The sequence below is a fragment of the Chitinibacter fontanus genome (genome assembly GCF_013423785.1).
Classification (GTDB): Bacteria; Pseudomonadota; Gammaproteobacteria; order Burkholderiales; family Chitinibacteraceae; genus Chitinibacter; species Chitinibacter fontanus.
Genome location: NZ_CP058952.1, coordinates 576,716 through 691,165, shown reverse-complemented (window position 1 = coordinate 691,165; position 114,450 = coordinate 576,716). Strand labels below are relative to the sequence as shown.

Below are 114,450 nucleotides of genomic sequence, written 5' to 3'. Positions count from 1 at the left end.
AATTCCATCGTGATTCCTTCAGTATCAAAAGGCGCGGGGCGCATTATTCATTGCAGCTGGCGCTGATTTCTTTCAGCGCTTTCAGCACGCGATCAGGCGTGAGCTTATTTAAACAATCCATATGCCCTAAGGGGCAAACCCGCTCAAAGCAGGGGCTACATTCCAAGTCGAGCGTGACAACTTTTGCTTTGAGCGTTAGCGGTGGTGTAAATGTTGGCGAACTAGAGCCAAATACCGCCACCAATGGGCGTTGCAGCGCCGCCACTACATGCATTAGGCCGGAATCATTGCAAACAGCTACTTTGGCCAGCGAGAGCAAGTCGATGGCTTCGGCCAGACTAGTTTTTCCTGCCAAATTAATTACCTGTGGGGCAAGTGCGGCAATTTCTGCACAAATTTCCGTGTCTTTACCTGAACCAAACAGCCAAACCTGTGCCCCATCTTGCTGTAACTGCTGCGCTAATTCAGCGGCATGACGGGCGGGCCAACGTTTCGCCGGGCCATACTCCGCACCCGGACAAATGGCTATGATGGGCTGATCGGTGCTGAGGCCTAATTTTTGCAGGGCCGCTGTGCGATCAGCTGGATTTATGGTGAGGACGGGGTGCGGTACTTGCTGCGTGCGCGGCGCATCTTTCTCATCGGCCAGTGCATAAAAACGTTGCACCATTTGTGGCAATTTAATTGGATCTAGCATTCGTACATCATTGAGCAAACCATAGCGCATTTCACCCACCCAGCCGGTTCGCGTTGCAATACCTGCCAGTAATGGTACTAGGGCTGATTTAACCGAGTTGGGTAGCACAATCACTTGATCGTAGCCGCGTGCCTTGAGCTGGCGCGCCAATTTCCAGCGCTCACGAAGTTTGAGCTCGCCGTGGCCAAATGGCGCGTCAATCGCCTCATTAATCTCAGCCATGCGCGCATGTAATGGACGGGTCCATGCTGGGGCAAGCACATCGATTTGCGCTTGTGGGTAGCGTTGCTTAAGACGGGCATACATTGGCTGCGCCATAATTGCATCGCCAACCCATGCAGGGGCAATAATCAGAATTCGTTTCAAACGCAAATCCATCGCGGGATAAGGCAGGCAGCGCCATGCCGTTTATTAAAACGCAAAAGCGGCGACCGATTATTCGGTGGCGCCGCTTGGAAATCAGCTAGCCGTGGTTTAGTGACCTTTGATCACTTCACCTTCTTTTAATTTGTAGTGCGTACCGCAGTAAGGGCATTGTGCTTTGCCGGTTTTCGCAATATCGAGGAAAACGCGTGGGTGCGAATTCCATTTCAACATATTGGGCATCGGACAGTGCAAAGGCACGTCGTGGGCGGTGACTTCGATTTCTTTTTGTGTGTTTTCAACTAAGCTCATCATTCTCTCCAATTTAATATTGGGTACTCTAGTGGGTATATCGCTGAAGCTCAATCCAGAGTTTTGCTATCGCTATATACCCTAGTGGCTGGACGAAATGGCATTGCTCAATTTTGTCAATCACAATGCCGAATTCGAGTCGCGCAGCCGCTTGGATTTATACCAACGTCAACCAGTCTTCGTGTTTTGGATCTAGGCCTTTTACGCAATCAAAGTAACGCTTCTGCAAACGCTCAGTCACTGGGCCACGCGTGCCTGCGCCGATTGGGCGGTTGTCCAGTTCGCGGATTGGCGTTACTTCTGCGGCTGTGCCGGTGAAGAATGCTTCGTCAGCAGTGTAAATTTCATCGCGCGTAATGCGTTTTTGTACGACTTTGAAGCCTTCTTCTTCAGCTAGCGTCAACACAGTATTGCGTGTGATGCCGTCCAAGCAAGACGCAACATCCGGCGTGTAGATCACGCCTTTTTTCACGATAAACAGGTTTTCACCCGCGCCTTCCGAGGCGTAGCCGTCGGTGTCGAGCAACAGCGCTTCATCGTAACCATCGGCCGCCGCTTCTTGGTGCGCCATGATCGAGTTGATGTAGTAACCGCTGGCTTTGGCTCGCACCATCGACACATTCACATGGTGACGGGTAAAGCTCGAAGTTTTTACGCGGATGCCTTTGGTCAGGCCGTCTTCACCCAAATACGCGCCCCAAGGCCATGCCGCCACGATGGTGTGGATAGTGTTGTTGGTGGCGGCGATACCGAGCTTTTCACTGCCAATGAATGACAATGGGCGCAGGTAGCAAGATTTCAGCTTGTTTTCGCGTACGACGGTTTTTTGCGCTTCGTTCAGCTCTTCGGCGGTATAGCCAATATTCATTTGGAAAATTTTAGCTGAATTGAGCAGACGTTCAGTGTGGTCTTGCAGGCGGAAGATCGCAGTGCCTTTTGGCGTTTCGTAGGCACGAACACCTTCAAACACGCCCATGCCGTAATGCAAGGAATGCGTGAGGACGTGGGTCGTCGCATCGCGCCAATCCACCAGTTTGCCATCGTACCAAATGACGCCGTCGCGATCTGCCATTGACATGCTGCTCTCCTGCCTAGTGCTTATATTCGGGAAAACGGCGATTGTAACCGAAAATAGGCGACTAGATGAGTGCCGCCAGCGAGATTTGTCACCCTCTGCGGTGTGAAGCGGAAAGTTTCACAAAATCAAGGCCAACTGGCGTGCTTGGCAGGCACTTGCGGCGCTTACGCGGGCTTATTGTTCCAGTAGCCTTGCAATGGCGGGATGGACAATTTTTTTCGGGCTATAGATCGCATGGTACTGAGCCACTACACCTGATAAATGCCCTAATGAAACTAAATCTTTGCTGGGTATTGGTTTGGAGGATATGACAGGGCTTGGGTAGAGGCCGATACCTGTCTTGGCAAAGGTATGCATTAATGCACTGTCAGAAAACTCGCCAACAATATCCGGTTGAATATGGTGCTCGGCAAACCAGACGTCCAGCAGTAGACGCAGTGCTGAATTACGGGTGGGTAATAATAGTGGAGCACCATTTAATTGCTGTGGAAAATCATCTTGATAGCGCGCCACCAGCTCGGGAGTGCCCAGCAGCATTATTGGCGCGTACACCAAGGCGTGACTTTGCAGGCGCAGCGACTCGGCCTCGGTCACGGTACGATCTGCTAATACCAGATCGAGTTGATGTAAGGCCAACTTAGCACTGAGTTCATCCAGACTGCCGTCAATGCAGACTAGCTTCACCGTGGCATCACACAGTGGTGCGAGCAGCTGTTGTGCAATTGATTTAGGAATTGCATCCACGATACCAATATTGAGCCGGGCGCGCAGGCTGTCACCGCGCTCCATCGCCTGTTGCAGCTCCTTGCCCAGCATAAAAATCTGGTCGGCGTAATGCAGCATGGTGCGGCCAGCTTCAGTGAGCTGCAGGGTTCGGCCTACCTGATTAAATAAACTTTGCCCGATGTCTTGTTCGAGCAAACTGATTTGTCCGCTGATAGTTTGTGCCGTAATGCCGAGTTTGCGGGCTGCGGCGCTAATACCGCCTTCTTTGGCGACCACCCAAAAATAGTGCAGATGTTTGTAGTTGAGCGCAGACATAGTGATAGTTCGAGAAAAACTGACGATCACTCAATGTAAGCCTGATGTTGGAAGCTGTAAAGCCCGTTTATGCTTGGTGAATCATAAGAAGGAAGAGAGTTGAAAAAATGTACTTGCCTGTGTGGATGGAAACTTGGTGGTTTGCGCTGTTGTGCCTTGGGGCATTCGCTGCGATGTGGTATTTGGTTTATTACAACCCCGGTGCGCAAACGTATTGGGAGCGATTGCCAACACGCAAGCAATATTTGCTTAAACATCCCGATTGTCAGCGTGGTGAAGATATCGCGTGTTGTCACTGTGGCTCGATCGTTAAACTCGACCTCGGTTTATTGCAATATTGGGATTGGCGTCGCCAGATGATGTGCCGGAATTGCAAAAATCTACTTTGGCGGGAACAGGATCAATGAGCAAATGGTTAAGTCTGGCTTGGGTACTCGATTATTTTTCAGTGTCCAGTTGGCTTTCTTCGATGTTCAATCGCTTACCATGCTTGCAAAATCGTGTTCACGCCCAAATGACTGAAGTTGAATATCGTCAATGGCATCCCGATTTAGTGAATAACAAAGGCATTTCTTGTTAGTAATGCGGTGGAACTGAGCGACAAGAGATGACTCTAAGCACGAAACAAGGTGGCGTTCATGCGCAAGGTGCAAAAGCATACTGTGGCGTAGGGCGACTACCTTATAATGATTGAAATTTTACTAAGGAGTGAAACGTGAAACGGACGATACTGTTAATCGCTACCAATATTGCCATCATGGTGGTGTTGGGGATTGTGGTTAGTGTGCTGGGCCTAAACCGCTTTATGAGTGCCAATGGTTTGAATTTACCGATGTTGCTGATGTTTGCAGCGGTCATGGGGTTTGGTGGTGCGTTTATTTCTCTGGCCATGTCGAAAACCATGGCTAAATGGAGCACTGGTGCACAGGTGATCGAGCGCCCGCGCAATCAGGACGAGCAATGGTTATTTGATACCGTGGCGCGTTTGGCGCAACGCGCGCAAATTGCGATGCCAGAGGTGGCAATTTACGAAGGCGAGCCCAACGCGTTTGCGACTGGCCCGAGCAAAAATAACTCGCTGGTGGCGGTTTCGACAGGTTTGCTCTACAGCATGACGCATCGCGAAATTGAAGCGGTGCTGGCCCACGAAGTGGCACACGTGAAAAACGGCGATATGGTCACACTAACGTTGATTCAAGGTGTGGTGAATACATTCGTGTTCTTCTTGGCGCGCGTTGTTGGTTATCTGGTTGATTCCTTCCTGAAACGCGACAACGAAGAATCATCCGGTCCCGGCATCGCCTACATGATCACCGTGGTTATCTGTGACATCGTGTTCGGTATTTTGGCGAGCGTAATCGTGATGTACTTCTCGCGCCAACGTGAGTTCCGCGCTGATGCCGGTGCTGCGCAATTGATGGGTGATGCTGCACCAATGGTAGATGCCTTGCGCCGCTTGGGCGGGATGACGCCAAGTGCGCTGCCAAGTAATATGGCGGCATCGGGGATTTCGAACAAATCAGGCTGGAGTTCGCTATTTAGCTCACACCCATCCATGGAAGAGCGGATCGCTGCCTTGCAAACAATGCGTTAATTTGCCGCTTTGAAACTAAAGTCATCAGGGTATTGCTTCGACAGGGGCAATACCCTTTTTTTGTGCGCCGTATGCATAGCAAAGACACGTAAAGGCGGTTGTGCAATATGGTCTAGGTGGTATTGCATTGAATGTAAATGAAATATTGATATCTAAGGCGATACTGTATGGGGGTATTTGCTGATGTGGATTATTTTGCCTTGATGACAACAGGATGACTTTTAATATTTCGGTAATCTTGCAAGTCTAAAGTCTGCCTATCACAAGTTATTGAGGTGGGCCCCAAATGAAAATTGCAGCACAGCTTAAATTGGGCAGTGTGCTTACCGGGCTTGCCCTAGGTGTAGCCGTTTTGCTTGCAGCGTGGAATCTGCAGCGATTGCGAGATAGTTTTGATCATTACCGTGTTGCACGGCAAACTGCTGCGCAGTTGGTAGCGCTCAAAGTCAATATGCTCACGATGTCGCGGCTGGATGTAATGCAGCCAGATATTGTGCAGCAGCTGGATCAATACGATAAAACGATTGCCACCGAAAGTGCGGCACTCAGCATGCCCACTGCCGAGCAAACCGAATTTAAACAACTAATGGCTGAGCACTGGGCACGCTACCTGACCCAGTTTCGTAGTGCGGTGGTTATCGCTGAAAACTCCCCCGATGATGCAATTGCTATTCCAGAGCAAATTTATCGCAATGATCTCTCGCCTTTGCTGGCCGCTCTGGAAAAATTCAGTAGTACCGAATCCACACGTGCCAGTACAGCTGAAGCTAATTTTGAGCGCGAGGTTAGCCAGGCTTTATGGTGGGTGCTGATCCCGCTATTGCTGGCGGGCGGCATGATTATGAGTATGTCTATTCTGTTTGCTCGTCGCTTGAAGGCCAGCATGTATGAGATGGAGCAGGTTGCTCAACGTTTGCACGCGGGGGATCTCACCATGCGGATGCCTGAGCGCGCGGATGAATTGGGCGAGTTGGGTAAGGCGATTAACCACTTTTTACTGCAGCTGATGCAGGTACTCTCGCAGGCCAAAGCCGCAGCGCAGCATACGCGGCGTGATGCAGTCCATATCACTGAGCTAGCGAATCAAGCGGCGCGCAATATGGTTGAGCAATCACAGCGGGTTAATGAAATCAGTAATGCGACACATGAAATGACCGAAACCGTGCACTACGTGGGCGAGTTGGCACAAGCCGCTGCCATCGCCGCAGGGCAAGCGAAAGCGGCCACCAAAGAAGCTGATCAGGCCGGAATGACCACGGTGCAAAACCTGCAAGCCTTGTCCGTGCATTTTGCTTCCGTTGAAAATGCAATGAATGAGCTGGGCCAATCATTTGGCAAAATTGTGACCGTGAGCGGCACGATTAAAGATATTGCAGATCAAACCAATTTGCTGGCGCTCAATGCCGCGATTGAAGCGGCGCGTGCCGGTGAACATGGCCGCGGTTTTGCCGTGGTGGCCGATGAAGTGCGCAAACTGGCGCAAAGTACCAGCGATTCGACACGCACCATCGCGCAGATTCTTGACGGCACCCGCCAATCGACTGAGCAAACTGGCAAGGCGGTACATGCCGCTGGGCAGTATTTGTCGGCGTGTAATCGGGATGGTGAAATTGTAGCGGTGGCGCTGAACCGGATTCATGGCATTAGCGAGATGGTGGCGGAGAAGATGAACGGTATTGCCACCACGGTGGATCAGCAAAGTCGCGCCGCCAGTGCGATTAATCAACAACTGGGTGATATCGCTCACGGACTAAACCAAACATCGCAGAGCAGCAATAGCATTACCCAAGATATGCGGCAATTGCAGGACGTGGCTAATCAATTGGATGTCAGCATGGCCAAGTTGCGCACTCAATAAATATCGTTTGGGCCAAGATAGCAAAAGGCCCCGAGGGGCCTTTTGCTATTTGAGCTGCTTGACCAAGCTATTGAGTAATGTTGCTTGGGCGTCGTCCTGAGTGAGCTCCCAAATCATGATCCCGCCCAGTTTATTTTGTTTTACAAACTTGACCTTTTCAGCCAACGAAGCTGGATCATCATAGGAGATCAGCTCTTTTTTCCCTGCGTGATAGAGGTAGGGTGAGTTGCCCGATTCCGCGCTGCGATAGGCTTTCCATCCCGTTGCTTTAGCGTATTTGGTCTGAAAATCGGCCCAGCTGGCAACGCCCGCTTCCGGCTCATCTTTCAATCCGGGCCCATTCATACTTTGGACGAGGCCATCGCCGTTGGGGCCAGCTTCAACATTACCTAAACCGCGGACATAAAAAGGGACACCCAGCATCAATTGGCTAGGTTTGGCGCCTTGCGCGATAAAATAATCCACTGCCTTACTGCTAGATAAGATCTGGCCATCCGGGTCATTGGGTACGCTATGCAAACTGGCTTGCAGTGTGGCTGTTTTGCTCCAACCGCCGCTACGATCATAAGCCATTAGATTCACCCAATCGAGCACAGGTAGCGCGTTTTTCAGATCATAGCCTTGCATCACCCAGCCCCCGTTATTGGCCGGAACTGCAATACTGAGCACGTATTTTTGCTTATCTGCTTTGCCGGCGGCATCCAAACCTTGGCGTAAATCGCGTAGCAGACTAACCCAGTTTTGCAGGTCAGCCGCACTGGCATCGGCGGCGTAATCACCGCCAGTGACTGGGTGTTCCCAATCCAGATCTAGGCCAACGCACTGGCTGCTACGCATAATGCCAATGGCAGATTTAACCAATTTGGCGCGGCCCGCTTCGGTTTGTGCTGTTTTGGCGATGTTTTTGGAGCCAGTCCAGCCACCGATGGCCCACATGCAATTGAAGTTGCTGGTTTTACGTGCCTTCGCAAAATGACTTTGCCAGAGTTCAGCCCCGGCTTTGGCCGTTGGCGAGAGAAAAGCTTCGCCATTGGCATTGACTTCAATGAAAGACAAAATGCCGTAATTGAGTTTTCCCAGTTGTGGCCCAAACTGAGCGACCACATTGGCTTCACGCCAGGTGGGCAGATAGGAGATGAGTTTTTCGTTGGCCAATAAGGGCTGACTGAGCAATATAGCAGCGATGCTAAGCTGTTTGATGGACATGATTTAACCTTGAGGGTTTGCGGTGTTGCCAGTATACGGTCGCACTGGCGTTGCACCCATGTCCGAATTTTTGTCGATGTTGTCTTAATTTTTGGTCTTAGGGTATGTTTATTTTTCCTATGTTTGCATTGGTCTTTCTTCATATACCCCTCATTTTCTTGCAGTCAATTTTCAGAGAGGATAAAAAAAGACACACCGAAGTGTGTCTTTTTGAGGCGTGCAGCCTGCTTATTCTTTCTCAAACCAAGCAATGCTTTCTACGTGTGCTGTATGCGGGAACATGTTAATAATCCCGGCCGATTTGAGTGTATAGCCTTTGACGTTGACCAATACATTGGCATCGCGCGCGAGGGTAGAGGGGCTACAGGAAACATAAATAATCCGTTTGGGCCCAGTTTCTGCAGAAATGGCATTACACAATGAAATTGCGCCATCGCGTGGCGGATCGATCAGCATTTTGTCAAAGTGGCCGAGCTTTTCCAGCCATTCTGGGTTCATATCGAACAAGTTGGCGACGGTAAAATCGGTAAGGTGATCCAGACCGTTGTGCTTGGCGCTCTCAAAAGCACGCTCAACCAGCTGCTGGCTGCCTTCCATGCCCAAGACGCTGGCGCCGCTGCGGGCGATTGGCAAGGTGAAGTTGCCCAAGCCGCAGAACATATCGGCAATGCGCTCGCCCGGCTGAGGGTCAAGCATTTTAACCGCGCGCTCCACCATCACCCGATTAATGCCGTGGTTGACCTGAGTAAATTCAGTCGGTTTGAACGGCATTTCGATATTGAATTCGGGCATCAGATACGTCAGTTTGGGCGCATCGAGCGGGTAGAGCGGATAGGCGGTGTCCGGGCCTTTGGGCTGCAACCAAATTTGTACTTTCCACTGATCGGCGTAGGCTTTGAATAGCTCGAAGTCCGCATCATTGATCTCTTCCATATTGCGGAACACCAGCACGGTTACATTTGCGCCAACGGCTAGCTCAATCTGTGGCATGCGATCAAAGATCGACAATTGTTTTACCAGCTCGCGCAGTGCAGGCAATTGCGCCGATACATGCGGCGGCAAGATATGGCATTCGCTCATATCGGCAATAAAGCTGCTGCGCTTTTCATGAAAGCCGACTAACACCGTGCCTTTTTTTGCCACATTTTTGGCCGACAAACGCGCACGGTGACGATAGCCCCACGCTGGGCCGTAAATTGCTGGCAGCATCGATTGTGGTGCTACGTGGCCGATGCGATTTAGATTATCTTCCAGAACCCGTTGCTTGGCGGCAACCTGTGCGCCAAATTCCATGTGTTGTAATGAACAGCCACCACAGACACCATAATGCGGACATTTTGGTTTTACACGCATAAAGCTGTCATTATGTATGCTTGTGGCTTGCGCGTTTTCAAAGGTTGGCTTTTTGCGGTAACTACTGTACGTCGCAGTTTCAAACGGCAAAGCGCCATCAATAAAAATCGTTTTGCCGTCCACATGGGCAATTCCGTAGCCTTCGTGGCTCAAAGATTCAATGAGTGCAGTAGGGTTGTTCATCTTGATTCATTGTGATTAGGCGATTTAGCAGGCAATTATAACTGACCCGCGCAGTTGCGCCCATGCTCTGCAATATTCGGAAATTTAGGTTGTTTTCATGAAGCTCGAATCGGTACTCCAATTATCCGCCTTACTGAGCACCCACACTTGGGATGCATTTGCCGAGCAATTGGTCGGTGCCGTACGTGATTCATTTGATGCCAAACGCACATTCTTGATTTTGCCCGCTGAAGACCGGCAAACGTTGCAGGTGCATGCGCAAGCAGTGATCGGATTGCGACCTTTATGCTTTGCTGAGCCGCAAAGCCCAGAGGCATTTTTTGGTTTAGCCGTCGAAGAGATGCATTGGCAACTACGGGAGCCTGCCTTATCGGTACGGCCAGTCGATTTTCAGGTGCAAGATATCTGGGAAGTGGAGGGCGATTGTATTCCCGAGCTGGTGCGCTGGATTTTGCCGCTGGAATATCACGGCAAATTGATTGCCATGCTCTACGTTGAATTGTCCGATGTGTTGCGCTTGAAATCATATCTGGAAACTGCAGCTTTTCGGGTTGAATGCGAAGCGTTAGCTGGCATGCTGGCTGATCGGATAGAGGCCCTGCTTACCGGTGGCGAGGTCGAGCGCGATGAGATGACGCGCCGCCTGCAAAATAGCCTGCAGCGGGCTGAAGAATATCGTGAGTTACTACAAAAACTTCATGAAGTAACGCTGCGCCTGACGCAAACCCCAGATCTGGATAGCCTGCAGCGTGAATCAGTACGAGCGGCCATTACTGATTTGGGGATTGATCGGCTTGGTTTATTTGCGGTAGACCATGATAAAGGTCTAATGCTGGGTACTTATGGCACCAATAATGATGGCGAATTAACCGACGAGCATTGGTATAGCGCCAACATTCCGCAGCATCAGATTTTTATGGCCGCAGCCGAAAAACCGGGCGAGGTGATCGTCAAAGAAGACGCACCGATTTATTACAATAAAGTTGTTGTGGGGCGCGGCTGGAATTCGCTGGTTGGCTTATACGCCGATGGTAAACATCTGGGCTGGATGGCCGCAGATAATTTTTTGCGCCGTCGCACCTTAATGCCTTATCAACGCGAAGTGATGAAGCTGTTTGCCGCGATTGTGGCGCAATTAATTCGCGCCAAGCAGGTGCAGCAGGAAATGCATTTACTCAATGCACGTCTGTCACAACAAACCGCCGCCTTGGCACACGCTAAAGATCAGGCCGAGGCTGCGAGCCGCGCCAAATCCGATTTTCTAGCCACCATCAGCCATGAAATTCGCACGCCGCTCAATGGCGTATTGGGTTTTGCACAATTGCTGGGCGATACCGCGCTCAATAAAGAGCAACACGAATACGTTAGCAATATCCGCAAATCGGGCGACTCGCTGGTGCTGTTGGTTAATGATCTACTCGATTACTCGAAAATTGAGGCCGGCAAGTTCGAACTTAACCCTGATTTTTTCAATTTGCAGGAAGTGCTCGAAGACTCCTGCAGCATGCTGGCCTCGCGTGCGGTTGAGCGGCGTATTGAGCTGGTGCTCGATATTGCGCCGGTGTTCCCCGTGCGCTATTTCGGTGATGGTTTACGCATCAAGCAGGTAATGGTGAATCTGATCTCCAATGCGCTGAAATTTACCGAGCAGGGTGGTGTTTATTTGAGTGCCACCGTGCAGGGCGACGCGATTGAGCTACGCATTCGCGACACCGGCATCGGTATTAGCAAAGCGCAGCAGGCGCTGTTGTTTCAGCGCTTTTATCAGGCTGATTCAGGCTCGACGCGCCGCTATGGTGGGACCGGCTTAGGCTTGGCAATTTGCAAATTATTACTTGAGTTAATGGGCGGCTCGATCGCGGTGGAATCCGAGTTGGGTCAAGGCTCGTGCTTTGTGGTGCGCTTGCCGATTGGCGTCGATGACACAATACGACAACGCGTCTTGCCAACCTTGGCGTGCCTAGCGAATAAACGCTTGGCCTTGCTGGGTTTACCTAATTGGAGCCAGCCGTGGATCAAGCGGCTGTTGGCCGCCTCGCAAGTGCAATGGCTTGATCTGGAACACGCTAGTCTCGATCAAGCTGATGTGATCATTATTGATGAAGATGCCAGCACGCCGTCAACACTGGCTATAAATGCGCCAATGCTGGTGCTAGGCTGGCAAGCGAATCCACCCGCCGACGGTGGTGGCAAGAAGGCCTTTTTGGCCAAGCCAGCGCTCAGCGAAATTGGTCTGATTCGCGGGCTAAAAAAACTACTGGAAATTCAGCCAACCGCAGCGCCTTTACCAGTGAATCAGGTGCGTTTCAAAGGGCATATTCTGGTAGCTGAAGACAACCCGATGAATCAACGCGTGGTCAGTGCGTTTTTACGCAAGCTCGGTTGTACGGTCAAAATTGCCCACAGCGGCAAAGACGCCGTCGAGATGACGCAAACCGGTGAGTTTGATTTGATTCTGATGGATTGGCAGATGCCCGAAATGGATGGCATTGAGGCCACACGCATACTGCGCAGCCAGCCGCAATTTCAGACTCTGCCGATTATTGCACTGACTGCCAATGCGTTTGAAAGCAGCGAGGAGCAATGTCTGGCGGCAGGCATGGATGGCTTTTTAGCCAAGCCGTTAGAGTTTGCCCGCTTGCAAGATTTGCTGGCGTATTATCTGGTCGAGTGCGATGACGACGAGTCGTGTTTGCAAAATTAAGCTCTGTTAATGTTGCTTGAGCTGATCGCCAAGCTCAACTGAGTCTAGCTATTGGGGAAAATAGCGGGCGGTGCTCGCGATCAGTTCCGGTATGCTAGCCGTCTATCGATTTTTTCCTTGTGTGCCGCATGAAACCCACTTTGAAAGGCCATTTATTGGTGCTGTTTTGCGTCTTGGTTTGGGGCGTAACATTCGTATCGACCAAACTGCTGCTTGAGCTGCGCACACCGGTTGAAATTGCATTCGATCGCTTTGTGCTGGCTTTTTTGGTGCTGTGTGCACTGCACCCCAAATTTAAATGGCAATCATGGCGTACCGAGCTACAGTTTTTTGGCTTAGGGCTCTGCGGCGTGACCTTGTATTTCCTTACTGAAAATTATGCCCTGCAATTTACGCAGGCCTCCAATGTTGGCTTGCTAGTGTCGTCCGCGCCACTGCTGACCGCGATTTTTTCGCACTACATCACGCATGACGAACAGCTGAGCTTGCGCTTTGCAATCGGCTCGCTGATTGCGCTCTTGGGTGTGGCGGTGGTGATGTTCAATGGCTCGGTGATTTTGCAGCTTAATCCTTTGGGCGATATTTTGGCTCTGCTCGCTGGTGCTGCATGGGCGCTGTATTGCCTGCAATTGCGCAAAATCGGCGCGCGCTTTGGCTATCTGTATCTAACGCGGCAAGTGTTTTTTTATGGCCTGATCACGATGTTGCCCGCGCTGTGGTGGAGTCATTACCGCCTTGATCTGGGGCTATGGCTCAAGCCTATGCAGGGCGGCAATATGGTTTTTCTGGGCGTCATTGCCTCGGCGCTGTGTTATGTGGCGTGGAATAAAGCCGTTGGACTGATCGGTGCGGTGAAGGCCAGCAATTATATTTATCTGATTCCGCTGGTGACTTTGATCACCGCCGTGCTGGTGCTGGGCGAAAAGCTAACCGTAGTTGGGGCCGTGGGTGCCGCACTGATTTTATTTGGGGTATATTTCGCTGAACATGGTTTGAAATTGCCTTCAAGCAAATAGGTGGGGCAGTATATGAAGCTAATCGTCGTAACTGGTGCACAAAAAAGCGGCAAAAGCCGCTACGCCGAGCAACGTGCGCTGGTGCTGTCCGAGCGCCCTGCTTATCTAGCCACTTCGCGGGTGTGGGACGATGATTTCGCGCAGCGCATCGCGCGCCACCAAGCCGAGCGCGACGAGCGTTGGGTCAATTTAGAGCAAGAAGTCGATCTGGCCGCGCACGGCTTTAGCGGCGAGGTGATCGTGCTCGATTGCATTACGCTCTGGCTGACCAATTTATTTACCGATTGCCAATATGATAGAGATGCCACGCTCGTTGAGGCCAAGCAGCGCTGGCAACAATTTGCCGCGGTCACGCCACAAACGGTGATCGCAGTCGGCAATGAAATCGGCTGGAGCCTGCACGCCGAAACCCAAATGGGCCGGCATTTTGTCGATCTGCACGGCAGCATGATGCAACACCTCGCCGCACAAGCCGATGAAGTGGTGCTGATGGTGGCCGGGTTGCCGATGGTGGTGAAAGGCGGTGCTTGAGGATGAAGCAAAGCTATCAAATTGCGCTTAGCGGCTACCTTCTACTCTCTGGTTTTGTGTTCGCCGGCGAGGGACACAAAATGCTCTTTAAGCCGATGAGCAATGAAATAGTTGTGGAGCGGACGGCTCCTAAGCCAGTTTATCCCGCTATATCACGGGACTTAGGTGAGGCTGGAACTGTTCAATTGCTGTTGATTGTTGGTGAGGATGGGGCTGTAATAGAGACTCAAATTCTTTCTGCTTCTTTTCCCCGACTGGGCAAAGCTTGTGCTCAAGCGATGGGGCGAATGCGCTTTGTGCCAATCGTTCGTAATGACACTACATACCGGTTTCAAACTAGCATTAAATGCAGTTTCCGCCTTGAAGCTGCAGCTTCAGAGGCTTCTTCAGTTGCATCGAAATAGTTTGAAATGGCGCTATTGTGCAAAAAAAACCGTGCATTAAAGCACGGCTTTTTCGTTGGCTCATTCAATTAATTTGCTTTAAGTGAGCAAACCAAGCATTTGTACGCAACCCCCGCCAGTGCTGCACCAATCAGCGGCGCTACCCAGAACAGCCATACTTGTGACAAGGCTGCTGTATCGGCAAACAAGGCCACGGCCAAACTACGCGCAGGGTTGACCGATGTGTTGCTGACCGGGATCGAGATCAGGTGAATCAGCGTTAAGCCCAAGCCAATGGCGATGGGGGCAAAGCCTGCAGGTGCGCGGCTATCTGTGGCACCCAAGATAATCAGCAAAAACATAAAGGTCATGACGATTTCGCATACCAGTACTGCGGTGAGCGAAAAGCCGCCGGGTGACAGGGCATCAAAACCATTGCTGGCAAACCCGCCAGCCACAAAACCGGCTTTACCCGAAGCGATCAGATACAAAACTGCTGCACCGGCAATGCCGCCCAATACTTGGGCAATCACGTAAGGAATTAGCTCTTTGGCTGGGAAACGCCCGCCCACGAGCAGTCCTAATGATACTGCCGGGTTTAAGTGGCAGCCTGAAATATGGCCAATCGCATAGGCCATGGTGAGCACGGTAAGACCAAACGCTAACGATACACCCACAAAGCCAATGCCTAACTCGGGAAACGCGGCGGCCAATACTGCGCTACCGCAACCCCCTAATACCAGCCAAAACGTGCCGATAAATTCGGCCGCTAGTTTATTTTTTAGTGCAAACATATTGCCCCCTGTTGTGTGTCGAAAAAAAAGCCATTGCTGAGCCGGTACATATTGGCTCATGGCAATGGCATTTATATTACATGTGTTGCAAGTAGGTCTAAAGTGAAGATTTGGTTTTTAGGGTGCCAAAATTTACTTCGACTATGACGTCAGCTAGGGTATAAGGTACTTAGGCGATAATTTCTCGCAAGGCCTGAACCAGCGCGGCACATTCTGCATCAGTACCGATTGAGATTCGCAAGAATTGCTCAATGCGTGGTGATTTAAAATGGCGCACTAAAATGGCACGCTCACGTAAAGCCTGCGACAATTGCGCTGCATCATGCTTAGGGTGACGGGCAAAAACAAAGTTTGCGTTTGATGGCAGCACTTCAAAACCCAAAGCACTTAGCTGTGTGCTAAGGGTATCTCGGCTAGAGTTAATCGCCGCGCAGGTTTGCTGGAAATACTCCTTGTCTTCAAACGCAGCCACAGCACCAGCCAATGCCACGCGATCAAGCGGATACGAATTAAAGCTGTTTTTCACCCGCTCCAAACCCGCAATCAAATCTGGGTGGCCTACGGCAAAACCCACTCGCAAGCCGGCTAATGAACGCGATTTAGACAAAGTCTGCACCACCAGCAGATTGTCATAGCGCTTAATCAAGCTGATTGCACTTTCTCCGCCAAAATCAACATAAGCTTCATCCACAACCACAACTTGATCTGGGTGTGTTTGCAATAAAGCCTCAATGGCCGCTAGTGGCAATAAAATCCCTGTGGGTGCATTTGGATTAGGGAAAATAATGGCGCCACCGTCCGTGTAATCAGCGGTGTCAATTTCAAACGCAGCGTTGAGCGGTACTGTGCGGTAGTTGATATCGTATAAGCCGCAGTACACCGGATAAAAGCTATAGCTGATATCAGGAAATAACAGTGGTTTGTCGTGCTTGAGGAGTGCTTGGAAGGTATGCGCTAGAACCTCATCGGAGCTATTACCCACAAACACCTGTGCTCGTTCGAGTCCATGATAGGCCGCAATTGCGTCTTTGAGGACATCACCATTTGGGTCTGGATACAGGCGTAAATGATCATTCACCGCCGCTTGCATCGCGGCTATCGCTTTGGGCGACGGGCCATACGGGTTTTCGTTGGTGTTAAGTTTGATCAGATTCGTGATCTTTGGCTGTTCACCCGGCGTGTACGGGGTGAGGCTGTGAACTACTGGACTCCAAAAGCGGCTCATGGCGATGATCTTTAGTGAGTTGGTCGTGAAAAATAATAAATTTGATTCTACCAATACCCGCTGCGTTTGGGCGGCTTGCTGCAGAAATTAGTTCGGCAGCATTGGCTGCGGTGCTGATGGCGTAATTTGGGTTTTTTATTACGTTGACATTGCGGCATTTAAAATAGAATGCTCAGCCTGTCGTCAAGTCGGGCGACGAATGTGACATAACGTATCGTTGCCTTTTCTAATGCAACGACAGCGCATTTTTTAGCCTGTTTTGCTGATTTTTACGGCAGAATAGGGGAAATCCTGAATGTATTCCGAGCTTGCCATGAAAAAGATTCGCAAAATCCTCGTTGCCAACCGTTCCGAAATCGCCATTCGGGTGATGCGTGCTGCGTCCGAAATGGGCATTGCAACGGTGGCAATTTACGCGCGTGAAGATCGTTTTGCGCTGCATCGCTTTAAAGCAGACGAAAGTTATTTGGTCGGCGACGGCCAAAAACCGATTGCGGCGTATTTAGATATCGAGAGTATTTTGCAAGTCGCCAAAGCGGCAGGTGTGGATGCGATTCACCCCGGCTATGGTTTTCTATCGGAAAACCCAGATTTTGCCGAAGCCTGTGAGCGCGAAGGCATTCAGTTTATCGGCCCACGTGCGGATGTGATGCGCACTTTGGGCAATAAAGTAGCCGCGCGTAATGCTGCCGTGGCTGCTGGTGTACCGGTGATGCCCGCGACAGCACCATTACCTAGCGATATGGATGAATGTTTGGCGATGGCCGCAGCGGTCGGCTACCCACTGATGCTCAAGGCGAGCTGGGGCGGCGGTGGCCGCGGTATGCGTGTAATCGAAAGTGCGGACGATTTGCCCGCCAGTATTGCCACCGCGCGCAGCGAAGCTCTCGCAGCGTTTGGTAACGATGAGGTTTACTTAGAAAAACTGGTGCGCCGCGCGCGCCACGTTGAAGTGCAATTGCTCGGCGATAAGCACGGTAATTTGGTACACCTGTTCGAGCGCGACTGTACGATCCAGCGCCGCAACCAGAAAGTCGTCGAGCGTGCGCCAGCACCTTATCTGAATGACGAGACGCGCAGCGAGCTGTGTAACGCCGCGCTGCGTTTAGGTCAAGCAGTGGGGTATAGCCACGCAGGCACCGTCGAATTTCTGATGGACGCAGATACTGGCAAGTTTTACTTTATCGAAGTGAACCCGCGTATTCAGGTTGAGCACACGGTAACCGAGCAAGTCACCGGCGTTGATATTGTTAAAGCGCAGATTCGCGTGACCGCTGGTGCCAAGCTCACCGACCCTGAAACCGGCGTGCCAGCGCAAGCCGATTTGCGTCTCAGCGGCCATGCGATTCAGTGCCGTGTTACGACGGAAGACCCGGAAAACAATTTCGTTCCCGATTATGGCCGCTTGACTGCGTATCGCAGCCCCGCTGGTTTTGGGATTCGTCTGGATGCGGGTACCGCCTACGCTGGCGCAGTGATTACGCCGTATTACGATTCGCTGCTGGTTAAAGTGACTGCTTGGGCGGCGACGTCGCACGAGGCGGCGCACCGTATGGATCGCGCTTTACGCGAGTTCCGTATTCGCGGCCTGTCGACCAATTTGCTGTTCCTCGAAAACGTGATTAGCCATCCGCAATTCTTGTCGGGTGAGGCGATCACACGTTTTATTGATACGACGCCTGAGCTGTTTAAATTCCAGCACCGTCGCGATCGTGCTTCGCGATTGTTGCGCTTTATCGGCAATGTGGTCGTCAACGGTAATCCAGAAATGAAAGGCCGCAGCAAACCTGCGCTGCCCTTGTCTGAGCCGATCACGCCAAAAATCGTATTAAGCACCGAGATTCCACGCGGCACACGCGATATTTTGCTGGAACGCGGCGCGCAGGGTTTTGCCGATTGGATGAAAGCGCAGCCGCAAGTGCTGCTGACCGACACCACCATGCGCGACGCGCACCAATCGCTGTTTGCCACCCGGATGCGCACTCACGATATGGTCAAAATTGCGCCGCATTACGCGCGCATGTTGCCTAATTTGCTTTCGATGGAATGCTGGGGCGGCGCGACCTTTGACGTGGCGATGCGCTTTTTGAAAGAAGACCCGTTTGCGCGTCTGCGTGAATTACGTGCGGCAGTACCGAATGTGCCGTTCCAAATGCTGCTGCGTGCATCGAACGCCGTCGGATACACCAATTACCCCGATAACGTGGTGCGCTATTTTGTGCAGCAAGCGGCGCAAAACGGCGTCGATATTTTCCGCGTGTTTGACTCACTCAACTGGGTGGAAAACATGCGCGTTGCAATGGACGCGGTGATCGAAGCGGGCGGCGTGTGCGAAGGCACGATTTGCTACACCGGCGATTTATTCGATCCGGCGCGTAGTAAATACAACTTGGCCTACTACGTCAAAATGGCCAAAGAGCTCGAAAAAGCGGGCGCGCATGTACTCGGCATCAAAGACATGGCCGGTATCTGCCGCCCACGCGCCGCGTCGGCCTTGGTCAAAGCGCTCAAAGAAGAAGTCGGTTTGCCGATTCATTTTCACACGCACGACACCAGCGGTATCGCGGCGGCCAGTGTGTTGGCGGCGATCGAAGCGGGCGTTGATGCGGTTGATGGCGCGCTCGATTCAATGAGCGGCCTAACGTCGCAACCCAATTTGGGTGCGATTGTCGCGGCGCTGGAAGGCACTGAGCGCGCGCCAAATGTCGATTTGAACAATATGAAATCGCTGTCGACTTACTGGGAAGGCGTGCGCCGTTTCTACTCGCCGTTCGAAGCCGATATGCGCGCCGGTACGTCGGATGTATACCTGCACGAAATGCCGGGCGGCCAATACACCAATTTGCGCGAGCAAGCGATTGCGACGGGCTTGGAAGCGCGCTGGCCTGAAGTTTCCCGCGCCTACGCTGATGTAAACCGCGCGTTTGGCGATATTGTCAAAGTGACGCCAACGTCGAAAGTCGTCGGTGATATGGCGCTGTGGCTGGTGCTGAACGATTTAACCATGGCCGATGTTGAAAGCGCCGAGCGTGATTTTGACTTCCCAGAATCGGTGATTTCGCTGTTCAAGGGCGAGTTAGGCTTGCCACCAGATGGATTCCCAGTGGCGCTGCAAAGCAAAATCTTGAAAGGTGCTAAGCCGTTGACCGAACGTCCGGGCGCGAGCTTGCCACCCGCCGATTTGGAAGCCGTGCGTGCCGAGGCCGAGAAAGCCACGGGTCGCAAGATTAGCGACGCCGATCTGGCGTCGTACCTGATGTACCCGAAAGTATTCCGCGATTACGCCGAGCACGTGAGTCACTACGGCGATGTATCGAAGCTGGCAACGCCGGTGTTCTTCTACGGCTTGGCCGAACATGAAGAAGCAACGGTTGATCTGGAGCCGGGCAAGTCATTGATTATGACCTTACAAGGCCAGACCGAAGTGCCGAGCGATGGTGAAGTGAAAATCTTCTTCGAGCTCAACGGGCAGCCGCGTACAGTGCGCATTGCCAAACAGGCCAGCGAGGGCAAAGGTGAGGTGGCACGCGCCGCACATCAACGCGCCGAAGTCGGCAACCCGTTGCAAATCGGTGCGCCAATGCCGGGGATGATCGTGAATGTCGCCGTCAAAGCCGGTCAGCGCGTCGAGAAGGGCGATACCTTGCTGGCGATTGAAGCGATGAAAATGGAAACGGCGATCCGCGCTGACTTTGCTGCAACGGTAAAAGAAGTGCTGGTCAAACGCGGCTCAGCCGTGAAAGCCCACGATTTACTTGTGGTGCTAGAAGCGGTTTAATTTAACATCTTGATTCGCCCACAACGCCGACTCTCGCTATATAGGGTCGGCGTTGTTATTTGTACTGATTTGCGCACAAAGGCCCACCATGTTTGAAACTTCAGACCGCACCCACAACCCCGATTACGCTCAGCTTGAATTACAACTGGCCGCTTTGCTCGCTGGCGAGCGCAATTTCGTGACCAACGCCGCGCAATTTTCGGCGTTTATTTTTCAAACGCTGGCCGATTTAAATTGGGCTGGGTTTTATCTGGCGCAGGGTGAGCAACTGCTGCTCGGGCCATTTCAAGGCAAAGTGGCTTGCGTGCGCATTCCGTTTGGTCGGGGCGTGTGTGGCACGGCGGCAGCGCAGCGCCAAACCATCGTCGTTGCTGATGTGCATGCGTTTGATGGGCATATCGCCTGTGATTCTGCGTCGAATTCTGAAATCGTGCTGCCAGTGATGGCGGGCGAGCGTTTGCTGGGCGTGTTTGATATCGACAGCCCAGCGCTTAATCGCTTTAGCGAGGCTGACCGGATTGGGCTGGAACAATTAATTGCCTGCTTTGTGGCGAACACGGATTCGCTTTAATCTGATATTTAGTGCGTACAGCCAGGCCCGCATTGATGGGGGGTATTGCTGATAGGCGCTCTGTTGGACTTGCCTTTCAGAGCAATACCCACTGCACTCAGTTGTTTTTCATAGTTCGGCGCTTGGCATTGCGGGCAAATGCTTAAGGGGGTATCGCTCATTTTTTGTAAATGATCACCTTGGTGGCCGCATGTGCTGCAGCGGTAAGCATAAATTGGCATGTGCTTTCCTCTTTGGGATATAACTTTGGTGTGTTCAGCTTAACCCAGAAGTTGCGTTGAAAACAGCGTCGGGAAATCTTGGATGGCTTTGGCTTGGTAAATCCGATATAAGTGGTTTTTTTGCCATTTAGGCGTGGTTCAAACATGCTGAATCAGCAGCTTACCCTTGTGATGCTCTTGCTACAGCAAACCTGTGTTTTCCTAGTGATTGCTTGGTTATTGGCGCGCACGCCTTTATTTACGCCATTAATGCAGGTCACGATTCGGCTGCCGCATAAATTAACCTGCTACCTAGTGTTTTCTGGGTTTTGTATTTTGGGCACCTATTTGGGGCTCAAGGTGGATGAGTCGATCGCCAATATTCGCGCCATTGGCGCAGTATTAGGGGGCTTACTGGGCGGCCCGTCGGTGGGATTGGCGGTTGGGTTTACCGGCGGTTTTCATCGCTATACCTTGGGCGGCCCGACTGATGTCGCCTGCATGGTTTCAACGATTTGCGAAGGCTTGCTCGGCGGTGCGGTGCATCGTGTGTTGATTGGCCGTGGGCGGGTCGATTTATTGTTTCAGCCTATGCTGGTTGGCGTGGTGACGCTGGTGGCTGAAATGCTGCAAATGCTGATTATTTTGGCGCTGACCCGACCTTATAGCACGGCATTTTCTGTGGTTGATCACGTGGCTTTACCCATGTTGATCGCCAATACCATTGGCGCGGCCATGTTTATGCGGCTGCTATTGGATCGGCGTGCGTTGGCCGAGCAGTTTTCCAGTGCATTTTCCGCACATGCATTGCGGATCGCCGCCCGCACCGAGGGGGTATTGCGCGCCGGGTTTAACGAAGCAAATTCGATGAAAGTGGCTCGGATTATTTCCGAAGAAACCGGAGTGGGGGCGGTGGCGATTACCGACCGCGAAAAGCTGCTGGCCTTTACCGGTACTGGCTCTGATCACCATTTGCCGGGCACGCCAATTACCTCGCAGCATACCTTGGATGCGATTCGGGACAATCGCGTGGTGTACGCTGATGGCAATGAAATTGCGTATACCTGCTCAATCCACCCCGAGTGCAAATTGGGCTCAACGCTGGTGATTCCGTTGCAAGATGCTGATGATCAAGTGATTGGGACGATTAAGTTGTATGAACCCAAAGGGCGTTTATTTGCCAAGCTCAACCGCACGCTCGGTGAAGGCATCGCCAAATTGCTGTCGCGGCAAATCTTAACAGGGCGGATCGAAGCACAGCGTGCACTTTTGGCGCAGTCCGAGATTAAACTGCTGCACGCGCAAGTGAACCCGCACTTTTTGTTTAATGCGTTAAACACGCTGAATGCGGTAATTCGGCTTGACCCCGATCGCGCACGCACCTTGGTGCAGCATTTATCCACTTTTTTCCGCAAAAATCTCAAACGTCCCGATGAAATGGTGACTTTGGCCGATGAGCTTGATCATATCAACGCCTATCTACAAATCGAGCTGGCCCGTTTTGGAGATCGGCTCAAGGTGGCGGTTGAGATTGATAAGGCCTTTTTGCAAGTGCGCCTACCTGCGTTCTCTTTGCAACCCTTGGTGGAAAATGCAATCAAACATGGCACATCGCAGCAACTCGGTTTGGGGCAACTCAAGCTCTCGGCCGAGGCAGGCAGCAAGCCCAATACTCTACTGCTGCATGTTGAAGATAACGCTGGCTTGTTTGAACCTAGCCGAAAAAGTAGCGATGGTATGGGGATGAGTCTGGTTGATCGGCGCTTAAAAGCGCGCTTTGGCCCTGAATATGGCCTGAATGTGGATAAAGAGCCGGAGCTATTTACCCGCATAACCTTGATGCTGCCACTGACTGAGGAGCTTGCATAATGCGTGTGATATTGGTGGATGATGAACCCTTGGCGCGTGATGAGTTGCGCAATTTATTGCTGGCTGAAGGTATAGAAGTCGTTGGCGAAGCCAGCAACGCCATCGAAGGTATGCAGCAGATTAATCAGTCGCGCCCCGAAGTGGTGTTTCTGGATATCCAAATGCCAAGGATTTCTGGCTTAGAAATGGTCGCGATGCTCGACCCCGAACGTTTGCCTTTGATTGTGTTTGTGACTGCATTTGATGAGCATGCCGTCAAAGCCTTTGAGGAGCATGCGTTTGATTATTTGCTCAAACCCGTTGAGCAGGCACGTTTAAGCAAAACCTTAAGTCGGCTGCGTAAATCGATGGGCAGTACTCCGGATTACAGCGCCTTGGCGCCCCAACAATTACTCAAGCAACTACCGTGTCACCGGCATGACCGAATCGTCTTATTGCCGATCGACGACGTTGAATACGTCACCACGCGCCTATCGGGCGTGTATTTGATTACTCGTGATGGCGCTGAGCATTTCACCGAGCTAACACTCAAAACGTTGGAAGAGAAAACCAAGCTGTTACGCTGTCACCGGCAACATTTGGTTAATCCAGACCGAATTGCTGAAATCATCCACCAAGAGGGGGGCGGTGCTGATCTGCTGACCCGAGCGGGTTTAAATGTGCCTGTCAGTCGGCGTTTTCTCAAATCGGTGAAAGAGTTTCTTGGGGTATTGGTTTGAAGCCTAATTGATCATTGATCTAGATCTAGATACCCGCATTGAGCATGGCTAGACTGAGCCTTTCAAGCCGGCCGTGGCATCCATTTTATTGCGCGCCGCTATTTTTGAGAGTGAAAGGCTAACCATGCGCCCAAATCTGATTACCGAGCGCCTAAATCTGCGCTGTTTTACGCCGGATGATTTTGCCGCTTTGTATGCGCTGACTCGGCAAGCACAGATTACCGATATTTTGCCGGACTGGGCGATGACCGCCGAACAGTTACATGGTTATCTAGCCTGGTGGCAGGGCAATTACAGCGCTTTTAATCCGCAGCAACCTTTGTGGCTCTATGCGATCTGTCTTGCCGGTGATGGTGAGCTGATCGGTTGGGTGGGGTTGTGGGATAAAGAAGGGCTCAATTCGCCCTATCCTGAAGTGGCTTATGCTTTGTCGCGCGATTATCGTGGTAAGGGGTATGCAGCAGAGGCTGTTATCTGTGCTTGTGCTGAGCTATATACCCATTGCCCTGATCTGCCAGCTATTGTGGCCATTGTGAAAGAGTCCAATACCGCGTCACGCGCGGTTGTGCAACGAGCTGGTTTTCTGCCGAATGGAACCGTGGTCTTACCCGAAGAGGGTGAGTTTGATCTATTTATTCAGTTGCGCCCGCACACGGAAGTTTGATGGTGACGACCCATGCTTGCGGGCGCTGACGCGTGCGTCCACTCGCATAAGTCTGTGATCGAACACCATACACATTGGCAATATTTACATTTAATTTTGCTGCGCTAAATCAAATGAGCTGCCGCTCAATTTGATCTAGCAACCGCTTAATTGTGCCGACTGCCGCTTCCTGACTTTCTAACCCACTAGCTTGCTTGAGCCACCTAATATCAGCGTGTCATAAACTTAGCTACTGAGGTCGGGTATGAGCTCAATCAAGCAATGGGGTGCTTGGATGGCGATTGCGCTAGTTGGCGCATTTTCGTTCGCCATGTTGGCGCTATCACGCGGTGAACACGTCAACGCGGTGTGGTTGGTGCTGGCGGCGATCAGCTGTTACAGCATTGCCTATCGGTTTTATTCCAAATTTATCGCTGAAAAAGTGTTCGAGCTCGACGATAGTCGGCTCACGCCTGCGGTGCGTCGTAACGATGGCCTCGATTATGTGCCGACCAATAAATGGGTGCTGTTTGGCCACCATTTTGCGGCGATTGCTGGTGCTGGCCCGCTGGTGGGGCCGATTCTGGCGGCGCAGATGGGCTTTTTGCCCGGTACGATCTGGATCTTGGTTGGCGTGATGCTCGCTGGCGCGGTGCAAGACTTCTTGATTTTGTTTATTTCCACCCGCCGCGATGGTCGTAGCTTGGGCGAAATGGCCAAGCAGGAACTCGGTACGATTCCGGGCTTTATTGTGATGGTCGGCGCGCTGGGTGTGATGATTATCATCTTGTCAGCGCTGGCACTGGTCGTCATTAAAGCTTTGGCCGAAAGCCCTTGGGGCGTGTTCTCGATTGCTGCGACGATCCCGATTGCCTTGTTTATGGGCGTGTATATGCGCTATATCCGTCCGGGGCGCATTGGTGAGATTTCCGTGATTGGCTTTGTGCTGATGATGGCGGCTATTATTTACGGCGGTGATATTGCGGCTCATCCATACTGGGGCCCATTCTTCACGATGACTGGCCCGCAGCTCACCATTGCCTTGGTGCTGTATGGGTTTATCGCGTCGGCCTTGCCGGTGTGGTTATTGCTTGCGCCACGGGATTACTTGTCGACTTTCCTGAAAATCGGCGTAATTGCTGGTTTGGCTGTTGGTATCGTGTTTGCTGCGCCAGAACTCAAAATGCCGGCGTTGACGAAGTTTATTGATGGTTCTGGCCCGGTATTCTCAGGCTCCTTATTCCCGTTCCTGTTTATCACCATTGCCTGCGGCGCGATTTCAGGCTTCCACGCGCTAGTTTCATCAGGTACGACGCCAAAACTGGTCGAAAAAGAAAGCCATATGCGCATGATTGGCTATGGCTCGATGCTGTGCGAATCATTCGTAGCGATCATGGCGCTGATTTGTGCTTCGGTGCTCGATCCTGGCGTTTATTTTGCGATGAATTCACCCGCCGCAGTGATCGGTAAAACGGTAGAAAGTGCTTCAACAGTGATTAATGGCTGGGGCTTTTTGATTACGCCGGAAGTGCTGACGCAAATCGCCAAAGACGTCGGTGAGCATTCGATTCTGTCCCGTGCTGGCGGCGCACCAACCTTTGCGGTGGGCATGGCGCATATTATTAGCGATATTTTCAACAGCACGGCGATGATGTCGTTCTGGTATCACTTTGCTATTTTGTTTGAAGCCTTGTTCATCCTGACTGCCGTTGATGCTGGCACACGCGCTTGTCGTTTTATGGTGCAAGACACCGTGGGCGTGTTTATTCCCGGCATGGCAAAAAGCCATTCTTGGGTGGGCAATATGTTCGGTACCGCAGTGGCCGTATCGGGCTGGGGGTTCTTTGTTTACCAAGGGGTGACCGATCCGTTAGGTGGGATTAACACACTATGGCCACTGTTTGGTATTGGTAACCAGATGCTCGCTTCGATGGCCTTGCTGCTTGGCACCGTGGTGTTGTTCAAAATGAAAAAAGAGCGCTATGCGTGGGTGACTTTGCTACCTACTGCGTGGTTGTTCATTACCTCGATGACGGCGGGTTGGCAAAAAATCTTCCATGAAAATCCGAAGATTGGTTTTCTGGCGCAAGCTGATCGCTTTAAAAACGCGATTGCTGACGGCACTCTGCTCGCACCGGCGAAAAGCATCGCTGATATGGAGCGCATTGTGTTCAATAACCAGATCAACGCAGGGCTGTGCGCTTTCTTTATGCTGGTGGCGTTCACCATGCTGATTGCAACAGTGATTCACGTTCGGAAAGCACTTGGCCATGCTCAACCGACCGTGAATGAAATTGGCGGCGCGGCGAATTTGCAGCCCGAGGCCAGCCGTGCTTGATCTTAGCTTTTTGCTACCAGCTGCTGCCCGCGCTGAGCGGGTAGCGCTCAGCGACGAGACTTTTCAGGATGAATATGATCGCTACGTGGCCGAGCAGCGATTAACTAATCCGTATGGTGTGCTAATGAGCCCGGATGATTTCCGCCGCTATAGTTTGGGGTCTAACTGGCTCACTGGCTTAAAAGATACGGCGCAAAAAGTGGTGCAGACGTGTCGATTGATGGTTGGGATTCATGATTATGAATATTACGTCGATCACATGCGCAGCCAGCACCCTGGAGCCACACCGTTCACGCGAGAAGAGTTTCATCGTTACTGTTTAGATGCCCGTTTCCCCGGGGCTGGTAATGTCAATAAATGCCCGTGCTAAGTCGCTGGGCAGAACCGAAAACCCCTAGTTATGGCTAGGGGTTTTTATTGGGTATTGCGTTGTGATCTTTGCAAAATATTGATCTCAAAGAGATACACCTATAGGTATTTGCGAGTGCCGATCTGTAACCCGTTGGCTAAGGCCTGATCGCCCGTTGTTGTTCGGTTTGAGCTGCGCAAATCAGCATTGGATAATTGGGTGGTTACCTGATGGTTTTTATTATTACTATGTAGTAGCATTGATCCCTTAATACGGAGTCACAGCTGATACAGCGGCGCTATTTGTCTCACTTCTATCTATGGGTATGGCCCGCTAGATCCCAATGAACATTACTTTGGCAGCAATACCCACGGTTTAATTCTCATGGCACACCATAAACTACATTTGCCGCAAAAAATCTGTCCCGTGTGTTTGCGTGCTTTTGTCTGGCGCAAAAAGTGGGAAAAAAACTGGGAGGCAGTGAAATACTGCAGCGTTCGGTGTGCTAAGCGCAGGAGTGTGGGATGAGTACGCTCAGATTGCTATTGGGTGATCAGCTCAATATCCGGCATAGCTGGTTTTCGGCGACCGAGCGCAGCCGCAGCGATGTGCTGTATGTGCTGATGGAGCTGCGTAGCGAAACCGATTACGCCTGGCACCATGCGCAAAAAGTGCTGGGTATTTTTGCTGCGATGCGCGGCTTTGCGCAGGCTTTGCAGCAAGCGGGTTATCGGGTGCGTTATTTCAAAATTGGTGACGCCGATAATCAGCAGGATTTCCTTCAGAACTTGCGCCAGCTGGTTGCCAGTGAGCAGATCACGCAGCTGGAGCGGCAGCAGGCCGATGAGTTTCGCGTGGAGGCGATGCTCCAAGCGGCGCAGGATGAGCTGGGCATTGCGGTTAACGTCGTCGATTGCGAGCATTTTCTAGTTGATCGCGCTGCGATTAGCCAGCAATTTGCGCACAAAATTCCACGCATGGAGTTTTTTTACCGCGCGCTGCGCAAGCAATATCGAATTTTGCTCGATGAGCACGGCCAGCCGCTGGGTGGGCAGTGGAATTTTGATCAGGACAACCGCAAACGCTGGTCTGGCCAGCCGCCTGCACCGGCTTGGCTGGCGCATCCCAAAGATTTAAGTGAGTTGTGGCAAGAGATTGAGGCCGCCGGGATTAAAACCATCGGCGAGCCGCAGGCGGCGAACTTTGGCTGGCCGATCAGTCGTAGTGAGGCTAAAGCAACGCTGGCCGTGTTTACGGCGCAGGCCTTGCCACATTTTGGCGCGTATCAGGATGCGATGAGTACCGCGTCGCCCACGCTGTTTCATGCCGGTATTTCGTTTGCGCTCAATCTGAAATTGCTGCACCCGCTAGAGGTGATCCATGCCTCACTGGATGAATTTGCCGCTGGGCGCGTTTCGCTTTCGACGGTGGAAGGTTTTGTGCGGCAGATATTAGGCTGGCGCGAATTTGTTCGCGGGGTGTATTGGGCGCGCATGCCCGGCTATGCGCAACTGAATGAATTGCAACATCAGCGCGACTTGCCACGCTGGTATTGGGATGGTCAGACGCGGATGAACTGCCTTAAACACGCGATTGATCAGTCCTTGGCTTTGGGTTATGCCCATCATATTCAGCGGTTGATGGTCACTGGCAATTTTGCGCTACTGGCCGGGATAGACCCAGATCAGGTCGATGCGTGGTATCTGGGGATTTATGTGGATGCCTTTGAGTGGGTTGAAATGCCCAATACCCGTGGGATGAGCCAGTATGCCGATGGCGGCCTGCTCGGCAGTAAACCGTATGCCGGATCGGCCAGCTATATCAGCAAAATGAGTGATTATTGCAAGGGTTGCCACTATCAGGCCAAGTTGCGCCACGGCGATGGCGCTTGCCCATTCAATAGCCTGTATTGGCATTTTCATCAGCGCCATGCGCCACGTTTGCAAAATAATCCCCGCTTGGGAATGACTTACCAAACCTGGCGCAAGATGCCAGCGGATGAGCAGCAAGCCACTTTGCTCCAGGCCGAGCAGTATTTGCAGCAGATTGATCAATTGTGAGCATCAGTAAAAAAGGGTTTAGCGTGCAGGCAGATGCAAGATGGGATGTGATTGTGATCGGCGCGGGGATGGCTGGCCTGAGTGCGGCGCAGCGGCTACAGGCCGCCGGCAGGCGAGTGTTGGTGCTGGATAAATCACGTGGAATCGGCGGGCGAATGGCCACCCGACGTAGTGATACGGCGCAGTGGGATCATGGTGCGCAATATTTCACCGCACGTTCAGCTGCTTTTCGTCGGCAAGTAGCACATTGGCTGCGAGCTAGGGTGGTCTGCGCTTGGACTGCACCGGTATATGCGTGGGATGGGCAAACGCTAGGCGAAAGCTCGCCGCAGCAGCGTTTTGTTGGTATACCTGCGATGAATGCGCCTTTACGCCAAATGGCTGAGCCGTTGCAGGTTTTGCCCAATGTCGAAGTCGATGCGCTGCAAGCACACGCACTGGGCTGGCAGGTGCAGGCGGGTGATCAGTGCTGGGTCGCCACACAAGTAGTACTGGCAATCCCCGCACCGCAAGCTGCCAAGCTGATTCCAACTGCCCATCCTGCCTGGCCGCTAGCTGCGCAGGCACAAATGCAGCCTTGCTGGGCGGTGATGGTGAGCTGCGCGCATGCGATTCAACTGCCTTTTGCTGCGGCGTTTATCAATAGCGGGCCGCTGGGCTGGATCGCGCACGATAGCAGTAAAGCGGGCCGCGCTGGGGAGCACTGGGTACTCCATGCTAGCCCCGAATGGTCGCAGGCGCAGCTAGAGCAATCAGCTGAAGTAGTCAGCCAATTGCTCAGTGCAGAGTTCAGCCGTTTGCTGCACGGCTGGGGGGCACCCGCAGCAGAGTTTACACACCTGGGAGCGCACCGTTGGCGCTATGCACGCGGAAGCTGCGAGCAGCCGGTGCCCCAGCAGGCGACATCCGGCTTGATGCTGGCTGGCGACTGGCTGGAAGGTGGGCGCGTTGAAGGCGCGTATTTATCCGGTCTAGCTGCCGCCGAAGCTTTGCTGGCTAGCGCAGCGCAGTGAGCCGTTCAAACGGGATGAAAAAAATGCGGACTGCCATTTACTGGTTTCGGAATGATCTACGGCTGGCTGATAATCCAGCGCTGCAGCAAGCCTGCGCGCAGGCCGAACAGCTGGCTTTGGTCTATTGCTTGCCACCCGATGAAAATACGGCGTGGGGGTTTGTTCGTGTAGATCAGCACAGAAAAGCTTTTCTAGCTGATACCCTTCAGGATTTGGCTGCACAGTGCCAGCAGTTGGGGCAACAGCTGCTGATTATCTACGGCAAGCCCGAGCAGGTGTTACCCGCGCTCATGCAGTCTTTGGCGGCCGAGGCGATTTATTGCGAAGCCATTTTTGCACCTGAAGAAATCGCGCAATGTCAGGCATTACGCGCGCAAAATTGCCTGCTGCATACGGTGTGGCAGTCGAGCATGCTGGACCCTGCCCGCTTGCCGTTCGCACCCGAACAGTTACCGCTGGTTTTTACTACTTTTCGCCAGCAAATCGAGGCCGCCGCAATTACACCACCCGCGCCTTTGGCTGCGCCCAGCGCATTGCCGCCTGCGCCAGCGCAAATTCACGATTATCCAGCACCCGATTGGCTAGCGCTGCGTGGCGAGCCTGTTGTGGATGCTCGCAGCGCTTTTCCCTATGCCAGCGCAGCTTGGCGTGGCGGGGCAAGCTGTGGATTAGCGCATCTACAGCGCTACTTTGCCAGCGGTTTGGCTGATCAGTACAAGCAAACGCGTAATGGCCTGATTGGCACTGATTATTCGTGCAAGTTTTCGCCATGGCTGGCTACGGGGGCGATCTCGGCCCGGCAGATTCTACAGACCTTGCGCGAGCATGAAGCCCAAGTCGGCGCGAATGACAGTAGCTATTGGATCTGGTTTGAATTGCTATGGCGCGATTATTTCCGCCTGCTGCATTGGCGCTTTGGCGCTCAGCTTTATCGCGCTGGTGGCTTAAAAGGGCGGCTTGAGCAGCCGCATCACCCTGAGCAATTTGTGCGCTGGTGTCAGGCCGATACCGGCCAGCCATTCATCGACGCTGCTATGCGTGAGCTTGCCGCGACAGGCTATTTATCCAACCGAATGCGGCAGAATGTCGCCAGCTATCTGATTCATGATTTGCAATGCGATTGGCGCGCCGGTGCTGCTTGGTTCGAAGCGCAGCTGCTTGATTACGATGTGTATAGCAATCAGGGCAATTGGTTGTATCTGGCAGGGCTCGGTACGGATCCGCGCCCAAACCGGCGTTTTAATACGGATAAGCAAGCCAAAATGTACGACCCTGATCAGGGGTATATCAAGCTATGGCTTGATAATTAATATTTGGGATTCAATACCCTGCCATCTACTGCTGATGATGACCAAGCCGATTTGGCTTTAGCCATCGCCGCCAACGCCAATCTACACGCAAAGTGCAGTTGGTTTTATACGAGCAATTTGGCTGCCAGCCCAAGGAACGCGCTGCCGATGATGACCTGAATTACGCTTCGGCGGAACTTGAACAAGGCGATGGCGGCAAGCGCTGAAATAATCAACGCTATCCAATCTAGCCCCGCCAAACTTGCGGCTAAATCTGGGCTAAAGCCGTGGGGCCACCAGACGTGATAGCCAAAAAACAAGGCCAAATTCAAAATCACTCCGACCACGGCAGCGGTGATGGCAGTGAGTGGGGCGGTAAACTTCAGATCGTTGTGGGTACTTTCAATCAGTGGTCCACCCGCCAAAATAAAGATAAATGAGGGCAGAAACGTAAACCACGTGACCAGTGTGGCCGCCAATGCGCCAGCCCAGAATACGTAGTCAGAGCCAAACACGGCTTGCACATAGCCGCCGATAAAGCCCACGAATGCCACCACCATAATCAAAGGGCCGGGGGTGGTTTCGCCTAAAGCCAAACCATCCATCATCTGAGTTGGGCTTAACCATTGATAGTGTCCCACTGCTCCTTGATACACATAGGGCAGTACTGCGTAGGCGCCGCCAAAGGTGAGGAGGGCTGCTTTGGTAAAAAACCAGCCCATTTGGGTTAGGGTATGTTGCCAACCAAACAGGCCGTAGAGTAGCCCCATTGGAACGAGCCACAGTAAGGCTGCAATGGCAATAATCTGCACTAAGCGAGACCAACGGAAAATTGCATGCTCGGGTGTTGGCGTGTGATCATCGATTAGTGCTGGTCCATACGATGGCTTCGCTGTGCTGTGGTGTCCGCCGCCAGCCGTAAATTTAGCGGGAGCCAGTCGTCCGCCCAGATATCCAAGTAGCGCTGCGCTAGCCACAATCAGCGGAAAAGGCACGTTGAAAGCAAATATCGCCACAAAGGAAGCTGCAGCAATCGCCCAAAGCAAATTATTTTTCAGCGCCCGTGAGCCGATCCGATGTGCCGCTTGCACCACGATGGCGGTGACCGCCGGCTTAATGCCATAAAATAAACCCGCCACCAGTGGTACATTGCCAAACGCAATATAGATCCAAGATAGTGCAATGAGTATAAGCAGAGAAGGCAATACAAATAACACGCCTGCGGCAATACCCCCTCGCGTTTTATGCATCAGCCAGCCAATATAGGTGGCTAATTGTTGTGCTTCAGGGCCGGGAAGCACCATGCAATAATTCAGCGCGTGTAAAAAACGCCGCTCCGAAATCCAGCGCCGATTTTCTACCAACTCTTGGTGCATGATCGCGATTTGCCCGGCGGGGCCGCCAAAGCTGATCAAGCCCAATTTCAACCAAAATAAAAAGGCCTGCCAAAAGCTGACCGCCGCAGGTGTAGTGGGCTGTTGGGTGTTCATGAGGTCGCTGTTCCGGTAGCAAAACTGCTTAGCAGTGCATCAAAAATAGGGCTGGCAGCCCGTAAAAGTTGATCATCATCGTTTAGTGAGTTGCGCAAACCAGCCAAGATGGTTTCAACCCCCGCGGCTTCCGGTGGCGCGATGCCGCCCACATCCAGATAGTGCACGATGGCCGCTAGCCGCTGAAGGCCTATAGCTTGCAGCTCAAAGCTTGCCAGCATCACTTCAAAACTCACCCGATGCCCCAAGTGGCTGAATTCGGCACCATCGAAATCAAAGCCAATCGCCGTGGCAGGACAATCCACGACGGAGTTAAGCCAGAGAATTTGTGCTTCAGGGTCAATAAAGCGGCGAATGAGCCAGGCACATGCTAAACGATCTACCCATGGGCGTTGTCGTGTCGCCCAGATACGGCCACGATAATCGCGGAAGTTACGTTGGATTAGCTGCGCGCTGCCCGCCACCGGCTCATCGGGCGCGATGATCCGAGCCAGTGCGAACTCCAGTTCTTGTAGTGCATTGGCGGTAGATTGCTGGCTTGTATCGGGGAAAAAATCAATCAGGCTCACGGCATTAAATGCTTTCCGCAGCTTGCGCACGGACTTGATCAATTCTTGAGCATTAACAGCACTGAGTTGATTGTGCAGCGCCGCGATTTCACGCTGTAGGGCGGCATACTCAGCGCTGCGATCGAATAGCTGACTAAACTCTGCCGCTGATTGATTGGCTAGCTCAAATACATAAGCCGAGCCACCTGTAGCTTGTACAGCATTGGCGATGGAGTCTAAGGTTGGCCGGCCAGCAGCTGTTGCCGGCATCAGGTACACCCCGTCGCGCAGTACTGCGGCCCCCGAGGTTTTGAGCGCACGCCAAGCCCGCATCCGCGCGGTGGCGTTTTCAGTCGGCAAGCTGAGGATCAGAATGAGGAGATTCATTTGGTAGAGATTAAAACAATTTTGTATTTAACTCTACGATATTGATCACTAGCTAGGGTCTGACATGCGCTAAACGGTGATTGTGGAACTTACTTAATTCGATGATCTGCTTATGCCGCATCGCCATCTAAATAATCCAACCACAACTGAATCCAAATGGGGGCTGGCGGAATAATGTGTTGAGTTAAGGCTAGATTTTCAGCTTCCAGTACGAGCATGATGTTTCCCAAAGTAGATAAATAACATCGCCAACATCCTCCTTTTTGTGCGATGCAACATTGACGAGGGTCAAGCTTGGATAGCTCTTAACGAATTGGGCCGATGAGCTGCAAATACTTATTTTAAAAGTATATTTTTGTAATTTTTGGGTAATTTTTTGGTGGGTTTTTCCCAGTGTTTTTGAGCGGGAATGTTAGTTTTGGCGGGGGTATCGCAATGTGCAACATGAATCTGCTGCTGGATATATGATCAGTGAAACCCCCACCGCAGCAATCGCTGCAGTGGGGATAAATAGGCTTACCAGTTAAGTTTGAGCGCTTGAATCTGCTCAAGTAATTGCTGTGCCACCTGCTGGTGATCGGCCAGATTGGGGTGCCACTGACAGCCAGTGAGCTGTAGCGGTTCCAGTGGCAAATAATGAATTCGCTGATTGCCGGCGGCGTGTTCGGCCTCGACCACGGCACGCACATTCGGGCGCTGTTGATCATCGGGCCAGAGCTTCATCGCGGTGACAATAATCTGTGGCTGCTGATAACGGCTATTGAGCTCTTTAATCAGTTGCCGATACGCGGCCTGAAAATCAGTGGCCAGTTGTTCAGTATTGCGTTTTTCCCCGGCATTCACTGGCGTGGAAAAATCATTAATCCCCAAGCCAATGACCACCAATTGTGGTTGCCAGCGCGCATCAGGTTTGCTGGTGCTGTCGGTGTGTAATTGCCGAGCGTAAAAAGTACGGAAGTCCCGATCTGGCAGGTTGCCATTCCAGTTACGAATCAGCCCCATGCCAGACATCGCGTTGGTCTGCCATTGCGCGCCAAGTTGTCGTGCCACTTGAATCGCAAAGCCTTGGCTGATGTCGGTGGTGCTACTGATTTCGCGTTCGTTGCAGTCGCGTTTAGTCGATAAATTGGCCAAGGCGGCAGTAAATGAGTCACCGATAAATTCAATTTTACGGCTCGCTGCTGCGGGCGCGGCCAGCCATTGGCCATCTTCAAGGACCAAGCCGTAGACGGTGCCCACGTAGTCTGGGGTTTCATTGCGTCGAATCAGCTCGATGCGATGTTCGCCTGCGGCGAGTTTGCGCAGCCAAATGGTGCGTTTTCCACTGGCAGGTGCAATTTGTTCTACCGCTTTGCCATCGATTTCTACTGCGTAATAGCTGCGTTCATCATTAAGCACGACCCCCACGGCGCTACCTTTGAACTGTGCAGTCAAGGTGACGCCAGGCCAGGTGGCTTGTAAGCGATCAGCGCTTTGCTGCCAGCGCCCACTGAGTAACCAAGGTGGGCTAGTGCTGTCGGCCGCGTGAATTGGGCCAGATAAAAAACTGGCGCATAGCGCCAAGCTCACTGCGGTGCAGGTGCTGGTGATTTTTATAGTCTGCATAAAGGTCTCCTCTGTGCTGACTATTGTACTGAGGCAAGGTGAAAAAGGCCGTGTCCAAAGCTAACAAGCCATTTGTCCTAATCTGGCTTGTGTGACCTGCCTTACCAGCGGTGATTGCTAGTTCGCTTGGCGCAAAAATAAGATGATTTAAGGGGGGCGTATTGCCGAAAAGGCTATATTGATATTGCTTGGTAAGAATATACCCAGAAGGGTATTTGGCCTCTCTGCCGAGGCAGAGAGGCTTGCGTGTTTAAAATAAATCGAACACCAAAACTTCAGCGCCACGGCCTTGCTTAAGTGTTAAAGCCGTTTCATGGCTTAGCATCGCCGCATCACCCGCTTTGAGCTCGATACCATTCACTTCCAGACTGCCACGTGCGATATGCACATACAATTTTCGCCCGATTTGAATGGCTTGCTCTAGCGCCTCTTCGCCATCAAACAAGCCGGCATACAGTCGCACATCTTGGTGAATCAGCACCGAGCCATCACTGCCATCGGGGCTGGCGACCAAACGTAATTGCCCGCGTTTATCTGCATCGGAGAAGATTTTCTCTTCGTAGGATGGCGCAATGCCTTTTTGACCCGGAATGATCCAGATTTGCAGCAAATGTGTTTCTTCGGTTTCGCTTGGGTTAAATTCGCTGTGACGAACGCCCGTTCCCGCACTCATTCTTTGCACATTACCGGGGCGAATCACCGAGCCATTGCCCATGCTATCGCGATGCTCGATCGCGCCACCCAGCACATAAGTGATGATTTCCATATCCTGATGCGGATGCATGCCAAAGCCCATACCAGGAGCGATCCGGTCATCATTGATCACTCGCAGCGCACCAAAATGCATATGGGCTGGGTCATAGTATTCGGCAAATGAGAAACTAAAGTTGGAGTCGAGCCAGCCATGATTAGCGTGCCCACGTTCTTCTGCTTTGCGTAAAGTGATCATTGTTATCTCCTTCAATCTATTTGAACTCTGTATGCCATAATAAGCGTGCTATCGCGGCTTTGATAGCCAAAAGATCTGCCTGAATTATTCAAATTTTTCGATCTAGCAATGCGAGGTGCTGACAGATGTTGCGTTTGAGTCTGGAGTCGCTGGAAATCCTTGATGCCATTGCGCGTCGTGGCAGCTTTGCTGCTGCTGCCGAGGAAGTGCATCGGGTGCCATCAGCGGTGACCTATATGGTACGCAAGCTCGAAGATGATATGGGCGTACCGATTTTTGATCGCAGTGGTCATCGTGCGCAACTCACCGCTGCTGGCGTTGAGTTACTCAACGAAGGGCGGCATTTATTACGCGCAGCCAATGAGCTGGAATGCCGCATCAAACGCATTGCAACCGGCTGGGAAACCGAGCTGGCGATTGTGGTGGATACGATTATTCCTGTGACCCTGCTGTGGCCATTGCTCAAGCAGTTTGATGCGCTTAACTCTGGTACCCGGGTGCGCTTGTTGCATGAATCGCTAGGGGGCAGCTGGGAGGCTTTGCTGGAACGCCGCGCCGATATTGCGGTTGGCGCCATTGCACAGGGGCCGTCCGGCGGTGGGTATTCGACACATGCGCTGGGCGAGTTTCGCAGTGTTTTTGTTGTGGCGCCCGACCATCCTCTGGCCAACGCTGCTGAGCCCTTATCTGCGCAGGTGCTGATGCAACATCGGGCCGTGGTGGTGCCCGATAGTGCCCGCCAGATGCCGACTTATTCCTACAATATTTTATCGGGACAGGATATTTTGCGCGTGCCCAGTATGGCCGATAAAGTCGCCGCCCAAGTCGCGGGGCTGGGTTGCGGGTATTTGCCATTACCTTGGGCGAAACCTTATCTGGACAGCGGTGCGCTGGTGATCAAAGCAGTTTCAGAGGTGCGGCCACAATCGCGGCTGTGCCATGCCTGGCGCAGTCAAGATGCTGGGCAGGCACTGAAATGGTGGGTGGAAACATTAACCAGTACCGACGCAATTCAGCACTGGTTAGCGACGGGTGACTTAGAATAGGTTGTTGTGATGGCTAGGGTATAGGTCTGTGGTTATTAGTGCTTGAGGCCAAGACGACAATACCCTAGCTTGTGAGGCTGTATTTAGTGCTGTGCGGGTTGTGATACCGAATGCAGCAGCTTATCGGTATAAGCCAGCGCGGCGGCGGAAACGAGGAAGGCCAAGTGAATGATCACCTGCCATTTCATCGTGGCCTCAGCCATTTGGGCTGCGTTGATAAAGGTTTGCAGCAGGTGAATCGAAGAAATACTGATAATCGCCATGCTCAGTTTCACTTTCAAAACTGTCGCATTCACGTGATCTAGCCATTCGGGTTGATCTGGGTGGCGATCAATCCGCAAGCGCGATACAAAGGTTTCGTAGCCACCCACGGTCACCATCAGCAATAAATTGGCAATCATCACCACATCAATCAAGCCTAAAACCGCCAGCATGATCTGGGTTTCCGAGAGGGTGGTCAGATTGCTCATCATATTGTAAAGCGCAGCAAGGAATTTATACGCATAAACGCCTTGTACGATGATTAAACCCAGATAAATCGGTAATTGCAGCCAGCGGCTTGCAAAAATCACCTTCCCCAATAGCGGGGTGGTTTCGGTGGCGGCGTATGGGTGTTGTTCCATCGGTATAAATCCTGTGTAGTGCTTTGGTGTGCAATTGTCGCTGTTGTCTGCTGGCATCGCAAGTTGGCAGGCTGGCAGTTGCAATACAAAACCCCTTTGTGCCTAGCGGCAACAAAGGGGCAGGGGTTGGCGCACGGCCAACTGCAATTAGCAAACTACGGTGTGATTATTTGCTGGCTTCAACTTGAATGCGTAGCGTAACTTCATCGCTCACGGCTGGCACATAAGCGGCCATGCCAAATTCGCTACGTTTGATCGTGGCAACCGCATCTGCACCACAAGCTGGTTTTTTGCTCATCGGGTGAGGAGCGCATTTGAAGCCGGTAATATTCAAAGTTACGGGTTTGGTCACGCCAAGCAATGTGAAATCGCCCGTCACGCTGCTGAGTTTGTCGCCATCAAATTTAAAGGTTTTGCCTTTGAAAGTAATGGTTGGGAATTTTTCAACATTGAAGAAATCTTCACTCGACAAGTGTTTATCACGTGCAGCCCAACCCGTGTTTAAGCTGCTAGCGTCGATCGTGATATCAGCGCTGCCGGTTTTTTTCTCTTGATCCAGCGTGATGGTACCGCTAGTTTTTTGGAATGAACCGCGTTGAGTCGAGTAACCCAAGTGGTTGATTTCAAAGCTGGCGAAAGTGTGTGATGGGTCAACGTTAAAAGTTTCAGGTGCTGCAACGGCGCTCAAAGCTGCGGCAGACAAAATAGAAGCCAAAATCAATTTTTTCATGTGTATTACTCCTAGTGGGTATGTTGATGCAGCCTTTTATTGGCCAGCTTTACCGGTTAATACCAGTTTAAATTTCACGGTAACTTCATCAGCTACGGTGCCTGTGTCAGCCCAAGCGCCATCACCGAGTTTGTAATTCAGGCGCAGCAGCGGCACTGAGCCTTCCAGTACCAGCTCGGCACCTTGCTGCTTGGCGGTCATTTGGCCCACGACATCACGGCTAATACCTTTGATGGTCAATTTGCCTTTAGTTTCAAATTTGCCCCCGCCGAGTGCTTTCACACTGGTGGCCGTGAAAGTGCCTTTGGGGTTAGCTGCGACATCAAACCAGGCCTTTTTCTTGGCTTCGGCATTGCCGTCTGGGCCGCCCACATCAATACTGGCTAGATCAATGACGATCTGTGCTTTGGCGCTTTCCGGTTTGGCGGGGTCAAAATCGATCGCTGCGGTGTAGTTTTTAAAAAAACCATCCGCTGGGGTATTCATTTGGCTAAAGGTAAAGCCGATACGGCTTTTTTGTGGCACTACGGTTTGGGCTGCTTGGGCCCCAAACGCGCCAAGAAGTAGCGTGGCAGCAAGGATTGAACGCATCATGGTGTTAATCTCCGGTCAGTAAGTTTATTTTTTCAAGAAAGGTAACATCCGCGCCAGCGTACCATCCTTATCAATTAGATAGTGTTTCAAGGCGCCAGCCACGTGAAGGGCAATACACAGCATCAAGCCATTGGCGAGAAATTCATGGATTTCTTTTAGCGTATGAGCCAAAGCTTCATCTTTGCCGATCAAGTCGGGCATTTGCCACACGCCGTACAGCATGACTGGGTAGCCTTTGGCGGAGGTGAGTAACCAACCCACCAGTGGTAACGCCAGCATCAATAAATACAGTAAGTGATGCACGCCAACAGCCAGCTTGCGTTGCAGTACCGGCAAATTCGGATCGACTGCTGGTGTGCCGCGAATCAATTTGTAAGCAAAACGGACGGCAAATAATATGAGTACCGTAATACCTGCCCATTTGTGCCAAGCGATCAACTGCAGCTTAAGCTTGAATGTCGCAGGGGCCAGTGGCGTATTGTCAAACGTCCAGACCAAAATAAACGCCGCTAGAATCAGCAAGGCGCTTAGCCAGTGCAAAGCAATTTGCAGCGCGTTGTAATTGCTGGGTGCAGATGATTTCATTCGAGTTCCTTATTCAGTAATTCTGAATCTGAGTTGGATATTAAATGCGAATACTTCCTATTGATAGCAAAAATACTTGTATTGACTATTCAAAAAATTTGAACCAAATCAGCTTTGCTAGCCGGTAAATGCAATTGCCAGCGCAGGAGTACGTGAAAACCAGTAGAATTGCGGCAAAAGCTAACTACGCAACTCAGGGGGAAGATGGAAGACATTGAAAAGTTTATCGGTGGGTTTCGCCGCTTCCAGCATAAGTACTTTGGTGAACATAGCTCATTGTTTGAAGAACTCAAGCAAGGGCAGAACCCGAAAACTTTGTTGATTGGTTGTTCTGATTCACGGGTTGATCCCGCATTATTGATGGATTGCGACCCGGGTGATTTGTTTGTAGTGCGTAATGTGGCCAATCTAGTGCCGCCGTATGAAACCGATGGTGCTTTCCACGGGGTTTCGTCGGCGATTGAATACGCGGTTGAGCATTTAGAAGTCAGCAAAATTATTGTCTTGGGCCACTCTGCCTGCGGTGGTATCCGTGCGCTGATGCAAAACCCCGAATCTAAAACTGAAGCCAATTTTGTTGGTCGCTGGGTACGCATTGCCGATGCTGCGCGTGAGCAGGTAAGGCGTGAGCTGGGCCACAAAGAAGAAGAGCGGCAGATTCGCGCTTGCGAAATGGCGGCTATTATTGTTTCGCTTGATAATTTGATGAGCTTTCCATTTATTGCCAAACGGGTTGAGGCAGGTAAATTGAGCTTGATTGGCTGGTATTTCGATATTCAGCAAGGCGCGTTGTATGACTTTGACCAAAGTATCAATCGCTTCCGTACTTTGGTGACTTCTATTTCTACCAAGTAATCCGGTGCTGCTGCATGTAAAAAGCCCACCAGATTTGGCGGGCTTTTTTACGCTTATTTTTTAGGTAACCAACCTTCGATTTTGCTGATGATTTCTTTGTCATCCGGCTCGGTCAGCGAGCTATACGCCGTGACCGTTTTACCATCCGGCGCGATGAGATATTTGTAGAAATTCCATTTCGGGCTGGTGTCGGCGGCTTGGATTAGTTTCTGATAGAAAGGATTCGCATTTTTGCCGGTAACGCTGGATTTTTCCATCATCGGAAATTCCACCATATAGGTCAGTTTGCAAAAGTCACCAATCTGCGCGTTGCTTTCCAATTCCTGCTTAAAATCATTTGAGGGAAAGCCGATCACTAGCAGCCCGCGCCCTTTGTACTTGTCGTACATTTGTTCCAGCTTGGTAAATTGTTTGGTAAAGCCACACTTGCTGGCGGTATTGACGACCAAAATCGGTTTGCCCGCATACTGGCACAAATCAAAGGGTTGGCCTTGCAAGGTCTTAAATTGATGTTGGAGTATGGGGCTGCAGGCAGCGCTGGCCAATCCGCTCATTAAGATACCTCCGATAAGTATTGCAAATCGCATGATCATGGCTCCAGGATTGTTGGTGGATCATACTCGGCTTAGCGAGCAAAACCGTTCCAGTGCTGCCTTTTCAGACTTGAAGGACTTAAAACAGTTCCTTAAACATACTCCGCAATTGCGTTGCCACGCCATGTTTATCATTACTGCCGATCACAGGCAAATTGGGGTGAGCTGCTTTTAGCTTTTCACTGGCGTTGGCCATCACAAATGCAGTGCCTGCCACCCCCAGCATCTCGATGTCATTTTGTCCGTCACCAAAAGCAATGCAGTGGGCCTTATCAGAATCAAGGCGTGCTAGCACCGCCTGTAAGGCATGGCCTTTGGATACGCTAGGCGCCATGACTTCCAAGCAATCGTGCGCAGAGAAGGTAATGTAAACCTGACCACGGTATTGGGCGAGAATATTGGCTTCGATTTGGCTCAAGGCCTCGTGCTCACCAATGTACAAAATCTTGGCGATCCCTTCGCCCGAGTGGTTTTTTAGATCGCAGACTTGATAGCTAAAACCAGAGTCTTTGTAATAAACGCCAACCAATTCGGGTGTTTCTTTTTCTACCAGCCAACCTTCATCCACATAGGCATTGAGTAAAGAACCCGCTGAAATGGCGGGTTGCATTAATGTTCTGGCTAAGTCTGGCGCAATATTCTCGGCATAAATTTCTTGGTCATCCGGTGCATGCACGCGTGCGCCATTGGAGGTGATTAAGTGCGCCGCTACACCTAATACGCTGCGAATGCCTTTGACATCGAGAAAATGCCGACCAGTTGCAATCGTGATATTGATGCCGTTGGCTGCCAGTGTTTGAATGGTTTCGGCAGTAAAAGGATCAACTTTGTGTTCGGCATCGAGCAAGGTGCCATCTAGGTCGGTAACAATCATCGTGTGCATGTAAAAACGCTCCAGCGTGGTGAGTTCTTCCATTTTACGCCATCGCATGGGGGCCGCGCCTGCGTAATAATGCCAATGGGGTTATACCCTAGTAGGTGAGCGCTTTTAGCGATCCGAGTGCGATGCAGGATTAAGCAGGTACAATGCGCTCTTGCGATGAGGTTTGAATATGTTTGAAACGGATGTAGTGATTATTGGTGCTGGCGCGGCTGGCTTAATGTGCGCAGCAACGGCTGGGCAGCGTGGGCGTCGAGTGGTCTTGGTCGATCACAGCACCAAGCTGGCTGAGAAAATCCGTATCTCGGGTGGTGGGCGCTGCAATTTCACCAATCTGAATATTCACCCCGATTGCTACATCTCCAACAATCCGCATTTTGTTAAATCGGCACTCAAGCAATATACCCAGCATGACTTTATTGGCATGGTGTATCAGCATGGGCTGACTTTTCACGAAAAAACGCTAGGCCAGTTATTTTGTGATCAAAACTCGGACGGCATTATTCAGATGCTGAAAGACGAAGTGGCCAAAGGCGAAGTGACTTGGCGCATGGGCACCAGCATCACCAGTGTGGTCGCGGCAGAAGCAGGTGGATTTATCGTTGAAACTAGTCAGGAAACTTGGCATTGCCAATCGTTGGTGATCGCAACGGGCGGGCTGTCGATTCCACAGATTGGTGCGACGGCATTTGGCTATGAAATAGCCAAACAATTTGGTCTCAATATCGTGCCGCAAAGCGCAGCCTTGGTACCATTGACCTTTCAGCCCGAAGATTTATGGCCCGAATTGGCTGGCGTGGCGATCGAAAAAGCCGTCGTTTCATGCCAAAACCAACAGTTTCGCGAAGCAATTTTATTCACGCATAAAGGCGTTTCTGGTCCGGCCATTTTGCAGATTTCGAGCTACTGGCAGCCCGGCGAATTGATCGAAATTGATCTGATTCCAGATCTAGATTTACAAGATTTTTTTGCTAATGCCAGCCGCGATGCTTTGTTATCGACGGTCTTGTCCGATGTGTTGCCAAAACGATTTGTACAGGTATGGCTGCAAACTAAAGGTGAAGTAAAGCCTTTGAAGCAATACTCCACCAAAGTATTGCAAGAGCTCGAGCAGCAGTTACATCACTGGCAAGTCAAACCATCGGGCACAGTCGGCTACAAAAAAGCCGAGGTGACTCGCGGTGGCGTCGATACCGATGAGTTGTTATCCAAGACGATGATGGCGCGAAAAGTGCCGGGCTTGTACTTCATCGGCGAGGTGGTTGATGTGACCGGCTGGCTGGGCGGTTACAATTTTCAATGGGCTTGGTCGTCGGGATATGTTGCAGGATTGAATATTTAGGACTAGAGTAATACTACAGCAACAAAACAGGAGGCCAGTTTGGGATTCGATAAGTTGTTGTTAAAAACTGAAGCACAGGAGGCCAATTTGAATAATTGTTTTCTCGCTGTTTTAGTACCCAGCCGTAAAGGCTAGCCCTGATCAATACATTGATCTAGAAGCAAATGGTTTTCGGTATAAGGCAGTCACGGTACTCGCCTCAATCAATGAAATACCGAGCCAGCCACGAGTGCCAACCAGTACTCGTTGATCTTTAGATGACGTTCTTTCGTAGTGGCATGTGTCGTAGATCGTTGCGCAGCATCTTTGCTGCCATTGCAGTACTGTTTAGATCCAAGTTAATGACTAACTTTTAACAGTTTTAAATGCATTCAAGGTAGTTTGATCTACGAGAAGTCGATTGTATGTTGTAGGAAAGAGCGAATAATCAGGATGTTGAATTGCCGCAATGATTATTCATTTCATCGAAGGAAAGATAAAAAGCGAGGCCGTTTCTGACCTCGCTTTTTTACGTCTTGCGTCCGTGCTTGGCTTTAATTTAAACCTAACACATCCTTCATGTTGAAGTGCCCCGCTGTTTTGCCCGCCAAAAAGCGTGCTGCGCGCAGGCTGCCTTGTGCATAAATCGTGCGATTACTGGCTTTGTGGGTTACTTCGACACGTTCACCTGCTCCGGCAAACACGACCGTATGGTCTCCAATCACATCGCCGCCACGCAGCGCTGCAAAACCAATTGTGCCATCCTGGCGCTCGCCTGTAATGCCTTCACGTGACCAAACTGCGACGTCTTTCAGTGCCTTATCCCACGCTTTAGTCACAGCTTCGCCCATTGCAATCGCAGTGCCCGATGGTGCATCCACTTTGTGTTTGTGGTGCATTTCAACGATTTCAACGTCGTAACCTTGGTTGAGCACGCCTGCGGCAATTTCCAGTAATTTGAATACCAGATTGACACCAACGCTCATATTATAAGCCGACACAATGGCGATTTTTTCGCTGGCGGCGGCTACGGCTGCGCGGCCTGCTTCATCAAAGCCGGTGGTGCCGATAATCATATTCACGCCGTAGGCTTGGCAGGCCTTGAGGTGCTCTAAAGTGCCTTCAGGGCGGGTGAAGTCGATAATCACATCCGCGCCATCGAGCGCAGCAAGGTCGCTGGCAATTAATACGCCGCTATTTTTTCCGAGAAACGCAGTAGCATCTGTGCCAATGCTGTCGCTACCCGCGCGGTCAAGTGCGGCGAATAATTGTGCGTCTGGCGCTGCAATAACAGCTTCGATCAGCATGCGGCCCATACGGCCACTGGCACCGGCAATGGCGATTTTCATCGTCATTTAGAATCCTTTATCGATAAGTGGTTTTACTTCAATGTCTTTGCTGCCCGGATTAGCGGGGTCGGCTTTCATACGCATCAGGTCATCTGCCGCAGCTGGAGCACTGGCACGGTTTTTCAGTGCAGTACGTGCTGCTGGCTCAGGTAGTACATCACCTTGCCATGAAGTCACCAGATTGTTTTCAAAAAACACGGTAAATCGTTTCTGGGCTTTGACGGTACCGGCTTTTTGATCGCGGTAAACATATTCCCAGCGATTCTGGTGGAAAGGGTCAACCAATAAGGGGGTGCCTAAGACAAAACGCACCTGTGCTGGCGTCATTCCGACCTTCAGATTTTCAACCTGGTCAGCAGTTAACTCATTGCCCTGCGGAATATCCAGCTTATAAGGCGTGATGAAATTGACTACGCTGCAACCTGTCATTAACAGGCCACTACTGAGGATTACAGTTAAGATTCTAGCCTTCATGCTCGTACGCTTCACTGTTAGGGTCGGTGCGCGGCACCGAAAAACGCTATATGATAACCGTATTGCGCCAACACCGCACATTTGGAAAGTGGGAAAATTAAAATGAGCAAAGCAGCTGAATTAAAAGGCATGGGTTTAAAGGCCACTGGCCCGCGTTTGAAAATTCTGAATTTGTTTGAAACGAGCACTGAACGCCATCTGACGGCTGAAGATGTGTATCGTTTATTGTTGGCGGAAGAAATCGATGTTGGTTTGGCCACGGTGTATCGCGTACTGACCCAATTTGAGCAGGCTGGCATTTTAGTACGCCACCATTTCGAAACTGGTAAATCGGTGTTCGAGTTAAACCACGGTGATCACCATGATCATCTAGTGTGCGTTAAATGCGGCAAGGTCGAAGAGTTTTTCGACCCTGAAATTGAAGCTCGCCAAGAAACCATTGCCGAAAAACATGGCTTTCAAATTCAAGAGCACGAGATGTATCTATATGGTTTGTGTGGCGAATGCCAAGTCAAGCCCAAGAAATAACCGCCAATTTGATGCAAAGTCATGATCCCTTGGCTTGATCATCGCCACCAGTTTCCTCCGTTGGCTCAAGCACTGCTTGAGCCCAATGGTTTGCTAGCGGCGGGAGGGGATCTATCTCCATCTCGCCTGTTGGCGGCCTATCGGCAAGGTATTTTCCCGTGGTTTATGCCCGGCGAGCCCATTTTATGGTGGAGCCCCAGCCCGCGGATGGTGTTGTTCCCGGATGAATTGCATATTCATCGCTCACTAGCGAAAGTAATTCGCAACAAAGCCTATCGAATCACCTTTGATACCGCATTTCGTGATGTGATGGCTGGCTGTGCCGCCCCTCGTGGTGAACAGGCTGGCACCTGGATCTCCGATGAAATGATCGAGGCCTACGCAGCCTTGCATCATGCCGGCTACGCGCACAGCTTTGAATGTTGGATTGATGATGAGCTGGTTGGTGGGCTTTATGGCATGGCGATCGGAAAAATGTTCTATGGTGAGTCTATGTTCGCTCGACGAGCCGATGCCTCCAAAATCACCTTTGTGCATGCCGTGCAGTGGTTGGCTGCACAGGGTTTTGGGCTAATCGATTGTCAGATGCATACCGAACACTTAGCCCGCTTTGGTGCAAGGGAAATCAGCCGCGATGAGTTTATGCAACGGCTAACACAGCTGACGGCTCAAAACGATGTGCTTGGTCCCTGGCCCTATCGCTACGAATCATTAGGCGCTGCATAGGCAGGGCCATAACGAGGCCGCTATGAACGATACTTTTCGCAAGCATACGGTGCAGTTACAGTTTTATGCCACCGCGCCGTACCCCTGTAGTTATCTTGAAGATCATGCTGCCCGCTCGCAAGTAGCGGTGCCATCCGATTTAATTAATACCCATGTCTACAGTCAGCTGGTCGAGCAAGGCTTTCGTCGCAGTGGGCAATTTGTCTATCGTCCGTGGTGTGATCATTGCCAGGCTTGTGTGCCAGTACGCTTGCCTGCGAATCAGTTCCAACCCAACCGTACCCAGCGGCGGGTGATGCAGCGCAACCAAAGCCTGAAGGTTCGTCTGATGGATCTCACATTCCGTGAAGAGCACTTTCTTCTGTATCAACGTTACCAGCAGTCACGCCATTCAGGCGGTGGGATGGATCAGGATAATCGCGAGCAGTACGAAAGTTTTTTACTGAAAAGCAATGTAGCGAGTTTTCTAGCCGAGTTTATCGAAGATGGCGAAGTGCGGATGGTGAGCCTGATCGATCAGCTTGATGATGGTATCTCATCGGTATATACCTTTTTTGACCCTGATCTCGCTTCACGTAGCTTAGGGGTTTACAACGTAGTCTGGCAGGTTGGGCTGGCCAAGCAGTTGGGCTTGCCCTATGTTTATCTGGGGTACTGGATTAAAGACTGCCGCAAGATGTCGTACAAAACCCAGTATCAGCCGATTGAAGGCCGTGTGAAAGGCGAGTGGAAAGTGCTCGATTAGCAGTTTAAAAGGGTATACGCATCTAGGTCTTTCTGGTATTGATCTTGAGGAATATACCCTTTAGTTTATTGGTTTTTAACTACTGATCTTTTTCGACCAATCAGCCAGCGCGACTAACTGGGTACGAACATTTTCTTTGATTTTTTCATCAATTACATTGCCATCCGCATCAAATCCGCCGGCAAATGCATTGGCAAATACCTCGGGTTTATTGAGAGGATGCAAGTCGACAAATACGCAGACTTGGCGTAAATGATATTGCGCCCGTGACGTGCCCATGCCGCCGCCAGCACCCATCAAAGCCACGGCTTTACCGGCAAAAATCGTGTTGCCTTCCACGCGCGAAGCCCAATCGATGGCATTTTTTAGCGCTGGTGAGATCGAATAATTGTATTCAGGTCCGCCAAAAATAAAGGCATCAGCCTCTGCCATTTGCGCAAGTAGTTGTTTCACTGCCGCAGGTTGCTCGGTGATATCCGCATTGTAAAAGGGGATTTGGGATAAATCTGCAATGCTAATTTGCATGCCCTCTGGGGCGTTGGCTTGCGCACACCGTAGCAGGCCTTTATTGCTAGATTTGGCACGCAAACTACCGCAAATGGCGAGAACTTTCATAGTGTAATTCCTTTGTTAGGTGTAAGAGGTGGTTGGTAATCAGCCTTCAAGATAGTGCATAGTTGCCCTCGACGGGAGCATTACTTTGAAATTAACTGTGTGCAGATCTGTTGGATGAGCCAGTCTGGCGCATCCAAAGGTAAATCGTGACCAGCGCTGGGGTGGCTGTGTAACGGGCAACCCCAGATTTGGGCCATTTGCTGGCTGCAGCGCGGATCGACTAACTGATCTGCAAGACTATTGAGCAGCAAGATGGGTACTTTCGGTGCGTCATCTCTGCCCCGATAGCGGCAGGCGGCCCAGAGCTGGCGCAGGATATTTGTCTTACTGATTGGGTATTGCGCAGCATAGCGTTGCCACTGTTGCACCGTCTGCTCATTGGCGCTGTAACTGGTTAAGCCTAGAATCTCGCGTTCGCGAGCCGCGCTGGGCAAAATAAGTATCCGGAGCAGTCGTGGCCACTGGCGCCAATTTAAGCGCCGATAGAATGGGCTTTGCTGGCGCAAACTGGTATTGATCAGCGTGCAGCTGGCCAGTGCTGCGGGTTGCTGGTAAGCCCATTCCAGTGCCACCATCGCCCCTAATGAAATGGCAACCACATGGTATGGGCCAGTATGCCCCTGCTGGTTAAGTGTTTGCTGGCAATACCCTGCCATCTGTTGTATGGAGTTATAGCTTTGTTGCTGATTTAGTTCACCATTGCCCGGCCATTCAATGCAGATGATTTGATCATCCGGAAAATGAGCTTGTAGCAGTGGGACAAAGCGGCCCCAATGGCGTGTTTCACGCATTAAGCCTCGCAATAAGACCCAAGTTTTCATGCTCGATACCAGCGATTAAGTGCTTGTTGAGTGAGCTGCGCACGCGCGCTGGCCGCAACCTGCCATTGCTCAAAATCGTGTACTGCCCGGATTAGAAATTCGAATAGCATGAGATGCTTGCGCAGAACTCGTTGTTCCCGATGCGCCACGATGGGATTAAACAATCCATCGAGCGACAGCAATTGACGTGGGTTTTTTTTGATCCACAGCCACGACCCCAATTCCAATGTCAGTGGTAAGAATACCCGTTCAGGTTTACTTAATTGTTGCTGATACAAATAGTCCCAGATATCGCCATGGGTAATGTATTGCCGTGCTTGCGGCTCAATCAGGTAGGGATGGTAGGGATAGCTGCGTTGAAATAGGGCCGCCAGTGAATAAACTTCGGCCAAGTGTGCAATCGGTTGCTGGGTATATGCATACGGAAACCACAGGCGATCGCGCAAACCAAACCCAGAATGGCAATCGAGCGCCAAACTAAATGGGCTACAAAGCAACTGCTCGCGCACTAACTGGCACAGTGCTTGATTCTCTGCGGCCATGGCTTGCCCTAATTGCCCGCGATACCACGGTAAATGGCGACTAATACGATGCCCTCCGAGCAGCCACGGTACTGCTTGTTGTGCATCAATCGGGGCGTTGCGCATTAAATCAACTCCATCTGGGTTACTGCGCCACCCGCGCGCCATTCCAGCCGGATTGACCAGCGGCATAAATACCAGACGAATTTTTTGCAACTGGTGCTGCAAGCTACTATCCCATTCTAACCGTACCAACAAGCTAGCCAGCAGCGAGAGGACAATCTGGCAGCCGATCCGCTCTAGCCCATGTACCCCACCGAAAAAACCCAGCACGGGAGCCTCTGCTGCCCGATTGCCGATACTGAAGCTATACAGCGGGTAACTGTATTCTTCCGAGTTGATTTGCCCGTGTAGCGCAACCACCATGCCGGCGGGTGCGTGGGCTATTAACTCTTCAAGTTGTGCTAATTCGGCCAATTCTCTCATTGTGGTTTATGCCGTGAATCAATGGCTGCACTATAGGTGAGCATCGGTATGCTTGTGTTACAGCTGAGCGCTATAAAGGAAATTACTGCTTGTGCCGCAGGCAAGGCGTGGGCTAAATCTGCAGGACGAATGGCTTGAAAAGGATTTGAGGATGACCGTGCATGTTTCGCTACTGCAATGCGCACAGGGGCAACAAATTGGATGTTTGGCATTAAGTGCGCCCGAGCGGATTAACGCCCAGAATCTGGCGATGGTTCGTCAGATGGATGCCGCATTAGCGCAGTGGCGGGATGATGAGCAGATTGTCGCGGTCGTATTGCTAGGTGCGGGCGAGCGAGGGTTTTGTGCTGGAGGTGATTTGAAAGCCTTGTACTTGGCGATGAGCAAGCCAGAACAGCTTTGTCAGGGCGATGCTTTTTTTAGCGAAGAATATCGCTTATGCCAAACGATCCGTGAATATCCCAAACCTGTTTTAGCATGGGGGCACGGCATTGTCATGGGCGGAGGTTGGGGGCTGTTTGCCGCAGCAAGTCATCGTATTGTTACCGAGTCAAGCCGTTTGGCCATGCCGGAGACCGGGATTGGCTTATTTCCTGATGTTGCCGCGAGCTGGTGGTTGCCAAAGCTCGCTGGTGCAGGCCGTTTTCTGGCGCTAACAGGGGCTGCAATCAATGCTCGTGATGCGATGGCATTAGGCGCTGCGGATTGGCTGCTGCCCGATAGTCAGCGCCACGCTACGCTAATGGCTATGGCGCAGCTAGCTTGGAGCGGTCAATCGGACACGGATGCTGCGTTATTAAGCGAGTTTCTCGATGCGCAGCCTTTACCCGCGCATATACCCGCCGCAAAGTTAACTGCTGAGCCTCAGTACTATCAGCAGCTCAATGCGCTGACACTGCCGCAGGCTTTGGCTTATCTGGCGACATTGGCGCACAGTTCTGACACCTATTTACAGCATGCAGCGCAGCGGGTGCTGAAGGCTTCACCGACTTCACTGTATTTAAGCTGGGCTTTACAGCAGCTATGTGCCCCTAAAACACTGGCACAGACGGTGCAGATCGAAACCTCGATTGCAGCAAGTGCATTGCGCTATGGTGATTTTCAGGCCGGGATCTACAGTACCTTGATTGATCGACAGCTCGCACCCCGTTGGCGCTATCGAACTCCGGCTGAGCTTGATCTGGCTGAAATCGCCACGTATTTCCCTGCGCTACAGCTTGGTATTGAGGATTAATTCCTAACAACTTACCCATTTTGCAAAGATGGCTTGAAACTTTTTTGATTTCACAGCATCTTAGCCACATGTCTGCAAATTGCAGGCCGATGATAAAACTAGGAGAGTCTGATCATGCAATACAATCCTGCTGCTTACGGGAGCACGGCATTATCTGCTGAACGCAACCGTGTTATGCGCAATACTTATTTCCTGTTGGCGCTGTCGATGCTGCCAACTGCGGCTGGTGCCATTTTGGGCATTTCGCTGAAATTTGCCATGAGCCCGATGATGGGCTTTATCGTCTTTATGGCGGTGAGCTTTGGCGCATTTTATGCGATTGAGAAAACCAAAGAGTCGGGCGCTGGTGTAGCGATTTTGCTGGCGTGGACTGGCTTTATGGGGCTGTGGCTGAGCCAGATCCTGCAAGTAGCACTGAAATTCAGTAATGGTGCTGAGCTGATTGGTGTGGCCGCTGTGGGTACTGCTGCTATTTTCTTTACGCTGGCAACGATTGCAACGGTAAGCAAGAAAGATTTTTCTTTCATGGGTAAATTCTTGATGATCGGTTTGGTGGTGATTTTGTTGGCTGCTGTGGCCAATATTTTCTTTGCCATCCCAGCGTTGTCATTAACAATTTCAGCCGTAGCAGTGTTGTTGTTCTCAGGTTTTATCCTGTATGACGTTAGCCGTATCGTGAATGGTGGCGAGACCAATTACATTTCAGCTACGCTCAGTTTATATCTGAACATCTATAACTTGTTCACTAGCTTGCTTAATTTGTTGATGGCATTCTCAGGTAATAGCCGCGATTAATTTGTAACTGCCTTAGTCAAGAACCGCATCTTAGGATGCGGTTTTTTTATGGGTATTGCGTTCTATTCATTTATCGATAAGGTTTGGCAGGTCATACCATGCCAAGTATTCTGTTTTTTGGGTCTCGGCCTTCACTACATCTTTTCTGCACAGGGCCAGATTAAGTTCATGGAAAATTGCCGTGCTAAGCAAGGCAATTGTGCTGAACCTGCATTTCAGTTGGGTATAAAAAAGCCCCCGAATGCGGGGGCTTTGGTTTGTCAGGCTTTGCTCAACTGCATGACGCCATCTTTCGCGTCAATCCGTATCGTATCCTTAGCGGCAAAATCACCAGCCAGAATCCGTTTGGCCAACACGTTTTCCAGCTCGCTTTGGATCGCACGTTTTAGCGGTCGCGCACCATAAACCGGATCAAAGCCCGCTTCGGCAATGAGATCGAGCGCGGCATCGGTAATGTCGACGCCGATTTCCATTTGCGCCAAGCGGCCGATCAGTTTTTCCAGCTGGATCTTGGCGATATTGCGAATATGCTGCTGCGCCAAGGCGTGGAACACCACGACTTCGTCGATCCGGTTGACAAACTCCGGCCGGAAATGGGTTTTGACTTCAGCCATCACCGCCAGTTTAATCACTTGATAATCCGAATCGGCCAAGCGCTGGATGTGATCGCTGCCGAGGTTAGACGTCATCACCACGACGGTGTTTCTGAAATCAACCGTGCGACCCTGACCATCGGTCAGGCGACCGTCGTCAAGCACTTGCAACAGGATATTAAACACATCCGGATGCGCTTTTTCGACTTCATCGAGCAAGATAACGCTGTACGGTTTGCGACGAACCAGCTCGGTCAGATAACCGCCTTCCTCGTAGCCGACATAGCCCGGAGGTGCGCCGATCAGGCGTGCCACCGAGTGTTTTTCCATAAACTCGCTCATATCGACGCGAATCATGTGCTCTTCTGAGTCGAACAGATAATTCGCCAGCGTTTTGCATAGCTCGGTTTTACCCACGCCCGTTGGCCCCAAAAATAGGAACGAGCCATACGGACGATTCGGGTCGCCCAGCCCGGCGCGTGAGCGGCGGATTGCGTCCGAAACCAACCGCACCGCTTCGTCTTGGCCGACGACGCGCTCGTGCAGCACGTCTTCCATGTGCAGCAGTTTTTCACGCTCGCCTTGCAGCATTTTGCTGACCGGAATGCCAGTGGCGCGGCTGACGACTTCGGCGATTTCCTCTGCGCCCACTTGGGTGCGCAGCAGTTTATTCGCGTTCGATGCGCTGCTGCTTTCGGATGACTCGGCCGCTTTGAGCTTGGCTTCCAGCGCAGGGAGTTCACCGTACTGTAACTCCGAGACTTTCTGCCATTCGCCTGCACGTTTGAGGCTTTCCATTTGGTTTTTCAGCTTTTCGATTTCTTCACGAATCGCTTGGCTACCGAGTACGCTGGCTTTTTCTGCTTTCCAGATTTCTTCCAGATCCGAATATTCTTTGTCGAGCTTGGCGATTTCTTCCTCGATCAGACCGAGACGCTTTTTACTCGCTTCGTCTTTTTCGCGTTTCACCGCTTCGCGCTCGATTTTGAGCTGAATAATCCGGCGATCGAGCTTGTCCATCACCTCCGGTTTGGAGTCGATTTCCATTTTGATTTTGGCTGCCGCTTCGTCGATCAAATCGATCGCTTTATCAGGCAGGAATCGATCCGTAATGTAGCGGTGCGACAACTCAGCAGCAGCAACAATCGCCGGGTCGGTAATATCGACGCCATGATGGATTTCGTATTTTTCCTGCAAACCACGCAAGATCGCAATCGTGTCTTCAACGCTCGGCTCGCCGACCAGCACTTTCTGGAAACGGCGCTCGAGCGCAGCGTCTTTTTCGATGTATTTGCGATATTCATCGAGCGTCGTCGCGCCGATGCAATGCAATTCGCCGCGCGCCAAAGCGGGTTTGAGCATATTGCCCGCGTCCATTGCGCCTTCGGCTTTGCCCGCGCCAACCAGCGTGTGCAGCTCGTCGATAAAGACAATATTATTGCCTTCATCTTTGGCGAGTTCATTCAGAACAGCTTTCAGGCGTTCTTCAAACTCCCCCCGGTATTTGGCACCAGCCAGCAGCGCAGCTAGGTCCAGAGACAATACCTTCTTGTGTTTTAATGATTCGGGCACTTCACCATTGATGATCCGTTGCGCGAGGCCTTCGACAATCGCGGTTTTACCGACGCCGGGTTCGCCAATCAGCACCGGGTTATTTTTGGTGCGGCGTTGCAAAACCTGAATCGCACGGCGGATTTCGTCGTCGCGACCGATGACTGGGTCGAGCTTGCCAGCTCGGGCGCGCTCGGTCAGATCAAGGCAATATTTGCTCAGCGCTTCGCGCTGTTGCTCGGCATCGGCGCTATTAACGTTTTCGCCGCCACGCACGGCTTCAATTGCTGCTGCGACAGCTTCTTTTTTACCGCCGTTTTCTTTGAGTAAACGGCTGGTTTCGCCTTTATCTTCAAACAGCGCCAACAAGAATAAATCGCTGGAAATAAATTGATCGCCGCGCTGCATGGCCGCTTTATCAACTTGATTAAGCACTCGCCCTAAGTCTTTACCAATGGTAATGTCGCCATCACCACCGCTGACTTTTGGTAACCGTTGTACGGCACTTTCCAAGGTGGTTTTCAGCGGGTTTACATTGACGCCAGCACGTGCCAGTAATGCAGCAGCGCCTGAATCGTTATCGTTGAGTAGCGCCAGCAGTAAATGCTGTGGCTCGATATAAGGATTGTCGCCAGCAATAGCTAAACTTTGTGCATCAGCCAGCGCTTGTTGAAACTTGGTTGTTAATTTATCGATACGCATCTTCATGCTCCTACAAATGGGTTGATTAATTTCTAAATGGACGCACCCGGGAAAAATTCAAGGATGAGTTGCGAGCTCATAGAGAAAGGACTGATGGGCCATTTGTGCAGCGCACTAAGCGTGTTTTAGATGTAAAAACAGCCCGTAGCACGGGCTGTCTGGACTAACGGTTTGCGATGGAATTATTGCTGCTGGGCAGGCTCGGCAACGAAAATCTCTACCCGGCGATTCTGTGCTTTACCGGCTGTGGTGCTGTTATCCGCCACGGGCTCACGTGAGCCACGGCCTTCGATACTCATTCGGTTGCCTGCCACATTACGGCCAATTAAATATGACTGTACTGCTGCTGCGCGGTTAACCGACAGCGGCTCATTGATCGCATCGGTGCCCGTACTGTCTGTGTGACCCACAATGCGCACTTGGGTCACGGTATTTTGATTCAGTGTCTGACCGAGTTTATCTAACACCGGACGCATATTTGGTTTGATGGTGGCTTTGCCGGTATCAAATGAGAAATCGCTAGGCACTTCCAATTTCAATTCATTGTTTGGCGTTTTGCTTACTTCAATACCGGTGCCTTTGGCGGCTTCTTCCATTTCTTTGCGTTGTTTTTCCATGTGCGAAGACCAGGCATAACCACCAATCGCACCAATTGCTGCGCCAATCGCCGCATCGCGACCAGTGTGGCTGCCTTTTGATGCTTTACTAATCACTGCACCGGCAGCTGCGCCGCCAAGAGCGCCGAGCATGGCGCCTTGTTGCTCAGGTGTTAAGTTGGCGCAACCTGAAACACTCAGACTAATGGCCACCAGGGTAGGGATGATCAGTTTTTTCATTTTGCGTAGTCCTGTTGAATTGATGTGCGTATCAGAACATATTGACATGACATATTCTGTAACAAATTGCCGATAAAAACGTGAGCTTTTTCACATCTAAGCTTAAGTTTCGAGCCTTAGCTAGGTGTTTGGCTTCACTAAAATATAAGGCTTGTAGGATGAATATTTGCTTAACGCGAATATCACCTCAAGTGGTGATGAGCCCAATTTGAATCCTAACTAACTCATAATCTAGGTGTACCGAGCTTGTCATTTGGATGTAGCTCAAAAGCTTAATTTAAGCTGAAGTATTTGAAAATCAAGCAGTTTGTCATCGTATTTTCCTCTAATCGTCGCAAAACCGTCATCCGATTCCAGTAGAAATACCGCATACCTTAGCGGAGAGCTGCAAATGCGAATTACGGTGATTGGTTCTGGGTATGTGGGCTTAGTAACTGGGGCCTGTTTGGCTGAATATGGTAATCAAGTGGTCTGCCTTGATCTGGACGCTGAGAAGGTGGCTCAGCTGCAGCAAGGCAATGTGCATATTTACGAACCGGGTTTGGAAGAGCTAATCCGTCGCAATATGCAAGCTGGGCGGCTGCATTTCACTGCAGATATTGGCGCATCGGTTGCACACGGTACCATCCAGTTTATTGCGGTGGGTACTCCGGCAGACGAAGATGGCTCTGCCGATTTACAGTATGTTTTGGCCGCTGCAAGCAATATTGGTAGGTATTTGAATGAATACAAAGTGATCGTCAATAAATCGACAGTGCCGGTCGGTACCGCCGATTTGGTCAAGCAAGCTGTGCAAGCTCAGCTGGATTTACGCCAACAGCGCAGTAGTTTTAGCGTGGTGTCGAATCCCGAATTTTTAAAAGAGGGCGCTGCGGTTGATGATTTCATGCGCCCCGATCGAATTGTGATTGGTACTGAAGATGAAACTGCAAAAGATTTAATGCAGGCCATTTATGCGCCGCTGGTGCGTAACCACGATCGTATTCTGAGCATGGATTTGCGCTCGGCAGAACTAACGAAGTACGCGGCCAATGCAATGCTTGCAACGCGGATTTCATTTATGAATGAATTAGCCAATCTATCCGAAGTATTGGGCGCGGATATTGAATTAGTGCGCAAAGGCATCGGTTCGGACCCCAGGATCGGCTATCACTTTTTATATCCCGGTGTCGGTTATGGCGGCTCCTGCTTTCCTAAGGACGTGCAGGCGTTGCAGCAAACGGCCATGCAATTTGGTGAGCCATTGAAAATTCTGCAAGCAGTGCATGATGTCAATCGACTGCAAAAGAATATCTTGCTCAATAAAATCATGGCGCATTTTGGCTCGGATTTACGCGGCCTGCATTTTGCGGTGTGGGGCTTAGCGTTTAAGCCTGACACCGATGATTTGCGCGAAGCGCCAAGTCTGGTGCTGATTGAAGGCTTACTGGCCTGCGGTGCTACGGTTGCTGCGCATGATCCGGTGGCAAATGATAAAGCCGCGCAGTATTTTGCCGGTCGGGCAGGGCTGCAGTTTACAGAATTACCAATGCAGGCGCTGGAGCAGGCTAATGCTTTGGTGATTGTGACCGAGTGGAAGGCTTTTCGTAGCCCTGATTTTGCTAGCATCAAGAAGAGCTTGCGTTCCGCTATTATCTTTGATGGTCGCAATCTGTATGAGCCGAAGCGGATGAAAGCTGAAGAAATTAGCTACTACCCGATTGGGCGCGAGCAAATCTTGCCGCATAGCTCACCGGCTTTGGTGGTGCAGAGCACCGCAGTAGCATATTGAAATCATGGCCAGCAAAATGCCTTTGGTCTTTTCGGCCTGACAAGAGCGGTGAAGTGGCATAGGCTAAAATCTCTGACAAAGTGATGGTAGCTTATGTCGCTGATCTTTCGCTATTTTTGGCAGTTTTTCTGGGCTTTTCCTTGTTTGGCTTGGGCCAATAATGCGCAGTTTTTTGCCCGTGCTGACCTAGAGTCAAGCGATCCTTGGCAAGCCGCTGCGTATTATTGTGTGCAAGCGAGGCAAGGTAATATTGAAGCCCAGTATCGCTTAGGTGTGCTTTACGCATTCGGCTTGGGTGTACCTGAAAATCGGCCCGCAGCGGCTAGCTTATTTTCTATCGCCGCCGAGCAAGGGCATCATCAGGCGCAGGATATGCTCGATACGATTCGAATTAGCCAAAACCAATTACCTGCCTGTGTACTGAGTGCGGTTTTGCCGGAAAAAGCGCCGGTTGTAGCGGGATCAATTTTGCGTATTACCTTTAAGGGTGAACAACAACGCACCGCACGGATTATTACCCAGATCGCGCGCTGGCATGGTGTGGACCCCAATTTTGCCTTGAGTATTGCGGTGGTGGAGTCACGGCTGCAAACCTTTGCGGTCTCGCCCAAGTCGGCGATGGGCGTGATGCAATTAATTCCAGATACGGCCGCGCGCTTTAATGTGCAAGATGCTTTTAATGTCAGCCAGAATGTGAAAGGTGGCGTGCGCTATTTACGATTATTACTAGATCGCTATCAAGGCAGAATTGATCTGGTTTCTGCCGCTTACAACGCAGGTGAAGGCGCGGTCGATAAATACCGTGGCATTCCTCCCTATCGCGAAACCCAGCAATACGTTAGCAAAATTCAAAAGCTCTATCCCGCGCCGATTCATTTACCGGATGTTGAACGCTTTAGCCAGATGGGGAGCAAACACTGGCAATAAAGACGCGCAAAACTGCTACACTCGCCGCCAAAATTAATTGTGAGACGGCCACGATGCAGCAGCAAACTTGGGCGATTTTTTGCCGAGTCGTTGATAACTACGGCGATATTGGCGTGTGCTGGCGCTTAGCGCGGCAATTGGCCAATGAATTTGTGCTAGATGTCACCCTGTGGGTCGATGATCTAGCCAGCTTTGCCCAAATTCGCCCAGATATCAATCCACAACTAGCCTCGCAATCACTTGAAGGCGTCACTGTGCGGCACTGGACGCCTGACTTTCCCCACGCAGAAGCCGCGGCCGATGTGGTGATTGAAGCGTTCGCCTGCGAGATTCCTGTCGCTTATCTGGCGCAAATGCAGGCCCGCAGCAGCTCGCCGGTTTGGATTAATCTTGAATATCTTAGTGCTGAAGACTGGGTGGAGGGCTGTCACGGCCTGCCGTCCCCGCAAGCTGGCCTACAAAAATACTTTTTCTTTCCCGGCTTTACTACCGGCACTGGCGGGCTGTTTAGCGAGCGACAGCAGCGTGAGCTGCAATTGGGCTGGGGTGACGAGCAGGGTGCAGCGTTTATACGCCAACTGATTCCGCCGCTCGCCACTCGTCGGAGCGATCAATTATTAATCTCGCTGTTTGCCTATGAGCCAGAGTGCCTGCAAACTTGGCTCTCGTTACTGGCTCAACAAGCCACGCTAGTCCATCTGGTTGTACCACGGGGGAGGGTATTGCTCGCAATGAATTTAGATCATTGCTCTCTATGGCAATGCATTAATGGGGTATATCAGCAAGGCTCACTGCGGGTTTACCCGATACCGATGTTGTCGCAAGACGATTACGATCGCCTCTTACTTAGTTGCGACATTAATTTTGTCCGTGGTGAAGATTCATTCTTGCGTGCGCAATGGGCCGCGCAGCCCTTTGTATGGCATATTTACCCGCAGCAAGAAGATGCGCATTTGGAGAAATTAGCCGCTTTTTTAAACCGCTATCTGGCTGATGCGCCCGCTGACGTGGTGGCGGCAATTGTGCCGATGATGCAGGTCTGGAATCAGGGAGGAGCGCTCGCGCCCGCTTGGCAAGCGCTGCTATCCAACCGCGAGGTGCTGGCTAAGCATGCTCGGCAGTGGCGGGAAAAATTGATTGAACTGGGTGATCTCGCGACTAATCTGGTCAGATTCGTCAATTCCAAGGTAAAATAGCGGGATTTTTCTATTTTTAAACATCGATTTTCTATAAATCGATCAATTTCAGGTAATCGCAATGGCAATCAAAACCGCACACGAAGTACGCGCTGGTAACGTAATCTTGGTTGACGGCCAACCTTTGGTCGTTCAAAAAACCGAGTTCTCAAAATCTGGCCGTAACGCTTCGGTTGTTAAAGTAAAATCAAAGGGCCTGTTGTCAGGCTCTGGCTCTGAAGTGGTTTACAAATCAGACGACAAACTCGAAGTGGTGGTGTTGGATCGTTTGGCTTGTACTTACAGCTACTTCGCTGACCCAATGTACGTATTCATGGACGAAGAGTTCAACCAATACGAAGTTGAAGCTGACAACTTGGGCGATACACTCGGCCTGATCGTTGATGGCATGGAAGACAAATGTGAAGTAACTTTCTACGACGGCAAAGCGATCTCTGTTGAATTGCCAACAGTTGTAGTGCGTGAAGTTGAATACACTGAGCCAGCAGTTCGTGGCGACACTTCAGGCAAAGTAATGAAACCAGCTAAATTGGTTGGTTCTGATCTGAATATCCAAGTAGCGGCATTTATCGACATCGGCGACAAAATCGAGATCGATACCCGTACTCTGGAATTCAAAAAACGCGCTAACTAAGCTTCGCCCGTGAAAAAAGCCACCGAACTCGGTGGCTTTTTTTATGTCTATCCCCATCTAATAGGTTGTGGCCAAGGTTGTGGCCAGCAAATCAGCTCGGGAGTAATAATGAAACTATTCGGTGGTTTTAGTTTAGGTACCGTGATTGCGGTCGCTTTGTCTTGGAGCGCTAATCATTCCATTTTATGGGCGATTATTCATGGTTTTTGCAGTTGGTTGTATGTGATTTATTATGCCTTGTTCAAATAGCCAGACTTAATCTAATTGTGTTTTAAGTGTTTTGACAATTTGCGTGAGCTTATCTTGTAGCGCGGCATCTTCATCATAGGTAGCGGACATGGCGTTCCATGTTTCGCGGACGATATTAATTAAATTGTCTTCCTGTTGATCGGTGAGCCCCAGTGCGTTAAACGATTGTTCTAACTGCATCATGGAGTCCCCAAATAGGATGGCTCGCTTTTGCTTGCTAAGCCGTTGCTGCTCATCAATATCAATCAGTGCAGTGGCTAGATTCGTTTGAAACCCGCTAATCACATTGTTGGCGCGAATGGCCGCAACATGGGATTCAGCTGATTCGGCCAAAATCGCCAGATGGTCACGTAGGCGTCCACAGCGTTCGAGATCATCCACTGGCATATTGTTAACGAGTAGTTTGATTGCAGGAAAATTGACCGACAGGCGAGTTTTAAACTGCACAACACGTTCCATATCGGCCATTTTTTGGATTACGGCGCACTCCACATCGCTGGCCGCGCCTTTATGACTGAGCGTGGCAACACTATTGCCAACCAGCACTTCAGCAACGCCAGTAAGATCAAATTGTTTAAGTGCCGTTAGCAATTCCACCGCTAATTGATGCGCCGATTGGCAGTGTGTGAATTTCTGAATAGTTTGTAATACGACACCCGTTTCACCCATGCTGTTCATGGCGGTGAAGGCGGTAGAGGTAGCAAATTGAATTTGTGATTTTAGTTGTTCACGCTCATGGCGTAGCTGCAGCATACGGGCAATACGCGTTAGGAGTAGTTTGGGGTTGATGGGTTTGGTAATAAAACCCTGACCACCGACGTCATAAACATTCAGCAGTTCATCCATGTTTTCGACCGCAGACATCAGCATCACTGGTGTATCGGCCAATTCAAAATCATCGGCAATGCTTTTGCATAAGCTGAAACCATCCAATTTGGGCATTTGCACATCAGCGATGACCGCCGCGGGTAGAGATTGGCGAGCGATTGCTAAGCCTTCTTCACCATCCGCAGCTTCCACAATCTGGTAGTGGCTATCGAGTACACGCCGGATTAATTTGCGAATTAGCGCATCATCATCTACGACCAGAATGCTTGGTTTTTCCGCGGTTTCATCCATCACATGCGCTCCTGTGGCGGACGTATTGACTAGCCGCTCACGCTGAGAGTTAACTTGCAGTAGCTTTGCTTCAATCTAGCAAGCAAATGCTGTTCAGGATAGAAATATCGGTAGTTTTTATGGAATGGATGGCTTGCTAGTGAGGGTACACCGCAGAAACATGCAGCCATGTGAGTGTTGCAGAATATCGAATAAAATCGTCGCAACATAAAAAAACCGCCCAATTGGGCGGTTTGCATTGCGATATGTCGCACTTACGCTTCTTCATCAAATACTGCAGTGGTGTAGACGTTCTGGACGTCGTCGAGCGCTTCCATCATGTCGATCAGTTTTTGCATTTTGATCGCATCTTCACCCGTTAGCTCGGTTTCGCCTTGTGGTTTCATCGTAGATTCGCCCATTTCGGCTTTAAAACCGGCTGCTTCCAGCGTCTCTTTGATCGTCACGAATTCGTATGGTGGGGTGATGACTTCGATTGAACCATCGTCATTGGTCGTTACATCATCGGCACCCGCTTCAAGCGCAGCTTCCATCAAGGCATCTTCGTCAGTGCCCGGAGCGAAAATGAGGTAGCCGCAGTGTTTAAACTGAAAGCTCACGCAGCCGTCAGTACCCATATTGCCGCCGTATTTGCTAAAGACATGACGCACATCGGCCACGGTACGGGTGCGGTTGTCGGTCAGGCAATCGACCATTACCGCTGCGCCGCCCAAGCCATAACCTTCGTAACGGGTTTCAATGTAATCAACGCCGTCGAGCGAGCCAGTGCCACGTTTGATTGCGCTTTCGATATTGTCTTTGGGCATCGATTGCGCTTTGGCTTTATCAATCGCCAGACGCAGACGCGGGTTCATTGTGATATCACCGCCACCCATTTTTGCTGCTACGGTGATTTCCTTGATCAGCTTGGTAAAAATCTGGCCGCGCTTGGCGTCCTGACGACCTTTACGATGCTGAATATTCGCCCATTTACTGTGTCCAGCCATGATGCACCTTGATTCTAATTCGTCAAAAATGGCGCTTATTCTAGCATGAGCTGCGGCGACCCAAAATATCAGCCCACACCTGAATCGATTTGACGCAATAAATGCGTGTAAATCAGTTTGATTGATCAAGTAGAACGGCCAAATGGGATACCTTCGGTGCCGGTTTGCCATGTTGGATATTTATCCATCACCGCAGTAAAGAGTTCGCCCGCGCAAAATGTTGCCAGCCAAGACTGCAATGTTGGGCTGGCTAATCTCTGAAATACACGCGGATCTACGGCTGCACATTGGCGTATAAATGGCATGATTGCCAAATCACTTAAGGTGATTTTTGATTCAAAACTTGGGGTATCGATCTCGAGCCTTTTTTCAATATTCTCTTTAAGCCAATACATGGCATGGTATTGGTGCTCTTCTGCGGCTAGCTCGGGAAACCGTTCGGGATACTTATAGCGATCCAGTAAGGGTTTAAATTGCAAATCGTGTTCAGCAATCAACTGCAGCTGGTAATCCAGATCACGTTTCAGTATCCCCATAGGGTCGTGCTGACGCAAAGCCCACAACATAATATCCAGACTCTGATCAAGTACAGCTCCCACTGGCAATACCAGCACTGGCACAGTGCCTTTGGTTGATGCGGCTAATAATTCTGCGGGTTTATCGCGCAATACAACCTCACGTAATTGCACTGAAACACCGCTTAAATATATCGCCATTCGCGCTCGAATCGCGTATGGGCAGCGTCGGAACGAATACAAGATCGGTAATGCAGTTTGGGTCATGATTTTCGGGATTTAGTTACAGTGAGAACGTTGATAAATGACACGAATTGAAAAGAATGTGTCGGTTTCGTGCATTTATCAATGGCATTGCGCAATAGTCTTGCCTATAAAAAGAATCGGCTCAAGCGCATTTTTGCGGTAATTGCGCATAGATTCAGTTCCGAAATCTTGATGACAGGGGGACGTATGGCAAAAAAAATACTGGCAGTGGATGACTCTGCTTCCATCCGGCAGATGGTGAGTTTCACTCTGCGTAGCGCAGGCTATGAGGTCGTAGAAGCGGTCGATGGTAATGCTGGCGTGACTCAGGCTAAAACAGCGCAGGTAGATCTGGTGCTTACCGATCAAAACATGCCAGGAATGGATGGCTTAACACTCATTCGCACCCTCCGTGGGTTACCGCAATATGCCACCACGCCCATTCTGATGCTGACAACCGAGTCGAGCGATGCAATGAAGCAGCAAGGTCGCGCAGTGGGTGCCACTGGGTGGTTGGTCAAACCCTTTGACCCACAAAAATTACTCGAAGTTGTCCGTAAAGTCATTGGCTAGGCACACTAGCTAGGGGGATTTATGACCATCGATATGAGTCAGTTCATCGCAGTATTCTTTGATGAAGCTGCTGAGCATCTGGCCAATATGGAATCACTGCTTCTCAAAATTGATGTGAGTGCACCCGATCCAGAAGATCTGAACGCGATTTTTCGTGCCGCCCATTCGATTAAGGGCGGTGCAGCCACCTTTGGTTTTTCTGATCTCACCGATGTCACACATGTACTAGAAAACCTGCTCGATCGGATTCGCAAGCAAGAAATTGCGCTCAAAGCCGAGATGGTCGATGCCTTTTTGCAGTCTGGTGATGTATTGCAGTCCATGCTGGGCGCGCATCGTGAAAATGGTGATGTTGATCAAAATGAAATCCAGCGCGTTACGCAGATGCTGACGCGCTTAGTGGCAGATCAAGAAGCACCAGGCCAGTCTAGCGAGCAGGTACTGACCATTGTGATCCAGGCTGGAGAAAGTTTTGATGAGCAGATGCTGCTCGATGAATTGGCTAACTTTGGCGAAGTGCAAGATTTTGAGCCTGGCGATATTCACTCTGCTTGGCGCTACCACCTGAAAACAAGCGCCTCAGAACCTCAATTATTAGACTCCATCACGTTTTTGGTGGCGCCTGAAAGATTATCAATTGAAACGATCGAGAATAGAGAGGCCGCGTTTGGGTTATTTCCTACCACGCCGGCTCCCGCATTAACTGTTGATGAAGGTTTTGGCTTTTTTGAGCCTCTGCCAAATAATCAAGTTGAAGTTAATGTGGAAGAGCAAGGTTATGGCTTCTTTGCGCCCATCACTCCCCCGACTCCAGCGTCAGAACCTAGCACTGCGCAAATCGTAGAAATTGCCCCAGTGCAGGCCGCTAGGGTGCCAAACGAGCGCAATGCAGATAAAAGCTCGGCGGACTCGTCAATTCGGGTGAGCGTCGAAAAAGTTGATCAACTACTCAATTTGGTCGGTGAGTTGGTCATTACGCAATCAATGCTGGCACAAAATGCTTTGCAGCTTGACCCAGTATTGCATGAAAAATTGCTCAGTGGTGTGGCGCAGCTTGAGCGCAACACGCGGGAATTACAAGAATCGGTGATGTCAATTCGGATGATGCCGATTTCGTTTGTATTTAATCGCTACCCCCGTTTGGTCAGAGATTTGGCAAGCAAATTAGGTAAGCAAGTTGAGCTGCGCATGATCGGTGAAAATACCGAGTTGGATAAAGGATTCATTGAAAAATTAAGCGACCCACTTACACATCTGGTACGCAATAGCTTGGATCATGGCATCGAAATGCCGGATGTACGGTTAAGCCGCAATAAACAAGCGCAAGGCACCTTGACGCTGAAGGCCTTTCATCAGGGCGGCAATATTGTAATTGAGGTGAGTGATGACGGCGCGGGTTTAAGTCGCGAGCGTATTCTGAGTAAAGCCAAAGAACGTGGTATGTCAGTCAGTGACAATATGTCAGATAACGAAGTCTGGATGCTGATTTTTGAAGCTGGCTTTTCAACTGCCGCAGAAGTCACCGATGTGTCAGGGCGTGGCGTTGGTATGGACGTTGTGCGCAAAAATATTCAAGCAATGGGTGGCCGCGTTGAGATTCAATCAATGACTGGGGTCGGCTCAACGATGAGTATTCGCTTGCCGCTGACATTGGCCATTTTAGATGGAATGTCAATTTCTGCCTCTGATGAGCTCTACATTATCCCACTCACTTTCATTATTGAATCACTGCAGCCTAAGTCGGACGAAATAAAAACACTGGCCGGGCGAGGTAATGTGATCAATGTTCGTGGCGAATATCTTCCTCTAATTGCGCTATATGACATTTTCAATTTATCAGCAAAATTAAAATCATTTGAAGATGGTCTAGTTATCATTCTTGAAGCGGAAGGCCAGAAAGTCGCATTGTTTGTTGATGATTTATTGGGCCAGCATCAGGTAGTTGTGAAAAATCTAGAAACTAATTATCGCCGCGTTAATGGCGTGGCTGGTGCAACAATTATGGGTGATGGGCATGTTGCATTTATTCTGGATGTGGCTGCGTTAGTGAAAATGGCACAGCATGTTTCTTCGTCAGATATTGCTAAATTGGCAGCGTAGGGAGGATATATGGAACAATTATTAAGCGAGGATGGGGTTAATCGGGAGCTATTAGTCTTTGCTTTAGGCAAGGAAGAATATGGAATAGATATCCTCAAGGTACAAGAAATTCGTGGCTATGATGCTGTAACGAGTATTGCAAATGCACCGAGTTTTATTAAAGGAGTTATTAATCTTCGCGGCAATATAGTTCCAATTGTTGATCTCAGGGTAAAGTTTAATATAGGTAACCCAAGCTACGACCAATTTACTGTTGTGATTATTTTGAATATTGCACAGCGTACTTTGGGTATTGTGGTGGATGGTGTTTCTGATGTAATGACTCTAAGCACCGAGCAGTTACGTAATGCGCCTGAGTTCGGTGCTGCACTTGATACCGCATATATTTTGGGTTTAGGCACCGTTGATGATCGAATGATTATTCTAGTCGATATAGAAAAACTAATGACTAGTGCGGATATGGCTTTAGTCGAAACCGCAATTGCATAAGGGGCTGAGGATGAACCAAATTTCATTCAATCGATTGTTAAGCTTAGGTATCGCTTCAATTTTGTTTTTCCTGATATTAATTGCTGGCGTGTCATTTTCTTCTGCAAATCGGACGGACTCTGAAGTTGATGGGTTAACGCAAGATCATTTACCTCACTTGGTGTTAGCGCAAAATATATTTAACGAAGTAAATACCATTGCAAGGGCTTTACGGAATGTTCAGGTTATTGGACAAGCCACACCTGAAGATTTGGCAAAGGCTAAAGAAGAATGGGAGCGGGTCAATATTTCTCGGGAAAAAATTGATAAGCTACTGGCTGAGTTAGAAGAAAAAGCCAAGGAAATTAATGATCAAGAGGCATTTGATGATCTTAAAAAAATCAGAGATAAACAGCCCGCATTTTTGCAAAGCCTCAGTGCCTACAAAACGGCTTTTGATTCGGGCGATGTAACTAAATCACGTAGCTTGCTTTTGGGCGATTTGCGAAATAACTACAACGCTTTTCGTGATCCAATATTAGCGATGGCAGAGCAAGAGCAGCATGGCGCACTGGCTGCCGCGAAAGAGATTAAATCAGTAACCACATCTTCGGAGTGGAAAATTTTAGTTACCGCACTGTGTGGCATTTCCTTGTCAATTGTGGTGGCTTTAATTCTGCTCAGACGAGTAAAGCGCCAATTAGGCGGCCAGCTTGAATGGCTACAAACAGTTGTGCAGCGTATTGCGGATGGCGATTTAAGCCAAGATATTCAGCTCAATGGTGCGCAGGAAAATAGCTTATTGGCGCAAATGCGCGGGATGCAGCTGAAATTGCGCGAAGCCGCCAAGTTGGCGGAAGAAAACGCTCGGGTGAGAACTGCTTTGGAGTCGGTAACAACCTGCGTCATGATTGCAGATGCCGACCGTAAAATCACGTATTGCAATGCTGCACAGCATAAAATGCTCCGAGATGCAGAAAACGATCTTCGGAATGAGCTGCCGCAATTTAGCGCAGATTCGGTGATTGGAACCAGCATCGATAGTTTCCATAAAAATCCAGCTCACCAGCAAAACATGTTGGCCAAACTCACTGGAACTCATAAAGCTCAGATTTCGATTGGTCGTCGCAAGTTCTCATTAACGATTAATCCAGTATTGAATCGTGAAAACCGTCATACAGGTTACGTTGTTGAATGGCTGGATCAGACCGAGATACTGGCACAAATGGAGCGTGAAAAAACACTCTCTGATGAGCGTGCGCGGATTTTGGGGGCTCTGGATTCAACTTCAACCAATGTCATGTTGGCTGATGAGAACCGCACCATTATCTATATGAACAAGGCAGTAACAGCGATGTTGACTCGTGTTGAGTCAGAGTTGCGCAAAGTCTTACCGAGTTTTAATGTTGGCAAACTGATTGGTTCAAGCATGGATGATTTCCATCGCAACCCTAATCATCAGGCTGCTATCTTGGCCAATCTAAATCAAACTTATCGCTCGCAAATTTCTGTAGCGGGGCAAACTTTTTTATTAATTGCAAATCCGGTGTTTGATGTAACTGGCAAGCGTTTGGGCTCGGTGGTGGAGTGGGTTGATAGAACCGCGGAAGTTTTGGTCGAGAATGAAGTAAACGGTATTGTAGAAGCTGCGGCCAATGGTGATTTTAGCCGCAGGATTAACCCCGCTGGTAAAGAGGGTTTCATGCTGAAGTTGGCACAAGGCATGAATCAGATGGTGGGGGCAAGTGAAGCAGCAATGTCCGATGTAGCTCGAGTACTGGGCGCATTGGCCCAAGGTGATTTAACCCAAAAAATTACGGCTGATTATCACGGTTTACTGGGTGAGCTGAAAAATGATTGTAATGCCACATCCGAAAAATTAGCTGAGATTGTGTTGGATATTCAGGATGCTGCTGGTGCTATTAATATTGCCGCACAAGAAATCGCCGCAGGTAATAGCAATCTGTCCAGTCGTACCGAGCAACAGGCTGCCAGTCTTGAGGAAACCGCCTCGAGTATGGAGGAGCTAACCAGCACGGTAAAACAGAATGCTGAAAATGCTCGTCAAGCCAATCAATTGGCGATCGGCGCCTCTGATATTGCCATTAAAGGTGGCGATGTTGTGGGGCAGGTTGTTTCCACCATGTCTGATATTAACGAATCAGCTAAAAAAATCGTCGATATTATCGCTGTGATTGACGGAATTGCTTTCCAGACCAATATCTTGGCACTGAATGCCGCAGTTGAAGCAGCGCGTGCGGGTGAGCAAGGGCGTGGCTTTGCTGTCGTTGCCTCGGAAGTGCGTAATTTAGCCCAGCGATCAGCAGGTGCGGCCAAAGAAATTAAAAACCTGATTGGGGATTCGGTCGTGAAAGTTGAGGCTGGGTCTAAATTGGTCGATCAGGCTGGTCATACCATGCAGGATGTTGTAAGCGCTGTACGCCGTGTTACCGATATTATGAGTGAGATTTCCGCTGCATCGAATGAGCAAAGTGCGGGTATTGAGCAGGTGAATCAGGCCATCACGCATATGGACGAGAATACCCAGCAAAATGCTGCCTTGGTTGAACAAGCTGCCGCCGCCGCCGAAAGCCTAGAGGAGCAAGCACACAATCTGACTCAGACCGTTGGGATATTCAAACTGGCAGGTGCTTCTCGAATGACATCAAATCTGGCTGTTCGACCTAAATTGACGGCTAGTGTTCCAAGTAAACCAGCCTCGTCTTTGGGGAAGCCCGCTAAGCGTAGTGTGCCAAACTTGGGTAATAGTGATGGAGATTGGGAGGAGTTTTGAGCGAAATGAAGTGCCCTCGCACTTGATGAGCAAAGGGGGCTCAGAATGCCCCTTTTGTTTTGGGTTGAATCGAGTGTTTCAGTGCAAGGCTCAAAGCGGATTCCATGCCATATCTAAATGTAGTGACACAACAGCATGCAAAATGATCATGAGTTTAGTTACACCAAGGCAGATTTTGCGCGAGTTGCTGAATTAATCTATCAGCGGGCGGGTATTCGCTTAAATGATAGCAAGCAGCAGATGGTGTATAGCCGTCTGGCTCGCAGATTGCGTGCGCTTCAGATAGATACCTTCTCTAGGTATCTATCCGCATTAGCGCAAAACCCAGATTCAGAAGAATGGCAGCAGTTTACGAATGCCCTGACGACCAATTTAACTTCTTTTTTTCGCGAACCGCATCATTTTGAAGCCCTAGCCCGACAAATGCAGCAAACTGATGCCAGACCTTTCCGCATCTGGTGTGCCGCAGCGTCAACGGGTGAGGAGCCTTATTCATTGGCGATGACGGCGATGGAAGCCTATCAATCAGCATGCCCAGCCGTGCAAATTATTGCGTCTGATCTTGATACGCACGTGTTAGCCACTGCAGCTCAGGGCGTATATGCACTTGATCGACTCGATAAATTGTCTTTGGAACGTAAAAAAGGTTTTTTTCTAAAAGGCGCGGGTATTAATGCAGGTAAGGTTCGAGCTAAAAAAGCCTTGCGCGAGATGATTGAGTTTAAACAAATTAATTTATTAGATAGCCGTTGGCCCCTAGATGGAAAATTTGATGCTATTTTTTGCCGCAATGTGATGATTTATTTTGATCAGGCAACACAGCGGGTTATTTTGGAAAAAATAGCCGGTTTATTGAAGCCAAATGGCACCTTGTATGTTGGGCATTCTGAGAATTTACATTTCATGTCCGACTGGTATCGCTCTGCCGGAAAAACAACTTATCAACTTACGGAGCATGCGAAAGCAGCACGAGGTAAACCATAATGTCTGCTGCTAGTTACGAAGAAGTCCTCGCGCCCACGCTGTATTTTGATAAGCATTTCTCAATTGAGGCCGCGAAAATCTTACCCGGTGAATACTATGTCACGGCCAGAGAAATGCTATTGGTAACGGTGTTAGGCTCCTGTGTGGCTGCCTGTGTGCGCGATAGTGTTAGCGGGATCGGTGGCATGAATCACTTTATGTTGCCTGATTCCCAAGAAGATATGGCATCAATTAATGGTCTGTCGACACGTTATGGAACCTATGCCATGGAGGTTTTGATTAATCAGCTGCTAAAGCAGGGTGCCAAGAAAAATAGGCTTGAAGCCAAAGTTTTTGGTGGGGGCAACGTATTGCGAGGTTTTACCGTCTCGAATGTGGGTTTAAAAAACGCAGAATTCGTAAAATCGTTTCTAGCTTTAGAGCAAATTCCAATAGTGGCCGAAGATTTACTGGATATTCATCCGCGCAAGGTTTATTTCTTTCCTGCCACAGGTCGAGTTTTAGTTAAAAAACTGAAATCGGTACATAACAACACAATTGTTGAGCGCGAAAAAATATATGGCTCACGCCTGACACATATGGATAAAGGCGGAGATATCGAGTTGTTTAGCTAGCCCAGATGATAGTAGAAGGGACAAATCATGCCAAAAATTAAAGTCATTGTGGTTGATGACTCGGCATTAATTCGCAGTGTACTCAAAGAGATTATTGATAAGGCTGGTGATATGAGTTGTGTCGCCACCGCTCCAGATCCTTTGATTGCTAGGGAGTTGATCCGGGATTTGAATCCTGATGTCATCACGCTTGATGTAGAAATGCCCAAGATGGATGGATTGGATTTTCTCGCCCGCTTGATGCGTTTGAAACCTACCCCAGTTTTAATGATTTCATCCTTGACTGAGCAAGGCTCCGAGGTAGCCCTGCGTGCATTAGAGTTAGGCGCGGTCGATTTTATCGCAAAGCCAAAAATGAATATTGCGAGTAAAATTGATGAATATACCGATGAAATTCGGGAAAAAATTCGGATGGCCGCCAAAGCAAAGGTGAAAAGTTTAATGCGAGCACCCATCGCGCCCAGTCATACTGCAGATGCTGTGTTACCTAAGGTTTCGCGGCCACTGCTCAAATCAGAAAAATTAATCATCGTCGGCGCATCGACTGGTGGTACTGAGGCATTGAAAGAGTTTTTAGTGCCTATTCCGCCTGATGCGCCTGCAATTTTGATTGCTCAGCATATGCCAGAGTCATTTACCAAATCATTTGCTAATCGGCTAGATTCACTGTGCCGAATTACAGTAAAAGAAGCTACTCATGGTGAGCGTGTTTTACCTGGGCACGCTTATATCGCCCCCGGGCATTCGCATTTAATGCTCGGTGTATCCGGAGCTAACTATATATGTGAATTATCGCAGGCAGAACCTGTGAATCGTCATCGCCCTTCCGTTGATGTGCTATTTCGCTCTGCTGCGAATGTAGCTGGGCGTAACGCTGTCGGGGTGATCTTAACTGGCATGGGGAAAGATGGTGCTGCAGGCATGTTAGAGATGCATCAAGCAGGCGCGCATAACTTTGCTCAGGATGAGGCGAGTTGCGTGGTCTTTGGCATGCCCAAGGAAGCCATTGCAATGGGGGGCGTACATGAGGTCGTGTCTCTCAAAGAAATGACACAAAGAGTATTAACTTGGATTGCCAATAATAGCAGCCGGGCATTACGTATTTAAAGGATTGGCATGGCTTTACCCGTATTGATTGTGGAAGATGATGATGATTTGCGTGAGGCGCTCATCGATACCCTTGAGCTGGATGGTTATAGTGTCGTGGTCGCCGAGGATGGGTCTTCTGCACTAAATGTGCTGGAAAATCAGCAGGTTGGTTTGGTTGTTTCTGATGTGCAGATGCAACCTATGGATGGTGAAGCTTTATTGCTGGAGATTAAAAAACGCTATCCTTGCCTACCGGTTATTTTAATGACAGCGTATGGTTTGATTGAGCAAGCCGTCAATGCCATGCATGCCGGGGCTAGTCATTATTTGCCCAAACCTTTTGAACCATCTGCCTTATTGGCACAAGTGGAACGTTACTTGCTGCCGGATTTAGGTGAGGATGATTTGGTGGCTGATTCAGTCATCATGCAGCAGTTACTGGATGTAGCACGCCGTGCCGCGATGTCCGATGCATCGATTATGTTGATGGGTGAGTCGGGGGTGGGCAAGGAAGTAATGGCACGATTTATTCACCGACATAGCGCCCGCGCCAGTAAACCATTTGTTGCTATCAATTGTGCTGCCATCCCGGAACAATTGCTTGAGTCCACCTTGTTTGGGCATGAAAAAGGGGCTTTCACAGGGGCCGCAACTCACCATATTGGGAAATTTGAACAAGCCCAGGGTGGTACGATTTTGCTTGATGAAGTAACCGAAATGCCTCTCGCTTTGCAAGCAAAATTACTGCGCGTTTTGCAGGAACGCGAGCTTGAGCGGGTCGGGGGAGTGAAGCCGATCGGTCTGGATATTCGTGTGTTGGCGACATCGAATCGAGATTTGGCGCAAGAGGTTGCAGGAGGACGTTTTCGTGAAGACTTGTTCTATCGTTTAAATGTATTTCCGCTACAGCTTCCTGCTTTGCGCGATCGAGCGCAAGATATTTTGCCATTGGCACGTAACATGCTTGCTAGGTATTCAGTAGCGCAAAAAAAACGCGCGCCTATTTTGTTAGATACAGCGCAGCATGCGCTGCTATCTCATCGTTGGCCGGGCAATATACGCGAACTTGATAATGTGATTCAGCGTGCAATGATTCTAAGCCCAGGGGATGAAATTGCCGCGGAGCATCTTTTTTTGCCGACTGGGGCGGCAAAATTTGCCGCTCCAGCTGTAGGTACTAGTGCCATTGTGAGCAATAACATCAAAGGCATGGAAAAAACCATGATTATTGATGCGTTGAAGGCGGCTGGTGGGGTGCGTAAGTTAGCAGCAGAGAAATTAGGAATGAGTGAGCGAACTTTGCGCTACAAGCTGGCGCAGTACCGCGAAGAGGACGGTAGTTTGCCAATTTAACACGACAAGGCGTAGGAAGTGCTTGCTGCTATTGGCTTGCGCCCCTACAATTTTGCAAGGAAGGTAGGTAGTCATGAGCGTGCAAGGAATTGATCAGCTGCTCGGTGAATTAAGATCAATGTCCGCATTGGCCTCTGGCCAATCGGTGAGTCAGCCAAGCGAGGTGCCCGGTGCGCCGAAATTTGCCGATGTGCTCAAAGAATCTATTGATCAAGTAAACCAAGTTCAGCAGGATGCTCAAGCAAAACAGGTCGCATTCCAATCAGGTGACCCAGATGCCAATTTGCAAGACGTGATGGTGTCTTTGCAAAAGGCCAGCTTGAGTTTTCAAACCATGGTTCAAGTTCGTAACAAGCTCGTTACTGCCTATCAGGAAGTTATGAATATGCAGGTGTAACCTGCAGCACTGATAATCGGTAGGGTATGGCAGAAGCGGGCGTCGCAGCAGATAACACCTTGGTGACAGCAAGAAATATCGGTGGGCTGAGACAACGCTTCGACGCGCTGCCGCCTGCGCGAAAAATGATGGCCATGGTGATGGTTGCCGTACTTATTGCGGCTGTTGCGGGCTCTCTGCTATGGTCGCGTGAACCCGCTTATCGCATTCTCTTCACCAACCTGCCAGATAAAGATGGCGGCGCAATTGTTCAATCACTTGAACAAATGAAAATTCCTTATAAATTGGATGCAGGCATGATTTCGGTGCCGAGCAATGTCATCTATGACGTTCGCTTGAAACTTGCTGCGCAAGGCTTGCCAAAAGCCGGAAATGTCGGTTTTGAGCTGCTTGATAATCAAAAATTTGGTGTTTCACAATTTGCAGAGCAAGTAAATTACCAACGTGCAGTTGAAGGTGAGCTGACTCGCTCGATTGAGTCGATCTCTGCTGTGGATAAAGCGCGGGTTCATTTGGCAACACCCAAGCAGACGGTCTTTTTACGAGACCAGCAAAAACCATCGGCTTCCATTGTATTGACGCTGCATCCTGGACGTACCTTGGATGGTGGACAGGTTGCCGGCATTATTCATCTCGTATCCTCCAGTATTCCCGGAATGCCTGTAGCCAATGTGACAGTGGTTGATCAGGATGGTAATTTACTTTCCCGTTCCGCTGATCTTAATTCGCGCGGCAATCTAGATCAGCGTCAGCTTCAGTATGTTGGCCAGATTGAGCGTGGATTTGTTGAGCGCCTAGAAACTATTCTTGCGCCAATAGTGGGCAAGGATAATGTGCGCGCCGAGGTGACTGCTCAGGTTGATTTTGCTGAAATTGAGCAAACCTCGGAAAGTTTTAAACCTAACTCGCCACCTAATACTGCCGCTATTCGTAGCCAGCAAACGATGGATCAAACGGGTAAAAATGCCGACGATGCGGCGATGGGGGTCCCTGGCGCTTTATCAAACCAGCCTCCAGGGGCTGCAGCTGCGCCAATTACAGCACCGATTGCATCTGGGGCTAGCGCTGTGGGTTCTGTGGCCAGCAGCAACAGTCGCAAAGAAGCAACCACCAATTATGAAGTAGATAAAACCATTCAGCATGTCAAACAGCCGGTTGGTATCGTCAAGCGCCTTTCTGCCGCCGTGGTTCTCAACTACAAGGCGGGTAAGGATAAAGATGGCAAAGTGGCTTATGTGCCGTTCACTGCTGCCGAAATGACGCAGATTAATAATCTGGTACGTGAAGCCATTGGCTATAACAAAGAACGTGGCGATTCAATTAATGTTGTGAATGCCGCATTTGCTGAATCTATGCCACTAGAGGACAAACCGCTACCTGATAAAGCGCTCAATTACATTCAGAGCAACGCAATGGATGTACTGAAAATGCTAGTGATTGCCATTGCATCACTGTATTTGTTGTTCTTTGTTGTGCGTCCATTGATGAAAGATCTGACGCGTTCTAGGGATGAAGCGCGTACCATTGAGCTGGATTTGGGCGAGCCCGGTTCTGGGAATGTATTCTCAATTGAAGGTGGGGCTGATGACAGCCCTGAAGAACAAAACAAAATGGCTGCTTTTGCTGACTTGCTGCAGCAGGCAAAAGAGCTGGCTAAAAATGATCCCCGTATGGTGGCCACTATTCTGCGTGAATGGATGACACCACAAGACGACAAGTCTAACCCCAATAAAATATCCTAAGCGGGAGCACACAGCATGGCTGCCAATTTGAATGATGATGGCGTACACAAAAGTGCGCTGCTGCTGATGTCTTTGGGTGAAGATGCCGCGGTCGAAGTGTTTAAGTTTTTGGGCCCAAAAGAGGTACAAAAGCTCGGCTTTGAAATGGCCAATATGAATTCGGTCAAGCGGGAAGAAATGGATGCGGTATTGGGCGATTTTATCGCCGCGACACAAAATCGTGCCAATCTTGGCGCTGCCGATGAATATATCCGCTCGGTACTCACCAAAGCCTTGGGTACAGATAAAGCTGCCAATCTGCTTGATCGCATCTTGCAAGGCAATGATAACAATGGGATTGAGTCACTGAAGTGGATGGATTCCGCTGCCGTGGCCGAGCTGATTCGCAACGAGCATCCGCAGATTATCGCTACCATTTTGGTGCATCTGGAGCCCGATCAATCATCCGAAATTATGAGTAATTTCCCCGAGCGGGTACGCAATGACGTGCTGCTGCGGATTGCCACGCTGGAAGGCGTGCAACCTGCGGCGTTGAAAGAGCTTAATGATGTTTTGACGCAGTTGCTATCTGGCTCGGACAAACTCAAAAAGAGCGCGATTGGTGGGGTGCAAATGGCCGCCGATATCCTCAACTTTATGGGGGGGTGGTCGAAGCCTCTGCAGTGGCCAATATTCGCGAATATGATCCAGAATTGGCGCAGAAAATTCAGGACAAAATGTTCACCTTTGATAATGTCCTTGATATTGATGATCGCGGTATTCAGATATTGTTGCGCGAGGTGCAATCGGATTCACTGATTATTGCGCTCAAAGGTACCAGCCAAGCACTGCGTGAAAAGATTTTCAAAAATATGTCGCAACGTGCTGCTGAGATGTTGCGCGAAGATCTGGAAGCTAAGGGCCCTGTTAAACTCTCCGAGGTTGAAGGCGAGCAGAAAGAAATTCTTAAAATCGTTCGTCGACTGGCTGATGAAGGGCAGATTGTCCTTGGTGGTAGCGGTGGCGAAGGCATGATTGAGTAAGGTATAGGTAGTGTCAGGTCCACAACGTCGTATTATTCCTAGTGAAGAGCTGACCGAGTTTCAGCGCTGGCAATTTAATTCCTTACTCGATACACCTGCTATGCCTGCGGAGTCTATTGATTTGCAGCCGCCAGAAGTGATCGAGCTGGCACAGGTAATTGCGGATGAGCTGCAGCCCGAAGTTGAGCCCGTGCTTTTAGACGAAGAGCCGGCGAGTGATGAGTCGGTCAATCATGCAATGCCGTACCCGACAGCAGAAGAAATCGAAGCAATTTCTCAGCAGGCACACGAGGAAGGTTATCAGGCTGGGCTGGCTGAAGGTCGTGCACAGGCAGAGCTGGAGTTGCAGCAATTGCGCCCATTGTTGGCGCAAATTACTGAAACTTGCCAACATACAGAAGGCGCACTAGCTGATGCGGTGCTAGAGCTTGCGCTATTAGTGGCTCAGCAGATGGTGGGGGATGAGCTGCGACAGCACCCTAAGCAGCTCCTAGCTCCTATTCGTGAGGCTTTGGCTGCTATTCCAACGGCGAGTAATCCATCTAAATTATTTTTATCCCCCGCTGATCTGCAGTTATTGCAGCAAGATTTGCATTATGAGCTGGCCGACGATGTATGGCGGTTGGTGGCTGATGAGCAATTGATGACGGGCAGTTGCCGCATTGAAACTCCGAATACGCAATTGGAGTTTTCTTTGGCTAGTCGCTGGAAGAAAATTACTGGGGTATTAGCTGCTAAATCAGTTCCTGATTTTTCTTTGGATCAATACCAAGGTGGAGTATTTGCGACTGCAGATGCTTTGCCATCACTAGAGTCAACGTCGAATACCATTGGCTCACCAGCTACGCCTTTCAGTTTTGATCATGACACCGACGCTTAAGTCGATCCAAGATTATCTCCGCGATTGTGGTGCTGCCGTAAATTCGGTAAAGCCATGGTTACCTCGTGGCCGTTTAACCCGCGTTTCGGGGCTGGTGCTGGAAGCTGTTGGGTTGCGCTTACCAATCGGTGCCTCGTGTGATGTGATGACGCCAAGTGGTCACCCAGTTGAAGCCGTGGTGGTCGGCTTTCAGGAGCAGCGACTTTTCCTGATGCCGATCGCAGAGATCTATGGCGTTGAACCAGGGGCCAGTGTTATGGCGCGTGAAGACGTGGCTGCTTGGCGACCGCAGCTTGGGCATCCAAGGCCAATCCAACGCCGTGCAGAAGACCACGGGCGGCAAGTGCCGGTCGGCTGGAATTTGCTGGGCCGAATTCTGGATGGTTTGGGCCGACCACTTGATAGCAAAGGCCCGATCAATAATGAAGCCTACTACCCACTATTTTCGCGCCCCTACAATCCGATGGATCGGGAGCCAGTGCGCACCGTGATGGATGTTGGCGTACGGGCGATCAATGCCATGCTCACAGTGGGACGTGGTCAGCGCTTGGGTTTGTTTGCCGGCTCCGGGGTGGGTAAATCAGTATTGCTTGGCATGATGGCGCGCTTTACTAGTGCCGATGTGGTGGTGGTTGGGCTGATTGGCGAGCGTGGTCGTGAGGTAAAAGACTTTATCGAGAATATTTTGGGTGATGAAGGTCGGGCGCGCAGCGTGGTGGTTGCTGCGCCAGCCGATACGCCGCCACTGTTGCGTCTGTATGGTGCGGCGTATGCGACCAGCATTGCCGAATATTTCCGTGATCAGGGCAAAAACGTGTTGTTGATTATGGACTCGCTCACCCGCTATGCCATGGCGCAGCGGGAGATTGCATTGGCGGTGGGCGAGCCACCTGCAACCAAAGGCTATCCGGCTTCCGTGTTTGCGCGCTTGCCGCAATTGGTTGAGCGGGCTGGTAATGGGCGTGAAGGTGGTGGCTCAATCACCGCGTTTTATACCGTCTTGTCGGAAGGCGACGATCAGCAAGACCCGATTGCCGATAATGCACGGGCGATTTTAGATGGCCACTTTGTATTAAGCCGCCAATTGGCCGAGTCGGGCCATTATCCGGCGATTGATATCGAAGCCTCGATTTCGCGTGTAATGCACGACATCATTAGCCAGCAAGAATTTGAAATGGTACGCCGATTCAAATTCTTGTACTCCCGCTATCAACGCAGTAAAGACTTGATCAGCGTTGGTGCCTACGTACCTGGCTCCGATCCAGTGCTCGACGATGCCATTCGCCGCCACCCTAGCTTTGAAGCTTTTTTACAGCAGTCGATCAATGAGCAGGAAAGCTACGACGGCGCTAGAATGAAGCTGTCCCAATTGTTTGCCCAGTAATTCACAACTATTTTCTAATTGGTATTCACAGTGGCCGCTTTTCGTTTTGCCTTTTTATTGCAACTTGCGCAAGATGAGCGCGAAGAGGCGTCGCGTGCGATGCAAACTGCGCAGGCGGCGTGGCTGTTGGCCAAATCCAAGCTTGAGCAAGTCGATGGTTTTCGGGCCGAATATCGCGCACGGTTGGCTAATAGTGCCCAAGCCGGCATGTCGGTGATTCAGTGGCGAGATTTTCAGTTGTTTCTGGCCAAGCTTGATGGTGCCGCGGTGCAGCAAGGCGACGAAGTGGCGCGACTCGGGTTTGAATATGAGCGACGCAAAGCTGATTGGCTCGCTTGCGAGAAAAAAGTAAAAGCCTTTGATGCGCTGCGCGTGCGCCATGAACAGAGCGAATTAAAAAAGGAAAACCAGCGTGAGCAAAAAATGCTGGACGAATTTAATAGCCGAATTCGCCCTAATTCATCCGAGCATTAAAAATACAAAAAGCCCCATCACTGGGGCTTGCTGCATTTTGGTATCCCCACCCCGACTCGAACGGGGATCTTTCGCTTAGGAGGCAAGTGCTCTATCCTGTTGAGCTATGGGGACAGCCAGAGCGGCATTCTACGATTTTAATGCCCTTGCGTCCAATCAAACCACCTACCTGCTCAGCTTTACTGCGCAACTATTCTATTTCCCCAGTTAATTGGCATTTTGGCGACAAATTGCGCGGATATTGAATGCAAATTGAATTAAATTGATTAGGCTCAGATCGTTAATTTTCTATCTGTTCACAATGGATAAAACTGAAATGGCCCGGTCGGTATTGTGATGCCGAATCAATTGAAAGGAGTTTTGCATGTTACGCAGCACTAAGATTGTTTCCACTTTAGGCCCCGCATCCAGTGACGCAGCAACGCTGGAGCGTTTAGTCGCCGCCGGGGTCAATATGGTCCGGCTTAATTTCTCTCACGGCACGGCGCAGGATCATCTAGATCGTGCAGCATTGGTGCGGGAGCAGGCAAAAAAAGTAGGTCGCCCAATTGCAATTATGGTGGATTTACAAGGGCCAAAAATTCGGGTTGGTAAATTTAAAAAAAATAAAATTGAATTAGCCAAGGGGCAAAAATTTATCCTCGATGCGGCCTGTGAGTTGGGCGACCAAACCACCGTTGGTCTTGACTACAAAGAGCTCCCCAATGATGTAGAGGCCGGTAATATTCTGCTGCTGGATGAAGGCAAGATTCAATTGCAGGTCGATGCGGTAGAAGGACAAAAAGTCAATACGACAGTGTTGATCGGTGGAGCTTTGTCTAACAACAAAGGGATTAACCGCCAAGGTGGTGGTCTGACTGCACCAGCACTAACTGCCAAAGATATGGAAGACATTAAGGTCGCCGCCAAATTGCACGCTGATTATGTTGCCGTTTCTTTCCCAAAAAGCGCGGCCGATATGTATATGGCACGAACATTATTGCGTGCAGCAGGCAGTAAGGCTTTGTTAATTGCCAAGATTGAACGCACTGAGGCCATTACTAATCTGACGGAGATTCTTGAAGCTTCCGATGGCATTATGGTGGCGCGCGGTGATTTAGCGGTAGAGGTTGGTGATGCCGCGGTGCCTGCGCTGCAAAAACGCATGATTAAAGCGGCTCGCCGGATGAACAAACTAACCATCACAGCAACACAGATGATGGAGTCAATGATTTCTAGCCCGGTACCAACGCGTGCCGAGGTGTCTGACGTAGCAAATGCGGTGCTCGATGGGACTGATGCGGTGATGTTGTCGGCTGAAACGGCATCGGGTCAATATCCAGTGGAAACGGTTGAAGCCATGGCGCGGATTTGTCTGGAAGCTGAAAAATCGCAAGATTACAAAGTGAGCAGCGAGGCTTTGCTGGAAGGTGAATACACCCGAGTTGACCAAACTATCTCGATGGCCGCTTTGTTCGCCTCGAATCATTTGAATGTCAAAGTGATTGCGGCTTTAACTCAGTCAGGCTCTTCGGCTCTGTGGATGTCACGCGTGATTGCGGGGGTGCCTATTTATGCTTTAACTCCCGAGGCGGAAACCTACAGCCGTTTATCCTTGTTCCGCGACGTTGAGCCAGTAATGCTCTCGCATGATAATACAGACCGTGAGTCATTATTGGTAAGAGCCGAGCTCGAAATGTTGCGACGTGGCATTGTGCAACCGGGGGATTTGATTGCCTTCACTTTCGGCGATGTGGTTGGGATGCTGGGCGGCACCAATTGTCTGAAAATTGTTAAAGCGGGCGACGCGCAAAAAAGCCGCTAATTGATGAAATTGATGTGATAAAAAAGGCCGCATAAGCGGCCTTTTTTATGGGTATATTTACGAAGATTAGTATTGGATTGAGTTGGAAGGCTATACCTATTAGACTTTAAATCGACCAAACATTTCGCGTAGAAAGCCTGCTAAATGATTAAGTTGGGCTATGGAATCATTGGCACGGTGCAGTGCGACATCCGATTGTTGCATCTGGTTGGTAATGTTTTCTGCACTTTGCGCCATCATGGTGGTGGCATCCTGCTGCTCTTTGGTGGCATGAGCAATTTCACTCATTTTTTCCATCACCTGACTCATGTTCTGGCGAATATCAACAATTTTCTCTGCCGCGTGATTCGATAAGCTAACACCACTTTGCACGGCACCGAGCGTGGATTCCATATTCCGAACCGCGGCATTGGTTTCCCCGCGAATGCCATCGATCATACCGGTAATTTCCAGCGTGGCAGAGCTGGTGCGCTCGGCCAATTTCCGGACCTCGTCGGCCACGACCGCAAAGCCACGACCTTGCTCCCCTGCGCGGGCTGCTTCAATCGCGGCATTGAGTGCCAGTAAATTGGTTTGATCGGCGATCTCTTTAATCACCTGAATAATGCCACTAATTTCTTGGCTACGCTGATTGAGGCGATCTAATAATGACGATAGTTCACGTACTTCGGAGGCTGATTTGCCTACTTCGGTGGCTACTTCGCCCATTGTTTTAGCCGAGTCGGCTGACAGCGCGCCAGTATTATTAACTAGATAATTAGCTTCTCCGGCATTGTCTGCAATGTGGCTAATGCTGACAGTAATTTCTTCAATCGTCGCCGCGTTAGTGGCTGCCATATCCGACAAGATGCGTGAATCATTTGAAAGCGTATTGAGTACTTGGTTAATTTGCTGCACACCGATAGTCAGATTTTCCGTTTCTTTGCGCAGATCGCTAAACATTGTGCGCAGACGCGAGGTGAATTGGTTAAATGCCTTAGCCGTTTGCGCAATTTCATCATCGCCATCGATCTGAATTTGTCGCGTCAAGTCGCCTTCACCCTGTGCAATTTCAATCATCCCTTTGCGTACGCGGTTCAGCCCGGACAACATGCGGTTTACAAGGTAGCTCGCCAGCGGAATAACTAGAACCAGGATAACCAGCAGCGTGCCAATTGCCATCCACAGTAGTTGTTGTAGTGGCGCAAGTGCGGTGGTTTTGTCAATCACCAGCACCATATATAAATCGCCACCTTCGATTGATTTTGCGAAGATGAATTTATGCTCGCCATTGATATCAGTATCGAGCAAATCTTGGCTTGCATCGAGCTGTGCTAATTCAGTGGCGCTTAGGGCTGGAGTTAATTCAGTCGCAGGCTTCAGGATTTTGCTTTGGTCGCTGTGCACCAGAATCGTGCCAGCCTTATCAACCAAAATGGCGTATCCATTGCCAGTCATTTTGATATTTAAAACATCTTTGACAATATCATCTAGAAAAATATCGGTACCCACTACCCCAAACAATGCCCCGTTTTTCTTTACTGGGGCGGCAAAAGATAAGGTTAATCGTTTGGTCCCGGCATCCACGTACGGTGCCGTCATGACTGGTTTGTCTTCTTTCTGGGCCAGCTGATACCAGGGCCGTGAGGTTGGGTCATAACCCGCTGGTAGCCCAAGGTCGCGGGTTGTGATCATTTGCTTTTCATGTGTACCCAAGTAGGCCGAATCGAATTTGGCGCTTTTTTCTGCTTGGGCAATCGCGGGAAGTGGATCGCTAGCTTGTTCAAGGGTTTTGGCCAGCGAGGTAACAATCATTTTTTTATCGGCAATCCAGTTACGAAGCATGACGCTATAACCAGTTTCAACGCCGATAATTTCATTGCGTAAACCAACATTGATCATTTCTTGTCGCATTTTGGAATATGCGCCAATAGTGATAATGGAAGCTACCACGAGAATTAAGACCGCGATAAATGCAATCAGCCGTAAGCGTAAGGAAGTAAACATGAAGACACCCCGTGTTATCGAGCTTTTGTAATAGGTTTATCGGTTTTATATCGGCATAAAACTGATTCACTATAGGTGTTGTAGCACGTGTTTGTAAGACAGAAGGGTGATTAAACCCTGATTGCAAAATAGATGAAAAAAATGCGATTAGCAATCAAGGGTTTAATGGTTTTGTGTTCTTAGCTTCGAGCGCAGCGCAGCACGCTGGGTACGTCTAACAGCCGCGCAAAAATACGCTGTAGCTGTTCGTTGTCACGAATTTCAATCGTAAAAGCTATGCGAGCCCGGCCATCGCGTACCTGCATATTCGCTGCGCTAACATTAATCTTTTCGCGCGACATAATGTCAGTCAGATCGCGTAATAAACTGGCTCGTTCAGTGGCTTCAACCAAAATATCCACGGCAAATACATGCCCGCTTTTGGCCAAGTTACCCCAATCGGCACGAATTAATCGCTCTGGTGCTTCGGCGGCCAGTCGTTTAAGTGCGGCGCAGTCGCAGCGGTGAATCGAAATGCCACGGCCCTTGGTGACATAGCCCATCACGGCATCAGGAGGAACCGGCTTGCAGCACTTGGCCAGCATCGTCATTAGTTTGTCGATACCCTCGATTAGAATACCTTCGCCATATTGCGTAGCACGCGCCGCGCGCACAAAGTCTTCGGGCATCTCGGTGACAGGAGGTTCGGGGGGCGAAGTGCATCGCTAAACGCTAAATTGAGCTCGCGCAGGCTCACCTCACCTTGCCCAAGTGCGATATGTACCTCGTCGATGGTTTTGAAGCCAAGACGCGTGGCGATGAGCTCCTGATTCAGCTGACTAGCTCCTGCGCGGGCAGATTCTTTTTCGTACAGGTTTTTGCCTGCTTCTATGGCGACATCGAGGTTTTGCTGCCGTATCCAATGGCGGATTTTCTGGGCTGCGCGGTTACTTTTGACATAACCCTGATGTAGCCAATCGAGACTAGGCCCGCCTTCCTTGGTTGATAAAACTTCAATACGCTGGCCATTTTCCAGTGCGGTATTGAGTGGCACGATTTGCCCATTGATTTTGGCGCCGCGGCAGCGGTGACCTAGATCGGTGTGCAAATGGTAAGCAAAATCAACCGGCGTGCTGCCTTTGGGCAGCGAAATGACGCGACCGGCTGGGGTCAGCACATAAATAGTGTCTTCAAATAATTCGGCTTTAAATGCATCGGTAAATTTATCGTCGGTGGCGACATCATCGCGCCAATCGAGCAGTTGGCGCAGCCAGGCGATTTTTTCTTCATAGCGCGCATCACCATGCCCGCCTTCTTTATAGCGCCAATGTGCCGCGACGCCGTATTCAGCGTGGTCGTGCATATCAAAGGTGCGAATTTGCACTTCAACTGCTTTATCTTGCGGGCCGATCACGGCGGTATGCAGGCTGCGGTAGAAGTTGCCTTTGGGTTGTGCGATATAGTCGTCAAACTCACCAGGAATCGGCTGCCACAGGTTATGCACAATGCCAAGCACGGTGTAGCAGTCTTTCACGTCGTCAACCAGTACACGCACCGCACGAATATCGTATAGCTCGGAAAAGTCGAGCTTCTTTTTCTGCATCTTTTTCCAGATGCTGTAAATGTGTTTCGGTCGCCCCATTAAGTCGACGTGCGTCACGCCCGCTTTCGCTAGTTCGCTGCGTAGGGTGCCAAGTACTTCGGCGATGAAATGCTCACGATCTACCCGGCGCTCAAGTAGCAATTTGGCGATTTTTTTATAGGTATCGGTGTGCAGGAAACGAAATCCGAGGTCTTCTAGCTCCCACTTGATTTGCCATACCCCAAGACGATTGGCCAGCGGCGCGAACACATCCAGTGTTTCCTGCGCGATTTTGCGGCGTCGCTCTTCGGATATTTTGGCTATGCTGTGCATGGTTTGCGTGCGCCAAGCCAGCTTGATCAATACCGCACGAATGTCTTCCACCATCGCCAGCAGCATTTTGCGCTGGGCTTCGACCTGCTGCGCGTAATCGTCGGCCTTGACTGCACTCGGTTTGGCCAGTGAACGTAATTTACGGACTTTACTTATCCCATCGACCAGTTGCGCCACGACCTTGCCAAACCGTTTGTCGATTTGTTCGGCTGACTTCTCAACAAAATCGGGGATGCAAAACAGTAGGGCGGCAATGACCGCATTGGCATCCATGCGCAAATCAGCCACGATAGACGCACTGGCAACCGCATGCAAAAACAATGATTCATCAGTATCAGGGTTGAGTGCTTTGCCATATACCTCGGCAATCCAGTCCAATGCCTCGCGCAAACGGGCGATTTCATTGGGTGGATAGCGCTCGGCCAGTGCGGCGAGCCAGCGATCTGGGTCGGCAGCTTCGGCAATGGATTGGGCAAGCGGGCGGGTGACTGCAACCATAGTGAATTCTACTGTCCTTGGGTTTAGCCAATTAGTTTTATGGGTTGACTGAATTTTGCCCAAAATAAAAGGTCTGTCATAGCTAAATTATCGCTAAAATTTACAAATGCCTAGAAAACTATTGCGTCGTTGCTTACCTGACCAGCAAACCCTGCACCAGAATGTCTTTTTACGACGCTTTGCGCACTGGTTTGAGCACCCTAATTTATGGCACCTAAATCGGCATTCCGTTGCCGGTGGCGTTGCTGTAGGCATGATCGGCGGTTTGATCCCTGGCCCATTACAGATTATCACTGCATCGATTTTATCGTTGCTGTTTCGTGTGAATCTGCCAGTTGCGATCTTTGCGACTTTTTATACCAACCCATTCACAATTGCGCCGATTTATTGGGTAGCGTTTTTGCTCGGCTCTTGGGTCAGTGGGCAGGATGGCGGCGCGACCATGGCGCAAATTCCGTCATTTACGGCGATGCCGTTTTTTGATTGGATGGGAGCTATGTGGCTGTGGGTGCAGTCGCTCGGTGTGCCCTTGTTAATAGGCTTGCCTTTGCTAAGCCTATTACTGGCGATTGCTGGATTTTTTATCGTGCAGATTGGCTGGCGACTATGGGTGTATTTGGCGCTAAGCAAGCGTGCAAAGAGCCGAAGAAGCAATACATAGTTAGGGTATTAGTAATTGGTGCTCGCTAGCTGTATTTCATCCTGCAAGCGGTGCATCAATTCTAGTCGGGTTGGGGCAATTGCACCTGCGGCTACCGCATTGAGAATCGCACAACCGGGCTCCTGACGGTGACGGCAATTGCTGAAGCGGCATTGCCCAACGTGTGGTGACATATCGGCCATTAAATGCGGCAATGATTCGGCGCGCATATGCGCTAGCCCAAACGATTGCAGACCCGGTGAATCAATCAACTCGGCCGTTTCATTTAATTTATACAGCTGTGCATGGGTCGTGGTGTGTTTACCCGAATCGAGTGCGAGCGAGATTTCATTAACTCGTGCATTGGCTTCGGGAATCAGCGCATTGGTAATGGTGGATTTACCCATGCCTGATTGACCAACCAAAACCGAAATCTGGCCATCTAGCCAAGGCATTAAGGGGCTCAGGTCTTGCTTGGCTGAGATTTCGACCACGGGGTAATCAAATTGCTTGTAATAGGCTAGGCGCGCACGAGCTGCATCACTTTCGGGTAGATCGCATTTATTCAGGCAAATTAGTGCACGGATATTGGCATCCGCTGCAGCGAGCAGGGCGCGGCCAATCAGCTCGTCCGAAAAACTTGGTACCGATGCGACCACAATCACAATTTGCGTGACGTTTGCCGCAATCAGTTTGCTTTTCCATTGATCCGAGCGATACAGCAGCGTTTTGCGCTCAAGCGCTTTGTTGATGACAGCTTGCTCGGCGTTGATCACATCGATGGCCACGTAGTCGCCGCAGGCATAATCGGTTTTTTTGCCGCGAGTCGAGGCGGAAAGGCGACGGCCATCGTCGAGTTCGACGATATAAACCTTGCCATAGCTAGTTACAATTCGTGCAGTTGTCGCGCTCATGAAGCCTTAAATCTGTGGGTCTACGCTTTAAGTTGGTCAACTCGGGCGGCGCAGATAAAGTCATTACGGGAAAGGCCGCCCGCTGAATGGGTATTCCAAGTCAGCTTGCAGCGGCCAAAGGTTAAATCAATTGCCGGATGATGATCTTGCTGGTGGGCAATAAAAGCCACCGCATTGGTAAATGCCATCGTTTCATGGAAGTTGCGAAAGCGAAAGGTTTTTTCCAAGCTGCCGTTGACGATAATCCAGTCTTGCAGCTCGGTTGAGAGCATTTCTGCTGCAACTTCATCCAATTTGATTGCTTTATCAACACAGGTTTCTTGCGCTAGCGACATGATTACATCCTGAAAGTAACAACGTAATCTAGTTCTAGCATGCTTTTTCGCCCGAAACTGACAATTTATGCGTTTAAACGGCGTAAGGCGGCAATCCGCAAACTGGCGGGCGGATGGCTATCGTAAAACATGCTGTGCAGTGGGTCTGGGGTTAGTGTTGCAGCATTATCACGGTACAGTTTAACCAGGGCGCTTACGAGATCTTCTGCCGAGCCACCGGATTGCGCACAAACGCTGGCGGCGTAGGCATCGGCTTCATACTCATGTTTGCGTGAGGTGATCGAGCTAAACGGGGAGAAAATAAAAGTAAACACCGGCAGTACCAAAAAGAACAGCAATAAGGCGGCGGCAGTGCTCGGATTCGTGACCCCTAGTCCTTGATAAAACCATAGTTCGGTCTTTAGTTGGCCCAAAACCCACAATAGTCCGAGCATAAGTCCAAAGGTCCACACCAAGCGTTTTACAATATGGTGATGCTTGAAATGGCCAAGTTCGTGCGCCAATACGGCTTCCACTTCGGCTGGTTCCAGATGTTTGAGCAAAGTATCAAAGAACACAATCCGTTTGGATTTGCCCAGACCAGTAAAGTAAGCGTTGCCATGGCTGGAGCGTTTACTGCCGTCCATGACAAACAGGCCATTACTAGTAAAACCGCAGCGATCCAGTAAGGCAACGATACGCTCTTTCATTGCACCATCTTCCAGTGGTACAAATTTATTAAATAGTGGCGCAATGAAGGTTGGGAACACCCACATCAGCGTGAGCGAAAACACCAGCCACGTGGCCCAAACGTAGAGCCACCACTGATCCCCCATTCGGCCCATTAGCCATAAAATTGCACCTAATAGCGGTAAACCAATCACAGCCCCCAGCGCCGTTGATTTGAGCAAGTCGCTGATAAATAGCTTGGGTGTCATCTGATTAAACCCAAAGCGTGCCTCAATTACAAAGGTCGAGACCAATGAAAATGGCAGGCTGATGATGGTATTGATCACCGCCAAACCGGCGATCAGCGCTAAACCCTGCGCAATATCTGAGCTAAACCACGGTGTAGTGAGTTGGGATAATAGTTCTATGCCGCCACCAACCGTAAAAGCAGCTAACAGCATGGCATCAAAAATGGTGCTGAACATACCAAAACGAGTTTTAGCAATGGTATATGCCGCAGCCCGGCCATGTGCTTGTTCGGTAATTTGTGCGGCAAATTCGGCTGGTACGCTATGCCGATGTTTGAGCACATGGTTGATATGGCGCATGGCTAACCACAGTTGCAGTAAGACACTGGTCAACAGCGCGAATAAAAACAGAATAGAAAACTGATGGGCGGTCATAAACAATTGTCTGGGTATGCAAATGGGAAGTGAGTCAAGCCAATACTTGCGGTTGCCGCCAAGCCAAGGTGACTGATCACGATGGTCTATAAGGTAGGCAGCCTGCTAAAATAGGTCTTTTTTATAGCTAAGCGAGTAAGTATGCCACAAGACCAGAACCACCTCATCTGGATCGACATGGAAATGACCGGTCTGGAACCAGAAACGGATCGTGTTATTGAAATTGCGGTGGTGATTACCGACAGCCATTTAAACCTAATTGCGCAAGGCCCTAGCCTGGTGGTTCATCAATCAGATGAAATCATGAATGCGATGGATGAGTGGTGCACTAAAACCCATGGCAACTCCGGCCTGACTGCGAAGGTAAAGGCATCGACGTTGTCCGAGGCCGAAGTTGAGGCTCAAGTGATCGAGTTTATTCGCCAATATTGCCCTAAAGGTGTTTCGCCACTGTGTGGTAACTCTGTGCATCAAGACCGTCGGTTCTTGGTTAAATACATGCCCGAGCTGGAAAGCTGGTTCCATTACCGCAATCTGGATGTCTCAACCCTCAAAGAATTGTGCAAACGCTGGAAGCCTGAAGTGGCTAAGCAATTTAAAAAACGCGGTGCACATACCGCACTGGCCGATATTACCGAGTCTATCGAAGAGCTCAAATTCTATCGCGATCACTTCATCAAGTTGGCGGGTGATGGGGTTGATGTAGCGCTGCTCCAAACCGAAGAAGACGATGCCTAAGGGCGTACTCATAGGGCATTGCAATGACTGATTTTCCTGCTCCATTTTCCCCTGCCGTAGAGCATCTGGCGACCGAAATCGGCCAGTTATTGCTGGCGCGGGGCGAAACGCTGGCCACTGCCGAATCGTGCACCGGTGGTTTAATCGCGGCGGCGATTACCGAGATTGCCGGTTCGAGCGCTTGGTTTGAGCGTGGCTACATTACCTATGCCAACCATGCCAAAGCTGACATGCTGGATGTGCCACCGGCGTTTATTGATGGGCTGGGCGCGGTGAGCGAACCCGTGGTGGCGGCGATGGCGCAAGGCGCAGCTACCAATGCCAGTGCCCGCTGGGCCGTCGCCGTTTCGGGCATTGCCGGTCCGACTGGCGGTACACCAGACAAGCCCGTCGGCACCGTGTGGCTGGCGTGGGCGACACCGGCTGGCATCGTGACCGAGAGGCAGGTATTTACCGGTGGTCGTTCACAGATAAGGGCTGCTACGGTATACCATGCTCTTTGTCGTTTGGCTGAACTGATCAAAGCGGTGCACTAAATGCCCCAAGCACCAATTACGCCCAGACTCTTCGTCAATGAACACTTTAAAGATCGCTTGTTAAAGCCCGCTTCTTGGTCTGAGCATGCTTATCGATATTGTGAATTTGAGCTGATATCTGGTGAAGGTGCTCAGATTGACTCAATCTTTTACGCTTGTGTCTTTAAGCAATGTGATTGGTATTGGGCATTGTTTAATATGGCTGTGTTCGTTCAAGTGCGGTTTGAAAATTGCGTCTTTCGCGGCGCAGCGTTTGCAGACTGTCGATTTGTTGAATGCCAATTTATTAACTGTCAGTTTATTCAAGATAACCTTGGCGCACCTTGTAGGTTTAACGATAGTGAGTTCTTTGCTTGCACTCAAAACAACTCTCATGGATTGCCCTCCTCATTCTGTATTATCCGATCTAAAACTGTGGGGGCTTAATTAAAATGGCGCGCGCGGCTCGTTTGCTGGATTTGCTGCAGCTCTTACGGCAGCATCGATTTCCGGTGAGCGGGCAGGCGCTGGCGGCAGAGCTGGGCATTAGTTTGCGCACGCTATACCGCGATATTGCCACCCTGCAAGCGCAGGGTGCGGAAATTAGCGGCGAAGCCGGGCTGGGCTATGTGCTCAAGCCCGGTTTTGTTTTGCCGCCGCTGATGTTTGATCAAGATGAACTGGACGCTTTGTTGCTCGGTTTGAGCTGGGTGGCCGAGCGTACCGATCCGGCCTTGCAAAGCGCCGCGCGGCAGGCCTTGGCCAAAATCAATGCAGTACTGCCGCCGGAGCGCCGCCCGCTGCCGGGGCAAGCGGTGCAGCTGGTGGGTCCTGTGCCCTTGGCGCCCGAGAGCAATACCTTGCTGGCGCAATTGCGGCAGGCGATCCGCCGCCAGCAGGTGCTGGAGATTCATTACCTCGATCTGCAGCAGATTCCGTCCCGCCGCGCCATCTGGCCGTTAGCGATTGGCTACTTTGAGCAAGTGCGGGTGCTGGTTGCTTGGTGCGAATTGCGCCAGGGTTTTCGCCATTTTCGCACCGACCGGATTAGCTACTGCGCGCCCTCGGGGGCGCGTTATGTTGGTACGCGGGCGCAGTTACTACAGACTTGGCGCACGCAAGAAGGCATTACCCGCAGCGTGGCGACTGCTGACATTTTCTGACACTGGTATGGCGCATAGTGGGGGTACGGGCAGGCCGCAGCGGCCGGCTCACTGACCAAACCACGGAGAATGACCATGACTGCTTTTGACCCTAGCTATGTATTGCTGTATGTCCAAGACCCGCAAGCCAGCGCAGCTGCATATCAGCGCTTACTAGGGCAAGCACCAGTCGAGCTGAGCCCGACGTTTGCGTTGTTTGTGCTGCCGTCTGGGCGCAAATTGGGTTTGTGGCAGCAGGCTGGAGTCTTGCCGGTGGCAGAGGGGCAGGGCGCGCGGGGCGAATTGTGCAGCACGGTGGCCGACATGGCAGCGCTGGAAGCCGCCCAAACCGCCGGTGTCGCGGCGGGTTGGACGTTAATCCAGCCGATTACGGAAATGGACTTTGGCACGACGCTGGTGCTGGCCGATATCGATGGCCATCGCCTGCGTTACTTCGTGCCAGCCCAAGCTTAAGGCGGGGTTTAGTTCAGGCCGTTCAGGCGCAAGGTGAGCTGCACCCGATCGGCAATACCCAGTTTTTCGTAACAGCTGGTCAAGTGCGCCTTGACCGTGCGTTCGGAAATATTCAAAAAGCGGGCGATTTCCTTATTGGCATAGCCTTTGGCGGCGTAGCGGGCGGTTTCCAGTTCCCGCTCGCTCAGGGCCGATAAATCGGGTGCCTGTTGCGCGGGTAAATGGTTGATCGCGGCCAGAATCCGCTGCACCAGGCTGCGGCCGGCCCAGATTTCGCCGGCGGCTACGACAGCCAAAACCTGTGCCAGCAAACTGGCTGGCGCTACTGCATGGCAATAGGCGCGCGCACCGGCACTGAGCAAACGATGTCCTTCTTCATCGGTTGGCGTCGTACTGGCAGCAATGACCATGACATTACTGACACGTTGATGCCACTGACTTTGGCTCCATTGGACGACCTGAGGATGCGCTAGGTCGATGACCAAAATCGCCGAATCGGGGAGAGGGGTATTAGCTTGATTGAGGGCAACGCAATCGTAGCCCCAGCTGGCCTGCCAGTGTTTGAGCAGGCCTAAGTCTTGGCTGAGCAGATAAATCGGCTGGCTCATGTGTAATTCCAGTTTTTATGGGTATGATGCTGCAGCCCATTTAAAATATGGGCTGCAGCATCATACGGGTAGTTATTCTGTACGCCCGCTGGTCACACGTTCGCGGCTGATCTTCCATTTGCCGCCTTCTTGTACCAACTCCAGTGTTTTCTGCACGGTATCGCTGTAGTCTTTTGAGCTGTAGTTCTGTGTAAAGGTCACTTCGCCTCGCTCTTTGCCGCTCATCGTACAAGTCTGGTTGTCCAGCTTGAGCGTGATGCTGCCTTCTTTGCTCACGCGAGCACGGCGTTTGGCTTCCCAATCGGCACGCGTGCGGCCGCCACTAGCTTCAAACTTCTGGGCGTAGAAGCTCAGGTAGGTATCGAGCTGCTTGCCTGACCATGCGGCGGACCAGTTGCCGACCAGGTCGGTGATGGCTTTGTCGCAAGTGGCGGCACCAGTGGCTGGCTTAGCTTCCGGTGTCGGTACGGGTGTGGCGGCGCGCGGGGGACGTGCGGCCATCACGGCATCACGATCGAGTTTGACGCTTTCAATCATCGCGCCCGAGCAGGCAATGCGCTCGTCGTCGGTGACGTTGTCACCCAAATTGTCTTCGGGGCCAGTGCTTTCCAGTGGCGAGAGTTGCAACGCGGCGAGCAATTGGTGAGTTTGTGCCAGTACGCGCGCGTGCGAGAGCTGATAGTCGTAATCGCCTTTCACCAGCGCAATTTTGGCTTCGAACAATTCATTTTCAGTATCAAGCACGTCGAGCAATGAACGCTGGCCGATATCAAATTGACGACGGAAGGCGTCACGCGATTTTTCTGTGGCCAAGGCGTGCTGGTCAAGGTAACCCAGCTGCTCTTTCAAGCGGAAGGTGTCATTCCACGCGATTTGTGTGGTTTGACGAATATCGCGGCAGGTTTTGTCGCGCAATTCGTAGGCAATATTGAGCTGCTCGGCATATTGGCTGGCACGGGCTTGGGTGGCACCGCCGCGGAACAGGTTGTAATTCATCACCAATTGCACCACGCCATCTTTGTAAGTGCCGTCGATGTTGTCGCGGTTTTTATCAAGGCCTTGGCTGGCGCGTAGTTCGAAGGTCGGGTAGTAATCGCTCTTCTTGTTTTCTGCATCCGCACGCGCTGCGCGAATGTTGTAAACCGCAGCTTTGAATTGCGGATTGTTGCCCAGCAGAGCTTTCAAGGCATTCACATCACCGGGCAAGGCATTGGCGAGGTTGCTGGGTTTGGGCATATCTGCCTCAGGTGGCAGGCCCGTTAGGCGCTCATAGCGCGTAGACACATCGTGCAGATTCGATGCTTGCGTTAGCCAATTGGATTCAGCCAGTGCCAAACGGCCTGTCGCGGTTTCCAGATCGACGCGACGCCCCACGCCAGCATTTACCCGCTCGGCAATTTGATCGTAGGTTTCTTTGTGAATGGCGTAGTTTTCTTTAGCCAACTCCACCAGTTCCCGATAGCGCAGCACATCGAGATAAGCGTTGACGGTTTCCAGTGCCGCCATATCGCTGGCGGCGAGTAATTCGTAATAACGGGTCAGTTTGCCATAGCCGAGGCGACGCACTTCGGTTTGGGTGGCAAAGCCATCAAACAGCATCTGGCGTAATTCTAGGCTGACGCCATAGTGGTTAAAGGCGTTATCGCCTTTATTGGCATAGGGACGTTCTTGTTTTTCATAACCGGTGTAGGCGTTCAGATCAACGCGGGGATAGTAATTACCCTTGGCGACATTTTGTTCTTCGCCAGAGGCTTTGTAGCTGAGCCATTTAGCGCGTACTTCAGGGTTTTTAAGGACAGTTTGCTCGACGGCGTCTTTGAGGCTGCTGGCGGCAAAGGTCTGATTGGCACTTAAGGTTAATACCATTAATGCTAATGGTTTCAAATTCATGGTTGCTCCAAGTCTTCTTTAATTATTTTTAGTTAATTGAATAGTTTGCACAGTGTATTACTTAATAATGACAGTGTCATTGTGCTTGCTTGAATTTATGCTTTAGCAAGATGCTAATGCAATGTGGTATTAATCACTACCGAGTTAACAATTGTTAACACAATGTCATGCATTGATTTTTGGCAGCACAATACTGAAGCGACTACCTTCGCCCGGTTTTGACTGTATTTTAATTTCGCCACGATGCCGTTCGGCGACTGTTCGCACAAAGGCCAGCCCAAGTCCTACGCCATTATTACGGCTGGCTACTTGGGTAAATTTGCCCGTGATCCGGCTTTGCTGATCAGCGGCAATTCCGCCGCCATAATCTTGTACCGATAGCTCAATATTATTGTTTTCTAATATTGATACGCTGCAATCAATTGAATCCCCGGTATGGCCATATTTCAGAGCATTATCAATTAAATTACTTAAGGCGCGGCCAAGCATTACGCGATCAACTGGGTAAATTGCCAACTCAGGATCAGGTAAATGACTCACCGTATTGATATTGAGATTTAATAATTGTGCCTTTTCCCAAAATTGATCACTGGTTTCGTACATTAAATCTAAAAGATCAACGGGTTCGATTTGGTAATTGGCAGAGTTGGCGCGTGCAAGTTGCACAAAATCATCGGCCAGTTGCAGGGTGCGTTGGGCATGTGCGGCAATGCGCTCAAACAAAGTTTTATGGCTGCTGTCTGGATTGGGATGAGCGCTTTGATGCAAGGTTAGCAATGCGAGGATGGCTGACTGCGGTGAACGCATATCGTGCGACAGGAAGTCGAGTGCTTCATCACGCTGGCGCTGCGCTGCTTGTACTAAAGACAGATCGACCATACTTACGATCCAGCCGATCACTCGGCCGGATTCAGTCTGCCGTGCCACTGATTTGACCAGCATATCGCGCCCCTGGCGATCGCTAGCGCGCCAACTAGCGCCTGCGGGGCTGAATAAGTTGGCAATTAACAATTCTTTATTGGGAATCATCTGGCTCAGCTGGGCTGGCAGTAATTGATTGAGTACTGGCGTACTAAAAAAACGCTGAGCGGCCTGATTTTGCAAAATGACTTTACCGTTGGCATCGCACACCAGTACGGTATCGGCTAATTGATCCAAGCTATCTCGTACAAAGCGGCGTAAGCTGCTGAGTTGATCAACCGCATGGCTTAAGGCCGCCATTTTCTTATCCAGTAAATCCAAACCCACGCCATAGTTTGGCAAGGTCGCTAGCAGCGGGTCTTCTTGCCTGATTTTGCTCACTTGCTGGGCAAAATAGCGCAAGGCTGCTTCCATACGCAGCCAACTCCACAATGGATACAGCACCAGCAAAATCAGTAATGCGGCCAGTGGGGCAAATTGAATATGTAAGTAGCGCTGCATGAGCTCGCAATACACCACAGTACCGATTAATAAGCTCGCAATTGCGAGCAGTGCCCATTTCGGACGGGCTTTTTGCAGCGCCCATAGTGCCAAACCCACGGCAACCAAGGTAAAAAGCGCGTTTTCCCATGCTGCAGCGAGGCGCAATGTGTGTTGCTTGCGCACCGCATCCAGCGTATTGGCAATGAGCTCTACACCGGGCATTAATGCTTGTGAACCCGCCATTGGTGTGGGGTATGCATCACCAAGCCCTGTAGCAGTAGCGCCTATCAACACATACTTGTCGCGAAACAATTCAGGATTCACTTTTCCATTGAGGACATCAGCGTAGCTGTAACGTGGATAAGTGCCAGGTGCTCCGGCGAGCGGTAGGCGTAGCCAGTAATCGCGTAGCCAAAGTTCTTTATCTCGGTGAATGGGGACTGCCAGTTTGCTATCGGCAGGGAAAATATCGCTATGCCGCTGGCCGGGTAGTTGCTGTGGCAACTCGCCGCCAATTTGCAGCAAGGCCAATGCCAGATGGTTCCAAGGGGCGTTGGCATCACCTTCTTGCAGGAACACGCTGCGAACCAAACCATCGCGGTCAAGTTCTGTGTTGATGTGCGCTAGGGTCGCGGCGTTCGCTGCCAAGCTTGGCAATGGCAGAGTTAAATTGGCTACGCCGCCCTGATTGGCCAGAAAAACCGGCAATGCCACGTGGCCATTGCGCCGCAAAGCGGCTGCGAGCAAGTCATCATTAGCTGGTTTTTGAGCATCTGGCTCCGACAGAATGAGATCGAGCCCAATTGCGCGCGCGCTGTGCAACCGGTCTAGCAAGGCGGCATGCGTGCTGCGTGGCCATGGCCAGCGCCCCAATTGCGCTACGCTGTCATCATCAATGGCAATGATCACAATATCAGGGTCAATCGCACGCTGTTGGCGCGCGGCACTCAGATCAATCAAGGTCTGGTCTAGCCGCCCAAGGCCATTTAAGGCGCCTAACCCAATTGCCAGCACAATACTGGCAAAAATCAGTAGCCAGCGGGGTTGCGTGTATCGGGCGAGGAGCTGTTTCATAGCTGGCGTACTCTTGGGTCAGTAGGGATGAGCGCTTAATCTGCGATGCGCAGTGGTTTCCCATGCCCGTCGACTAAACCTGAGCCATTGCTGCTGCAGAGCACGGCTGGGGTATTGAGCCGGCGTGGCTTGGAAAACTCCGAGCTCATTCCGTATTGGTTGGTGGATTTGATCCGAATAAAATAATCAAAGCAGCCCAGTGGTATCGCCAGCGTGGCTTCGGGCTCAGTCAGCTGTAGATCGAGCACTGGTGCGCTAAATTCACGATCACGAGCGATTTGTAGCTGATAAGTCGTTAGCGCCTCACCCGCCCATTGCACCCTTAGGTGTTCGCCGTAGCTCACTTTTGCCTCGGGTGAGGAGGGGGCTTTGACCACTGTAAATGCGGTGGCGGCACTAAATGGGCCACGCTGCCAATCGCCTTGTGCATCATGTTCCAATGTGGCTACACGCCAGAAATATTGCTGTGGGGTATCGAGCTGACTATCCCAGCGGCAGCGTGCACCTTCGATCATCTCTTCCTGGGTATTGCTTCCAAAGTCAATTTGAGTGCTGGTTTGGAATAAATACCCTTTGGCATCATCTTCGCCTGCACAAATTAGTGGCACTTTACCGCTAGGGACTAATGCTGCTTGTAGTGGCGCCTGAATCAACGGTGCCGCCGGGCTGGTTTTAATTTGGATGGGAGTCAATAGCTCTTTGCCTGCCAAGCCTTCGGCACTGATGGTGCGAACCCGCAGCAGATAATGGCCGTCGGCGATCGGGCCGTTCAGCGTGGGTTGGGCATCGTTACTCAGCCAAACGATTTGGCTAGGGTTGGACGTGGTTTCAAGCTGCGCTAATAAGCGGGGATTCGTGGCGTTGTATTGCAGGGGAAGCGTATATGGTAGCTTGTCAATGCGCTGGATCGGATGTTGCCATTCAGGGGCGGCTGGCAGCGCCTGTATCTGCGCGGCTTGGCCTCTGGCCATGACAATCCCATTACCCGCTTCAAGAGCCGTTTCTTGGCCCGCAGTAAATACCACCTTGCCTTCAACCAGATCGGTCAGTGTTTGCTTACTCTGCTCATTTAGCGCGACACCAAAACGCGTGCCGCGTACTCCGGTGACCGCCAACGGTGTTTTAACTTCAAAGCGCGCACCCGCTGGCTGAGGCTGCACGGCAAAATCGGCACGGCCTCGCTTGAGCGTTAGCTCGGTTTGTTGCGTTTGGGCTTGCGGTATGCTGCGCAGGCGTTGCAATTTAAATTGGCTATTGGGCGATACATACATCTGGCTGCCATCTTGCAAACCTAAACCCAGCCAAGCACCAGCGCTGGCGGCAATGGTGTCGCCTTCGCGCAATGTTTGCCCTACAACTGGATTTTTACCTTTATTTGGGCCGGCGATAATTTTCACTTCGCCGCGCAAATACAAAATTTGCGCTGTTTGCGGTGCGCCGCGCATTAAGCGCACAGGGATTTGCACTGTGCTGCCCGGTTGCAGCAGATTGGGGTTAGCAATGGCATTGAGTTTGGCGACTGTTTGCCAATCGCTAGGGCGGTTAAGTAGCTTGGCGGCGATCTGGTATAAATTATCATTGGCTTGCACGGTGTAAGCGTGCATAGCATCGCTGGCCATGGTCATTGGGCTGCTTGCCATCAAAGTGGCCAGCAGCAAAGTGCGAATTGAACGAGTGTGAGACAAAAAAAACATTACAGGGTGTTATTCCAAATGCGGGCTAAGGATTTCATCAAGACGGTAGCCATGGCCATAAACGGCGCTGAGGCGAAAGCCGCGTTCGGGTCGAAGTTGCAATTTACTGCGTAACGCTGAAATATGCGTATCTAAGGTGCGGGTGGGGATATCTACTGCTAGACCCCACACGGTTTCCATCAAATATTGCCGCGATAGCAAGCGCCCTAAGTTTCTAAATAGGCATAAGGCCAAATCAAATTCGCGGTCTTTTAAGGTAATCGCTTCACCCGCAAACTGGATTGTTTTCAAATCCAGATCGAGTGCAAAACTGCCAAACTGGGTTTTACGTACGGCAGGTTTGGGGTAGCTGCGGCGGCAAATGGCGGTAATGCGCGCTTTTAATTCTTCTACGCGTAAAGGCTTGTGCATGTAATCATCCGCCCCCGCCGAGAGACCCGTCACCACATCCTGTTCGCTATTGCGATGGGTGAGCATAATAATGGGCAGCGCTTGCTCCAAATTACTGCGCACCCATTGAATAACTTCGATACCGCTTAAATCCGGTAATTCCCAATCGACCAGCAGCACATCAAAATTATCTCGGCGCAATTGCCGCAGCAATGCTTCTGCAGATTCAAAGGTCACCACGCAATGCCCCATTGCTTCAATGGTACTTTTAACCAGTGCTAACTGGTGTGGGTCGTCATCCAGTGCTGCAATCCGAATCATGCGACTTGAAAACCTAATTCGTTATAAAAAGCGCAAATTTGCGCGAACAGCTAATTGTAACGCTAAGGGACGTAAACGATATTTCAAATTGATATTTTGTTCAGTTTCGTGCAATTGACTGCTGCCATTTTTTGACACTTCTGCCAATTAAACTCGGTTTAGGCATTGGAGGAGCAAGCCATGAATAAAAACTGGTTGGCAGTGGTCTGCGCCGAGCATGTGCAGCGGGGTTATGCAGGCGGCTTTATGCAAGTTTGTCACGGTCGGCGTGCGCCATTGTTGCAGATGTCGGCAGGTGATCTCATCGTGTATTACTCTCCGACGAGACAGATGGGCGGTAAAGATCGACTGCAGGCCTTTACCGCAATCGGTGTAATTGCTGTAGGCCTGCCATATCAGGTGGCAATGAGCAGCGATTTTCATCCTTATCGCCGTGATGTGAATTGGTTGCAGGCGCAGCCAACGCCGATAGCGCCTTTGCTCACTCAATTGGAGTGGGTACGCGAACAGCCCAATTGGGGCTATCGTTTGCGTGCCGGTTATTTGGCCATTAGTGCACATGATATGGCGCTAATTGCGGCGGCAATGCAAGCCACATTGCCACTGGCGAGGCCGCTATCCACTCATATTCGACAGAGGGCGTTTGATTTTTAAGTGATTTCTGCTGGGTATCGCGTTATTGACTATTAAATATAGGGGTTGTGTGGCAATACCCTACATTTGTTTAAATTGAGCCGCATGACTGCGACTCAGCGGAATAATGGCATCGCACTGTTTCAGATGGATGCGTTGCCGCCCAAGTAGGTCGCGATCAATTTTGGCCACTTCGGGCAGGCAAACGATATAGCCGCGATGCACTTGCGCAAAACGTTGCGGGTTGAGCTGGGGCAACAGGTCTTTTAGCGAGGTGCGAATCAAATGACGCTCATTGCGCGTCACAATCTCGGTGTATTTTTCATTGGCCTGAAAATAAATCACCTCGTCGCAAGAGATGAGCCGAGTGGTTTCGCCTAAGCCGGTCGTTAACCAGCTTAAATAGCTTGGTGAGCTTGCCTGGCCGAGTTGCTGCAACAAGCCTGCCAGATCGAGTGAGTTTCGTTGGGCCAGATTGCGCTGTAGTTTCGTCACGCACTGTGCCAATCGCGCATCGCTCACCGGTTTGAGTAAATAATCGACGGCGTTGTTTTCAAATGCGGCTACTGCATATTCGTCGTAGGCGGTAACAAACACGACCCGTGTATTTTGCAGCGCCCCAGCGACTTGTAAGCCATTAAGGCCGGGCATGCGTATATCTAAAAATGCTAGTTCGGGTTGAAGGCGATTGAGCTCGGCGCTGGCCTCGATGCCATTTTTGGCGATCGCCACAATCTGCAATTGCGGCCATAGAAGTTGCAAGCGCTCAGCCAGGTTTTGGGCCAGCAATGGTTCGTCGTCGGCAATCAGGGCGGTGGTCATGGTTTTTCTCTGTCTAGCAAGTTGTGAGCGGCGTTATCGTTGTTACGCTGTAGCGGTAAACGCAGCTCGGCTAACACCCCATGAGGCTGGTGATGACTCAGGCTAAGCGTACCGAGCTCGCCATACAATGATTGCAGGCGGGCCCGTACATTCGCTAAGCCGACCCCTTTCCCCGCCTGCTGGTTTGCTTGCAAGCCTTGCCCGCTATCAGTGACTTGCAAAATCAAGAGTGGAATCGGGCTTTCGGTGTTGGCATGGGCGCTAATTTGAATGGTCCCGCCCGCTAACGCTGGCTCAATGCCATGCTCGAGTGCATTTTCAACCAAGGGTTGCAGTAATAAGGGAGGAAGCTGGGCGGTGAGTAAATCAGCAGGAATCTGGATTTGATAGCTTAAACGCTCACCGAGGCGAATTTGACTAATCGCGAGCAAAGCGCGAATTAGCTCAACCTCATCGGCCAAGCTGGTTTGTGCTTGCCGGGTGCGGGATAAGCTGGCGCGTAGATAGTCATTCAAATGTTCTAGCATGTTTTGCGCTAGCGCCGCATCCCGTGTGATCAAACTATGCACATTGGCCAGTGTATTGAATAAGAAATGTGGTTCGATCTGGGCTTGCAGCATCGCCAATTGCGCCGTGATTTCAGCCTGTTTGGCTTCGGCATGCTCACGTTTCGCAATTTCCAACTCGTTTTTGTAGGCCAGCGAATGGTAGAACACCACAAAAAATGCGCAGGCGGCAAATGACACCATGATTGCGGTGACGATCCAGCGCCATTGGGTATCAGGTTGCGTGAGCATTATGGCCAATACATCCGGGGCTCCAAACAAGGTGGATAATTTAAACCCGGCAAAAATCCCCAAAATCACGGCAACAGGCGTGCGCCAGCTCCAGCTCAGATTGGTTTGGCCTTTGCAAAGCAAAAAATTAATGAAGCCGATACTGCAACCGATGCAGTGTGAAATCAGCAAATTTTGCGCCCAACAATCCAGCCCCTGTACCACAGTCAGGAAAATGGCAATTAAGGTATTGATCAGCAATAGCAGACCAACTTCACGACTCCAGTGGATATTGGCGCTGGTGTTCCGGTTGGTAAACAAGGGCATGATGAGGCTCAGAAAAAATATTTAAGCAGCAATTGCAGGCTATGTTGCTGTGGCAGGGCACCATACTGGCTGCCTGCCGCTCCAGATTGGCTTTGCCATTGCACGGCAACATCTGCAGTTTTGAAATGGTAGCGTGCTTCCAGCCAATGCTGCAGGCTTTGATCACCCAAGTCGCGTCGGAGCATCAGATTCAAATCCAGATTACGCCAAATAGCGTTATTCCAGCTGGCTAGCAAAAACAAATTATGCTGCGTGGGATTATCTTGTTGGCGGAATGCATGCTGGCGATAAGCCCAATACAGTGGGGTTTGTTGTGCCAGTGCTTGCCAGGCGGATTGATTGAGCGCAGCTTGGTTGTACTGGTATTCCAACGTTAGGTTTAAATTGATTGGCAAGGTATAGCTAGCACCGCTGGCTACACGCGAGTAAAACCGCTCCTGACCCTGTATGCCTAAAGCACTTTGCAGCAGGCTAGGGCCGCGGCCACCACTGTATTCGGTGTATAGCGTCAGTGCATCGGTGGCCAGCCAACTGAAATTGAGGCCGACTTGAGGTGATTTTTCTGCTTCGCGATACACAATGAATTGCGGGGAGAAGCCATCAAACCAGCGTTGGCTAAAGCTAAGCTGCCAGCGAGCAGCAAAATTACTGGCCGCCCAGTCCGGGGCAAATGGCGCGCTGCTATGCTGCTGATCGGCGTCGGCTAATTTAGGTGAATACAGTGCGCTTATCGCGCCACTCTCCCATAGATATTGCCCGCGTAGCATTGCGCTTCCCAAACGGTTTTCGCGCAAGCTGCTTGGTGCGATGGAGACGACCGAGCGTACCGCATCGGCTTTAAAGTAATCACTGGGGTTGTAGCCATAAGCCATCCCATTGCGCTGATTGATCCGGCCCACGTCAAAAAGCAAGGTGGGTTGCGCTTGCCAGCTCAGATAGGCTTCCTTGAGTGTATTGATTTGCTCGTCCTGCCCCGCTTGCCAGTTTAAATCCAACCGATTCGCCACCACTGCGCGCCATTGTTGATTTAGCCGCTGATCAATGTTGACGTCAATTGATATACGGCTAGGGTGTATGTTCTCAGTGCTGTCTTTCTGGCTAATTAACCCAGTCATACCCTCGATAAAAAACTGATAGCTACGTTGTTGTTCACTACTCTGCGGGGTTTGGTCGGCCAGCGACAGCGCATCAAGCTCTGTTTGTTCTTCAGCGTGCACGTGCGGCGCCCACATAAACTCGAAGCTCATCACGGTGAGTGCAAGCAAAAAATGGTGCGGGCAAGTGCACATTACTGAGCCTGTTCAGGGTTGAAACGTGGCAGATAATCACGCTGGAACCAGCTTTCAGGCACCTCGCGGTACGCCCAATCACTCAAGCGCATTACGGTAATCCACTTTGGATCCAGCCCGTCAATAATCACTGTTTCTGTCGGGCGCTCTTGACCTAACGATGTCTGAAAATGGCGGTAGTAAGCCGTTTTAAGCAGGCGATCGCTATTCGAGTAGAATTTCGCTTTGATCGGGCGGCTATTATTGCGATCCAGCCAGTATTCAATGCGATGGTAAGTGACTTCATTGTTCTTGGCGGTTAGATCAAGCCGGTAGCTGGCGCGTTTTTGTCGTTCGCCATCCTGAATTTCTTCTTCGGCACCGATGCTGGCATCGTAATCGCCAGCTAGATTCACCGTCATCACGTCGCCATTAGCCGCCTGCCCCAGCAAACGTTGCTGCGGTGTAATACGAACGCTGGCTTTGCTGCTGGGGTCAAAAAACCATAAATCATTGCCATTTTTGAGCAGTAACTTACCCGCATCCCGCTGTGGTGCTACAAAACGGATCAAGTTACGAAATTGTCCGGTTTTACGATCGGCCCGTGCATATACCGCCAGTGTCGAGCTATCGATTTGTTTGCCGTCGCGGTATTCAATTAGGTTATTGATTAACCCGAATGACTGGTCTGGATTGCGCACCGCATCGCTGGCCGCCAGTAGCGCTTGTGCCGACGGTGCTGCCCAGCTCAGTTGCGCCATCGTCAAGCAGAGCAGACCCAATCCCCAAGACTGGCTTGCGCGGCGAATACGGCTCATGAGCGTTCTCCTTCATGCTGGCGTAGGCAGTGCGACCGTGTTTTGGGGGCAATCAAGCCAGCAAGCCCGAGTGCGATTAAAATCAACGGCCACCAAGTGGCAAGCAAGCTCAATACATTTGGCCACCAGCCCAGATTGACGCCAAGGAAGAGACCGCCGAGCAAAACTAAGATTAAAGAGTGACGCATGAAAGTTCTCCTTATGGGGTATTTTTATGTAGCCATTGATTTAATTGATTCGGCTTGAAATACCCGGTTAAATAATTAAACGTGTCGTAGTGCATCTACAATATTGAGTTGTGCAGCGCGGCGGGCCGGCCACCAAGCGGATAAGGTGGCTACCAGTAATAAACCCAAGACCGTGCCAATAATCATCCGCCCCTCGCCCCAGACGCGGACCATAAGGGCTACGGGTTCTGAATTGCCAGGTGGCATCCAGCTCAAGCCGCTGTGGTTGATGAGGTAGGCGGCAATCAGTGCTAATACCACCCCTAAACCTGCGCCCACACTGCCTAGCAATAGGCCTTCGCAGACAAACAAATTGCGAATGCCGCTGCGACGCAGGCCGATGGCGCGCAGCGTACCGATCTCAACGGTGCGCTCGACCACCGCCATGCTCATGGTATTGCCAACGGTAAACAGCACAATCGCGCCAATTAGGACGGTGATAAAACTAAAAATGGCGGCAAACATGCCGGTAATTTGGCCGTAGCTAGGGTTGAGTGTGCTGAAATCGTGCACTTCTAGCGCCATGCCTTTGAGCTCGGTATTCATTAATTCATTGAGTCGCGCTTGGGCGGCGGCAATTTGTTGCGTATGTTTCAGTTGCAGCACAATTGCGGTCACTTGCGGCGTATCACCACCGTAAATCAATTGTTGCGCTTGTTTTAGATGCAGGGTAATCGCTAAATCATCGAGTTCTTTTACCCCAAGCTGCTCAGCTTTTACCACTTGCAACGCCGCTACATTGGGCGCGCCATGGGTATTGGCGGCCAACAGCTCGATCTGGGCTCCGCTGCTAGGCTGTTTTGGTGCAGCTTCTAACTCGGCTAACGCACTAATGTCGGCCGGTGTTGACGCAGCTAGGGGCTCATGCTCGATCTCTTTAACTTTGGCGCAATTCTTGATTTCAAGCTGATCGCAAAGTTGCAGGACGCGAGCAACGCCCATGCCAATAGTGGCCGCATTTTCCGCACTGCCTGTCAGTGGCGATAATTTGGCTTGGCCGGGAAATTGATAGTCGTTCCATTGGCGTAACTGGTTTTGCTCGCCCACGACCACGCCATGGCCAATCACGGTGCGGGATACGCCAGCATTAAAGTTGCCCGCAATCCCACCTAAGCTGAGGGTCGGGGTGACCACGGTTAGCATTGGTGCCAGCACTGGATCATGTTTAACGACATCAATGACCCGTTGGTAATCACGGATACCGTAGGCCGCCGGATTGCCGGTGCCATACAGAAAATAATCTTGCCTTTGAATTTGCAAATGCCCACCGCGGCGGACAAAGTCGGTTTGCAAGCCCAAATTAATATTGCCGCTATAGCCGCCGAATAACAGGATCGCCACTGCGCCGATCATCATGGCCAGCAAGGTTGTCAGTGAACGGCGCCGATTGCGTAGTAAATTGCGCCAAGCCAGTGAAAGCGTGTTCATGCTATGACCTCCGCTTGTTGAGCATTGATGCTATTGCTGGTTGTGTTCACGATACGACCATCCCGAATAAAGATGGCGTCATCTGCTGCAGCTAAAACTTGAGGGTCGTGTGAGGAGAAAACAAAGGAGATTTTGAGCTCCTGCTGCATCTGGCGCATTAGCTGAATAATGGCTGCACCAGTCTGGCTATCCAGATTCGCGGTAGGCTCATCCGCCAGCACCCACTGTGGGGAGGTGGCAAGTGCTCTGGCAATCGCGACCCGCTGCCGTTGCCCGCCCGAGAGCTGGCCCGGTAAATGTCGGGCTTTATCCGCCAACCCCACTGCAGCCAGCAATTCAAGTACGCGAGCTTTGCGTTGCGAGGCCGGTATTTTGGCCAAAATCAGGGGGTATTCGATGTTTTCAAACGCATTTAGTACCGGTAGCAGATTGAAATTCTGAAAAATAAAGCCAATATGACGCAGACGAAAATCCGCGAGTGCCTGATCATTAAGTTGTTTTACGTTTTGTCCGGCTATCGTAATTTCACCTTCGTCAGCGCGATCGATGCAGCCGATTAAATTCAACAAGGTGGTTTTGCCGCTACCAGACGGCCCAGAAATAACGGTAAACCGCGCTGGCTGAATTTGCAGATTGATATCGATTAGTGCAGGAACACGAATCGAGTCGAGCTGATAATGTTTATGAAGTGCAGAAACGCATAGCGCTGACATCGTGCAGGCCTCCTTGTGATGTTGCTACTGTAGGCGGATTGGGGCTGGCTTACTCCAGCTTGCGATAAAAAGCATTTAGCACGGATGAGTTGCAGTAAGGCAAGATAAACCGCTATCGACTGCGCTAGAGTTGACGCGATGTTGCACTCGTCGCAGACTTGCTGCTTTGCTTGTATAGAAACGGAAACAGAAGATGACCACGGTCGTAGTCGTGAAAAAAGAAGGTCAGATAGCCATTGCGGCCGATAGTCAGTCGACTTTTGGTGATATGCGCTTGGGCGCGGTCGATGATGCGCGCTGGAATAAGATTTTCCAGCATGAAGGCAGCTATTTCGCCATTTGTGGCAGTGCGGCACACGATTTGGTACTGCAATCGGCATTAAAAAAGATCAAAAACCTTGATTTTTCCAGCCGAGTCGCCATCTTTGAATCATTCCGCAAATTGCATCCAAAGCTAAAGGAAGATTTCTACCTCAAGCCGGATGAGGAAGAAGACGATCCTTATGAATCCAGTCAGATGACGGTTTTAATTGCCAATCAGCACGGTATTTTTGGCGTCTACAGTTTGCGTGAAGTGTATGAGTTTCAGCGTTTCTGGGCGATGGGCAGCGGCCGCGATTTTGCGATTGGTGCCATGAATGCACTGTATGAGCAACTCGATGCTGAAGGTTTAGCAAAAGCGGGTATTGAGGCCGGTTGCGCATTTGATGTTAGCTCCAGTATGCCGATGACGAGCTATTTAATTAGCGCCTAAACACGCGCTGGGATTCCGCAGGCCTAAGCTGCAAGCCTGGTAATAATGAGCATCGCTTGATTAGATAATGCGCCCCTGAGCGCGATCGTGGCACCGCCGCGATGTCAGATGAAGGTTAATAGAATGAAAGATGTTTTAGAACGATTTTTGTTTGAAAAGGCGCCTGTACGCGGCGAATTGGTCAAACTAGATGCCACGTACAAAGAAGTTTTAGCGCGACATAATTATCCGCTGGTGCTGCGTTCGCGTTTGGGCGAGTTAATGGCTGCGGGTGCGCTGCTATCGGCCATGCTCAAATTTGACGGTACGCTGGTGATGCAAATGCATGGCACTGGTGCTTTGCAATTGCTCGTAGTTGAAGTGACTAGCCAGAATACCCTGCGGGCAACTGCTCGCTGGGATGCGGATAAAATTGCCGCATTTGATGAGACGAGCTCAATTGCCGAATTACTGGGGCGGGGTCGTTTTATGATTACGATCGACCCAACCGTGGGCGAGCCTTATCAAGGCGTGGTCGGTATGGAGGTCGGCCAAACCGTGGCGCAGATCATCGAGCACTACATGACGCATTCCGAGCAGCTCGATACACGCCTGTGGCTGGCGTGCGAAGATGGCATCGCCGCCGGCATGATGTTGCAAAAAATGCCTGCGCAGGATGATCTGGAAAATACTTGGGATCACTTAGTTACGTTGGCTGGGACAGTGAAAAACGAAGAGTTGCTGCAACTGGAGCCGCGCGAAACACTATATCGCCTATTCCACGAAGATAGCGCCCGCGTGTTCGACCCCGCCACACCACGCTTTGCCTGCACCTGCTCGCGTGAGCGTGTGGGCGGCATGATCAAATTGATGGAACGCGATGAGGTCGACGAAGTGCTTGCCGAGCGCGGTCACGTGCATGTGGTGTGTGATTTCTGCGGTAAAGAGTATGAATTTGACCCCGTAGATATTGGTGCTCTCTATGCTGGTAGCGATGCAGGTCATGGTACGGTGCAGTAATTGCTAGCTTAATCTAGGGGTATGTTCATCAGAGTCTTTTCTGGAAAAGCCTCTGTTTATATACCCATAAATAAAAAAAACCAGTCTTTAGACTGGTTTTTTTATTCGCTAAAGTTTTTTACTTACCATGCCGATAAGCCGCGTATACGGGTTTTCACCAGCATACGGGACGGGCTTGATCGTGCAAATCACGACCAACGTAGTTTCGCTGAATACGCAGCGGCACCTGAGCCAAACCAGCAATGGTTTAGCTCAGGTGTTGTCGCGTCTATCGTCTGGTTTACGTATCAATACCGCTAAAGATGATGCAGCAGGTCTGGCGATTTCTAGTCGTATGGACGCCACGATTCGCGGGGATAGGCAGGCCATTCGTAATATGAATGACGGTGTCTCGCTGATGCAGGTGGCAGAAGGGGCGATGAGCAACGCCGCCGATGTCGTACAAAGGATTCGTGAACTAGGCGTGCAGGCTGCTAATGGCAGTTTGTCAGGATCAGATCGTCAGGCATTACAAGCTGAAGCTAATCAACTGCTACAAAGCTTGAGTACCCAAGCACAAAACGCCGAGTTTAATGGGCAAAAGATTTTCGCCCAGTCTGAAAGCAGTTTGGGTGGAGATCCTGCTCGTCGAGGGATTATCGACGGTTTGAAAATGGGTTGGTTGGAAGAGGCGGAAACAAGAATTACCAACCTGTTTGGTATCACTGGTGATGGTGCTGATCTAAATATTGTCTTTGAGCCTCCAGCCGGGTCTGGGCTGAGTAGTGCCGCTGGTGGCACTGCAGCTGCGGTTGGCAGTTTAACCGGCACGGCTGATGCAAATGGTAAAACGCTGAATATGTTTCTTTGGATTGATCCGGAGGACTTCAAGCCACCAAATTTACCCGATGGTGGTGGTGTAGCGGTTGGGAATGGTACGGTTTATAGCGATCGGATTATTGCGCACGAGATGGTGCATGCAGTGATGGGGCGTTCTATGAATTTTGCCCCATTGGCTAGTTGGTTCAAGGAAGGTGCCGCAGAATTTATTCATGGCGCTGATGAGCGACTGTTCGCAGATACCGCCGGTGGTACTGATACTTCGGCCGCGCTTAGCTATAAAACCAATCCAACCAGTGGTTCAGAAATTTATACCGGCGGTTATTTAGCGGTTCGCTATATGCACCAACAAATCAAGGCAGCAGGCGGAAATGGCATCAAGGATATCATGACCTATCTGAGCACCCACACAGGCTCAACGCTGGATGATGCACTGACTCATGCTAGTCATGGTGCATTTAATAATTTCAACGATTTTGATGCAAAATTCCTGGCGGCGGCTGCAACCCCCAGTTTATTCACCACCTTGGGGGTGAATTTTACAAATGAAGATACTGGTGCGATTGGCGGTGCCGATGTTGATGGCAAGCCCGCGATGAGTAGCACGAATGTGTTTGCCGATCAGGGCACACAATTTAGTAAACAGGTACTCAAAGGCTTCAAACAGGTATGGGCGGCAGGTACTACCGGGATTGATATCCAAGGTGGCACAGGTCTGAAAGAAACTTCATTTCAAGTCGGCAATGGCGCTGGACAAAAAAAATTACCGTCCAATTTGGGGGCATGAGTGCCAAAAATTTGGGGCTGGATGATGTTGATTTAGTGCGCTTGCCCACTTTGGCGATTGCGCATGCTGATGAGGCTTTGGATTACATCAATGGCGAGCGGGCAAAAGCCGGCTCAGTGATGTCCCGTTTGGATTCTGCGATTAAAAACGTTAGTAATATGGTTGAAAATACCAGTGCGGCTAAGTCACGGATTATGGATGCCGATTACGCGCAAGAAACCGCAGCGTTAACGCGGCAGCAGATTTTACAGCAAGCCGGATCAGCTATGCTTGCGCAGGCCAATGCCATGCCACAGTTGGCTTTGTCATTGTTACGCGGCTAATCGATTTTTGCTTTGCGAATAAAAAAGCCAGTTCATTGAACTGGCTTTTTGTTTTATGCAGCAAGTGCTTTGCTGACAATCTCAAACGTATCCGACGACAGTCCTGCCTGATCGCGAATGCGTTCTAGCTCCTGTTTCATCAGCTCGCGGCGTGCGGGTTCGATTTTGGTCCAGCGATTAAAGCAGCTGGCCAAGCGGGCGGCAATTTGCGGGTTGATGGCATCAAGTTCGATGATTTTCTCGGCCGCAAACGCGTAGCCATAGCCATCGGCGGCATGAAAATGCGGCAGATTTAAAACGCAAAACGAAGTGATCAGTGCGCGTACCTTGTTGGGGTTTTTGAGCGAAAAGGCCGGATGGCTCAGCAGCGTTTGTACTCGGCTGAGTGTGCCTTTGCGGCGACTGGTAGCTTGCAGTGCAAACCATTTATCCATCACCAAGGCGTCATCTGCCCACTGTGCGGCAAAGTCGGCCAGCTGAGCTTCGCCACCGTCGCGGTTTACCAGCGCACGCAGTGCTGCCAGACGATCGGTCATATTGTCGGCTTTGCGATATTGGTCGGCCAGCAGGCTGCTGATCATCGCTTCGTCTAGCTCGGCCAGATAGTCAAGGCAGACATTTTTCAAATCGCGGCGAGCGACTTGTTCGCCATCATAGCGATACGGCGTGCCGTCATTGAGCTTTTGATAAGTTGCGAGCAATTCTTGCCGTAATTCGCGCGCAATTTGCTGCTTGATACTCTGGCACACCAAGGCCAGACGGCTAGGGTCGACGTCGCTCAGCTGCTCAAGCAGATAGTTTTCTGCTGGCAATTGCAGCATCAACGCGATCAGCGCCGGGTCGAGTTTATCGTTGCTAATCAGTTTGCGATACGCGGCGATAAAGTGCTCGGGCGCTTGAATGGCCAAGCTGGCATCTTGAGCGTACAGTCGTTTGATGAATAACGTGGCAAAGGTGTTGGCTGCTTCCCAGCGCGCAAACGCATCGCTGTCATTGGCCATTAAAAACACCAGTTCATCTTCGCTATAGTCGTATTCAAGCACCACCGGCGCAGAAAAATCGCGCAGCAATGACGGTACCGGCGGGCAGGGTACGTGTGTAAAGGTAAAGGTTTGCGTTGCTTCGCGCAGTTGCAGTACCCGAGTAGTGCCACTGGCGTGGCTTTCACCTTCGAGTTGCAGTGGCAAGTCTTGTCCACGGCGATCAATCAGGCCGATGGCAAATGGAATATGAAATGGCAATTTATGTTCTTGCCCCGGCGTCGGTGGGCAAGACTGGGTAAGGGTGAGGGTATAGCTCTGCGCTTCAGCACTATATGAGCCCTGAGCAGATACCCTGGGGGTTCCAGCCTGACTGTACCAACGCTCGAACTGCGTTAAGTCCGCGTGGTTGGCATCGGCCATTGCCGCGCGGAAATCGTCACAAGTCACCGCCTGACCATCATGACGTTTGAAATATAAATCCATGCCTTTACGGAAACCATCGCGCCCCAGCAGTGTTTCGTACATCCGCACGACTTCGCTGCCTTTCTCGTAAATGGTCATGGTGTAGAAATTATTGATTTCCAGATATTCATCCGGGCGAATCGGGTGCGCTTGCGGGCCGGCATCTTCGGCAAACTGGCTGGTGCGCAGTGTGCGCACATTACTGATGCGTTGTACGGCGCGGCTGCCGATATCGCTGGAAAATTCCTGATCGCGATAGACGGTGAGGCCTTCTTTTAGACTGAGCTGAAACCAGTCACGACAAGTCACGCGATTGCCGGTCCAGTTATGGAAGTATTCGTGAGCGACCACGGCATCGATGCCGTCAAAATCAATATCGGTCGCTGTTTCGGGCTTGGCGAGAACAAACTTGGTATTGAAAATATTCAAGCCCTTGTTTTCCATCGCACCCATATTAAAGTCCGATACCGCAACGATCATATAGGTGTCCAGATCGTATTCCAGACCAAATCGTTCTTCGTCCCAAGCCATCGCTTTTTGTGCGGCGGACAGTGCGTGATGACATTTATCCAGATTGCCGGGCTCGACATAGATCTCGATATTAATATTGCGACCTGATTGGGTGCGGTGTGTGCCAGTCAGTGATACCAGCTTGCCAGCGACCAGTGCAAACAAATATGCCGGTTTTTTGAATGGATCGACCCATTTGACCCAGTGGCGATTTTTATCTAACTGGCCACTGCCGACACGATTGCCGTTCGAGAGCAAAATTGGATACTTAGTTTTATCGGCGATGATGGTGGTGGTGAATTTCGCCATCACGTCGGGGCGATCGAGATAATAGGTAATCTTGCGAAAGCCTTCGGCTTCGCATTGGGTAAAGAAATTGCCATTGCTCTGATATAGCCCCATCAGGCTGGTGTTGGCCGCCGGGTTGATCACGGTGACTATTTCCAAAATGCCATCATCGGGCATCGCGATGATGGTCAGCTCATTCTCTCCCACACTGTATGCCGTGTGTGGCAAAACTGCACCATCGAGCTTGACGCTATCGAGTTTGAGCTCTTCGCCATGCAATACCAAAGGCGTTTCCGCTGCAACGTCTTTATTGCGGCGGATAATCAGGCGTGAGGTGACTTTGGTCTGGGTATCGTCTAGATCAAAAGTTAAATCAACGCGGTCAATCAGATAGCTAGGGGGGGTATAGTCAAGACGATGAATGGCTTGGCGGCTGCTCATGGCGTGCGGCTCTTTGGTCGAACAGATAAAGTCTGCAAGAGTAAACCCAGTGCGCAGGCAAGACAATGGCAATAAGGTGGCGTATTTCGTTAATTGCCTTTGCTGGGGATTTGTGCGCAAGGTTCTTGCGTTGTGTCAGATAGAACTAAAAAACTGATACATATTCAAAAAGAATCGTTCTCTTGGATATAGAAGGGCTGGTATTATTCCTACCTATTAGCCGTTTACCCGGATGAAGCAATGTATATTTACGACGATTACGACCAAAAAATCGTGGACCAGCGCGTAGCGCAGTACCGCGATCAAACGCGCCGCTACTTGGCTGGCGAATTGACCGACGAAGAATTCCGCCCTTTGCGTTTGCAAAACGGTTTGTATATTCAACGTCACGCACCGATGTTGCGCGTTGCGATTCCTTATGGTCATTTGCGTAGTGCGCAAGTGCGCAAATTGGCCGAACTCGCTCGTAAATATGACAAAGGTTACGTGCATTTCACCACGCGCCAGAACGTGCAGTACAACTGGCCAGCGCTCGAAAACGTACCGGAAATGCTGGCTGAATTGGCAACAGTGCAAATGCACGGCATTCAGACTTCAGGCGCCTGTATTCGTAACACCACCTCAGACCAATTTGCTGGCGTGGCGTTTGACGAAATCGTCGATCCACGTCCATGGTGCGAAATCATCCGTCAGTGGTCGACTTTCCATCCTGAGTTTGCCCACCTGCCACGTAAATTCAAGATTGCGGTGAATGGCGCAAAAGAAGATCGCGCGGCAGTAATGGTGCACGACGTGGGTATCAACGTGAAGTTGAACGACGCGGGCCAAGTCGGTTTTGAGATTTTCGTTGGTGGCGGCTTGGGTCGCACGCCAATGATTGGCGATCTGATCAAACCATGGTTAGAGCCAAAACACCTGCTGACCTATCTGAACGCTGTGTTGCGTGTGTATAACCGCTACGGCCGTCGTGATAATAAATACAAAGCGCGGATTAAAATTTTGGTGAAAGCGATGACGCCAGAAGTTTTCGCGGCCAAAGTGGAGCAAGAATGGGCGTTTGAAAAAGACGGCCCACAAACGCTGACCGACGCCGAAATCGCGCGTAACCACCGCTTCTTTACTGCGCCAGCCTACGAAAGCTTGGCGGGTGACGATGCTGAGTTTGCAGCGGCAAAAGCGGCCAATCCAGCGTTTGCACGTTGGGTTGAGCGCAATGTGTTTGCGCACAAAGTGGCGGGCTACGCTGCGGTGACTTTGTCATTGAAGAAAACCGGTGTTCCACCGGGCGATGCGACTGATGCACAGCTCGATGACGTCGCGAATTTGGCCGACCGCTTTAGCTTTGGCGAAGTGCGTGTATCGCACGGCCAGAATCTGATTTTGGCCGATGTCAAACAAGCTGATTTGTTCGCCCTGTGGGAAGAAGCCAAACGGATTGGCTTTGCGACACCAAATATTGGTTTGCTGACCGACGTGATTTGCTGCCCAGGTGGTGATTTCTGCTCGCTGGCGAACGCGAAATCAATTCCAGTTGCGCAAGCGATTCAAGAGCGTTTTGATAATCTGGATTATCTGTTTGACCTCGGTGATATCGATGTCAATATGTCGGGCTGTATCAACGCCTGTGGTCACCACCACGTTGGTAATATTGGTGTATTGGGCGTGGATAAAAACAATGCCGAGTACTATCAAATTACCTTGGGTGGTCGTCAAGGTGTCGACGCGAAAATCGGTAAGGTGATCGGCCCATCATTCGCGCAAGAAGAAATGCCGGATGTGATGAGTAAGATTATTGAAGTCTTTGTCGCGCACCGCGAGGGTGACGAGCGCTTTATCGATGTATTCGATCGCATCGGCGCAGAGCCATTCAAAGCCAAAGTGTACGAAGGCAAACCGATTCGCAAGGAGAAAGCTGATGTCTAAGCTGATTATCAATCGTGAAATCGTTGACAACCGCTGGACGCGCGTCGTTGCGAATGAGCAAGGTGAGGTATCTCTCCCAAGCGAAGGCGCCGTGCTGGTTCCATACCAATACTGGCTGGCAAATCGCGATGCGCTCTCTAACCGCGAAGTTGCGGTGTGCTTTGCGCCAACGGACGAGCCAGAATCTTTGCCGGTGGATGCGAATGTATTTCCAATGATCGCTTGCGAGTTTCCTGCGTTTACCGACGGTCGTGGTTTCTCTATCGGTCGTTTGCTGCGTGTTCGTTATGGTTTTAAAGGCGAATTGCGTGCGGTAGGCGATGTATTTAAAGATACCTTGAACTACTTGGCACGTTGCGGCTTTAATGCCTTTGAAGTGCGTGCAGATAAAGATATCAATGAAGCAATCAAAGGCATTGATGACTTTACTGAGTTCTACCAATCAAGCGTCGATGTGCCCAGTCCGCTGTACTTACGTCGCCCAGTTGCTGCTTAAGTCAGTTTGAGGTGTTAAATACATGTATCAACAAAGCCCGCTTTAGCGGGCTTTGTGCTTTTTAGTTCGGTTTTTGCGCGGTTTGAGCGTTTGATTCAGGTTGTTTTTTCTTATTACCTGCGGTTTTGGCCGGTT

108 protein-coding genes, 1 tRNA gene and 1 pseudogene (1 of these 110 running past the window's edge) are annotated in these 114,450 nt (G+C 50.6%); 60 read left to right on the top strand and 50 right to left on the bottom strand.

Going from position 1 to position 114,450, the window contains the following annotated elements; genetic code table 11:
* The 5 genes from aroA to HZU75_RS03200 all read right to left on the bottom strand — a co-directional run.
* A protein-coding gene (gene aroA / locus HZU75_RS03220; RefSeq protein WP_180307760.1) for a 3-phosphoshikimate 1-carboxyvinyltransferase crosses the window boundary here: on the bottom strand, positions 1–8 show its 5' end (the start). The gene continues 1,306 nt to the left of window position 1, outside the view; only the first 8 of its 1,314 coding nucleotides appear in the window; its start codon is at positions 6–8; the stop codon falls past the left edge of the window.
* Between the two features lie 35 nt (positions 9–43).
* Entirely contained in the window at positions 44–1,063 is a 1,020-nt protein-coding gene (gene waaF, locus HZU75_RS03215) for a lipopolysaccharide heptosyltransferase II (RefSeq protein ID WP_228028179.1), read from the bottom strand.
* A 108-nt stretch (positions 1,064–1,171) separates the two neighbouring features.
* Entirely contained in the window at positions 1,172–1,375 is a 204-nt protein-coding gene (locus HZU75_RS03210; RefSeq protein WP_180307758.1) for a zinc-finger domain-containing protein, read from the bottom strand.
* Between the two features lie 154 nt (positions 1,376–1,529).
* The gene (locus HZU75_RS03205; protein WP_180307757.1) at positions 1,530–2,450 is read right to left on the bottom strand and encodes a branched-chain amino acid transaminase; all 921 of its coding nucleotides are present in this window, start codon (positions 2,448–2,450) and stop codon (positions 1,530–1,532) included.
* A gap of 174 nt (positions 2,451–2,624) precedes the next feature.
* Positions 2,625–3,491: a LysR family transcriptional regulator gene (locus HZU75_RS03200; protein ID WP_180307756.1), complete on the bottom strand. Its 867-nt coding sequence runs from the start codon at positions 3,489–3,491 to the stop codon at positions 2,625–2,627.
* Between the two features lie 107 nt (positions 3,492–3,598).
* On the opposite strand from HZU75_RS03200, the gene HZU75_RS03195 reads away from it, so the two are divergent.
* From HZU75_RS03195 to HZU75_RS03180, 4 genes are all read left to right on the top strand, one after another.
* Positions 3,599–3,898 carry a hypothetical protein gene (locus HZU75_RS03195; RefSeq protein ID WP_180307755.1) on the top strand — a complete coding sequence of 100 codons (300 nt, stop codon included), beginning with the start codon at positions 3,599–3,601 and terminating at the stop codon, positions 3,896–3,898.
* Positions 3,895–4,071 carry a hypothetical protein gene (locus tag HZU75_RS03190; protein ID WP_180307754.1) on the top strand — a complete coding sequence of 59 codons (177 nt, stop codon included), beginning with the start codon at positions 3,895–3,897 and terminating at the stop codon, positions 4,069–4,071. Before HZU75_RS03195 ends, HZU75_RS03190 begins: the two co-directional genes overlap by 4 nt.
* A gap of 135 nt (positions 4,072–4,206) precedes the next feature.
* Positions 4,207–5,085: a protease HtpX gene (gene htpX / locus HZU75_RS03185; protein ID WP_180307753.1), complete on the top strand. Its 879-nt coding sequence runs from the start codon at positions 4,207–4,209 to the stop codon at positions 5,083–5,085.
* A gap of 286 nt (positions 5,086–5,371) precedes the next feature.
* Positions 5,372–6,943: a methyl-accepting chemotaxis protein gene (locus tag HZU75_RS03180; protein ID WP_180307752.1), complete on the top strand. Its 1,572-nt coding sequence runs from the start codon at positions 5,372–5,374 to the stop codon at positions 6,941–6,943.
* 45 nt (positions 6,944–6,988) lie between these two features.
* On the opposite strand, the gene HZU75_RS03175 is transcribed toward HZU75_RS03180, so the two are convergent.
* Complete coding sequence (locus tag HZU75_RS03175) at positions 6,989–8,149, bottom strand: glycoside hydrolase family 18 protein (protein WP_180307751.1); 1,161 nt, start codon at positions 8,147–8,149, stop codon at positions 6,989–6,991.
* A 228-nt stretch (positions 8,150–8,377) separates the two neighbouring features.
* Positions 8,378–9,685, bottom strand: a complete 1,308-nt coding sequence (gene rlmD, locus HZU75_RS03170) for a 23S rRNA (uracil(1939)-C(5))-methyltransferase RlmD (protein ID WP_180307750.1) — start codon at positions 9,683–9,685, stop codon at positions 8,378–8,380.
* A 97-nt stretch (positions 9,686–9,782) separates the two neighbouring features.
* On the opposite strand from rlmD, the gene HZU75_RS03165 reads away from it, so the two are divergent.
* The 4 genes from HZU75_RS03165 to HZU75_RS03150 all read left to right on the top strand — a co-directional run bounded on the left by HZU75_RS03165 (position 9,783) and on the right by HZU75_RS03150 (position 14,340).
* Positions 9,783–12,389: a hybrid sensor histidine kinase/response regulator gene (locus HZU75_RS03165; RefSeq protein ID WP_180307749.1), complete on the top strand. Its 2,607-nt coding sequence runs from the start codon at positions 9,783–9,785 to the stop codon at positions 12,387–12,389.
* Positions 12,390–12,517: 128 nt separating this feature from the next.
* A complete protein-coding gene (locus tag HZU75_RS03160) occupies positions 12,518–13,405 on the top strand; it encodes a DMT family transporter (protein ID WP_180307748.1) in 888 nt (295 codons plus the stop codon).
* Positions 13,406–13,417: 12 nt separating this feature from the next.
* On the top strand, positions 13,418–13,936 hold the full coding sequence (locus HZU75_RS03155; protein ID WP_180307747.1) for a bifunctional adenosylcobinamide kinase/adenosylcobinamide-phosphate guanylyltransferase: 519 nt from the start codon (positions 13,418–13,420) through the stop codon (positions 13,934–13,936).
* A 2-nt stretch (positions 13,937–13,938) separates the two neighbouring features.
* Positions 13,939–14,340, top strand: coding sequence for an energy transducer TonB (locus HZU75_RS03150; protein WP_180307746.1), 402 nt, complete (start codon positions 13,939–13,941; stop codon positions 14,338–14,340).
* A 68-nt stretch (positions 14,341–14,408) separates the two neighbouring features.
* Here the strand turns inward: HZU75_RS03150 and aqpZ are convergent, their stop codons facing one another.
* Positions 14,409–15,113 carry an aquaporin Z gene (gene aqpZ, locus HZU75_RS03145; protein ID WP_180307745.1) on the bottom strand — a complete coding sequence of 235 codons (705 nt, stop codon included), beginning with the start codon at positions 15,111–15,113 and terminating at the stop codon, positions 14,409–14,411.
* Positions 15,114–15,282: 169 nt separating this feature from the next.
* Positions 15,283–16,338 carry a histidinol-phosphate transaminase gene (gene hisC / locus HZU75_RS03140; RefSeq protein ID WP_180307744.1) on the bottom strand — a complete coding sequence of 352 codons (1,056 nt, stop codon included), beginning with the start codon at positions 16,336–16,338 and terminating at the stop codon, positions 15,283–15,285.
* Between the two features lie 313 nt (positions 16,339–16,651).
* Here hisC and HZU75_RS03135 point away from each other — a divergent pair, with 313 nt between their 5' ends.
* The gene (locus HZU75_RS03135) at positions 16,652–20,116 is read left to right on the top strand and encodes a pyruvate carboxylase (protein ID WP_180307743.1); all 3,465 of its coding nucleotides are present in this window, start codon (positions 16,652–16,654) and stop codon (positions 20,114–20,116) included.
* An 88-nt stretch (positions 20,117–20,204) separates the two neighbouring features.
* The gene (gene msrC, locus HZU75_RS03130; protein ID WP_180307742.1) at positions 20,205–20,687 is read left to right on the top strand and encodes a free L-methionine (R)-S-oxide reductase MsrC; all 483 of its coding nucleotides are present in this window, start codon (positions 20,205–20,207) and stop codon (positions 20,685–20,687) included.
* 8 nt (positions 20,688–20,695) lie between these two features.
* On the opposite strand, the gene HZU75_RS03125 is transcribed toward msrC, so the two are convergent.
* Positions 20,696–20,908: an FmdB family zinc ribbon protein gene (locus tag HZU75_RS03125; RefSeq protein ID WP_180307741.1), complete on the bottom strand. Its 213-nt coding sequence runs from the start codon at positions 20,906–20,908 to the stop codon at positions 20,696–20,698.
* A 144-nt stretch (positions 20,909–21,052) separates the two neighbouring features.
* On the opposite strand from HZU75_RS03125, the gene HZU75_RS03120 reads away from it, so the two are divergent.
* The 9 genes from HZU75_RS03120 (at position 21,053) to HZU75_RS03080 (ending at position 31,188) form a co-directional block, all read left to right on the top strand.
* Positions 21,053–22,756, top strand: a complete 1,704-nt coding sequence (locus tag HZU75_RS03120; protein WP_180307740.1) for a sensor histidine kinase — start codon at positions 21,053–21,055, stop codon at positions 22,754–22,756.
* Positions 22,756–23,475 carry a two-component system response regulator BtsR gene (gene btsR, locus HZU75_RS03115; RefSeq protein WP_228028178.1) on the top strand — a complete coding sequence of 240 codons (720 nt, stop codon included), beginning with the start codon at positions 22,756–22,758 and terminating at the stop codon, positions 23,473–23,475. The genes HZU75_RS03120 and btsR overlap by 1 nt, the downstream gene beginning before the upstream one ends.
* Before the next feature lie 124 nt (positions 23,476–23,599).
* Positions 23,600–24,139 (top strand): GNAT family N-acetyltransferase, encoded by a 540-nt coding sequence (locus HZU75_RS03110; protein ID WP_180307739.1) that lies wholly within the window; start codon positions 23,600–23,602, stop codon positions 24,137–24,139.
* A 244-nt stretch (positions 24,140–24,383) separates the two neighbouring features.
* Positions 24,384–26,456 carry a carbon starvation CstA family protein gene (locus HZU75_RS03105; RefSeq protein ID WP_180307738.1) on the top strand — a complete coding sequence of 691 codons (2,073 nt, stop codon included), beginning with the start codon at positions 24,384–24,386 and terminating at the stop codon, positions 26,454–26,456.
* Complete coding sequence (locus HZU75_RS17620) at positions 26,449–26,826, top strand: YbdD/YjiX family protein (RefSeq protein WP_373279631.1); 378 nt, start codon at positions 26,449–26,451, stop codon at positions 26,824–26,826. The genes HZU75_RS03105 and HZU75_RS17620 overlap by 8 nt, the downstream gene beginning before the upstream one ends.
* A gap of 363 nt (positions 26,827–27,189) precedes the next feature.
* The gene (locus tag HZU75_RS03095; RefSeq protein WP_180307737.1) at positions 27,190–27,333 is read left to right on the top strand and encodes a DUF2256 domain-containing protein; all 144 of its coding nucleotides are present in this window, start codon (positions 27,190–27,192) and stop codon (positions 27,331–27,333) included.
* A complete protein-coding gene (locus HZU75_RS03090; protein WP_180307736.1) occupies positions 27,330–28,865 on the top strand; it encodes a cryptochrome/photolyase family protein in 1,536 nt (511 codons plus the stop codon). The genes HZU75_RS03095 and HZU75_RS03090 overlap by 4 nt, the downstream gene beginning before the upstream one ends.
* Positions 28,862–29,878 carry an NAD(P)/FAD-dependent oxidoreductase gene (locus HZU75_RS03085; RefSeq protein WP_228028177.1) on the top strand — a complete coding sequence of 339 codons (1,017 nt, stop codon included), beginning with the start codon at positions 28,862–28,864 and terminating at the stop codon, positions 29,876–29,878. The genes HZU75_RS03090 and HZU75_RS03085 overlap by 4 nt, the downstream gene beginning before the upstream one ends.
* 23 nt (positions 29,879–29,901) lie before the next feature.
* Positions 29,902–31,188 carry a DASH family cryptochrome gene (locus tag HZU75_RS03080; protein WP_180307735.1) on the top strand — a complete coding sequence of 429 codons (1,287 nt, stop codon included), beginning with the start codon at positions 29,902–29,904 and terminating at the stop codon, positions 31,186–31,188.
* Positions 31,189–31,292: 104 nt separating this feature from the next.
* Here the strand turns inward: HZU75_RS03080 and chrA are convergent, their stop codons facing one another.
* From chrA to HZU75_RS03060, 4 genes are all read right to left on the bottom strand, one after another.
* Positions 31,293–32,657: a chromate efflux transporter gene (gene chrA, locus HZU75_RS03075; RefSeq protein ID WP_180307734.1), complete on the bottom strand. Its 1,365-nt coding sequence runs from the start codon at positions 32,655–32,657 to the stop codon at positions 31,293–31,295.
* Positions 32,654–33,592 (bottom strand): chromate resistance protein ChrB domain-containing protein, encoded by a 939-nt coding sequence (locus HZU75_RS03070; RefSeq protein ID WP_180307733.1) that lies wholly within the window; start codon positions 33,590–33,592, stop codon positions 32,654–32,656. Before HZU75_RS03070 ends, chrA begins: the two co-directional genes overlap by 4 nt.
* Positions 33,593–34,108: 516 nt before the next feature.
* Positions 34,109–35,197: an SGNH/GDSL hydrolase family protein gene (locus tag HZU75_RS03065; protein ID WP_180307732.1), complete on the bottom strand. Its 1,089-nt coding sequence runs from the start codon at positions 35,195–35,197 to the stop codon at positions 34,109–34,111.
* Between the two features lie 250 nt (positions 35,198–35,447).
* Positions 35,448–36,146 carry a pirin family protein gene (locus tag HZU75_RS03060; RefSeq protein ID WP_180307731.1) on the bottom strand — a complete coding sequence of 233 codons (699 nt, stop codon included), beginning with the start codon at positions 36,144–36,146 and terminating at the stop codon, positions 35,448–35,450.
* Positions 36,147–36,271: 125 nt separating this feature from the next.
* On the opposite strand from HZU75_RS03060, the gene HZU75_RS03055 reads away from it, so the two are divergent.
* Complete coding sequence (locus tag HZU75_RS03055; RefSeq protein ID WP_228028176.1) at positions 36,272–37,192, top strand: LysR family transcriptional regulator; 921 nt, start codon at positions 36,272–36,274, stop codon at positions 37,190–37,192.
* An 83-nt stretch (positions 37,193–37,275) separates the two neighbouring features.
* Here the strand turns inward: HZU75_RS03055 and HZU75_RS03050 are convergent, their stop codons facing one another.
* The 4 genes from HZU75_RS03050 to HZU75_RS03035 form a co-directional block, all read right to left on the bottom strand.
* Positions 37,276–37,815: a TIGR00645 family protein gene (locus HZU75_RS03050; RefSeq protein WP_180307730.1), complete on the bottom strand. Its 540-nt coding sequence runs from the start codon at positions 37,813–37,815 to the stop codon at positions 37,276–37,278.
* A gap of 166 nt (positions 37,816–37,981) precedes the next feature.
* Positions 37,982–38,545 (bottom strand): YceI family protein, encoded by a 564-nt coding sequence (locus HZU75_RS03045; protein WP_180307729.1) that lies wholly within the window; start codon positions 38,543–38,545, stop codon positions 37,982–37,984.
* Between the two features lie 36 nt (positions 38,546–38,581).
* A complete protein-coding gene (locus HZU75_RS03040) occupies positions 38,582–39,139 on the bottom strand; it encodes a YceI family protein (RefSeq protein ID WP_180307728.1) in 558 nt (185 codons plus the stop codon).
* A gap of 24 nt (positions 39,140–39,163) precedes the next feature.
* On the bottom strand, positions 39,164–39,724 hold the full coding sequence (locus HZU75_RS03035; RefSeq protein WP_180307727.1) for a cytochrome b: 561 nt from the start codon (positions 39,722–39,724) through the stop codon (positions 39,164–39,166).
* Between the two features lie 204 nt (positions 39,725–39,928).
* Between HZU75_RS03035 and HZU75_RS03030 the strand changes: the two genes are divergently transcribed.
* Positions 39,929–40,579, top strand: a complete 651-nt coding sequence (locus tag HZU75_RS03030; protein ID WP_180307726.1) for a carbonic anhydrase — start codon at positions 39,929–39,931, stop codon at positions 40,577–40,579.
* 53 nt (positions 40,580–40,632) lie between these two features.
* Here the strand turns inward: HZU75_RS03030 and HZU75_RS03025 are convergent, their stop codons facing one another.
* Together HZU75_RS03025 and HZU75_RS03020 are read right to left on the bottom strand one after the other, a co-directional pair.
* A complete protein-coding gene (locus HZU75_RS03025; RefSeq protein ID WP_228028175.1) occupies positions 40,633–41,133 on the bottom strand; it encodes a glutathione peroxidase in 501 nt (166 codons plus the stop codon).
* 118 nt (positions 41,134–41,251) lie between these two features.
* On the bottom strand, positions 41,252–42,103 hold the full coding sequence (locus HZU75_RS03020; protein ID WP_228028174.1) for a Cof-type HAD-IIB family hydrolase: 852 nt from the start codon (positions 42,101–42,103) through the stop codon (positions 41,252–41,254).
* 121 nt (positions 42,104–42,224) lie between these two features.
* Between HZU75_RS03020 and HZU75_RS03015 the strand changes: the two genes are divergently transcribed.
* The gene (locus HZU75_RS03015) at positions 42,225–43,394 is read left to right on the top strand and encodes a BaiN/RdsA family NAD(P)/FAD-dependent oxidoreductase (protein WP_180307724.1); all 1,170 of its coding nucleotides are present in this window, start codon (positions 42,225–42,227) and stop codon (positions 43,392–43,394) included.
* 533 nt (positions 43,395–43,927) lie between these two features.
* Here the strand turns inward: HZU75_RS03015 and dapB are convergent.
* Complete coding sequence (dapB, locus tag HZU75_RS03010) at positions 43,928–44,728, bottom strand: 4-hydroxy-tetrahydrodipicolinate reductase (RefSeq protein WP_228028173.1); 801 nt, start codon at positions 44,726–44,728, stop codon at positions 43,928–43,930.
* A complete protein-coding gene (locus tag HZU75_RS03005; protein WP_228028172.1) occupies positions 44,729–45,196 on the bottom strand; it encodes an outer membrane protein assembly factor BamE in 468 nt (155 codons plus the stop codon).
* Positions 45,197–45,298: 102 nt separating this feature from the next.
* Between HZU75_RS03005 and fur the strand changes: the two genes are divergently transcribed.
* From fur to HZU75_RS02990, 3 genes are read left to right on the top strand one after another with little or no spacing between them, the layout of a single operon-like run.
* A complete protein-coding gene (gene fur / locus HZU75_RS03000) occupies positions 45,299–45,724 on the top strand; it encodes a ferric iron uptake transcriptional regulator (protein ID WP_180307723.1) in 426 nt (141 codons plus the stop codon).
* 21 nt (positions 45,725–45,745) lie between these two features.
* A complete protein-coding gene (aat, locus tag HZU75_RS02995; RefSeq protein ID WP_180307722.1) occupies positions 45,746–46,450 on the top strand; it encodes a leucyl/phenylalanyl-tRNA--protein transferase in 705 nt (234 codons plus the stop codon).
* 22 nt (positions 46,451–46,472) lie between these two features.
* Positions 46,473–47,195: an arginyltransferase gene (locus tag HZU75_RS02990; protein ID WP_180307721.1), complete on the top strand. Its 723-nt coding sequence runs from the start codon at positions 46,473–46,475 to the stop codon at positions 47,193–47,195.
* Between the two features lie 75 nt (positions 47,196–47,270).
* On the opposite strand, the gene HZU75_RS02985 is transcribed toward HZU75_RS02990, so the two are convergent.
* The 3 genes from HZU75_RS02985 to HZU75_RS02975 form a co-directional block, all read right to left on the bottom strand.
* A complete protein-coding gene (locus HZU75_RS02985) occupies positions 47,271–47,810 on the bottom strand; it encodes an NADPH-dependent FMN reductase (protein WP_180307720.1) in 540 nt (179 codons plus the stop codon).
* Between the two features lie 80 nt (positions 47,811–47,890).
* On the bottom strand, positions 47,891–48,631 hold the full coding sequence (locus HZU75_RS02980; protein ID WP_180307719.1) for an alpha/beta fold hydrolase: 741 nt from the start codon (positions 48,629–48,631) through the stop codon (positions 47,891–47,893).
* On the bottom strand, positions 48,628–49,638 hold the full coding sequence (locus HZU75_RS02975) for a M14 family zinc carboxypeptidase (RefSeq protein WP_180307718.1): 1,011 nt from the start codon (positions 49,636–49,638) through the stop codon (positions 48,628–48,630). Before HZU75_RS02975 ends, HZU75_RS02980 begins: the two co-directional genes overlap by 4 nt.
* A gap of 151 nt (positions 49,639–49,789) precedes the next feature.
* On the opposite strand from HZU75_RS02975, the gene HZU75_RS02970 reads away from it, so the two are divergent.
* Positions 49,790–50,872: an enoyl-CoA hydratase/isomerase family protein gene (locus HZU75_RS02970; RefSeq protein WP_180307717.1), complete on the top strand. Its 1,083-nt coding sequence runs from the start codon at positions 49,790–49,792 to the stop codon at positions 50,870–50,872.
* 114 nt (positions 50,873–50,986) lie between these two features.
* Complete coding sequence (locus HZU75_RS02965) at positions 50,987–51,667, top strand: Bax inhibitor-1/YccA family protein (RefSeq protein ID WP_180307716.1); 681 nt, start codon at positions 50,987–50,989, stop codon at positions 51,665–51,667.
* Positions 51,668–51,927: 260 nt separating this feature from the next.
* On the opposite strand, the gene clpB is transcribed toward HZU75_RS02965, so the two are convergent.
* Together clpB and HZU75_RS02955 are read right to left on the bottom strand one after the other, a co-directional pair.
* Positions 51,928–54,513 carry an ATP-dependent chaperone ClpB gene (gene clpB / locus HZU75_RS02960; protein ID WP_180307715.1) on the bottom strand — a complete coding sequence of 862 codons (2,586 nt, stop codon included), beginning with the start codon at positions 54,511–54,513 and terminating at the stop codon, positions 51,928–51,930.
* A gap of 182 nt (positions 54,514–54,695) precedes the next feature.
* A complete protein-coding gene (locus tag HZU75_RS02955) occupies positions 54,696–55,349 on the bottom strand; it encodes a YiaD family glycine zipper/OmpA-like lipoprotein (RefSeq protein WP_180307714.1) in 654 nt (217 codons plus the stop codon).
* A 391-nt stretch (positions 55,350–55,740) separates the two neighbouring features.
* Here HZU75_RS02955 and HZU75_RS02950 point away from each other — a divergent pair, with 391 nt between their 5' ends.
* The 5 genes from HZU75_RS02950 to HZU75_RS02930 all read left to right on the top strand — a co-directional run bounded on the left by HZU75_RS02950 (position 55,741) and on the right by HZU75_RS02930 (position 60,126).
* Positions 55,741–57,120 carry a UDP-glucose dehydrogenase family protein gene (locus tag HZU75_RS02950; RefSeq protein WP_180307713.1) on the top strand — a complete coding sequence of 460 codons (1,380 nt, stop codon included), beginning with the start codon at positions 55,741–55,743 and terminating at the stop codon, positions 57,118–57,120.
* A 93-nt stretch (positions 57,121–57,213) separates the two neighbouring features.
* Positions 57,214–58,047 carry a lytic transglycosylase domain-containing protein gene (locus HZU75_RS02945; protein WP_180307712.1) on the top strand — a complete coding sequence of 278 codons (834 nt, stop codon included), beginning with the start codon at positions 57,214–57,216 and terminating at the stop codon, positions 58,045–58,047.
* A 53-nt stretch (positions 58,048–58,100) separates the two neighbouring features.
* Positions 58,101–59,243, top strand: coding sequence for an elongation factor P maturation arginine rhamnosyltransferase EarP (earP, locus tag HZU75_RS02940; RefSeq protein ID WP_180307711.1), 1,143 nt, complete (start codon positions 58,101–58,103; stop codon positions 59,241–59,243).
* Positions 59,244–59,310: 67 nt separating this feature from the next.
* Entirely contained in the window at positions 59,311–59,877 is a 567-nt protein-coding gene (locus HZU75_RS02935) for an elongation factor P (RefSeq protein ID WP_180308709.1), read from the top strand.
* A 9-nt stretch (positions 59,878–59,886) separates the two neighbouring features.
* Complete coding sequence (locus HZU75_RS02930; protein WP_180305656.1) at positions 59,887–60,126, top strand: hypothetical protein; 240 nt, start codon at positions 59,887–59,889, stop codon at positions 60,124–60,126.
* Positions 60,127–60,132: 6 nt separating this feature from the next.
* Here the strand turns inward: HZU75_RS02930 and HZU75_RS02925 are convergent, their stop codons facing one another.
* The 3 genes from HZU75_RS02925 to HZU75_RS02915 form a co-directional block, all read right to left on the bottom strand.
* Positions 60,133–61,245 (bottom strand): response regulator, encoded by a 1,113-nt coding sequence (locus HZU75_RS02925; protein WP_180307710.1) that lies wholly within the window; start codon positions 61,243–61,245, stop codon positions 60,133–60,135.
* A 254-nt stretch (positions 61,246–61,499) separates the two neighbouring features.
* On the bottom strand, positions 61,500–62,231 hold the full coding sequence (locus HZU75_RS02920) for a YebC/PmpR family DNA-binding transcriptional regulator (protein ID WP_180307709.1): 732 nt from the start codon (positions 62,229–62,231) through the stop codon (positions 61,500–61,502).
* A 125-nt stretch (positions 62,232–62,356) separates the two neighbouring features.
* Positions 62,357–63,013, bottom strand: a complete 657-nt coding sequence (locus HZU75_RS02915) for a glutathione S-transferase N-terminal domain-containing protein (RefSeq protein WP_180307708.1) — start codon at positions 63,011–63,013, stop codon at positions 62,357–62,359.
* Between the two features lie 186 nt (positions 63,014–63,199).
* Between HZU75_RS02915 and HZU75_RS02910 the strand changes: the two genes are divergently transcribed.
* The 14 genes and pseudogenes from HZU75_RS02910 (at position 63,200) to fliJ (ending at position 78,866) form a co-directional block, all read left to right on the top strand.
* Positions 63,200–63,565, top strand: a complete 366-nt coding sequence (locus tag HZU75_RS02910) for a response regulator (protein WP_180307707.1) — start codon at positions 63,200–63,202, stop codon at positions 63,563–63,565.
* A gap of 21 nt (positions 63,566–63,586) precedes the next feature.
* A complete protein-coding gene (locus HZU75_RS02905; RefSeq protein ID WP_180307706.1) occupies positions 63,587–65,665 on the top strand; it encodes a chemotaxis protein CheW in 2,079 nt (692 codons plus the stop codon).
* A gap of 9 nt (positions 65,666–65,674) precedes the next feature.
* Positions 65,675–66,154 carry a chemotaxis protein CheW gene (locus HZU75_RS02900; RefSeq protein WP_180307705.1) on the top strand — a complete coding sequence of 160 codons (480 nt, stop codon included), beginning with the start codon at positions 65,675–65,677 and terminating at the stop codon, positions 66,152–66,154.
* 10 nt (positions 66,155–66,164) lie between these two features.
* A complete protein-coding gene (locus tag HZU75_RS17700) occupies positions 66,165–68,927 on the top strand; it encodes a methyl-accepting chemotaxis protein (RefSeq protein ID WP_373279630.1) in 2,763 nt (920 codons plus the stop codon).
* A gap of 135 nt (positions 68,928–69,062) precedes the next feature.
* Positions 69,063–69,911 (top strand): CheR family methyltransferase, encoded by an 849-nt coding sequence (locus HZU75_RS02885; RefSeq protein WP_180307704.1) that lies wholly within the window; start codon positions 69,063–69,065, stop codon positions 69,909–69,911.
* Positions 69,911–70,525: a chemoreceptor glutamine deamidase CheD gene (gene cheD, locus HZU75_RS02880; RefSeq protein ID WP_180307703.1), complete on the top strand. Its 615-nt coding sequence runs from the start codon at positions 69,911–69,913 to the stop codon at positions 70,523–70,525. The genes HZU75_RS02885 and cheD overlap by 1 nt, the downstream gene beginning before the upstream one ends.
* Positions 70,526–70,552: 27 nt before the next feature.
* Positions 70,553–71,632 carry a protein-glutamate methylesterase/protein-glutamine glutaminase gene (locus HZU75_RS02875; RefSeq protein ID WP_180307702.1) on the top strand — a complete coding sequence of 360 codons (1,080 nt, stop codon included), beginning with the start codon at positions 70,553–70,555 and terminating at the stop codon, positions 71,630–71,632.
* A 9-nt stretch (positions 71,633–71,641) separates the two neighbouring features.
* Positions 71,642–72,967, top strand: a complete 1,326-nt coding sequence (locus tag HZU75_RS02870; RefSeq protein ID WP_180307701.1) for a sigma-54-dependent transcriptional regulator — start codon at positions 71,642–71,644, stop codon at positions 72,965–72,967.
* A 73-nt stretch (positions 72,968–73,040) separates the two neighbouring features.
* Positions 73,041–73,364 carry a flagellar hook-basal body complex protein FliE gene (gene fliE / locus HZU75_RS02865; protein WP_180307700.1) on the top strand — a complete coding sequence of 108 codons (324 nt, stop codon included), beginning with the start codon at positions 73,041–73,043 and terminating at the stop codon, positions 73,362–73,364.
* A 26-nt stretch (positions 73,365–73,390) separates the two neighbouring features.
* Positions 73,391–75,106 (top strand): flagellar basal-body MS-ring/collar protein FliF, encoded by a 1,716-nt coding sequence (fliF, locus tag HZU75_RS02860; protein ID WP_180307699.1) that lies wholly within the window; start codon positions 73,391–73,393, stop codon positions 75,104–75,106.
* A gap of 15 nt (positions 75,107–75,121) precedes the next feature.
* Positions 75,122–76,128 (top strand): annotated as a pseudogene (gene fliG / locus HZU75_RS02855) (flagellar motor switch protein FliG).
* Positions 76,129–76,138: 10 nt separating this feature from the next.
* The gene (locus HZU75_RS02850) at positions 76,139–77,008 is read left to right on the top strand and encodes a flagellar assembly protein FliH (protein WP_180307698.1); all 870 of its coding nucleotides are present in this window, start codon (positions 76,139–76,141) and stop codon (positions 77,006–77,008) included.
* A complete protein-coding gene (gene fliI / locus HZU75_RS02845; RefSeq protein WP_180307697.1) occupies positions 76,992–78,392 on the top strand; it encodes a flagellar protein export ATPase FliI in 1,401 nt (466 codons plus the stop codon). Before HZU75_RS02850 ends, fliI begins: the two co-directional genes overlap by 17 nt.
* Before the next feature lie 30 nt (positions 78,393–78,422).
* Positions 78,423–78,866: a flagellar export protein FliJ gene (fliJ, locus tag HZU75_RS02840; RefSeq protein ID WP_180307696.1), complete on the top strand. Its 444-nt coding sequence runs from the start codon at positions 78,423–78,425 to the stop codon at positions 78,864–78,866.
* Positions 78,867–78,904: 38 nt separating this feature from the next.
* Here the strand turns inward: fliJ and HZU75_RS02835 are convergent.
* Positions 78,905–78,980, bottom strand: a tRNA-Arg gene (locus HZU75_RS02835).
* Between the two features lie 250 nt (positions 78,981–79,230).
* Here HZU75_RS02835 and pyk point away from each other — a divergent pair.
* Positions 79,231–80,670: a pyruvate kinase gene (gene pyk, locus HZU75_RS02830; RefSeq protein WP_180307695.1), complete on the top strand. Its 1,440-nt coding sequence runs from the start codon at positions 79,231–79,233 to the stop codon at positions 80,668–80,670.
* Between the two features lie 99 nt (positions 80,671–80,769).
* On the opposite strand, the gene HZU75_RS02825 is transcribed toward pyk, so the two are convergent.
* The 3 genes from HZU75_RS02825 to HZU75_RS02820 all read right to left on the bottom strand — a co-directional run bounded on the left by HZU75_RS02825 (position 80,770) and on the right by HZU75_RS02820 (position 85,048).
* The gene (locus tag HZU75_RS02825) at positions 80,770–82,656 is read right to left on the bottom strand and encodes a methyl-accepting chemotaxis protein (protein WP_180307694.1); all 1,887 of its coding nucleotides are present in this window, start codon (positions 82,654–82,656) and stop codon (positions 80,770–80,772) included.
* A gap of 179 nt (positions 82,657–82,835) precedes the next feature.
* Positions 82,836–83,324, bottom strand: a complete 489-nt coding sequence (locus HZU75_RS17265; RefSeq protein WP_228028169.1) for an ACT domain-containing protein — start codon at positions 83,322–83,324, stop codon at positions 82,836–82,838.
* Positions 83,267–85,048 carry a RelA/SpoT family protein gene (locus HZU75_RS02820; RefSeq protein ID WP_228028168.1) on the bottom strand — a complete coding sequence of 594 codons (1,782 nt, stop codon included), beginning with the start codon at positions 85,046–85,048 and terminating at the stop codon, positions 83,267–83,269. The genes HZU75_RS17265 and HZU75_RS02820 overlap by 58 nt, the downstream gene beginning before the upstream one ends.
* 106 nt (positions 85,049–85,154) lie before the next feature.
* Between HZU75_RS02820 and HZU75_RS02815 the strand changes: the two genes are divergently transcribed.
* Entirely contained in the window at positions 85,155–85,709 is a 555-nt protein-coding gene (locus tag HZU75_RS02815) for a DUF2062 domain-containing protein (RefSeq protein ID WP_180307693.1), read from the top strand.
* A gap of 8 nt (positions 85,710–85,717) precedes the next feature.
* Here HZU75_RS02815 and rsgA read toward each other — a convergent pair whose 3' ends face one another.
* The 3 genes from rsgA to HZU75_RS02800 all read right to left on the bottom strand — a co-directional run bounded on the left by rsgA (position 85,718) and on the right by HZU75_RS02800 (position 88,268).
* Positions 85,718–86,602, bottom strand: coding sequence for a ribosome small subunit-dependent GTPase A (gene rsgA / locus HZU75_RS02810; protein WP_180307692.1), 885 nt, complete (start codon positions 86,600–86,602; stop codon positions 85,718–85,720).
* Between the two features lie 20 nt (positions 86,603–86,622).
* Positions 86,623–86,937 (bottom strand): 4a-hydroxytetrahydrobiopterin dehydratase, encoded by a 315-nt coding sequence (locus HZU75_RS02805; RefSeq protein WP_180307691.1) that lies wholly within the window; start codon positions 86,935–86,937, stop codon positions 86,623–86,625.
* A 65-nt stretch (positions 86,938–87,002) separates the two neighbouring features.
* On the bottom strand, positions 87,003–88,268 hold the full coding sequence (locus HZU75_RS02800; RefSeq protein WP_180307690.1) for a M48 family metallopeptidase: 1,266 nt from the start codon (positions 88,266–88,268) through the stop codon (positions 87,003–87,005).
* A gap of 141 nt (positions 88,269–88,409) precedes the next feature.
* Here HZU75_RS02800 and orn point away from each other — a divergent pair, with 141 nt between their 5' ends.
* The 5 genes from orn to HZU75_RS02775 all read left to right on the top strand — a co-directional run bounded on the left by orn (position 88,410) and on the right by HZU75_RS02775 (position 91,137).
* Positions 88,410–89,006, top strand: coding sequence for an oligoribonuclease (gene orn / locus HZU75_RS02795; protein WP_180307689.1), 597 nt, complete (start codon positions 88,410–88,412; stop codon positions 89,004–89,006).
* Positions 89,007–89,029: 23 nt separating this feature from the next.
* Positions 89,030–89,542: a CinA family protein gene (locus HZU75_RS02790; protein WP_180307688.1), complete on the top strand. Its 513-nt coding sequence runs from the start codon at positions 89,030–89,032 to the stop codon at positions 89,540–89,542.
* On the top strand, positions 89,543–89,968 hold the full coding sequence (locus tag HZU75_RS02785; protein WP_180307687.1) for a pentapeptide repeat-containing protein: 426 nt from the start codon (positions 89,543–89,545) through the stop codon (positions 89,966–89,968).
* Between the two features lie 5 nt (positions 89,969–89,973).
* Positions 89,974–90,684 carry a helix-turn-helix transcriptional regulator gene (locus tag HZU75_RS02780; RefSeq protein WP_180307686.1) on the top strand — a complete coding sequence of 237 codons (711 nt, stop codon included), beginning with the start codon at positions 89,974–89,976 and terminating at the stop codon, positions 90,682–90,684.
* A 75-nt stretch (positions 90,685–90,759) separates the two neighbouring features.
* Positions 90,760–91,137 (top strand): VOC family protein, encoded by a 378-nt coding sequence (locus HZU75_RS02775; protein ID WP_228028167.1) that lies wholly within the window; start codon positions 90,760–90,762, stop codon positions 91,135–91,137.
* Positions 91,138–91,145: 8 nt separating this feature from the next.
* Here the strand turns inward: HZU75_RS02775 and HZU75_RS02770 are convergent, their stop codons facing one another.
* From HZU75_RS02770 to HZU75_RS02750, 5 genes are all read right to left on the bottom strand, one after another.
* The gene (locus HZU75_RS02770; RefSeq protein WP_180307684.1) at positions 91,146–91,745 is read right to left on the bottom strand and encodes a helix-turn-helix transcriptional regulator; all 600 of its coding nucleotides are present in this window, start codon (positions 91,743–91,745) and stop codon (positions 91,146–91,148) included.
* Positions 91,746–91,817: 72 nt separating this feature from the next.
* The gene (locus HZU75_RS02765) at positions 91,818–93,635 is read right to left on the bottom strand and encodes a TolC family outer membrane protein (RefSeq protein ID WP_180307683.1); all 1,818 of its coding nucleotides are present in this window, start codon (positions 93,633–93,635) and stop codon (positions 91,818–91,820) included.
* A gap of 165 nt (positions 93,636–93,800) precedes the next feature.
* Positions 93,801–96,113 (bottom strand): CHASE2 domain-containing protein, encoded by a 2,313-nt coding sequence (locus HZU75_RS02760; protein WP_180307682.1) that lies wholly within the window; start codon positions 96,111–96,113, stop codon positions 93,801–93,803.
* A 35-nt stretch (positions 96,114–96,148) separates the two neighbouring features.
* A complete protein-coding gene (locus HZU75_RS02755; RefSeq protein WP_180307681.1) occupies positions 96,149–97,807 on the bottom strand; it encodes a FecR family protein in 1,659 nt (552 codons plus the stop codon).
* 9 nt (positions 97,808–97,816) lie between these two features.
* Positions 97,817–98,518 carry a response regulator transcription factor gene (locus HZU75_RS02750; protein ID WP_228028166.1) on the bottom strand — a complete coding sequence of 234 codons (702 nt, stop codon included), beginning with the start codon at positions 98,516–98,518 and terminating at the stop codon, positions 97,817–97,819.
* 180 nt (positions 98,519–98,698) lie between these two features.
* On the opposite strand from HZU75_RS02750, the gene HZU75_RS02745 reads away from it, so the two are divergent.
* Positions 98,699–99,172 (top strand): EVE domain-containing protein, encoded by a 474-nt coding sequence (locus tag HZU75_RS02745; protein WP_180307680.1) that lies wholly within the window; start codon positions 98,699–98,701, stop codon positions 99,170–99,172.
* A gap of 60 nt (positions 99,173–99,232) precedes the next feature.
* Here the strand turns inward: HZU75_RS02745 and HZU75_RS02740 are convergent, their stop codons facing one another.
* The 7 genes from HZU75_RS02740 to HZU75_RS02710 form a co-directional block, all read right to left on the bottom strand.
* Positions 99,233–99,973 carry a LytR/AlgR family response regulator transcription factor gene (locus tag HZU75_RS02740; RefSeq protein WP_180307679.1) on the bottom strand — a complete coding sequence of 247 codons (741 nt, stop codon included), beginning with the start codon at positions 99,971–99,973 and terminating at the stop codon, positions 99,233–99,235.
* On the bottom strand, positions 99,970–101,076 hold the full coding sequence (locus tag HZU75_RS02735) for a sensor histidine kinase (protein WP_180307678.1): 1,107 nt from the start codon (positions 101,074–101,076) through the stop codon (positions 99,970–99,972). The genes HZU75_RS02740 and HZU75_RS02735 overlap by 4 nt, the downstream gene beginning before the upstream one ends.
* Before the next feature lie 8 nt (positions 101,077–101,084).
* Positions 101,085–102,323, bottom strand: a complete 1,239-nt coding sequence (locus HZU75_RS02730; RefSeq protein WP_180307677.1) for a hypothetical protein — start codon at positions 102,321–102,323, stop codon at positions 101,085–101,087.
* A gap of 41 nt (positions 102,324–102,364) precedes the next feature.
* The gene (locus tag HZU75_RS02725; RefSeq protein ID WP_228028165.1) at positions 102,365–103,162 is read right to left on the bottom strand and encodes an outer membrane lipoprotein-sorting protein; all 798 of its coding nucleotides are present in this window, start codon (positions 103,160–103,162) and stop codon (positions 102,365–102,367) included.
* Positions 103,159–103,350: a LiaI-LiaF-like domain-containing protein gene (locus HZU75_RS02720; protein WP_180307676.1), complete on the bottom strand. Its 192-nt coding sequence runs from the start codon at positions 103,348–103,350 to the stop codon at positions 103,159–103,161. Before HZU75_RS02720 ends, HZU75_RS02725 begins: the two co-directional genes overlap by 4 nt.
* A 75-nt stretch (positions 103,351–103,425) precedes the next feature.
* Positions 103,426–104,817, bottom strand: a complete 1,392-nt coding sequence (locus HZU75_RS02715; RefSeq protein WP_180307675.1) for an ABC transporter permease — start codon at positions 104,815–104,817, stop codon at positions 103,426–103,428.
* A complete protein-coding gene (locus HZU75_RS02710; RefSeq protein ID WP_180307674.1) occupies positions 104,814–105,530 on the bottom strand; it encodes an ABC transporter ATP-binding protein in 717 nt (238 codons plus the stop codon). Before HZU75_RS02710 ends, HZU75_RS02715 begins: the two co-directional genes overlap by 4 nt.
* 193 nt (positions 105,531–105,723) lie before the next feature.
* Here HZU75_RS02710 and HZU75_RS02705 point away from each other — a divergent pair, with 193 nt between their 5' ends.
* From HZU75_RS02705 to HZU75_RS02690, 4 genes are all read left to right on the top strand, one after another.
* Positions 105,724–106,284: an Ntn hydrolase family protein gene (locus HZU75_RS02705; RefSeq protein WP_180307673.1), complete on the top strand. Its 561-nt coding sequence runs from the start codon at positions 105,724–105,726 to the stop codon at positions 106,282–106,284.
* 123 nt (positions 106,285–106,407) lie between these two features.
* On the top strand, positions 106,408–107,283 hold the full coding sequence (hslO, locus tag HZU75_RS02700) for an Hsp33 family molecular chaperone HslO (RefSeq protein WP_180307672.1): 876 nt from the start codon (positions 106,408–106,410) through the stop codon (positions 107,281–107,283).
* 181 nt (positions 107,284–107,464) lie between these two features.
* Complete coding sequence (locus tag HZU75_RS02695; protein WP_228028164.1) at positions 107,465–108,889, top strand: flagellinolysin; 1,425 nt, start codon at positions 107,465–107,467, stop codon at positions 108,887–108,889.
* Entirely contained in the window at positions 108,886–109,212 is a 327-nt protein-coding gene (locus HZU75_RS02690) for a flagellin (protein ID WP_180307670.1), read from the top strand. The genes HZU75_RS02695 and HZU75_RS02690 overlap by 4 nt, the downstream gene beginning before the upstream one ends.
* Before the next feature lie 53 nt (positions 109,213–109,265).
* Here HZU75_RS02690 and pepN read toward each other — a convergent pair whose 3' ends face one another.
* Positions 109,266–111,896: an aminopeptidase N gene (gene pepN / locus HZU75_RS02685; protein WP_180307669.1), complete on the bottom strand. Its 2,631-nt coding sequence runs from the start codon at positions 111,894–111,896 to the stop codon at positions 109,266–109,268.
* A gap of 240 nt (positions 111,897–112,136) precedes the next feature.
* On the opposite strand from pepN, the gene HZU75_RS02680 reads away from it, so the two are divergent.
* Together HZU75_RS02680 and HZU75_RS02675 are read left to right on the top strand one after the other, a co-directional pair.
* Positions 112,137–113,819, top strand: a complete 1,683-nt coding sequence (locus tag HZU75_RS02680; RefSeq protein WP_180307668.1) for a nitrite/sulfite reductase — start codon at positions 112,137–112,139, stop codon at positions 113,817–113,819.
* Positions 113,812–114,315 (top strand): DUF934 domain-containing protein, encoded by a 504-nt coding sequence (locus tag HZU75_RS02675; RefSeq protein ID WP_180307667.1) that lies wholly within the window; start codon positions 113,812–113,814, stop codon positions 114,313–114,315. Before HZU75_RS02680 ends, HZU75_RS02675 begins: the two co-directional genes overlap by 8 nt.
* Positions 114,316–114,450: the final 135 nt, after the last annotated feature.

Excerpts from the sequence above, each read along its gene's own strand:
- HZU75_RS03210 (WP_180307758.1), bottom strand. The coding sequence starts at position 1,375 with ATGATGAGCTTAGTTGAAAACACACAAAAAGAAATCGAAGTCACCGCC.
- HZU75_RS03205 (WP_180307757.1), bottom strand. The coding sequence starts at position 2,450 with ATGTCAATGGCAGATCGCGACGGCGTCATTTGGTACGATGGCAAACTG.
- HZU75_RS03200 (WP_180307756.1), bottom strand. The coding sequence starts at position 3,491 with ATGTCTGCGCTCAACTACAAACATCTGCACTATTTTTGGGTGGTCGCC.
- HZU75_RS03195 (WP_180307755.1), top strand. The coding sequence starts at position 3,599 with ATGTACTTGCCTGTGTGGATGGAAACTTGGTGGTTTGCGCTGTTGTGC.
- HZU75_RS03190 (WP_180307754.1), top strand. The coding sequence starts at position 3,895 with ATGAGCAAATGGTTAAGTCTGGCTTGGGTACTCGATTATTTTTCAGTG.
- HZU75_RS03180 (WP_180307752.1), top strand. The coding sequence starts at position 5,372 with ATGAAAATTGCAGCACAGCTTAAATTGGGCAGTGTGCTTACCGGGCTT.
- HZU75_RS03175 (WP_180307751.1), bottom strand. The coding sequence starts at position 8,149 with ATGTCCATCAAACAGCTTAGCATCGCTGCTATATTGCTCAGTCAGCCC.
- rlmD (WP_180307750.1), bottom strand. The coding sequence starts at position 9,685 with ATGAACAACCCTACTGCACTCATTGAATCTTTGAGCCACGAAGGCTAC.
- HZU75_RS03165 (WP_180307749.1), top strand. The coding sequence starts at position 9,783 with ATGAAGCTCGAATCGGTACTCCAATTATCCGCCTTACTGAGCACCCAC.
- HZU75_RS03160 (WP_180307748.1), top strand. The coding sequence starts at position 12,518 with ATGAAACCCACTTTGAAAGGCCATTTATTGGTGCTGTTTTGCGTCTTG.
- HZU75_RS03155 (WP_180307747.1), top strand. The coding sequence starts at position 13,418 with ATGAAGCTAATCGTCGTAACTGGTGCACAAAAAAGCGGCAAAAGCCGC.
- HZU75_RS03150 (WP_180307746.1), top strand. The coding sequence starts at position 13,939 with ATGAAGCAAAGCTATCAAATTGCGCTTAGCGGCTACCTTCTACTCTCT.
- aqpZ (WP_180307745.1), bottom strand. The coding sequence starts at position 15,113 with ATGTTTGCACTAAAAAATAAACTAGCGGCCGAATTTATCGGCACGTTT.
- hisC (WP_180307744.1), bottom strand. The coding sequence starts at position 16,338 with ATGAGCCGCTTTTGGAGTCCAGTAGTTCACAGCCTCACCCCGTACACG.
- HZU75_RS03135 (WP_180307743.1), top strand. The coding sequence starts at position 16,652 with ATGAAAAAGATTCGCAAAATCCTCGTTGCCAACCGTTCCGAAATCGCC.
- msrC (WP_180307742.1), top strand. The coding sequence starts at position 20,205 with ATGTTTGAAACTTCAGACCGCACCCACAACCCCGATTACGCTCAGCTT.
- HZU75_RS03125 (WP_180307741.1), bottom strand. The coding sequence starts at position 20,908 with ATGCCAATTTATGCTTACCGCTGCAGCACATGCGGCCACCAAGGTGAT.
- HZU75_RS03120 (WP_180307740.1), top strand. The coding sequence starts at position 21,053 with ATGCTGAATCAGCAGCTTACCCTTGTGATGCTCTTGCTACAGCAAACC.
- btsR (WP_228028178.1), top strand. The coding sequence starts at position 22,756 with ATGCGTGTGATATTGGTGGATGATGAACCCTTGGCGCGTGATGAGTTG.
- HZU75_RS03110 (WP_180307739.1), top strand. The coding sequence starts at position 23,600 with ATGCGCCCAAATCTGATTACCGAGCGCCTAAATCTGCGCTGTTTTACG.
- HZU75_RS03105 (WP_180307738.1), top strand. The coding sequence starts at position 24,384 with ATGAGCTCAATCAAGCAATGGGGTGCTTGGATGGCGATTGCGCTAGTT.
- HZU75_RS03095 (WP_180307737.1), top strand. The coding sequence starts at position 27,190 with ATGGCACACCATAAACTACATTTGCCGCAAAAAATCTGTCCCGTGTGT.
- HZU75_RS03090 (WP_180307736.1), top strand. The coding sequence starts at position 27,330 with ATGAGTACGCTCAGATTGCTATTGGGTGATCAGCTCAATATCCGGCAT.
- HZU75_RS03080 (WP_180307735.1), top strand. The coding sequence starts at position 29,902 with ATGCGGACTGCCATTTACTGGTTTCGGAATGATCTACGGCTGGCTGAT.
- chrA (WP_180307734.1), bottom strand. The coding sequence starts at position 32,657 with ATGAACACCCAACAGCCCACTACACCTGCGGCGGTCAGCTTTTGGCAG.
- HZU75_RS03070 (WP_180307733.1), bottom strand. The coding sequence starts at position 33,592 with ATGAATCTCCTCATTCTGATCCTCAGCTTGCCGACTGAAAACGCCACC.
- HZU75_RS03065 (WP_180307732.1), bottom strand. The coding sequence starts at position 35,197 with ATGCAGACTATAAAAATCACCAGCACCTGCACCGCAGTGAGCTTGGCG.
- HZU75_RS03060 (WP_180307731.1), bottom strand. The coding sequence starts at position 36,146 with ATGATCACTTTACGCAAAGCAGAAGAACGTGGGCACGCTAATCATGGC.
- HZU75_RS03055 (WP_228028176.1), top strand. The coding sequence starts at position 36,272 with ATGTTGCGTTTGAGTCTGGAGTCGCTGGAAATCCTTGATGCCATTGCG.
- HZU75_RS03050 (WP_180307730.1), bottom strand. The coding sequence starts at position 37,815 with ATGGAACAACACCCATACGCCGCCACCGAAACCACCCCGCTATTGGGG.
- HZU75_RS03045 (WP_180307729.1), bottom strand. The coding sequence starts at position 38,545 with ATGAAAAAATTGATTTTGGCTTCTATTTTGTCTGCCGCAGCTTTGAGC.
- HZU75_RS03040 (WP_180307728.1), bottom strand. The coding sequence starts at position 39,139 with ATGATGCGTTCAATCCTTGCTGCCACGCTACTTCTTGGCGCGTTTGGG.
- HZU75_RS03035 (WP_180307727.1), bottom strand. The coding sequence starts at position 39,724 with ATGAAATCATCTGCACCCAGCAATTACAACGCGCTGCAAATTGCTTTG.
- HZU75_RS03030 (WP_180307726.1), top strand. The coding sequence starts at position 39,929 with ATGGAAGACATTGAAAAGTTTATCGGTGGGTTTCGCCGCTTCCAGCAT.
- HZU75_RS03025 (WP_228028175.1), bottom strand. The coding sequence starts at position 41,133 with ATGAGCGGATTGGCCAGCGCTGCCTGCAGCCCCATACTCCAACATCAA.
- HZU75_RS03020 (WP_228028174.1), bottom strand. The coding sequence starts at position 42,103 with ATGCGATGGCGTAAAATGGAAGAACTCACCACGCTGGAGCGTTTTTAC.
- HZU75_RS03015 (WP_180307724.1), top strand. The coding sequence starts at position 42,225 with ATGTTTGAAACGGATGTAGTGATTATTGGTGCTGGCGCGGCTGGCTTA.
- dapB (WP_228028173.1), bottom strand. The coding sequence starts at position 44,728 with ATGACGATGAAAATCGCCATTGCCGGTGCCAGTGGCCGTATGGGCCGC.
- HZU75_RS03005 (WP_228028172.1), bottom strand. The coding sequence starts at position 45,196 with ATGAAGGCTAGAATCTTAACTGTAATCCTCAGTAGTGGCCTGTTAATG.
- fur (WP_180307723.1), top strand. The coding sequence starts at position 45,299 with ATGAGCAAAGCAGCTGAATTAAAAGGCATGGGTTTAAAGGCCACTGGC.
- aat (WP_180307722.1), top strand. The coding sequence starts at position 45,746 with ATGATCCCTTGGCTTGATCATCGCCACCAGTTTCCTCCGTTGGCTCAA.
- HZU75_RS02990 (WP_180307721.1), top strand. The coding sequence starts at position 46,473 with ATGAACGATACTTTTCGCAAGCATACGGTGCAGTTACAGTTTTATGCC.
- HZU75_RS02985 (WP_180307720.1), bottom strand. The coding sequence starts at position 47,810 with ATGAAAGTTCTCGCCATTTGCGGTAGTTTGCGTGCCAAATCTAGCAAT.
- HZU75_RS02980 (WP_180307719.1), bottom strand. The coding sequence starts at position 48,631 with ATGAAAACTTGGGTCTTATTGCGAGGCTTAATGCGTGAAACACGCCAT.
- HZU75_RS02975 (WP_180307718.1), bottom strand. The coding sequence starts at position 49,638 with ATGAGAGAATTGGCCGAATTAGCACAACTTGAAGAGTTAATAGCCCAC.
- HZU75_RS02970 (WP_180307717.1), top strand. The coding sequence starts at position 49,790 with ATGACCGTGCATGTTTCGCTACTGCAATGCGCACAGGGGCAACAAATT.
- HZU75_RS02965 (WP_180307716.1), top strand. The coding sequence starts at position 50,987 with ATGCAATACAATCCTGCTGCTTACGGGAGCACGGCATTATCTGCTGAA.
- clpB (WP_180307715.1), bottom strand. The coding sequence starts at position 54,513 with ATGCGTATCGATAAATTAACAACCAAGTTTCAACAAGCGCTGGCTGAT.
- HZU75_RS02955 (WP_180307714.1), bottom strand. The coding sequence starts at position 55,349 with ATGAAAAAACTGATCATCCCTACCCTGGTGGCCATTAGTCTGAGTGTT.
- HZU75_RS02950 (WP_180307713.1), top strand. The coding sequence starts at position 55,741 with ATGCGAATTACGGTGATTGGTTCTGGGTATGTGGGCTTAGTAACTGGG.
- HZU75_RS02945 (WP_180307712.1), top strand. The coding sequence starts at position 57,214 with ATGTCGCTGATCTTTCGCTATTTTTGGCAGTTTTTCTGGGCTTTTCCT.
- earP (WP_180307711.1), top strand. The coding sequence starts at position 58,101 with ATGCAGCAGCAAACTTGGGCGATTTTTTGCCGAGTCGTTGATAACTAC.
- HZU75_RS02925 (WP_180307710.1), bottom strand. The coding sequence starts at position 61,245 with ATGGATGAAACCGCGGAAAAACCAAGCATTCTGGTCGTAGATGATGAT.
- HZU75_RS02920 (WP_180307709.1), bottom strand. The coding sequence starts at position 62,231 with ATGGCTGGACACAGTAAATGGGCGAATATTCAGCATCGTAAAGGTCGT.
- HZU75_RS02915 (WP_180307708.1), bottom strand. The coding sequence starts at position 63,013 with ATGACCCAAACTGCATTACCGATCTTGTATTCGTTCCGACGCTGCCCA.
- HZU75_RS02910 (WP_180307707.1), top strand. The coding sequence starts at position 63,200 with ATGGCAAAAAAAATACTGGCAGTGGATGACTCTGCTTCCATCCGGCAG.
- HZU75_RS02905 (WP_180307706.1), top strand. The coding sequence starts at position 63,587 with ATGACCATCGATATGAGTCAGTTCATCGCAGTATTCTTTGATGAAGCT.
- HZU75_RS02900 (WP_180307705.1), top strand. The coding sequence starts at position 65,675 with ATGGAACAATTATTAAGCGAGGATGGGGTTAATCGGGAGCTATTAGTC.
- HZU75_RS17700 (WP_373279630.1), top strand. The coding sequence starts at position 66,165 with ATGAACCAAATTTCATTCAATCGATTGTTAAGCTTAGGTATCGCTTCA.
- HZU75_RS02885 (WP_180307704.1), top strand. The coding sequence starts at position 69,063 with ATGCAAAATGATCATGAGTTTAGTTACACCAAGGCAGATTTTGCGCGA.
- cheD (WP_180307703.1), top strand. The coding sequence starts at position 69,911 with ATGTCTGCTGCTAGTTACGAAGAAGTCCTCGCGCCCACGCTGTATTTT.
- HZU75_RS02875 (WP_180307702.1), top strand. The coding sequence starts at position 70,553 with ATGCCAAAAATTAAAGTCATTGTGGTTGATGACTCGGCATTAATTCGC.
- HZU75_RS02870 (WP_180307701.1), top strand. The coding sequence starts at position 71,642 with ATGGCTTTACCCGTATTGATTGTGGAAGATGATGATGATTTGCGTGAG.
- fliE (WP_180307700.1), top strand. The coding sequence starts at position 73,041 with ATGAGCGTGCAAGGAATTGATCAGCTGCTCGGTGAATTAAGATCAATG.
- fliF (WP_180307699.1), top strand. The coding sequence starts at position 73,391 with ATGGCAGAAGCGGGCGTCGCAGCAGATAACACCTTGGTGACAGCAAGA.
- fliI (WP_180307697.1), top strand. The coding sequence starts at position 76,992 with ATGACACCGACGCTTAAGTCGATCCAAGATTATCTCCGCGATTGTGGT.
- pyk (WP_180307695.1), top strand. The coding sequence starts at position 79,231 with ATGTTACGCAGCACTAAGATTGTTTCCACTTTAGGCCCCGCATCCAGT.
- HZU75_RS02825 (WP_180307694.1), bottom strand. The coding sequence starts at position 82,656 with ATGTTTACTTCCTTACGCTTACGGCTGATTGCATTTATCGCGGTCTTA.
- HZU75_RS17265 (WP_228028169.1), bottom strand. The coding sequence starts at position 83,324 with ATGCCCGAAGACTTTGTGCGCGCGGCGCGTGCTACGCAATATGGCGAA.
- HZU75_RS02820 (WP_228028168.1), bottom strand. The coding sequence starts at position 85,048 with ATGGTTGCAGTCACCCGCCCGCTTGCCCAATCCATTGCCGAAGCTGCC.
- HZU75_RS02815 (WP_180307693.1), top strand. The coding sequence starts at position 85,155 with ATGCCTAGAAAACTATTGCGTCGTTGCTTACCTGACCAGCAAACCCTG.
- rsgA (WP_180307692.1), bottom strand. The coding sequence starts at position 86,602 with ATGAGCGCGACAACTGCACGAATTGTAACTAGCTATGGCAAGGTTTAT.
- HZU75_RS02805 (WP_180307691.1), bottom strand. The coding sequence starts at position 86,937 with ATGTCGCTAGCGCAAGAAACCTGTGTTGATAAAGCAATCAAATTGGAT.
- HZU75_RS02800 (WP_180307690.1), bottom strand. The coding sequence starts at position 88,268 with ATGACCGCCCATCAGTTTTCTATTCTGTTTTTATTCGCGCTGTTGACC.
- orn (WP_180307689.1), top strand. The coding sequence starts at position 88,410 with ATGCCACAAGACCAGAACCACCTCATCTGGATCGACATGGAAATGACC.
- HZU75_RS02790 (WP_180307688.1), top strand. The coding sequence starts at position 89,030 with ATGACTGATTTTCCTGCTCCATTTTCCCCTGCCGTAGAGCATCTGGCG.
- HZU75_RS02785 (WP_180307687.1), top strand. The coding sequence starts at position 89,543 with ATGCCCCAAGCACCAATTACGCCCAGACTCTTCGTCAATGAACACTTT.
- HZU75_RS02780 (WP_180307686.1), top strand. The coding sequence starts at position 89,974 with ATGGCGCGCGCGGCTCGTTTGCTGGATTTGCTGCAGCTCTTACGGCAG.
- HZU75_RS02775 (WP_228028167.1), top strand. The coding sequence starts at position 90,760 with ATGACTGCTTTTGACCCTAGCTATGTATTGCTGTATGTCCAAGACCCG.
- HZU75_RS02770 (WP_180307684.1), bottom strand. The coding sequence starts at position 91,745 with ATGAGCCAGCCGATTTATCTGCTCAGCCAAGACTTAGGCCTGCTCAAA.
- HZU75_RS02765 (WP_180307683.1), bottom strand. The coding sequence starts at position 93,635 with ATGAATTTGAAACCATTAGCATTAATGGTATTAACCTTAAGTGCCAAT.
- HZU75_RS02760 (WP_180307682.1), bottom strand. The coding sequence starts at position 96,113 with ATGAAACAGCTCCTCGCCCGATACACGCAACCCCGCTGGCTACTGATT.
- HZU75_RS02755 (WP_180307681.1), bottom strand. The coding sequence starts at position 97,807 with ATGTTTTTTTTGTCTCACACTCGTTCAATTCGCACTTTGCTGCTGGCC.
- HZU75_RS02750 (WP_228028166.1), bottom strand. The coding sequence starts at position 98,518 with ATGATTCGGATTGCAGCACTGGATGACGACCCACACCAGTTAGCACTG.
- HZU75_RS02745 (WP_180307680.1), top strand. The coding sequence starts at position 98,699 with ATGAATAAAAACTGGTTGGCAGTGGTCTGCGCCGAGCATGTGCAGCGG.
- HZU75_RS02740 (WP_180307679.1), bottom strand. The coding sequence starts at position 99,973 with ATGACCACCGCCCTGATTGCCGACGACGAACCATTGCTGGCCCAAAAC.
- HZU75_RS02735 (WP_180307678.1), bottom strand. The coding sequence starts at position 101,076 with ATGCCCTTGTTTACCAACCGGAACACCAGCGCCAATATCCACTGGAGT.
- HZU75_RS02730 (WP_180307677.1), bottom strand. The coding sequence starts at position 102,323 with ATGAGCTTCGAGTTTATGTGGGCGCCGCACGTGCACGCTGAAGAACAA.
- HZU75_RS02725 (WP_228028165.1), bottom strand. The coding sequence starts at position 103,162 with ATGAGCCGTATTCGCCGCGCAAGCCAGTCTTGGGGATTGGGTCTGCTC.
- HZU75_RS02720 (WP_180307676.1), bottom strand. The coding sequence starts at position 103,350 with ATGCGTCACTCTTTAATCTTAGTTTTGCTCGGCGGTCTCTTCCTTGGC.
- HZU75_RS02715 (WP_180307675.1), bottom strand. The coding sequence starts at position 104,817 with ATGAACACGCTTTCACTGGCTTGGCGCAATTTACTACGCAATCGGCGC.
- HZU75_RS02710 (WP_180307674.1), bottom strand. The coding sequence starts at position 105,530 with ATGTCAGCGCTATGCGTTTCTGCACTTCATAAACATTATCAGCTCGAC.
- HZU75_RS02705 (WP_180307673.1), top strand. The coding sequence starts at position 105,724 with ATGACCACGGTCGTAGTCGTGAAAAAAGAAGGTCAGATAGCCATTGCG.
- hslO (WP_180307672.1), top strand. The coding sequence starts at position 106,408 with ATGAAAGATGTTTTAGAACGATTTTTGTTTGAAAAGGCGCCTGTACGC.
- HZU75_RS02690 (WP_180307670.1), top strand. The coding sequence starts at position 108,886 with ATGAGTGCCAAAAATTTGGGGCTGGATGATGTTGATTTAGTGCGCTTG.
- pepN (WP_180307669.1), bottom strand. The coding sequence starts at position 111,896 with ATGAGCAGCCGCCAAGCCATTCATCGTCTTGACTATACCCCCCCTAGC.
- HZU75_RS02680 (WP_180307668.1), top strand. The coding sequence starts at position 112,137 with ATGTATATTTACGACGATTACGACCAAAAAATCGTGGACCAGCGCGTA.
- HZU75_RS02675 (WP_180307667.1), top strand. The coding sequence starts at position 113,812 with ATGTCTAAGCTGATTATCAATCGTGAAATCGTTGACAACCGCTGGACG.